We start from the raw sequence: 111,087 nt of genomic DNA, 5'->3' as shown, positions 1-111,087 counted from the left end.
GTGGGAGCAAGGGCAGCAGATATCAGAGCCAACCCCTAGTCCTTGGTCGGAGCAAATTCCCCAGGGGTATGAATTCTGCTACAAGCAGCTCGTACAGAGGGGTTTTGACCACAAATACGCTGTGGCAGTCGTCAGGAAATTGAGCGGGGTTAAGCCATGAATAACAAATGTCAGCATCCGGGATGTAGCGGGGAAAACACAACCGCGTGTTTTCTCCCTGACAATACGACGGACAAACCCGACTATTATTACTGCGTTAAACACGCACCACAAGAAGGCTTTTGCTACTGCTGTGGACAGTTTTGGGCAGGCGTGGAACGATTTGATTTTGCCGGGTTTTATGGTGGAATCAAGGGTTTGTGCGAAAACTGCGACAGTTCGATTCGTGCAAGCCTGGGCGAATTTGACGACGATGACGAGTTTTATTGCGCGCTCGATTTCGATGATTAAACAAGCGGTCCTAGCCGCGCCAAGGATAAAGAACTGATCTGTCAGATGAAACTTCCCGCAGTCACTGCGGGAAGTTAGAGGATTGCTAGTAGCTCTTTTGCGAGATCCTTGGGCGAATTAATCCCCTTGAGGGTCTTGCGCTTGCCTTGAAGTATCAATTCGATGCGCTCGGATTTTTGTAGAATTAGGTCATCGATCGCATGGTCGATTTGACCTAGTTGTAGCCACGTTGCAAAGACCGCGTTTTGCTGCCCTAACCTATGCGTTCTGTCCTCCGCTTGCTCCACATCTCCTGGTGTCCAAGCTCGATCTACAAGTATCACGTTGGAAGCAGCAGTCAAAGTCAGCCCCACACCGCCGGCTTTGATCGTTCCGACGAACACTTTACTTTCGCCCGACTGAAAGTGATCGACTATGGCTTGACGTTCCTCGGCTCTGGTTTCTCCTGTTAGCAATTCACAATGCCCGACGCCCAAAGCCATTAGCTGAGCGTGAATTTCTTGAGCAGACTTCAAGAACTCAGTGAAAATTACCACCTGCTGCCCTTGCTCCAGCAGCTCTTCTGCTTGAGCAACTGCGGCGGACACCTTGGCGACGCTACCCACTTTACGGAGGATATTGAGTGTCACCAATGCCTCAGCGTCCTCGTCCACCTCACCGCGCTTGGCACGTAGACGGTAGTCTTCCACGAGAGCTTTGATTTCACTTGAGTAAGCTTTCTCGGCTTTGGAGTCTAGTTCCACCTCTTTGAATAATCTAGTCTTCGGTGGTAACTCCGAGAGTACCTCCGATTTTTTCCGCCTGAGAATTACGTCCTCTGTTTTTTTTGCGAGTTCGTCTAGGAAAGCCGCTCCCGTGGCATCCCACACCGTCTTTTTGCCGATTGATTTATGGTGAGCGTTGCAATAGCGCTTCTGGTAAGCCCATTTATCTGCTACTAGGGGATGCTGCACTGCCATGAGTAATGGCATGAGGTTGATTGGGCGTCCGTTCTTGATTGGTGTACCCGTGAGCATCCAGGCTGTTAAGCAGTTCTCATGGTGCGCTAGCTCTAGCATTTTTTCTGAGCGTTTGGAGTTAATATCTTGAAATCCGTGCGCCTCGTCGCAAATTAGCACGTATTTTTGCGCTTCCAGCGGCGCGGGGATTTTTTGGTAGTTATTGCTGAATAATTCCACCACCACTTCAGCGATTTCTGCCGCTCGTCGCCACCCTTCCATCAGCGATACGGGAGCAACAATAAACACCGCACAGCTGTAAGTGAATTGCATGGATTTAGCCGCGTACAAGGCGGTTAGGGTTTTGCCCAACCCCATATCGTCGGCTAAAATGCCTCCGCCATAGATACCACCTTTGCGGTGTGCTAGGAGCCATTCTACTCCAGATTTTTGGTAATCACGTAGTAGCCAACCGTTGGAGAGGGGTGCATCTAGATTGGCGGCTTTTACCAACCGTACAATTTCGTCGGCTTTCTCTAAAGCAGCAGATTCCAGCGCCTGTTGTTCGAGTTCGCGCTGTTGCCGGGCAAGAGCGATCGCACCTTCTACTTCTGGCGCGATAATAAAGTTCTCGTTAGTCAGTTTGTTTATCGCCTCTTCAGCTGAAATTAGAGGAAACCGCCAACTCTTATCGCTACCCTCAAACTTGTATCCTTTGATACTTTTGCAATCACGCTGAAATTTACCAGTTGAATCGTAGGGAGCATATACGGCAATAGAATCGCCTTTGATTTCCACTCTGCGTTCTGGAAGAATGTCCTTGTCTTCTTCCTCGCTAAAAACAAATACTGGTGGGGAATTTACGGGATATTGATGAGCGATCGCATCCCACTCTGGTAGCGACAATCCCGCACGCTCTAGCTGCCCCTTGTATTTTTGGACCATTTTCAATCCGGCTTGAGCTTGAGTTCGGACGAGTTGTTTTTGCCCAGCCAGCCATTTACCAAAGCCAGTGTCACATTTGTTGAATCCTGCCCCGTCCGTGCTGTTTGCCCCATCGCAACATTTGGCGAGAAACACTAAGGCTTGTTCTAACCTCCTGTCGGAAGACTGTTCTTTTTTCCAGTCGATTATCGCGGGAAGTTCTGCTTGGAGCTTGAGAATTTTTTCCAATTCCCAATTGCGTACCGCTTCGAGAATTGTTTCGGGAGTGAGTGGTTCCGATATGACGCGATCGCTATGGGTGGACTTCGCTTCACTTTCACCACCGCCACTATCCAGTAGCAATGCCAACCCAAACACTTCATCTCGAAATACGAACGGGATTCTCATTGCCACTGTGGGTTGATGTTTCCACTTGGGTTTGAACTTGGTTTCGTCTTTTAAATTTTTAACCGACCACTGACCGCCCATAGCCACGTACACGTCTATACTCCTATTCAAATTATATAAGTATAGCCGCGTACAAAGCTTTATTGCGTGCAAAATCTTTAAATTTGGTCTGGTTTTTTTGAGGCGTCGGCGGTTTCAGGCGCATCTTTTGCCTTGGGTTTTGTGGTGACGGGTTTTAGGGGTATGGGTGAAGTACTCCATCCCGCCTTGATCCACCCCGGCGCGTCAACGAGGGGAATGCGCCGAGTTTTCCCATCGGGACTGTACAAAAGAACTGGATCTTGGTTTAGCATGCCAGGAATGCCCCATAAGTAAGTGCGTCAGGTGCGCCAATTGCGGTGGCGGTAGCGCGGATGTACAAAGCGCCTGGTAATAAGTCTTCCACCCACTCGCCGGACAAAGGAATATCAAATTGCTTAATAGTCCCGTCGGCGGTGCAACTGCCAATTTCCTTATAAGTGCCAGCGACGGTTGTGGCGGCTTCGATGCTGATTTTCCATTCAGCAGAGCCTGCGGCGTAGCCAGTGTAAGCACCAGCTAAAATCACTGCCTTATAAGCGAGTTGCTTGTCGGCGGCGAATTCGATTGCGGTTTCTGATGTAGTTGTAGCTACCGCAGTAGCGTTGTAATCCCTAAGTTCAAGACCTTTGTCGAAAAGTAGATGGCGGCGGTTGGCGATAGTTGAGCGACTCATGTGATGTATCTTGGTATTGAAATGGTTTTACCCCCTGGAAAATTTTCCAGAGGGTGCGGGTAGAATCTTGATTAAGCGATCGCAGGGGCATCGGTGATGCCGTGTAGTCTAGCTGCAGCGCGTCCGTGATAGCAGGCGATCGCGTTGTACCAGTCCACGCGAGTGCGGAATACGGGCTTGGTTTCGAGTTCTCCCAAGTCACGAACAGAAACACCGTACACACCGTCAACCGCACCTTGAATGCCGGTCAACATCATGTCGCCAAAGGAAACCACGTAGATACTCGTGCATTGCGTGGAAGAAGTGCCGTCCGGGGAAGATTCGGTATAATCCAAAATTTGGTCGCCGTTGTTGTCGTAATCAGCAATCAAAATAGGTAAAGAATTATACTGCATTACCTGGTTGCCGAGTTCATCCACCTCGTACTCAATGTCTCCACCGATTTGGTTGCGCACGGCTTGAGAAAGCTTGCGGCGGATGGCTTTGCTCATGATGATGTAGTTCGGATTGTCAACCGCGTCGATCGCCTCGTCCAGTTTCTCAAGACTAAGCGGTCCTCCAATGTTTTTATTTGCAATCAATTGGGTTCCGGTGAGCCGGACTTGTAGCCCGTCGAAAACTCTGGGGTTGGTTGTGGAATCGCCCTTGATAAAGTTGCGTGTCCAAGACAAGGACAGCGCTTTGACTTTCATCATCTCATGGACGGTCCGGACGGAGGTACCCTGCATATCAATGATGGCTCTGTCTACATCCAAGTCTCCGCCGGCAATTTTATGTGCCTCAGACTGGGGATTGAGTACGCCTACGCTTTCTTGATAGCCCTCGTTGATGCCGCGAAACCCGATACCGGGCAGTTTGTCTTCGCGATTGTAGTGTTTGCCGGTTCCTGGTACGTTCTCGAAAGGGATTACGCGGAGAATATCACTAGTTGCGGCGTATTCTTCAATTATTGTTGCAGTTTCTGGAGTAGCAAGTTTTTTTGCCTCCAGTAAGGTCATGGACATGGTGAAGTGAATTTTGAGGTGGCTTGTGGTGTGGCGTCACGCCGATGTCAACCTCAGAACTCACTTCCGAAGTCAAACGTCTACTTACTTAATTCCCAGTTCTCTGATCCGCGCTAATCGCTCAGCACGATTGGTAATGCCCATCACCTGTTCTCTAGTTGCCGCAAGCCCCGCTGGATGAGATGGCTGCATACCTCCACCAGCGCCGTTGCCCACAGGGTCAAAAAGTGCCGCCGTGGGACCACTTGATCGCAGCTTGAGCATCAGATCCTCAACGGTGAGGGGAGTTCCTTTGTCACCCAGCATCCTGGTGCCGTCGCGAGGATCTAGTACTCGCAGTTTGCCATCCTCGCCGAGTTGTAGGAAGGACATGGCGCGATCGCGTATCAAGTCGAAGTAGGAACAGCCGAAATCATCCTTACCGGTTTTTCCGCCTAAAGCGTAGAAAGCTTTCTCCAAATCGTTGATAATTCGGGTCTGCTTTAATTCCTCTTGCAGCTGTTGATTTTGCTGTTGAAGGGTTGTGCGTTCACCAGTCCAACGTTCCTTGAGTTCGTTGAATTTCTGCTGCTCTTCGAGCTTGCGCTCTTCTAGGTTGGCAGCTAAGTCCTCAAGCTCTTTGTAGCGCTCGGGGTCAATTGTTTTGATTTGCTCTAATTGAGCTTGGAGTTGTTTATTAGAGTCTTCTAATTCTTTGGCACGAGCTGCAACATCATCGCGCTCTTTGCGAGTAGCTTTAGCTGTGCTAAGAATTTTAGCAATTTCTTCGTCAGAAAATTGCTTATTGTCTGGATTGGGATTGGTTGTGGAGTCTAGTTCTGGCGGCATTTTTGATATTAGTCATCACGACTGATAAGAGAATTCCCACCAAATCTAAAGGTAGAATTAATAGTCCTAAGTAAAGCCTTTGTTTCCACTTGCGCATCAATTTGGTGGCGGTGGAACTATCTGTCATTTTCGCTAGAGCCATGCGCAGAGTAATGCTGTGATTGGCTTCTTCATTGCAGATTGCGAGTAGCGATCGCCCAACTTTAAGAGGTAAAAATTGCAGTAGTTTTCTGTAAAAGCAAGCTTGGAATGATTCCAGCACTGTCATGAATGCTAGCTTATTTTCCCAACTAAAATCCCTGGCTTGATGTCCGCCAAAAAATGCCTTAGCACTGTAATATTTACGACTCAATCCATCAGCTTGGAAGGATTCTGATGCATCCCAGTTGACTGTACTCCAAATTTGTGCATTCTTTGATTCCCGGTTGAATAGCTTATCAGCCGATAATTCCAGCTTGCTACCCGTGAGAGTGCAGAAGGCTTGCGCGTGGTGATACTCAGACTCAGCTTGCTCTTTAAGGATAAGATTGAGTGTGGAATTACCCTCAGCTTGGGCTTGTAATGCTTGTCGCCAGCAGAAGAAAAATACACCCACTTCCAGTTTTTTCAACAAGCTTAATCGATTGGGAAGTTTGCTGAACACCCAAGCCAATACTAGGCAGATTAGTTCGTCTCTATTACGAGTAACCCAAGAGAGTAACGACATTTCCACTCATCGTGAAGCATACACCGTCATATTGCCCACTCTTAGCTGGGTTTTTGGCGAAGAAACTAATCCAGCGGTAAGTGCTGTCAATTGTCACTGCTATCTTGCCCCCGGTATTGGGCAGGGCTTGTACAAACTCCCTACCGATTAAGCTAGTGTTGGGTGCTTGGTTCCAGCGGTGTAACTGGATTGAAGTGGAGCCAGTTGAAATTGAGATATCAAATCCTGGAACTACAGTCAGTTGCAAAGACTGTTGTGGGGCATAGAATTGAAATGCCTTGCCCCCAATGGCACACTGCCCGGATGTGCATAAATTTCCACCACCGAATGCCACGCCACCACCAGTACCACTGCTTTTAATCCACCTACCGATGCCATCATCTGGAGTTACCACGGAATTGCCGTCGGCAGTGGCAGTACTGGAGGCGATGAAGGTGTACCAAGCGGGTAGTCCATCAGCATCGCTTTGCACCAGCCTTGTGTATCCATCAGGGCGATTTTCTTGTGCTATTGCCGTAAGTGCGGCTAAGTTGGCTATTCTGTAACCAATAGAAATTGGCATGTTCTTTATCGGGGCATGGCATCAATGATCGGAATTCCCCCCACTGGAGCAACCAAACTTACGTTCGCACCCTTACATAAAGCGCTGGAATTGGAGATAGCGCGAGCTGAAAATATTTGCCCGTTAGCGTTTTGTACTTGGTAATTACCTGTTGTGGAGTCGTACCCAAGGATACGGGTGCTGTGTTCGAGGATGCGATCGCGTGCTTTTTGTATACCAATTTGTTTTACTTGGTAAGTGTGCCGATTTTGAATTGAGATGTTTCTCAAAAGCTCTATTTCCTTCATGAAAAAACTTGCCTGCCCTTTTCTTTACTGAATAAACTGTAAAGGATTAGTTTTTTCTCTTTGCCGTTCTCTGGTTGATATTTAGGAATTTTGAAGGGAGCAATAAATTCTCTAGTTTCTAGCGGTTCAGGTATTGAGCCAACATTTATGGTAAACGACTCTTGTGTTATGGCGTTATTTAGTTGCGCTAAATTAGAGAAAATTAGTTGTTCGGCTTCTACCTTAATACCGTTTTCACCTTTTAGAAATGCTTCTGGTATAAATATTTCAAACGCACTGTTACTTGTATTTTGACCAATTAAAACAACATTAATTACTATGCCTCCAGATGTTCCGTAAGCATCTATTAATCTAAATCCTTTTTCGGCATTGGGAAACGCGCTAGAACCCCAATCAAAACCAAAATAACAAGCTATATTGCTTTTTGATTGTAGATTACTTATTTTCCCAATATCCCAAACAATTATTCCTGTTGATAGACTGTCACCACCTGTTCGCCCGCCAATCAAGACATAGCAAATCTCTCCATTGATGCTCTTGTATTTTAAAGCTTTAATTAAAAAAACATTCTTGTTAACCAAGACTTGTTCTGTTACATAAGGTAAAGAGTTGACAACGAAGGTAATTTCTGAATTACTTCTAAAGGTTAGACTGGTGAAATTGCTTTCTTTTTCTGTTACCTTAAACTCCAAAATTGATAAATTTATGGCAGCGATATTAAAAGCATCAGTGACGTAAGTTGTAGTTGAGTAAAATTCAGGAAGTTTAAAATTAGTGATATATTTTAAAATCTGCGAGTCATACCCCATTGAGTAATAGCTGTCGAGCGAGAACCATTCTAGAGAGTATTCTCCATAGCCATCGCTCGGATAAAAATCGCTGATGTCGTTAATTACTAGCTTTTCAAGTATTGTGCTGTTGTTTTTTAGCGTTCCGATAAATAAGCCAACTGGACTTATCGATGCTTCTAGGTTTTGTCCGCCGTTTAAAAATATTTTGTGTATACAGTTGGAAGATTTATATTTACCGAGATCGGGTATTTGAAGATTGATAGGTATATCACAAAGAAGCCCTACAATAATAGGTTCGGACTTGGTAATCTGTTGCGGAATGGTGGGATAAACATGAGGCATCGAATCGTATGCAAAAAGCCCTTCACCACGCCTTAATCTGATATTTTCTCCCTTGCCTACAGCGCCACTTGTGATGGAAGATCCATAAAAACTAGCTCCGTTTTGATCGATTAGCTTCGTTAGTCCCGTTACAGGATCGTAGCCGGAGATGGTGGTTATTTTTTGTTGCCCTTGTAATGGTTCTTCCATTATTTTTTGCTCTCTTGAGCGGCGATTGAGTTGCTGCTGTTGTTGCAATAGCCTAAGTTCAGATTCCATTGACGTACCCCGTGTTGAGCATGGCATAAGGAATCTGATAAGTGTAACTTTGTCCTGGAGGTACGGTGACAGGGGCGGATTCGACAAAATAGGCGATCGCTACTCCCGATGCATCTTGTGGAGTAGGTTGAGCGCTTGCCATTAGGAATGCTGTTTGAAAATTTAGCGAAGCATCCGTTGCTGTGAATGTCGCTGTGGCGATGGGAATTTCGTAGCGTTGATCGGTGGTGTCGTAAGCGCCCGCAGTGAACACAATATTCGCTCTAGTGTAACCATGCTCTGCGGCAGGCTCGGCAGCGACAAAGTCAGTAGTTGAGCTTGCTCTAGTTAGTAATGCGGTATTCGCCAAGCACAGCCAAAAACTATTGGGATCTGGTGGCGATTCACCTAGATACAGAATTCTGGCTGATTGTGAAATCCACTCATTGGTAAAGGTTCCTGCTGGCATTAATTAGAGCTTCCTAGAATATTCCAAGTATTTTCATCCACGCTATCCCAATCAAAATTTTCCCAAGTTAATTGAGATGCTTCTAATCCTTGCCCCTGCCCTAGCTCGATCTGCTGATAAGTCGTAGCTAAAAGGTAGGGGTAGGGGTAAAAATCAATTCCTTGCCCCTGCCCCAAATACAAGGTTTTGGGTTCTACGTAAGGTGGTACAACTGCGCCACCAACTTGAGTACCCACCCAGATGCCATCGCAGCTCCATAATGCTTTCATTTGGCTGACAACCCAGCTTGCGCCATCTGCCAGGTAAACTTGCATCGTGTTATCTGGTTCCGTAGCGCGAACTGTCATTAAGGGGGAGTAATTGAAAATCTCATCCACTAAGGGCATCGCTAACTCCTGCCCTTTATAGCGCCCTTGCAGTAGTCGCCCCTCTCGTTGCGCTAGAGCCTGCAGTTGAGCGCTAGCTTGAGACGATGCTCCTCCGCCAATCGCATATACCACTACTTCTCCTGGGCGGAGTGCAGGCTCTACTCTTCCTGCCAAGAAATCAACCGTATAAGTCCGCTCCCGTTGCTTGAGGTTATTAGCACATAAATCGCTAAAAATAGCCTTTTCTTCTATGTTGTTTTCTTCGATTGTGTATTCGGGAGGGCAGCGCTCTGGTGCGGGTGGAACGAGTTGCCCGGAGTTAGAAACTTTTGTTTCTCCTGCAGCGTAAACCAGGTTGGATTTAGTAGTGAAAATTCCGTCTGGCGATTCATTCGCCAAGTCTGGATTTACCCGCACCAATGGCTCATAGCTATTTGTGCTATATTTCCAGGTATTTTTATTAAGCTCCGTCCACTCTTCAGTTTTAAGTCCCGATTTCACTAAATATTCGGGCGGAAATATCCACTTCTTCCAGTCCTCATCCGTGCCATTAAGAATAATTATTCTTAATTCGTAAGTGTCTACAGTAATTTTTTTGAGTCGATCCTTTTTGTCGTACTCATAAGTTTCTTTGATAAGCTTGGTTAAGTTAAAGGCGCTTATATCAGCAATGTAGTCCGGACGTGCTTTTAGGAATTCAGCAAAGTACGTAGCTCTCGGCTGATAAATTTTAGTTTCTTTAGTTTTGAGTTTACACTCTGCGTTTTGTTCGTATTTCCATTCTTCTACTTGCTCTTCTGCTCTAATCAAGCTCAATTTTGAAGAGTTTTTACTTTGCAGATCTTTGGGTATTACTAAGCCCATCGGCGCATTAATCAGACTGGTAACTTTTTGAATGTGCTGGCTTTTGCTCCATTCTTGTATTCTTTTGGTGCGCTTAATTACGATATCGAAATTAGAGGCAGTTGAATCGACGGTGGACGCTAAGCCGTATTGTTCTGTGGTGTCTTCTATGTATTCCGGCGTGGGGCGAACAATCATTTCTGTTCCTACTGCTTTGATTATTTCGCACGGTGATTCCGCTCCCTCAAGGCGCTTATACCAGATTTCGTCACGCCCGATTAGCATACTTATGCTACCAATGCTGGGAGCTATATTTGCCGGTTCAATGCGAAAACTTTCGTATCTATCAATCCAAGCGTAGGAGTTATTTGCATAAAGAAGCTTCCCAACTGATTGCAGATATGAACCAGATAAATTCAGAGGATAATTGTAGATTGTGCTAGCAATATTTCCGCTGATATTAGTAATGCCAGCTTCTTGTAAAAGGTTGGTAATAATATAGCTGGCTGGCTTACCTTCACTCGATTTATTGTCAGCTTTATCAGGATCTGTTGGTTCCTTGAAGTTCAGTACTGCGATTAAATCGCCTACTTCTAATGTTAGCTGTTGCTTCTCTATGTCGTATTTGGGTGTTAATATCCGCAATGCCCCTCGTGGATGACGCTGCAATACGCCTGTACTATTAGCAACTTCCAGTGTCACCTGCACACCCCTACAGAAGCGTGTGGGATTCTTGCGATCATCCAGCGATTCGTCAAAGTCGATGGCATTACCCAGCAGGATTGAGCCTGTGAAACTAATCAGCCCAGAAGAATCAAGGTGTGAATCGCTACCTTGGAACGAAATCATGCAGGGCGTAAAGTCCTTGCCCCCGATAAATAACCGTACATTCCTGGCTGATTGGTTGGCTGTCACGCTGCCACCTTATCCAGTTCGCGTAGTGTAAAGCTGGCAACGTAGGGATACAGTCCGTTGCGCTGCCACTGCGACTTAGGTTCAAACATCCGTGCGTAGAATTGTGCAGGGTAAGCTACGCCACCAGGGAATGTTGCCTCACTTCCCCCAGTGGCGATCGCTCTCGTCCTCGCTCCGTGCTCAACAAAATTCTGCACGCTATCTTCTACTAAAATCCTGTAATTGCTGATGTTCCGGCGTAGCGAGTCACTTTTTTGGAAAATAGCACCCAAAGCGTGCCACTCTTCCCAAGTCACCATTGCGCTAGCTACCCAAATGTGTTTTGGTTCGTACACGGGACCGCTATCCAATGGCGTGCCAACGATACTGTACTCGGTTTGCCCGGTTTCAGGTGTGTTGCGATCGTAGGCAGTGAAGCGACTTAAGGTGACAGAGAGTTCAGCAATGCTTAGGGTTAGTTGACGCATTGTTCTTTCTTGAAGGGCAATATACTTCGTTCCCGGATTGCAGCAAAAAGCAAGGTTCTGTGCTATTAGTTCTGCAACCGTCCGTGTAAACGATTGTTGAGTTCTCCCTTCTGTCGTCGCCCCTGTGGGGTTCCTGGGTTTTTTCTACGGGAACCGTAGGAGATTGGGTGACGATAGCTGCTACAAGTAAAAATGGCGTCATGAGAGTTGAGGTTTTGGATACACCTACAATTCCCGCTCTACTGTACCGATGCGAGGTGCGATCGCTTAAATTGATGGCTTGTGATGCACCCTGATGAACGCATCCTATCAGGGGTGATGATTCACCCCTGTTTACTTTTTTGGCTGCAAAAAAAACACCTACGTTCGCGCTCGTGGTGTTGATAATAGAAATAGAAACTGGCTTGTTAACAATCTTGTGCCTCAGCACCTAAAATTTGGACGACAAGATGATCCGCTATCACGCTTATTAAATCAGTTTTTTCTAGCTTACCTGTAGATACAGCTAAAACCAACTCGTATAATTCGTTGTCAGATAAAGTCAAGTTGTATCCGTTCATGCGTAAAAAAGCTTCCGTGATGCCAAGAGCAGCGCGTTTGTTGCCGTCAATGAAAGCGTGGTTTTTAGTAACGTGATATAAATAAGCCGCGGCCTGCTCGGCAATTGTGGGATGCAAAAATTCACCAAAAAAGGTAGCTTGTGGTTGAGATAAAGCAGACTCTAACAGTCTCTCATCTCTTACTCCCAAACTACCTCCATGCGTTTCGATTAGATCGTCATGAATAGCGATCGCTAATTCAATGTCAACAAATTCAGGATTCAGCAAGACGACGGTAAACCTCAGAGCGCTCTTTTTTGGAAGCTAAATAAGCTTGAAAACCTTTAGACTTCCTAATATCAGATTCTACAGCAGACTCTACGTTTGGTTGCCGATCTAAACTGTTACCGCTAGATGGTAAAAAGCGGTTTTTCAAAGAATCGTCAGAGTTTAAGCATGTCTCAAAGAATTCTTTCATGGCATCAGTAGTAATTACACCTTGAGGGTAGGCATTTTTCCATGTGGGTTCGGAGTGAGTCATCTGCGAAAGTAAAAAGGCGTTTAGATGACCAAATCTCGAATAAACTCCATCAAGTAGTGCTATTTGCCGTTCGCTGTAAACAGAGACATCAAAGTTTTTTGGCGCTGGAATAGGATTAGATCCGTGAGCTTTGTACTCTTGCCATAAAACTGGAATGACGGGACCGAAATCCCATGCCTTGATTTCTTCCAGGAAGAGAGGTTCACCGTAAAGACCTAAATAAAAGCCCTGAGCATAGTAAACGTGCTTTTGTAGTGGCATATGAGTCAAACAGCCAGACAACGTTTTGGCTAGCCAGCAAAAGTAATTTGCTACGTCAAAACAAGTTAGCATAGTACCCCTCCTTGGACTAGTCAACAGGCTTGTTCTATATTAAGGATACAAAATATTAAGCACGGTTCCTCAAAAGCGACGAAATCTTCACATTGCTAAGAGCATAAAGCGCGTGTTGACATGGTGTCAAAATGTATGGTACTCTGCGCCCTGTACAGTGTACACTCGCGCACCCCTCTTCAAGCGCTTAATCTTAGATTAAAAAACCACCCAGTGGTGGGTGGTATTTTAGTCCCTATGGAAAATTTTCCAGGGGGTAGATGTTACTTGTAGATTTTGTGAGCCTCAGCACTGGCGTTCTCAAGGCTGCCAACTACTTGTTTTAGTTCGGGTTTGGAGTAACACCATGCTGCTATTGCCTCTAGTAAGTCCTCAAGGTTATAGCCTTCTTGCGCGAGTATTACCATGAATTCACCCATGAACCGGGCAAGAGAATCGCGGCGGAAGCTACGCAACGCGAGTCGGATTTCTGTGGAGTATGTATCGTCCATTACCCTTCTCCCTCGATTTGCTTCAATTGCGAAACAAGAGCCGCTATCTTGGATTGGTAAGACTTGATTTCATCATGAATTAGGGCGCGTGATTCTTCGGGGCTTAGTGGGCTGATTAGATCTTCTAGAAAGCTTTGTGATTCTTCAAAATTGTTGGGGTCTGGTAATACCCAGTAGCGCCAACAATCTTCAACTTGCCAGTACTCCATGCCGATAATCTCTCCCTGCTTCACTCTTTGACCGAATTGGTATTTAGGTCTTGTCCAATTGCTAGGTATGGAAATTTTTGGGTTTACGTTGTAGGTCATAACGCTGTATTCTCTAAGTGTTTTACTTGATCGAGGTGGGCTACACCGTCCCAGAGGTGGTGTGCCACCACTTTTTCTTGTTGGTCGAAGGCTAAGCCTCCCAAAGCCTGTAGCAGGTTGCGGAGGGTGTAACCGCGTTCTTCCAATAAAGGCAGGAGGTGGTCGTTCAGGAAATGCTGCAGTGCGATTTCTCGATCAACTCGTAGGAGGATTTGGATTTGCCTGGGGGTCATGCCTGCCATTGTCCAGCCTGGATAGAAGGTACGGGGCAACGCCTCATCCAGTCAGCAATCGTTCATCTCCAGCGCTTCCAACACAGTTAGATGCCACTGTAGGGATTGGATGGTTTTACCGTGTCCCTTAGCCGTGTCTACGACTATTTCGCTGTGTTCTTTACCTTTTTCCGTGGGTAAATAATCGGGATTCTTACCATCCGGATTTTTAATCTGAAAACCCTGTTCGATGAGAACTTTGTTGACTCGCACGGCACTCCACTTTTCTCCAGTGGATTCCGTCAGCTTGTTCGCTAGCACCGTTGGGCGGACTAGGTTGGATTCGATTGAAACAGGCAGTAAAGCTTTCGCTTCTTCAATCACGGTTCGTAGTTGAGGGTGAAGTTTGGCGATCGCATTCCCTTTGACTCCCGCTTTTAGGTTGGGGTGCAGGTCGGTGTTGCCTAGCATTAGGTCGATGACATCGGAAATTTCTTGGGGTGTGGGAGTAGCAGGGGGTAATGCGAGTTGGGGTTGTTCTTGGGGTTGGATTTCTTTTTGGGGTTCGGCGATCGCAAAAGACCCGGTTTTGCGGATGGCGGGTAAAACCTCGTGATAAACCCACCGCTGGAAACGTCTCGCTACGGGTTTGCGAGATTTAAATATTAAACGATACAAACCTGGCTCATTTACGACCAACATTTCTTGATCGCCTCCAGGGGTGTTGACAATGGCAACCCCCTTTTCATCTTCGTCAAGTCCGCCGTCGTGGTAAACGCTACCGTCTTTTGTTTTGCGTTCTCTACCGTTGACTGCTAAAGACACGACTATGCCCAAAATCGCACACACGTCAGATGCAACCCACCAAGGATCATCGGCACTGCCAACAAACCGAACTTCTTGTGACTCAAATTGAAATACTGTTAGATTGCTCATAATTACTCCTGACAAAGCAAGAAAGAGACGCATGACTTGCGTCTCTGAGTGATGGGATATCTGTTATTACGCCGCCGAATTAGCTACAAGCATTCCGTTTAGCGCGATGATTGCGAGTATTGCTTGAGTGTCGGTATCGAGCCTCGCTTTGAGTTCGTTATTCATGGGTTGAGCGATCCACTTCTCGTCCAATGCTTTGTAGAAAGTTCCGAGCAACTTTCTGCCCTTCCAAAGGCGGTATAGCGTACCGAAGTCTTCGTCTGGAAGTCCGTCGATCTCGAATTCTGGAGCCAGTTCTTGGGCTTGTTGTTCTAGATATTGGGCAAGCTCGATCTGAGCAATTTGTTGAGAATCGATTGCTGTTTGAGTCATAATTGACTAGTTCCTTTTTTTTATTTGGGATTAGAGAAGCGCTTTAGTTTGCGAGACCGGGGCGCTTTCTCTATATTTAAAATGTATACCGTCACACGACACTTGTCAAGCGTTGCACGACATTATATATTGAGTAGTGTAGAGCGACAATTTACATTAAAGGAGGTGTCTCAAGGTGAACACAGTGAAAATTAGACGCTACACGGACGTTGCGGTTGAAGGGTTAGGAGCAAAAATTAGACAAGTTAGAAAAGCTGATGGGCGATCAGTTGAGGTCTTAGCGGGAAAAGCCGGAATTAGCCGGGCTTACTGGCATGATATTGAGGCGGAACGGATACGGGATGCCTTGCCTGAAGAAACTTTTCGCAAAATAGAAGAGGTTCTAGGAGTGGATTTTGGGATAAATTTTGATGATTAATTTTTTAATTTGACTAGTAAAATACTCATTTTTAATCTTGGATTAATTTTTATCGGTCACAACCTTTAAAGACAAACACCCCACCTAATAAGTGAGGTGTTTGTTTTATGTACAAACGGATATAGCTTTAAGCGATCGCCAAATCTTCAAGTATTTTCAGTACGCTTGCTGCGTTCTCGCTTTGTGATAAAGCAATATAGTCGCGGTTAGATATGCGCACTTTGCTTCAAAGATGGACAAGCCCTTTTTAACACCCAATCCTCAAGAGTTCAAACTTTACGTCTACTGGATCGTAGGATCATCTCAGAAACTGTCTGCCGAGTTCAAAGACTGCAAATGGATTCCCCGAATCGACGAAACGCTTATCTTGCCGATAGATGAGGAAGAGTGGCATAAATTCAAAGTAACGGATGTGGTCTACGATTTCAAAAAACAATGTGTTCGAGTGTGGTGCAAGCCGAAAGACATAATTCCACAAAAAAACAGTATTTGTCGGGAGGAACCCTCTCCAAGTCCTGGGTTGTATGATTTTGAAAAACGAGCGCAGCAAGAGCTTGACCGTGTTGAAGCAAGGCAAAGACAAGAAAAAATAGAGCGCCAATCCCGATTAGAGCAAGAGTTTGCAAGGGTAGAGATGGAAGAAGTGGATCTAGAACTAGAAAAGCTGAAAGCCGAAATGAGGCAGCAGTAGACAGCGCAATACCTCGTCGTTAATCTCAGGTTAATTTTAAAGATAAGCACCCCGTGCGCCCGGCGGGGTGTTTGCTTTAGGCACAGAATCACCAGACCTTCTCAGACAGAAGAAACACGTATGCATCCCTTCTTTCCCACCAGAAGCCAGCCACACCCCAAGACAAGCCACCTAATCTTACAGCAACAGCAGGTAAATGACCGGGTGGAGATGAGATATCGAAGTCCAAATCATCAACCTGTAGCCACTTTTTGTGAACGCGCCATCCCACTTTGTCGCCAAAAGCTTCATAAATTTTGTCGTTGGCGTTAAGACTTCCCCCGACGTTATTCCAGATGTCTTTTTGAACACTAAATCCAAATCGACCATCAGAAGCTCTTGTCCAAAGCTGATCGATAGCGTGCAAATCTTTTTGGGGAAAGTTTCGGATCGACGCTACGTTTAACCAACCCTCTTGTTGTCGATTTGCTACCTTGAGCATAATCCTAAGCGTTTCTCGATCCGCTTCAGCCCATCTTCCGGCTACTAAGAGATCCCGCAGTGCGGCGGTTAAATCGTGTGTTATTTTTTGCTGAATCAACGGGCGATCGCGTTCTTTGTGTTTACGCAGTAACACTATTGCTACTACGAACACTGCGATGATTATGATGAAAAGCCAATTCATGGTTATGCCTCTTTGTAATAGAATTGGCTCAATTTTGGCAAAGTATACGGAGGGAGGCAGCAGCGATCGCACTTAAAAACAATTTGATTTATCTTAATCAACCTCACCCCCTATGGAAAATTTTCCATAGGGTCATAACCCTGCCCCCAACACCTGCGCCCGTGAAATATCGTTGAGGATTGAAGCAGCATCGTCCACGGGATTGGGCGTGCTGACACTGAGGCTGCGTGGGGTATTTGCGAGAGTCAGGATTGCATTATTGAGTGCATCCAGCCGCTGCTCAATGCCAGAGTTGGCAACCTTGAGCGCATCGACAAATTGACTGTAACCAGTTGTCGTAACGCTCGGCTTAATTTGTGATTCTTTTAATGCTTCTGATAAATCGTTGGGCTTGCTATTCAGTGGCTCGTATGCCTTACTGTTGCTTGTGAGCGCCAAATCATCCCGATGGCGCATGTACGCCTCAAAGATATTCTCACCCGGCATTGCTTTGATAATTGGGCTGGCATAGGTTCTGATTTTTCCAAATTCAAAATCGGATGCTGGGGGATTGCCTTGTTGCCTGTTGAGAGCTTCATCATAATGGTAGCCAGTAGTGTCGATACTACTGGTTGTTTTTTTGGTTTCAATAATTCTTCCTTCGATTTTGTCTTGGGCGATGCGGCTATGATACTCAAACAAGCCTTCGCCTGGTTTTTGAATAAAGGGATTAACCCAATCGCTGGGATTTTTCGTTTCACTCTCACCACCGTTCGAGTTCTTGTCTTTTAATTCAGAAGAAATCTTGGTGGCGCTTGCTTCCACTTTCTCTAATGCCGCTGATTGTTTCCTGGCGCTATCAGCTGCTAATTGCTGATCTATTGCTGCCCTTTGGGTTGCTTCCTGTGCCATGATGGCATTCCTGGTAAGCTCGTCCTGGATGTTGAGGTTTTCCTGGGCAGATTGTAGCCTGCGATCGCTAAGTTCGACTTCACGGTTAGCAAGCTGCACTTCGATGTTTGCTATCTCAATCGCCACCGGATCTTTTTTGATGCTGGCTATTCTCAGTGCTGAATCTGCTTCCAGTCTTGCTTTAGCAGCTGACAATCTGCCCGATTCTGCTTCAAATACAGCCGTCTGTGCAGCTATCTTCTGTCGCTGCAAGTCGAGTAGCAGTGATTGGCGTTGGTATGCTTGCTCGGTTTTCAGCGCCTCCAGCTTCTTGGCTGCAATCTCGTCCTCAATCTGGCTGCGCTTTTCGAGAATTTGTAGCTCTGAATCACCAAAGCCCAGGGAATTCAGTTGGCTTTTGATTTCCTGCCCTACCTTGGGGTCGAGGTTTTCATCCTTGAGTTTGCGACTGAGTTCCAGTGCGCGATCTGCATTGCCCTTACGGATATCCAAGCCAGAGATACCCGCATCGGATACCGCTAACTTTAGATTGTAGCGGGACTCCTCTAGCTTGGCGGTGCGCTCAAGACTTTGATTGTAAAGGTCGAGGTTGGCTTTTTCCTGTTCTAGGTAGTTTACCGCAAGTTTGAAGCGACCTTCCTGCACATGCCGCACTTGCTCAACAGCGGCAATCCGTTCGTCTCGCAATTTCGCCTCAGCATCAATCTCAAGATCGATTAATTGCTGGTTTTTCTGTGCCAATTCTGTGTTAAGGGCGAGGATCTTCTCTGTCGCCTCTTTCGTTGTGATAATTCGCTTGTCTCTTTCTTCCTCTACCTGAAGAATCTTGGTTTTGATTAATTCAGCTTCTGCTCTGTTGGTATCTTGGTCGATCTCATTGCTGAGTCGGGCGACGGTTGGCTGGTTCGCTTCTCCGAACAAATCACCGCCTTCCCTGGTGCGCTGCTTAAGAGCGATGTTGCGTTCAACTTGAGATTGCGCGATCGCCGCTTCGGCTTTTTTATTAGCAAATTCGATTCCTTCCAGCACCTTCTCTCGGTACTGTTGCTGCTTGGAGAGACGTTGATCCAGTAACTGTCCTTCAAGGGAAGCAACTTCAGTGAGCAGCGATCGCTCGCGTTCGGCGTATTGCTTAGTGGTGAGAGTGCCTTCTGCCCGTAGCTTTTTGATGCGATCGTATTCCTGTTGTTTGGCAGCGATGCGGGATTGAGTAGCACTGATATCCGCATCAAGGGACTGACGAGAGGCTTCTTTGTCGTCAATTTTACCTGATAGTTGCTGTGCTTTGATCTGTTTAGTGCTTGCGGAAAGTTTTTGGCTGATGCCGAATTCTTCCTTGGTAGCTATCTCTTCAATATCGCGGATGCGTTTTTGCTTTAAAGCCTCACGAGCCGCAATTTCAGCTTCAATTGCTTTTAGTGCCGCACTGCTAACTTGCTTGGTTAAATCTAGCTCCTGTTTGGCAGATGTCTCGGCATTTACTTTCCCTTGTTGCCTCAATTCTTTGAATTTCGCTAATTCCGATACTGCTTGCTGAAGCTCTTTTTTAGCTGTTGTGCTTTGTACGCGAGCGATTTCAGTATCTGCATCTTCTGAGTTTTTCCCCCCCAACAATTGCTGACTTCTGATGCCAATTATCTGGCTATTTTCGTTCTTTTGAAGAGCAAACATCGCCTTTTCATTAGCTTCAGTGAATTCTTTGAGTGTCTGCTCTTCAGCCAGCCGCTTACCTTCAGTAGTTTTTTGTGCTATTTGAATTCTGACTTGTGCGAGTTTGAGTTCCTTGTCGCGGATCTCTTTTTGAGTTTTTTCAATAACTTCTATTTGGTCTTTGGTTGGTGATGGTACTGCTAACAAGTCACGCATTTGTAATTCGCGCTGCTGCAGCAAATTAGTCAGATCTGTTCTTTGAACCTCCAAGTCTTTTGTGTCTATCGCTTTGAGCTTTACTTCTAGTTGTCGAGGAGTGATTTTGCCTTGGACTTGCTGTTCGTAAATAGCACTAATAGCTTTAGACTTGAATACCTCTCGCTCTTCTACTCCCTTGTCGAATTCTATAGTGCTTTTCTCAATTTGACGCTGAATGTTTGTGAAACTGTTTCCCAGAGGTGATAAATCAATTGCCTTAAGATCTTCTAATCTTTTCTTAGCTTGATCTATTAAAGCGATTGAAGTTGCAAGTCTAGCTTTGAGTTCCTGTTTTGCTGGTTCCGGCAAATCTGCCTCTTCTACAATTTTTACCGCTTCACCTAAGTCTTTAGAATTTTTAAGTATCTCGTCACGCAGGGATTCAATAGGTTTAATGACTTGTTCGCGTTGCTGTTGTAAGTCCTCGATTTGCTTTTCTAAGTCTTGAATCGCTTTAATATTGCTTGGGTCTTTACTAGCACCCGGAACGGAAACTATATCAAGTCTTTGTAGTTGAAGAGACTTGATTTGCTCGTCAATTGACTGACTTTGAGCAAAAGCTTTACCCGCATTTGAAGAGCTAAAACCACCAGTTAGCAACTGGGATTGGTCGATTATCCTTTGTATGTTTTCACCTTGATTGGTGACTTTTAATAAGGAATTGTCAAACTGATTTTCTGCGAGAGTTCTAATTTTTTTGTCGTTACCGAGTTTCGATAAAAGTGGTCCCAATAGTGGTCCATATCGGATAATACTTTCCGCACTGAATGGATTTTTGGTAGCGTTGCGAGCTGTCTTGATGGCGTCGTCTGTCCTGTATCCGTTTTCTAATCCAAAATACTCGCCAGTGCCGAGAGATAAATCAAATCCCTTAGACTTGAAATCTGGAACTTTGCTCGGAATTTTACTAATAGCGTCAGTCGCGCTTTTCGCAGAATCACGCACCCGATCAAGGCTTTCACTCATGCGATCGCCTAACTTATCAAACTTGCTTCCCAATTCATCCGAAAAATCGGCTTTAGCAAAGAATAGTAGCACCGCCGCAGTCATCGCAAACACTGCCAACTGGCTCTTCGCAAGTCCCGCTGTCAAGGTATTGAGTGATGATTGAAACACTCTGCCACTCTTTACGGAATCAACGAAGGCAATGCTCAACGCCTTTATGCTCGTTACCAAATTCCCTATCACCGGTCCCAAAGCCATTTTGGCTAGAGTGGCGGTTTGAATTAGCATTAAGGTGAGAGCTGTAAACTCCACAACGGTACTAGGGACAATACCAAGCACCCCCTTGAGAGCAGTAACAATACTGCCAATACCTGAGGTAGTTTTCTGCGTTTCGGCTGCTCCACTAGAGAAAGTAGAGAACAACTCGGATATCTTCTTGATTAACCCATCAATCACCAAGATGACGGACAACACGATGTTGAAAGTCCCCTTCATCATGTTGTCCATCACCGAAAACTTGGCACCGAAAACGTCATCTAAAAAGTCAGCGAGAATGCCGACAACGAATGGTGTAAGGGTAGCGAATGCTCTAGCGAACAAGGGAATCAGTGCTGCTGTAAGCTTGGCTGTTATACCGCTACCATTAAGAATGGTTGTCAATCCTACAAAAAATTGAGCGCCGATTCCAATCAATGCGACGCCGGCGATTTGAATTATCTTGTCAATGTTTTGTGCCGCAATTTCAATGAGTCCGCCAAAAGTATTGGCGACTCCCGCAAACAAAGAACCAAAGGCGTCGGCTAGCCCTTTTTGCAATTTGAGAATAGCGTTGTCAACTCTCGTAACTGCACTTAAGAAGCTACCGCTAGCGTCTTTCGCTGCTTGCCCAAACTGCTCCCTTAAACCCCTGCCAACCTTGGGCAACACATCTTCGCTAAGCAGTGAGCCACTTTCTAGGAGGGCATTGAATTCTTGTACAGAAATACCCAAACTTTTAGCGAAAATGTTGATCGCACCAGGTAATCGCTCTGCGATCTGTAGCCGCACTTCTTCAGCTGTCAGTTTACCTTTACTTAGTACTTGAGTAAAGGCGAACATCACCAGATTTAAATCTTCCTGGGATAGCTGCAGTGCTTTAGAAGCTGTGGAAATCCCCTCAAACAGTTCCCGCGTCTTTGCGCCTTCTAATCGCGTTCCTTTGGCTGCAGCAGATAGCTTAGAATAGCCTTCCAACGAAGCGAGCAGCGGCGTATTCAGGTCAGAGCTTATACCCGTGGCGAATGCAAGTTCTCTCTTGCCTCCTTCTTTGCTACCTGCGGTGAACTCTAGCCGCTTCTGTGCTGGCTCCAGTTTCCGCAGTGCTTCAACTATTGTTTGGATGAGGGGTTGTAGCGCATTATGTAACATCCCAAAAGTGACGGCAAGGGGTGCGATCGCTGGGGCGAGTGGTGCGAGTAATGCTCCGAATGTAGCTCCTGGGGCTGCCAGTGCCGCACCGGAAAATAAGAATCCCGAAGCTTCTGAAACAAGCGATCGCCTTTGACTGGAAGGAATGCTCTGCATCATTTGCGAGCGATAAAATCGTGCTTCCAGCTTCCTGAAAAGTTGCTCCCAGAAGCTGCCTTGTACGCCGGACTGGTAAGCCGCTGCTTGCTGCGAAGTATTGGGGTTTAAGGAGGCTCGTTGCGATGATTGCGCTTGCTTTGGCACTGAAGCCCTGGCACCGACATTTAACGCCTTCTGTACTTGTTGTGCCGTTGCAGAAACAGATCCTCGCACCGACGCTGACAACTGGCTTTGCAAATTCTGAATACCAGCTGTTGGTATTTGAATCTGTCGATTGGCAACAGACTGGGCTTTTTGTACTGCCGTCGCTAAACCAGACTGGATGCTAGAAATAGTTTGCTGTACGGCATTTTTAGCACCAGTGATTATCCCAGAGAAGTTGGGAACTTTGATTTGTTGTAGCGCGTTGGTTACAGCTTGCCGATTCTGGGGATTGCTAATTGCTTTTGCTACACCAGAGTTGTTGACAATGGCTTGCCTGATTTGATTCGCACTGATTTTTGCCAAAGGGATGTCATCTTCGTTTGGCAATTGTGTCGATAAAGGCTTTCTTCTGGATCTTCTACGCCTAGTTTGTGATTGAAGAATGGATGCTAAATTGTCGCTGATCTCTTTAGATGCTTGCTCTGCGAAGGTGTAAGCATCTGTCTCTAATTTGCGAATTGTAGCTACTAATTTTTGCGGCGGATATTTGCCAAATTTCTGCTTGAAAGCCTCACGGTATTCTTGCACCGAAGCTTCGATGTCCAAGGCTTTAGAGCTGGCTTTCGCTGCAGTGAGTGGCACTCCTGCTTTGATGCCTTTGGTTAAGTCTGCCTGCTTGATTCTGCCAAAAGCTAGCTGTAAAGCGTGTCTCGCCTCGTGAGCAATGGTATCTATGTCTTCGCGAGATAAAGTGCCAGTAGCTAATCGCTTGCGTAGATCTTGGCTTAAATTGAGGTTGTTTTGCCTTGGATCGTAAAGCCCCGCAACGCCGTTCGGCATTTGCCCAAAACGCAATCCGGGTATTTGTCCGCGTTGCAATTGAACGCCGGACATGCGGGCGATTTCAGTAAATATCTTACGGAAATTGCTCTCAGCTTGCCGCAATTCCAGATCGTCCGCACTGTTGGTTTTTTTCGCGGTATCTTTGGGGCGCCTTCTTCTTTTAGCTAGACTGATATCTGGAGCATTAACGTTTGCTGATGGCTCGGCTGTTAATTTGTTGACATCAAGTGACAGCCTCGCTGCTTCATTCTTCAGTTTGATAAGAGCGCTGTTAGCCGCTTTCAGTTGCCCCAAGCTTCTATGAATCGCCGTAGGAAGATCGGAATTGGCGATGTCGATCACCATTCTCTTCTCAATGTCAGCAATCTCTCGTACAAGTGCAGCGATGCGCGATCGCGTCTCTTCAGTCTTTGGTAGCTGCTTGAGTTGAGCGAGTTGGGCGCTAAGTTTTCTGGTGGCAAGCTCGGTTTGTGCCTTGGCTTGCAGAGGGGTTAAATCTGCAATCTCACCAGTGAGAAAGCCTTGGGTTGTGGCGTTCGGTTTTCCTGGATTTGTCCCCGTGCTGCCACTCGCACTGCCTTGCAGCTTCGAGAAAGTGCCTGCTAGAGATAGCGCGGCGTTGCCTGCCTTGTTGAATGCATTAACTGCACCACCAATGTTGACACCAAAGGTTTGCAAAACATCCGAAACGTTTTTAGCTGTTGTGCTAATAGTTTTAAAGTTTTGCTTTAAGTCCTCAAGACCGCTATTGGCGTTCGGGGCTACGCTTTGCTGTTGATTTTTTTGCTGGTTTGCCCCACCTTTAATCCCTAGTTCCTTCCCCGATACTCCCAGCAGCTTCCCCGTCTCTTTGCCGAAGTCAGAGAGGGTTTGCCCGATCTGGTTGTCTAGTCCTTCTGATAGCGATTTAGATAACGAGCCTGTAATGCTTCGCCCAATATTCTCGAACGCACCCGTAACAACCGATTGCAAAGCAGAATTGACTGCTTTGATGGGGGATAAAGTGAAGTCAACGAAATTCTTACTCGCCTGGTCGCCACGATTGGCACTTTGCTGTTTCTCGAAAAGGTTATCTAAGCTTTTAGCGAAGGCGCTTTCAATTCCTGCTGAATCGCTGTTACCACCACCACTTTGCTTAATTTCAACAGTGGTGTTGATTTGCGTTTTAATTTCCTCGGCGACAGATGCAACCGCGCTTCTTACTTGCTGAGAATCGAATTTAACCTTAAGTTCAACCTCTACATCAAGATTTTTTAATTCGCGTTCAAAGCATTCTAAATCCGGGCAGACACAGATGGGAATACAGTCAAATTTGAGTTGCTTGAATTGCTTGGCTAGACCTTTGGTATCGAATTCAATGGGAACAACTAATGGCTCTAAAAAGCCCTGCAAGCCCTTGATTTGCTTCTCGAAGTCTTTGGTATCGAGTTCCAGTTTGATGGGTATAGGCTCGAACTTCTCACTAGAGAGCGCCCTAAATTCCTTGTCAAAGCCGGAGCGATCTAGTTTGAGTTCAATTGATACCGAGCCTACTGATGTCATGGGAATAATGCTTGCTTGGGGTGAAGGGAGTGGCGATCGCTCTTAGCGTCAAAATTCCCAACAAAAAAACCACCCACTCGCTGGGTGGTTTGAGCAGTTTTGTGGGATATTTATGCGATCGCCTACACCCTACGGAAAATCTTCAATTCAGGGGTACTAAGTTAAGCTTTAAGGGTGGAGAGGTAGTGTTTATGCAAGAGTTTCGAGTTGGTATCGTAACAAAACGAGGTACAGTGATTTGTCCACAGTTTGTTTGCGCTGAGGACGAATTCCAAGCACTGCTTAAGTACAGAGAGCAAGAGTTGACGTTGGGCAATGACATAACTTGTCGCACCGCAAAAGTTTTACCAGACGGGATGACAATGTACTACACTCATGACCCTGTGGAAAATTTTCCACAGGGCTTGCAACAAAGACTAGGCACGGCGATTAGGACGGTCGAAGCCAAAGGCTTCGTTGCCGCTGAAGAATTCGAGCAGATCAACTACTGTTTAAGTAGAACAATTAATTACCACCAAACGCTAGCAAATATCATTGAGATTCCTTACCAAAACGCCGAGAAGACCATCAAGGAATTCAAGGCACGCATTGATCGGCGCGAAGTAGAATGCGAGAGGTTTTGGCATTGATAAAGCCGTTGGGAAATCGTTGGTAAATCGTTGCATCTGACTTCAACCTGCTCCACCCCCTGGAAAGTTTTCCGTAGGGGTAAAACTGAACTCCCCATCCAGCAGCCACGCACTTCCGACCTCTGGAACCTTCACAACCCCACCATTTACAGCGACATCCCCACTCACCTCAACAAATCCCAACGGGAATTGCACCATCCCATCCTCAGCCATTGGCTGGATCAGTACTAACCCCTCACCAATCCACACAGTAGGATTAACGGGAGTGCTGTCACGGGATTTGGCAAGTCGATCAACAGGTGCTGCTGCCACCACCCATCCCGGCAGCTTGCCTGCATCGGCTAGAGCAAAGAACGCATTCGCAGCGGTACTGGAGATGCGGACATCGTCGCTGTCAACGGCGAAGTAAAAGAAATCTGAGGGCTTGGCTGCCTCACTCTTTGGATCGCGATTGGCGTTCACAAAGCAGCTGGTAAGGGTGGCAATGCCTAGTTCCTGGAGGTGCAGCTCCTCGCGGTGTAGCTTCGCCCCATAGTGTAGTGCCTGGAGGATTAACCAGGTTGGCTGATATCCGAAGCTACTGGCGCGAAACCTTTGCTCGTGGGGGAAGTAGCGCCTAATTCGCCAGTAGATCTCTCCCCAGTCTGGTTCTCCTGGGGAATTGTCGAGTTTCCCAAATCATCTTCAGTCGTCGGCTCTGCATCTTTCCACCCCGCCTCTTCATTGCGAGCAAAAGTAGCTAAGGCGTCCACCAATTGTGGATGGATTTGAGTGGCATCAAAGGTATTTTCCAGCCCCCAATCACCGCATAGGCGAAACTTAATAATTGCCGTCGCCATTAGCAAATTACGCTGTCTGGAATTCTCTTCTAGTAATTCTTGGAATGAAACAAATTCCTCTAAATAGTCTCCCAAGAATTCACTATCACCCATAGTCAAAGCATTGTACACATCCAGCATTTTCTTGCCAGATTTAGTGGCAATAGTCCGTGCCATCTTCACGGCGCTGTTACGAATGTCGGGAATATTATCAGAATTTTCTTTAATAAAAATGCGCTCGTTGGGACTCAAGTCACCATACTTTGGTAATTCTAATTCACCGATAGATTCATGACCTACAGCAACTTTATCAAATTCTTTGGGAGACGTTTTAAAGGGAAGTTTTAACATTGCGTTTATTAGTTAGAGTATCGCAACGCATTGTTCCCGTCCCAAAAAAAAAGACGCGGAGGCGCGTCATAAAGGCAAAAAGTCAACACATTTTGAATTTAAATTTTGTTTTTATAATTGCTCACCCAAGCATTTTTCGATTTTAGCTTAAGAATTAAAAACGTCAAGCACGGGAATTCAACTATTAACTTTATTAAGTTAATAAAATGAGCGCAGGCTTAAAAATTCTCGAATATTTACAGTCGGAAAAATTCCGAATTCGCGCCTACAACATTGTCTACATTGAAGGCGTAGATCCCGATACTTTCGCCCTCAATGACGACAAAATAGATTACTGGAACGATGTGCGTTGCGTCATCCGCGATGATGGTGAGATCCTGCTTTGTAATCAGGCAACTACGGAGCCAGGAATTTGGTACACCAAATTCCCAATGAATCCCGGCGGTGCAGCACGAATTGCTTTTGGGCAATATCTCGATGCGTGGACATTTGGCAATCACAAGGGGCAGTATGCGATCGTACAATGCGGTGATGTCAAGGTGCATCGCGATTTTAACAAGGATGGGTTCCGCACAGGCGATCGCATTGACACAGGAAATTGGTTCGGTATCAATCAGCACACAACCAGTTACGCACCCGAAACTGTTGGGAAATGGTCTGCTGGCTGCTTGGTGGGGAGATATCCTCAATCCCACGCCAAGTTCATGCGGCTGTGCCAGGACTCAGGTAGAAGATACTTTGATACTACCGTGTTGGATGGTTCGGTTTTGCACCAATTAGGGGTACTTGGTTAAATAGCTGATCCACGAAATCTTGTAGATCGACTTGGCGCAATTTCCAACCTTTACCTAATCTTATCGCCTTCAAACTTCCTGCTTTGATGTGCGTTCTTAAAAGCTTTTCACTTATCCCCGAAATTAGAGCGGCTTCGCTCAGGCTCAATACCATTTTGGATTGCAATCCAACTAGATAATAATGATGCGCGATCGCCTTCAAGCACTCAAGTCCCTCATCGATTTGGGCAGGGGCGACAAACGGCGACAAGTCCATGTCGTTCATTGTCGGCGCAAGACTTGGTTGATGAATTGGCGCTTGTAATTCATCCTTAAAGCGAGTCAATTCCTCTTCTGAATAGGTTGGCGTACCGTTAACATAAACCACGCCAATTTTCTTGTCTTTGACATACCTCTCTATAGTGCGTTGAGAGACGCCCAAAAACTTAGCAGCAGCGGCTTTGTCCATAGCGGCGACAACAAGCGACAACAAACGACACAGGTATTGTCGCACAGTGTCGCTACGAATAATAGTAGGCATAAACTAATAGGATGCCTAAAATTATTCCGATGCTGACAAGAGACAAAACGTGAGTAGTTTCTATCAATAAATCAATCATCATGCCACCTTGAAATCGATGTCTTCTGGTAAATATTCTCTTCCAATCAAGAGAGCTTGAGAAAGAAGAGCTTGAAGTACTTGTTCTGGAAGATACTCGATTACGTGTGCAATAGTCTCCCGTAATTTATCGGATTTGTCGGCTACAGGTTCAATGATTTCAACGTCCAAAACCTCTTCTATTGGTGCATCAGGGGCTATCAACTCTTTCTTTAAAAAAGGAAACTCGTCGCCACTTGGAGTCTTGCAGACTAGGACATCGCCCTGGTGCATCTCTTTAGTAACTTCCACGACTTCACCGAAACAAGGGTGGTTGGGGTTTGAAACCTTGTATTCTTGTTGGCTTGCAGATTCTTTCTCAAGCTTGGGTTCGGCAGCAGCTAGCGCCAGGGCTGCTCTAAGTGAAGGTAAAGGGGATTCGTTAAATGTCTCACATGTGGGACATTTGGCTTCCCAATTGCGGAGGATCTTCTCCCAATTTTTGGCAATTGACATCAATCGGTGGGCGTGCGATCGCGAGAAACTGCAATTGCTCTCAATCCAGGAGATAAATTCTCCATGAGGTAGGGAGACTTTCGCTTCAATTAACAGTTCTCCTGCTTCTTTATCGCAAAGTAGCGCACTTTTGATATTGCTAATACCTTGCTCGTAAAATCCTGCTGCTCTTCCTACAGCCGCGTTTATTTTAGTTGCCAACGATTGCAAACATATTTCTTTATTCATAATAGTTTGACTTAATTTCTCTGCGAATTTTACTTAGCCCTATGTTTATACGCGCTCTAATTAACTGCGTACTTACGCCGTTACGGTTGGCAATTTCTTCAATGCTCAATCCAATTAAAAATCTCTCTAAAATAGCATTTTTTTGTTGAAAAGGAAGCTTATCTAAATGTTCTTCTATTTCTGGTGCTTTTTCTACTTCTTCTGCTTTTAACTCGTAAACTAGTTCATCCAGACTAGTTGTTACGTTGCTATTAATATTATCCAAAAGCCGCCATTGGCTTTCCTCCATCCCTAGTCCTAGTGCAATTTGCAATTCATCAATATTTCGCCCCAAAGAGTCAAGAGACTTCTTAATTCTCTTGACTTTGGCTCTCAGCTCTAAAGCCGATCTGGGGATTTTTACGCTTTGCCATTGATCTCGTAAATAATGTTGAATTTCCCCGCGAATATATGGGATAGCGAAGGAACTGAAAGCATTGCCTGTTTTGGGATTGTATCTATTAGCGGCTTTCAGAAGTCCTATAAATCCAATTTGGTACAAATCCTCATGAGACTCACGACAAGAGTTTTTCATTTGATGCACAACTTTATGCACGAGCTTTGCGTTTCTTTGTGCCAAATCATTCCTCTTTTTAATAGGATCTAAGACTGCATTCCCAGCTTTTTCTATACTTTTAACCATAATTAGTTATTGAGGAATATTATCTCAGATTAACTTTACTGAGATAATATTTAACTCAGTAGAGGTACTTGAGTTTAATTATTTTTTAATAATTTTAAGTGCCCCACGAATTTTCATGGCTGATCGACCAGCAGCTAATTCTACTTGACAGCCAGATAATACTTTGACTAGTGCTGTCAACCTGATCGTCGTTAGAGCCGTTAGGAAAAACACTGAATTCTTGAATATAATCTCCTACCCAGCTAGTTGATTCGGGCAGAAAAACGTTACCAGCTTCCACATAGGGAGCGATCGCCACGGCTCGAACTTGCTTACCCCCTTCTGGTTCGATGGGAATTAACCCCGGTATTTCTCGCTTCAGCAAGTCAATCACAGCTGTGCCGTTCGCCTTGTCCTCGATTAATTTGGCAGTGGAATTGGGGTATTTGGCGGACATGGCGCGAATGGCTTGTAGCGTAGCGTTGATATCCATTCGCGCACGCACTTGATCCAGCAAATAAAACTGTCCACCGCGCTTACCCCAGACTTGCCCTACCACGTAGTCCGAGGTATTGGTTTCTTTAAAAGCGCAATCCCAGGACTGAATAACTATGTCAAAGTCGCTGGGGGCAACTTTGTAAAACTGCCACCAGGATCGCTTAAAGTAATTACCTTCCGCCGGTGATGGGTGTTGTTGGTAAAGCGCTTGAAAGAAGTAGCTTCCCAGTCGTTTTTGCAGTCGATTGAGTTTAGGTAAGTCGAAGCGCTCCGGACAAAGTGCTTCTCCAGGGCTTCGCCAATCCGGCTCAACAGTGCAAGTAGATGGAAATTTCGGCGGACAATCCTCTTTGATTGCCTCGAAGTTGACAATATGCCAGTGTTCTGGCTCATCTTCTAGTTCTTGCTGCAGTAGCCAACCTGCAAGATCATCTTCTGCCCACCGCGTCATTACCAAGATAATTGGGGCGTCCGGCTCACCTCTGGTGTAGAAAGTCGAGCCGTACCAGTCTTGATGTCCGCGTTTGATAGTAGCGGATAAGGCTTCTTTGGCATTTTTTAGTGGGTCGTCGATTATACCTGCACTACCAAAACCCTTACCAGTGATCGGACCGCCCACGCCTGCTGCCCAGCATCCTCCGCCGTCCGGAGTTTCCCAGTTCTTGACAGCTGCCGCGTCATCACGCATTTTTCCGCCCATTTCCCTATAAGCGTCGCGAGATGCGCGGGAAAAGGTGTAAGAAAGTTCGGCAGCATAAGAATTTAAACCTACCCATTTTTGTGGGTGACGGTAGAGTAAGTAGCCGGGGAAAAGTTTGGAAACTAGCACGCTCTTACCGTGCCGAGGAGGTAAAAATACCATTACTCGTTTTAAGTCCCCATCTGCTACACGCTGTAGTACGTTAGCTAAAACTTGACAATGGCGATACCACTTGTAGCGAGGGTAAACCTTGTCAACAAATTCATGAAAGCTGAGAATGCGGCGATCGTCACTGTTTTCAGCTTCCAGCAGTGAGAGCGCATCTTCCCACTGTTGCCTTATGCTCTTCTTGCCCACGCATTCCTTAACTCCTGGAGAAACTCATCGGGACCAACGCCTAACTCAATTGCTCGTTCCGCCAATTCGCGCACGGTTTCGGGCTGTAGCTTGCGACGAAGTTCTACAAGACGTGCGATCGCGCCCGCAAGAGCGCCTTTGGATTTGTCTTCAGCTTCTGGTAGCGATGCGTGCAACTGAGAGAGTGCTGATTCGATAATCTCCAAGTCGTCTATTTTTGCATGGCGAATAGAGTGAAAAGCAGGCAATGGATGCTGGGTTTTGGGTTTTGGTTGCCGTGATGTGATGGGAACAACGTTAGTCTGCGAATTCGCTTCTCGCAAGTTGCGCCAGTTGCCATCCATTGCCCATCTATCGATGGTGCGCCGAGTGACACCAAGTTGCACGGCAATGTCTTCTGGTGATTCACCTGTGATGAATTTGGCTTCGGCGAGCTTTATTTTGTCTGTGTCTTTGCTCCTGGACATTATTTAGAAATTAAGTACGAATCTCAAGCGGGAGGTAAAGCCAGAATTCCCTATATACAAAGCTTCTGGCTTTTTGTCTGATTTGTCCGAAATTTTGGATAAGGTATAATTCAACTAGGTTTAAGAGGTGTGGAGCGCAATGGATCTGGTTGAAACGATAGTGGTTCGAAACTGGGCAGTACGAATCCGGACAGCGCATCATATGGTTTGTGTTTCTAATATCCTCCCGGTTATTGAGGCGATCGCAAAGCGTATCGAATCACGAATCGATGTCGATGCTTATTACATGGATCACCGCTGGCGTCTGCACTTCTGTTGGCGAATACACGGCAGAGCAATGGCGTTCCATTACGCCATCGACGAGAAAATGCTTTTGAATTTGGGTTACTCAAGCGCCGCCAACCACGTCGTCTCTCGATTCTTGGAGTATCACGGTAACAATAGCTGTCAATACTGGGAAATCGTCGAATCGCCCTCTCAGAAATTCTTGACTATCACAGAAGGTGATCTTTCTGTAGAAATTCCAGTCAGCGAAGTAACCTTATTTACTTTTGCGGGAGGCGGTCATAGAGTAACAATTGAAACAATGTTGCCGCCAATGTGTCGCATATCAAATCAGCTTGGAAGCGCAATAGAACTCGACGGGATACACTTGCAAGCCGCAATCCTGGATATTCAACCACGAAGTGATGGTGCTTATCGTTTTGTTTTCTCTCCTCTCGGTGAACGGATACAAATAGATGTCAACACAAGTAGGCGAATACTAAAGATCTGGACGAGCTTTGCGCCGCAGTCGTCAAGAGTTGAGCATCCCGAAGAATCAGCAGTTACACAAGGCGCTCGTGCATTAGGGGTAGACGAACAAATGCTTCGGCACTTCCTTGAAGTTGCCACAACTCGCCCATTACCTCCGATCAGGAATACCAGGACACTACGAAGAAGCGAGAGAATAGAGTATCCCGTGTTGGAGGAGATGTGGCGCGTGCCTCATTTTGCCGGGTTTGACTTTAGCGGATACGGCGACGAGGGGATAAAAGCGATAGGCGACACCAGTTGCCAGTACAATGCGCGATCGCCATACATCAGATGCGCAATTAACCCATGTGGTCCTTGTGAAGGATGCATTCATTATGAACCCACGACGCCTAGTTAACCGATTGCCTTCATTAGCTCCGCCGCTGCCTTGGCTGAATCCAGAAATTTGTCATTTCGAGAAGCCACCTCGAATGATGCAAGCTTGAACAAAGGTGAAGTGAGTTGACGGTGTGCCTGCACTCGAATTGAACAGGCGATCGCGTTTTTGACTTCAGTTGGATTAAGATGATTCCAGTCGATAGCTTGTAGTTGAGATTCTGTTCGCTCAACTTGGTTCCTAATTTTTGACTCAAACTGCTTGGCAACAGTATCAATGACTGCTCCATCCTTTAGAAATTGGTATCCGACTTGAGGTAAGCAAGTTGCCACGTAGCCGTAGTCTTTTTGTAACGCCTCTATCGCTCTTGACAAGCGCGACCTGTTCTTGAGAACGTCAAAACCGACGGCATTTGATATTGCCTCGTAATTGGCAACTGCTTTGGAATCAGCACAAGTTTTGAGGTAAGATATTAAAGCTTCAGTTTCTGGTTGACGCTTTGTCATAAAAATGCCTTGATTTGAGTAGAGCGGAGACGAGAAGTCTCAAGAACTGTTAAATCTCATAATTGATTGCCTTGAGTTGACTTGAGTCGAGTAGACGGGAATAGACCTGAGTGGAGCAGACAGGAGCGAAGTCGTTAACTCATCTGTTTCCAATCAAACTTCTCTATCACAAACCGTCCGTAATAACCACCGTTACGGGGTCTAAACCGACCGATACCGATGAGTTGTCCGGCTTGTTCTAGATGTTCGACGAAAACACCTTCAGTAATAATATCATCAAGTATCAAAAATTCCACTTTCGCCTGCCAACCTGGTGGAATTATGGGAAAGCATTTGTGTACTCGCTTGCCAGACCCCTTGACGCCATCGGAGGGGGTAAAAATCCAATCTCCAACTATCAAATCCTTATGTATTCCAAGCAAGCTTGGATCTGTAACTAAAACGCCTGCTTCAAAGTGCTTTGTGTAAGTAGCTCCCCTTTTTCCTGGTATTTTTTTGCCCAAATACTTGGCAGCCTCAGCAATACAATTCTTAAAAGCCATTGGCGGGATGAATATTATACCTTGCTCGTCATAGTGTAACTTTTCTTTCCAAGTTCTTTTTTCAAAGTCATCAGGAGACTCTTTATTTAATTTTTCAGTTTGGTGTGGCTTAGACTGAGAATAAGGCGTTAATCCCTTGATTTGTACAATGGCGACATGAGGCATGTTTTACGCACAAAAACAGCAATAAAACATAATATCAAATTCCTAGATAATTGCTACTTGAATCAGTAGGATTTGCGTGCAAATATTTATCCGAAACAGCTATGGAGCTATGTCCTAAACTGTCTCGTATCAGCACCAATGGCGCACCCTTGGCTAAAGCGTGCGTGGCGTGTGAGTGCCTTAGCCAATGGGCGGATACCTTTGAATTCACACCCGCCTTAGTCGCCGCATCTTTGATTATCCGATGCGCCATGATTCTATCAATAGCAGTACCGTTCGTTGTGGCAAAAACGAACTCGGACTCACTCCGCAACTGCACCAACTCCACCCACACCGCAATTGGCACTAGCACTGTGCGCAACTTGCTCCCTTTCCCCAGCACGGTGACTTGCACTTCCCCTGAATCCCGCTCGTGAAAGTCGCTCCACTTGAGGCGACACGCTTCACTGACCCGCATCCCGGTAGCGTACATGAGCTTAAGGAGAGTGCGATCGCGCAAACTCAAACCCGGACAATTAACCAGTTTCAGTACTTCTTGCTGCTTGAGTATCCTGCCTGCCAGGGACGAATTACCTTTGGGGATGCGCAGTGCAGCGGCGACGTTGAAGCGGACGTAATTGAGTTTCGCCGCGAAGGTGAAAAGGGATTTTATCGAATTAAGTTTGGTGCGGATGGAAGACTCCTTTATGCCGGAATTGTGTAGATGCGTGGCGTAGGATTGCAAGTCTTCTAGTGCCGTCAAAGAAAGCGTTTTCCCTGTAAAAATCAAAAAGTGCTGGACGCTGCGGCGATAAGCATCTGTCGTGGTTAACGGACGCCCGTGCAGCCACATATTAATAAGTGCCTCGTCAGTTGATGTTCTGGTTAATTCGTTGCTCAAAGCGGCACGGGAAAAGCTCTACAGATCTAAGATTCCTGAGAAGAGCCTTCACGATTTTGGCGTGTTCTGCTTCTGCTTGGTCGTAAGTAGAGAATCTTTTTTGATATCCATCAAAGTTACCGCCATTGATGGTTGTTTCAAATAGCAGCGGGAAGCCGCCCTCATGCACCTGGACATCAATGCCTATAAACATTGTCACAACAAGTAAATCTTCGTCTAGCCTGTTGCAGGCAATAATGCGCTTGCCAGAATCCGTGGCTTTTGATATCCATTTATACCAAGCTTCTTCGTCGTCCATCAGTATCGTTTTGCGGTTTTTCAATATGTAAAGGTTAGGCATTTCCCTGCAAAAAGTTATAAATTATACGATTACAACATAAGTGTGGTAATGTTGTACTCCTCTTCAGAATTTCTTAATCCTTGCAGGCATTATAGATTGCCGCTTGAGTTGGCTTTATGAAAATCGATAATGCTATCCTGCTATCACGTATCTTTGAAGACGATTTGGAAATCGGCTTTGCCTTGTGCTGCACAACCCCATACCTCATAATTGCGGGTGGAAGAGCAATACTGGTGATTAAATATCGAGACGATACCACTGCTTCTTTACTGGCAGCAAATTCCAAAGCGATCGCTCAAAAAATCAAAAATTTGCTGGGTTACGAAATTTACATGCACCGCGCTGGCACTCCTGTTGCTAAATTAGAAAATAACTTAGGAGATACAAGCATGGTTGCAATTATCGAGAAGCCAGAACAAGAAAGCGTTACGCAAGAATCAAAGCTCTTAAAAATTGAGACTTTAGCGAGAGTAACGAGCAAGCCAATCAAAGAAGTGAAAATGATGCTTGGCAGGATTGGAGCCGTCATCTACCCGCAAGAGGACGCAAGCGAGATGATCGCAGAAACTCATTTCGACCAAATTGTTCTACGATGGGCTAAATCTTTCAAGGACGCAGAGCAGGTAACAACCCAGGAATCCGCTACCGCCACCAATGACAAACCGACGACAGCAAAAGCAAAAAAGCAATCCACCAAAATTCTGGCTGAAGAACTAACGATTAATGACCTTGCCAGCGTCAAGTCTGGCAAAAATGCCGGATCTCCCAATTTGACAGAAAAAGGGATTCAGCAAACTCTTACCAACTTCTTCAGCAAAGTCAAGCTTGAGGATACAACCTTAACAGACGCCGCATCTGCTTTCATTGAAGGCAGTAGCGAGTTTGGGACAACTCTAAGAAAGAAATTATTTTTGGCTTACCGAAAGTTCTTTCCTGGCGCAAATATCGGAGAGATTGAACCAAAACTTGTCGCTGGAGCAAAAACTTACCTAGAAGCGATCGCTTCCCCTGTTAAAGAACCCGAACTCGAACCAGAAGAAAACTAGGGGAACAGCTAATAGGATGGACACGTAACACCTATTAGCCTTGTCCCAAGAAGCGAAAAATCTACCATTATCTCTTTCACATGCCGCCGCTGCTGCTGTCGGCAAGTTGAAGCTGCTTTGGGATTGCTGGAATGACTTGGAGGGAGTTGAAAAATCTTATCTCCCGCAAGAAACCAAGGAGCCTCCCAAAGCTTACGCTGATCGCATCAAAAGAACGACTTTTGACAACAGATTTGAGCCTGCAATTAAAGACTACGCAGGACTTTTGAGCGTTTTTTCACTGAATCAAGACGCCGCGCAAAGCATATTAGACAACAAGGACAATATCGACCAACAAGGTAACGACATTTGGTCATTCTTTCATGAAGCCGATCAAATGGTGTTGCGGGATGGTTGGTGCGCGATTTTGGTTGAATTCCCGCCCGATAATCCCGACATCCAATCACAGGCGGATTTGCTAGCAAGCGATCGCCATCCATATTTAGTAGCAATTGACCGAAGAGATATCCTCAACTGGCGCTTCGCCTACGTTTCAGGAAAGCCCAAGCTGCAGCGAGTTACCATTCAGGAGAGACGGTTGGAGCCGGATGGGGAATTCGGCGAGGTAGAACAAATCTACTACCGAGTGCTCAAGCCAGGTGAATACGCGGTTTATCAAATAGTCGAGGGTTCGGGTGGGCAAAATCAATTGATCCTCGTAGATAGTGGCACAACGAGCCTCAGCGAGATTCCACTAGTTTGTTATTCCGTAACTGAAGGAAAGCTTTTCTCCGCTAAACCCCCTTTCTTAAACCTGGCGAAAATCAACATCGAACATTATCAGAAGCGCAGCCAACTAAACGAGGTTTTGAGGAAATGCAACCTACCAGTGCCAGTGCGTCGGGGACTGATTCGCACTGCTGACGATTTGCAGAAAGTCCCGCCTCTGGTAATAGGACCAAATTCCGTAATTGACATCCCAGAAAATGGGGACTTCTTCTTCGCCGAACCCAGTGGAGCAGCTATTGCCGCTTCTAGGGAAGACATAAAGGATCGGGAAGCAGCGATGGACAGAATGACGTTAGACTTTCTCACCAGTGGCAAGCATCAAAAAACCGCCACAGAAGTGGTACTGGATTCCACCAAAACTAGCGCCAACCTCAAGGGTGTGGCACGCCGCAAGGAAAGTGCAGCGCAGCAAATCTTCCAACTTTGGGTGCAATACACCGGGGAGCCGACGGGGGGAAGTATTGCTATGGACGATTCGCTACTACAAATGCCCCTCGATCCGCAAGCGACGGAAAAGCTGGAATCCTTGGCTCAGACAGGATTTATCAGCCAGCGCACTTTACTGCTGTTGCTGCAGAGGGGTAAGGTACTGCCAAGGCAGTTCGATGTTGACGCTGAGGTAGCGGCAACTGAAGCGGCTGGAAACCAAATTCAAATAGAAGAGGTATAGCGATGGAAGATTGGCAAGTGTTTTGCACTCAATGGCAACAGAGACTGAAACTTCAAGACTGGGACGTCAATGTGAAGATTGTTTCTTTACGAGAAATGGGGGAGAGTTTATCCGGCTCCGTAACATACAACATTGGCAAAAAAATCGCGGATATCAAATTGATTAAGCCTGAGGATTATCCGTGCGATTCCATGCGCCCTCAAGATATGGAAGAAACGCTAGTCCACGAATTGCTGCACCTACACTTTGCTCCGCTGGGTATCGAAAACGACACACCCGAACAACTAGCAGAAGAGCAAGCGATTAATGCTCTAGCCAAAGCATTGATTCAATTCAAGCGCTCTACCACCCCTATGGAAAATTTTCCAGAGGGTTAGCTATGGAGGGAAAACCACTCCCACTCAAGCAACTCCTCGAACTAGCCATGATCAAAAGCCAGGACATCGAGGAGATGAAAAAGCGATCGCACCCCACAGTCAAACCCTTTATCAATGCTACAGTTCGATCCGCAAACTCATAGATATCGCAATGCTGAAACCGGGCGATTTGTCAAGTATTCTGAGGTCCTTAAGGTAGTGGGCGAGGAAGTAAATCGCTTGGAAGTTCGCCTGAAAGGACATGCGCGGCTTCTAAATCAAGGAAAAATCGACATTGCTGAATTCCAAACTAGGATAGCGCAATCCCTGAAGGAATCCCACCTACGCAACGCGGCTGTGGGCGCAGGCGGGGTGGAGCAATTTACACCTACACACTACGGCAAAGTGGGTGCGGAACTCAAGAAACAATACCAATTCTTGGATGGCTTTGGTAAGGACTTGGCGGACGGCAAGCTTTCCGAGAAACAAATACTAAGTCGTGCAGCCATGTACGCGGCTAGTTCGCGCACATCATTTTTTGAAGCTGAATTTACTAGTCGGGGCAAATACGGCTTTCTTGCCAAAAGACTTCTCGATCCGCAAAGCCGCCACTGCGATTCTTGCATCAGTCTCCAGCGACTAGAGTGGACACCCATCCACCGCCTCACTCCACCAGGAGTAAATTGTCAGTGTGGTGGCAGATGTCGGTGTCGCTTGGTATATCAAAAACGGAGTTACGGAGGATTTAGGTTTAGTTGAAATTTAAAAAAGCCCGTATACGCACGGGCTAGGGTCGTACTAAGACCCCTCAGTCAGCAAACAATGTAAGTATAACCAAGCACCTATGTTTACGCTAGAGCAAAGATACCAAATCCTCACCCTCTTAAATCAAGCCTTACTGCGTACCGATACCATGCGATCGCAATACGGGGATTACTCTGGGGAATTCTACCGCTTCGACGCCACCCTCAGTCCCACTGAATACCAAAAAAATCGCCCCGTGCCGCTGCTTTTTCAAAAGGAAGATATTTGGCAGCGGCTTACCAAGATAGAATCTGAATCTGAGTACCTGGTGCAGCAAGTCCTTCAGTTACTGGAGGGCTTACAAACAATTGAACGGGCAATTATAACCGAGCGAAGCTCTCCCAATGGCGCACTGAGGAAAGCTGATGTACTGGAATGGGATACCGGGCGATCTTCAGGAATGTTAACGCAAAGGGATGATTTTATTGAGCAATTACGCTATTTTTTGGGATTACCACCTTCACCGAATAATTCGGGCGGAGGAATGCTTTTAAGAAGCTAAGTGCAGCTATGAGAAGGAAAAAAGGGAAAAAGGACGATTGACGAACTCTTACTTTTTCCTCCTTCCATTAGACGTTTTCCTTCAAGGTAGGAAAACTATTTTAGCCCCCATAAACTTCTCACTTCATGGATAGTCAAGAAGAACCTCAGGTCAAGGCGACGATGGAATTAAGCCCAGTTGCTAAAACGCTTGTAGGCGTCATTACTTCAATCATCGGATTCCTGAGTATCTCTACCTGGAATACAGTCAATAATTCGGCTTTAGATATAGCTAGACTGCAGGTAAAATCAACAATAATTGAGGAAAAAATATCTAACATTAAAGATACTTACCAAGAAAAAAATGAAGATACAAATAAGCGAATTACTACTTTAGAAGCACGCATGATTGCTATAGAAAAAAGAACTAAAAGAAACAAATGATTGCGAAAAAACTAGAGAAAAAAGTGAGTGGATTGCACTACGTTACGGGCGTTTGCGTAGTTTTACTAATCGGACTATCTATCAATTCAATTCAAGTTTGGAAAGAAATAAATTCCATACAAGACGGCATAAATACAAGAACCAAAAGCCGATACTCTGCTCTAGATGCGGCAAAGGATAAAGCTATTCTTGACAAAAAACTGACAGACATGGAGCGCAGGTTGGCGGTCTTGGAAGGCAATTAGTATTGTTGCTGCGTTATTCTCTGCTCCCAACTAGGGAACCATCAAATAGACCTCAATTGTAAAAATCATGCCTGGAAGTCTTTCAGACTACGCTGAAGCTCAGTTGTTAAATCAATTATTTGGTGGTGTTCCTTACGCCATACCAAATATTTTATACTTCGGTTACATGGTCGGCGTTCCTGGGGAAACAGGACCGGGCGCTGAGCCAAATTCTGGCAACTATCAAAGGGTAGCCGTCACTAACAACACTACAAACTTTCCGGTGACAGCGAACCAGATTAAAACTAACGCCATAGAAATCCAATTTGAATCTGCTACTTCTAACCACGGATTGGTACAGGCAGTGGGCATTTGGGATAGCCCAACTTCCGGCAACATGCTGGTGTATTTCCCTCTCGCAAACCCCATAAGTATCGGTGTGAGCGACGCCATGCGCATCCCTGCCGCATCTCTCACACTTCAATTCAACACTGGGGGATTGAGCAACTACGTGAAGAATGCTTTGCTTAACACACTACTTGGCAACGTCCCCTTCAATATCATCCCCATCCTGTACTTCGGCTACGCCACATCCACTCCCACCGACGCAGTAGCAGGCACAGAACCGAGCGCTGGAGCTTATGCCAGAGTGGGTGTAGCAAACAATACCAACTTATTCCCTGCTGCTACCCTTGGCAGTAAGGCGAATGCGCTTGATATCAATTTTCCTGAGGCTACTGCATCCCAGGGAACTGTAACCAATGTGCAAATTTTTGACGCCCAAAGTGGTGGAAATTACTTGGGAAGATACGCCTTTGGAACTCCCCAATCGATTACCACTGGCACGATTCCAAGCATTCCCGCTAACACCTTCACCATCACACTTGACTAATGGCACAACTAACTCTCCCTAGTGGCACTTTAGCTACCGAGACTAGTGCCGATGTCGGTGAAATCAAAATCGTCAAGAATATCGGTAATGGCTTGATTACCACCAAGTCTTCTGCTGGCGTCGGAGCAGTAGGCAGAGTGCGTTCGCTTCTGGCGATGGCAACGCCTTCGCTTTCACCACTAACCGCCAACATCGCAAGCAGCTTGTCTGGCACGCTCAAGCGCAAGCTGAAGCTGCCCGCCGGAACCATTGCCAGCACAATAGTTTCTGCTCTGCGATTCTTTCTGGCAGCAGAACAGACACCGCCACCCAAGGGCAAACTCACGCTTGCTGGCTCATCTTTTGCGGGTTCTAGATTAGTGAAGGGCGATTTAATCCCTCTCTCTTTTACTATTACAGGACAACGTTTAGAGGGGCTGACAGCCTTGTACACGGCTAAGCGCAAGGACAACCCACTAGCGCCCACTCTAGTCAAAGCAAATATCCACCTTACAGATGTCGCCATCGATCCAAAAACTGGCATTGAAACAATGACAGGAGCTTTCAGTATTGAACCCGCTGACACGGAAAGTTTTCCCGATGGTGAAGTGGAACTGAGCTACACCTTCAAGCTCACGGACGGATTGGGGCGAGTGTACACCTTAGAGAAGGGCAGTTTTACTGTTTTTTCAGCGTGAGCAAATTACTTCCAATTTATGAAAACAGTCGGATCGTCGGCTTTTTCTTTGACTGCCCCGGCTGCAAAATGGGACACGCGGTTCATGCGCGTCCGTATAAAAACAAAATTGGAGCGAGCTGGACTTTCAATGGGAGTCTAGATAAGCCGACTTTTCGACCGAGCATTTTAGCCAAGGTTGAGCGATCAGATGTCCAAGCAATGGTTTGTCACAGCTTTGTAACCGATGGCAGAATTCGGTTCCTTCAAGACTGCACTCATTCCCTGGTGGGCCGAACCGTTGACTTACCCGAACAAATACTTTAATGGAGTATGCCTTTATGCGCTATTGGATGGATTTAGAATTTATAGAGAACGGTAAAACTATCGACATCATAAGCATTGGCGTAGTTTGCGAAGATGGTCGTGAATACTACGCAATTTCTTATGATTGCGACTGGTCAAAAGCGTCGGATTGGGTGAAACAAAACGTATTACCCAAGCTACCAAAAAGACCAAATCTGTTTAATTTGAATTGGAAGGAAGTCAGAAAACAGGGTTGGCGATCGCGTGCCGATATCGCTTTTGAGGTTTTGAAATTTATCAAGTATCCCGTTGTTGAACGAGATATAGAAAGTTATTCGTATCATGAATTAAAATCACTTGAAACACCAATAACACCCGAGGTGTGGGCGTATTATGCCGACTACGACTGGGTAGCCTTTTGCCAGCTTTTTGGCACAATGTCGGACTTACCTAAAGGACTTCCGATGTATTGCCGCGATATTAAGCAGTACTGCGACTATCTTGGCAATCCCAGGCTACCGTCACAGGGCAAGGGGGAGCATAATGCATTGCTAGATGCCCGATGGAACAAGCAGGCTTGGGAGTTCCTGAGAAGATTTGAAGAAGATTGCGTAGTCAGCCGAGTATAACCCTGTGGAAAATTTTCCAGGGGGTAGGGCATGACATCCCCTTTTCTCGGCTTTGAAAATGCCCGAATCACTTTCGACGTTCCCGACGGGACACATACCATTAATGAGGTTGGTAATGTTATTGCCAATACCAAGAACAAAACCATCAGCGCCGTCCTAAAGGAATCAAAAGATTCCGATAAATACATCGAAGAAATTCAGCAATTTGCCGGGGCTGATGGTTACGCGATTCTGCTAGAAGGGTATCTGGTGGAACCTCAAACCTATCCACCAGGGGTGCAGTTTTTGATGGAGGGCGAAGCCGAAATTCAGCTAGTACTGGGCATGACTGAGCCAGGAAGATTTAAGCTGATGCCAGCAGTGCAATCACCTTACGTACATCTGGTGGGCATCGACCTCATCACACCAATCAAGGGTATTTTTAGGAGAAATTAATGTTAAAGACGGGATTTGCGACGATTCGACATATATCAGGCATTAACTTTGAAATGACCATTAACTATAGAAGCCTTGCCTGGTTCAAGATATGCTGCAAAGTTTGGGGAGAAGCGCTGATTCAGAATTGGTGCAGCCCAATCTTTTGGCTGTACATCACACCCAGATTTGCGGTCAGAATAATTCGCCTTGCGCTGGTGGGGTAAATGGCAAATATCAATCTTTCCAGGCTCAACAGCGCTATCAACCAGGCTTTTGATATCGCGGTCGATGCCCAAGCTGAAGCGTTTCAAAATGCTATAGCCGACGATGTGTGGGAGTGGCCGCGCACCACAATACGGCGTAACGGCGATATCGTGGACAGTCCCCGCGACGCCGTGGATCAGGAGGATTTAATCAACTTTCTGGTGATATCCCGCAGCGCCAACTCTGCCCAGTACGAGTGGGAATCCGACCACGCCGCTATCGTACACGATGGCGCAACCACTAAGAGTGGTACGGAATTGCCCGCACGCCCCTGGACAGAGCTAGGGCTAAAAGAGTGTAACGCGGCAGAAATTATGCAGAGGAAGTTAAACCAAATTTTATGATTATCACCGTGTTGGCATTAGTTTTTGTCACGATCGCCAGCTTCTTGATCGCCGTACTTGCGAGTTTAGTTTTAGCCATGAAAATCGCCTACGTCGCCGAGGAGATTCTTGAAGAGGAGGAACGACATGATTGATCCTCTTGTGCTACGAGCCAGCATAAAAATTATTTTGGAAAGTCAAATAGGCACTTATCAGTTTCGCGGCGGCATGACTGAAGCGATCGCCATCCTCCCAGATCCACAACTGGGGTGGCAATATCCAGAACAGGGAACCAAAGTGACAGGACTGGAAGTAGTAATTAAGCAGCCAGTGCCGGAGGTGCAATCAAATATTGGTGGCGATCGCACCAAGGAATATGCCTGGTCCATCCACTTGAAACAGTGGGATACCACCAAGAGTTTGCGACAAGCGGTAGATTTGCTAATTGACAATCTGCCTGGTGAGTACTTTATCGAGCGAGTGAGTATGATGCCTGCCTCTGACAAGCTCCTAACCGTAGAGCAGTGCAAGATTTTTCTCAAAGAGTGGACGACGAATGCAGCTATATAACTTTTTGGTGCAAGTCGCACTAACAATTGTGATTACTTCCTTATGTACCTTTAAACTTGCCTACAGTCCCAACGCAAACGAGCAGGCACTATACGGAGGGATCTTGGCAGCGGTTTTAGCTTAACCCGCTCATGGACTGTTCCCAAGTATAAAAAGCCGGAAAGGGAAACTAGTGATTACCACTGGTGCGACAGCTAGTACCTCAAAGGAAGTTCTGGAAGTTCTTAGGAACGCCAGAAGCGGACACTTACCCGAAGGGAAGTGTCCGTAGTTCACGCTACTGGCTACCGTCTCCCGGTCAACAAAATAGATAGGGGAACTCTGGCTCTGGATAAAACTCCGGAGCAAAAATGTCCAAAACCTTTCAAGTTGGTGCTGGCAATAAGGTGAAGCTATTTGTAGCGCTGCTTCCCCTTGGCGATCGCACAGAGCCAACCGACGTAACAAGTATTACCGCATCAAGCGGACTTACTGCCGCTACAACAAGCATTACAGTTACTGCACTCACAGGCGCGATCGCCGGCGGCACACCCCTAGAATTTGACAATGGCACAGACAAGGTAACAGTTTATCTTGCTAAAGATGCCAAACTGGGCGATACAGAGTTAATCGTCGAGCCGATTGAAACAGCCTTGAGTGGCAGCTCTACAGCCACTTACACCGCTAAATTACGACTATTTGGCGGTACGCAGTTGAACGCCAATATTAACAGCGATAGAGCAGATGTACTAGTCTTTGAAGATGCATTGGGCTACAAGGACGGGGCTATCACGGGGCAATCCTGGGAATTGCCTTGGACTGCCAATCTACTCAGCAGCGACGAAGCTTTTAGGCGCGTAGCGTTCGCCGCTGCTACTGCCGTTTCTGGGCGAGAAGTGTACGTGTGGCAAGAAGATCCACCACCCGCCGGACACGCCAAGGGTGATGGACTCAAGGGTTCATGCGTTGTCATGAATTTTCAAAAGAATTTACAATCCACCGCCATCTGCCAAATCTCCTTCACCTTGATGGGGCAAGGATCTCCCACAATTACCCGTTACTCGCTGACTTAATGTTGAAGGAAAAAGTCTAAGGGAAAAGGTAAAAAGGATGATTGGTATTCTTTCACTTTTTCCTTTTTCCTCCTTCCATTTTCCTTCTTTAAAACGGGAATCATAGTTTTGGGTACCCAATCAAACCACTCAAAAAACATAAAGATTGACGGCATGTCTAAAACATCAGACGCATTGGCTACACAAGACCAACTCATCATTGAATTGGCTAGAGTTATCACCGAAGTAGTTCGCTTAAAGAATGCTAGCGAGACAGAAAAAGATGCAGCGCTAGCGCAGGTTTCTGATCTCCTAAAGGTTGATGAGCTCGATGCCGCAACCGCGCAACAAGCAAACGACAAACTCAGAGAAATGATCAATGTTCTTGCTGCCGCGATCCCCACTGAAACGCCTGCCCCTGAGCCAGCACCCATCGAAGAGCCAGTGCCTGTAGAAGAGCCAGCATAAAGTTAACCTCCTCAACGTAAAATCTGCCGGGTAGAGAATCTCAGGCGCGAGTTTTACGTAAAAGCGGCACTACTAGAGTGCCGCTTTTTCTTTTTGCGTAGATACACACCAATTTGAATCTCACTCGTGTTAGTTCCTTTCTCTAAGCTCCTGCATTAGCTGCCTTGTCACCATACTTTCTATCCTTGTCGTCATCTCCTGAGTTGAAAAGGGGATAGTCGCCAAGTCCGCGCAATCACGCTTGAACTGCTTGATAGCAGCTAGTAAGTTAATCAATGAGGGAACAAAAGATCCTTCAATTAAGCAAAAGTCGTCCGCCAATTCCCAGATCTCGGAGTTAGAAAGCTGATACTGTCGGGTTAATAGCTGTGTCATCTGTCTAAAGGAAGATAAAATTATATATATTATCTCTCAAGGAGGATGCCAAAGTGTGGACGAAGGTTGGTGGAGAATTCATGGGTCAGTATTTGCTGACAATTGAAGGGCAGATCGAGGGGCGAATCACTCAATTTCCAGGTAATGATTTGATTTTTGGCGTTTGTGGCAGGGAGAGCAACCACAAAAGCCGCCATGACTTCGCAACTGTGGACGAAGCGAAGTCGTGGATCGAGGGAGAGCTAAGAACCTTTTATCAGCAAGCCTTGGCGCAACTACTGCGAGTTACGTAATTATACTGAAGTTTACAAGTACAATTATTGCCAAAATTCAACCAGAAGAACCAATTCACAAGCCAGTGGTATTCGCATTGTTCGCGTCCACCTTTTGGAGAGGGTGGATTTTTTATTTGACCGTTGTGTGACTTATGTGAGTCCGGCGTATGATTTTCACTCGCGGACATTATTCTTCTTGATCTTTCTTTTCTTCCAGATCGGGTTCGGTGTTCTCCACTAGACAACTCCAATCAACGTTGTCAACATCAACGGATTCTTGATAACCATCCGCTTTCAAAATTTCTTTGATCAACTCTTCAACCGGGATTTTGCGAATAGCTGCCTCTTGTCGCAAATCCTTGCAAACTTCATCCCAGTTGTCAGCGTTCGACACTCGATCAATCAAAATTGCTTCCGCCATTCTGGTTTTTGAGACTCCTCTGGTGTATCCCCAGAGCGATAAACGAACCTCTTTGACGATTGGGATATTAACTGAGAATCGACGATCGCGGTTTCTTGCCATTTCAGACGGCGGTATTGGTACTTTCTTATAGTACACCTATTAGCATCTTTTGAGCATCCAATAAGTTTATTTTTGCCAAATAAAATGGTAAAACTATAGAAAAGCGCTTTTAGATGCGCCCCCGGTGTGCTACCACCGGACACGACTTCACCGCCAACAGATCACCTCTGAAAGACGGAGCAATACAATCATGCATCAAGAACTACCATTATTTGAAGAACTAGATCCACTAATTTTCTGCCAAGTCTGGGGGCTGACCTACGAGAAGGCGTCTGAGTATTTGTTTGTTAGTTCACGCACACTTTCAGCTTACAGCTGTAAAGCTAAGCTCACACACCGGAACCCTTCACTGAGGGTGAAGGTACTGGCAGCACGGCAGCACAATGACTGGGTAAGAGAAGGGAAGCGACCAAAAAACTTGCCATTACAGTTGCAGGCGATCGCCTAACAATCAACAAAGTTGTCAACTCAGGACATAGACCCACCCCGTATGGTGGGTTTTTAATTGAGATAACGAGGTCAGCGGACAGTCACTGCATGGTCAGCGGACAGTCAAAGTGACTTTTAAAACACTATCACCCGTGTCACTGGCAATACCAGTGCAATGTCACCGGAAAAATTACTAGATGAACAAGGAGTGGAGACAGAAACTTTTTCAAGTGCCATTACAGGAATTCACGCTAAATCCCCTTGGTTTTCCATTGTCGAAGACAAAAGGAGCAGAGATTTTAGGGGTTTGTTTGAGGACTTGGCTGAGGTGGGAATCACTCGCCATGTTGATTCCAGAGTATAAACTCCAACACATTCAACTCAAGAAAAGAGCAGAGGAGGCAGGGGCTGTCGCACCCATCGTTCCTTATCAAGTGTGGTGCTGCGGGCGTATTGGGGAGATTTTCGATTTACTCCCCCACGGATTATCTAAAAAATGGATGGTGCAGGAGTACCTCAAAGCAAACTTTGAAGAGTTTACTCGCGAGGCATATCGCGAGGAACAGGAAAGATTTACGTCATTAATAATGGAGGCAACGAAATGATAGAAAGAGTCGTAAACATCGTCTGGCAAAAAGATCCTTCAGTCGAAGAGGGACGCGACACAAATTCCTGTTTTCGCGTTCAATCTGCTGAACACGAGCAAGAGCTTCTTGCCTCCAACAAATTTATCGTTGAAAGTTCTGTGGCAGAAGCTTCACCCCTGACGTGCAGAATTTCAGATCGACACCACCATGAGCATGGATGCTACTCAGCAGAATAGGGAGGATGCATAGGAAAAATGACCAAATACGTTGTCGCTACACCCACAGGGTTTATCGCGAAAGAAGGCGAAAAAACAACGCTTAACATTAACGAAGCAACCCTTACCCAGTCCGAAGTTGAGCAGAAGACAGAAGGGCTGACAAACTACAAAGTAATAGAGGTAAACAGCAATGACGGATTACAGGCAGAATTCAACAAATAATCAATCCGACGACAAGCCTGATTTTGTGGTCGGAGACGATACGATATCCTTTGACCAAATGGTCGCACTACTCACTACAAAACCGGAAAGATTTAAAGGTACAAACCAATGTTTAGCCGCGAAGAACTATTCGAGTACTTCTCAGATAAATACACCCCAACTCAAATCATCGCTGCCCTACATAAACTGGCGGAAAGCGATAAGGAGTTAAATCCGGAGGCAGAAGAATTTCACACAAGCATCACCGAGCGACTGGATCAAGTGATTAGGATCGTGGAGGATGCGTTTAACGCTCAAAAACAGTTGGGGGAAGGTTCACCTCAGCCCCTTGCCAACGTGCAAAAAATGGCAATCGACATGGCAGCAAAGCAAGCCGTCCATCTCCCCAATCGCGTATTTGAATCGTTGGTGGAAATCCTCGTAGGGGAAGCGATCGCTAACGCCCAAATGCTGGCACAAATCCAGGAATCGGCGCTTAAGCAGGCGTTAGCACAGAAAAGTCAAGAATCACTTGAGAACTTGGGGCAGGATGCGGCGACACGAATTCAGCTTGCAATGCGGCTGGTGAACGACCCTGAAAAACTAGATCGAATACTTGAGGAATTTGGCGTACAGCCGATTGCTGAAACCGAAACTCAGATGCAAGTATTGACTAATACCTGCACAATCGATTTTGACCCCGATGCCTTCTTGGAGGAGGTAGCAGGAGGAAAAAAGTTGGAGGAGATTCCGGAGGAGAAGAGAGCGAGAAAACCCCAGACTTTAGCCGATACCAAAGCTATGGTGAAAGCTTTAGTCAGCCGATCGCTCCATTGACCCCTATGCCGAGCCGTAACAAGTTCTGGCGCAAGAACAAAACGATAATCATCTTCGGCGGATTAATAGCTATTAGCGCCCTTTTCTCAATAGGCGACATGATGGACAAAGGTGCGCGGCTCTCGCAAATGCGTGCCACTATTACGCAAAGCACTTTTGATCAGATGCAGCTTGAGCAAAATGACGAGTTCTCCCAAAAACAAGCTAATATCGCCAATGCTCGGATGCGGCGGGGCTGCATACTAGTTGTCGATGCAACCTCGGCAAAAAACTTGGTGACTCTACCTGAAGGGCAGCCAGTCAAAGATCGAGCGAATAAATCCTACCTACCCGCCGGAGTTACCGTCTGCGGAGCTAATGGGGAAACAGCAGTACTGCGCCGCAATGCGCAGGGTGTACCGGTGATTAGTGAGATTGCCGTAGGCGATCGCGAACTGGTTTACGAAAACCTCAAGCGCATCCGGGGCGCTAAGGTCTATTACAATACTCCCAAAAATTGATATGGTTGACAAAGACAGGCAGCCCCTTGCCTACTACGTTTTTTGGGGCGTGTTTATAGCTATTTGTCTGGGCCTGATATGGTGCGCTTGGCAAAATGTCTTACCCTACCAGGCGGTGGTAAGAAAGATTTTTCGCCTCAGCAATAGACCTACCCAAATCATTCCAATTCTTTGGTTTAGAGTTCAGTTGTCTCTAGCTTGGTTGGTTGGTGCAATTTTCTGGGCGATTTTGCAGGGATTTCAAATAAGTCATTTACTCATCACTCAATCGGAGAAGGCACTTGATTTCTTAATCAAGAAAGCTAACTCCAAGGGAGTTTACCAAATCAGATCTGATGATGCATCTGAACTACGGTTTGCCAAAAAGCGATACAACGCCTTACCTTTAGCAACGCTAACTTACCTCAAGCTCGCCTGCATCGTAGCTTACGTAATCGAATTCTTTGTCAATATTGACACATACCCACTGGTAGACGGCGGTTGGTGGGGAGCAGTACTGGCGATCGCACTTTTTCAATGGGACAGGATTCGCATGGACAACCTAGCGATGGTGTTGCTCACACTGTTCGCGGTTGAAGGGTTGGTATTTGCAGCCATTATGTGTTATCGAATCATCGAAGTTTTTCGAGATAGTGAAGCTTACAAGCTCAAAAGTAAGCAAAGCGGCAACAGTTAAAGGCTCGTGTGCGGTTCAACTCCGCACTGCTGCATTTCCAAACTGCGTATAAGGTGCAACAACGAACGGTGGAGATGACTCGATTTGACCCAACAGGAGGATATAAAGACCCCGAAGAGTGGAGCAAAATAGCTTTTCGGAAGACAACAGACGATGGGTTGCAATTCAAAATTATCGGTGGATTGGTAGTAGCTGGTATGGCAGCAGCTGCTGTCAACCCCGTGACTGGGCTTTTGGTTGCCGTCTGGACAGTTTGGAACAGCTTTTCAAAAGTGAAAGAGATTGGGCGGAGCCAAGCAGCAATCCGCGACTACGGATGCGTAGCTCACATGCTGGACGACAACGAATTCCGGGATTACGTCCGCCAAGTGCGTGCGGAACAGGGGGAAGAGGCGCTTCAAGAGGAGCTTAGATTCGCGGTTGAAAATGGGCTGGAAATTTCAGATACAGCCCTAGATTACCTTGAGATTAACCAATCAAAAAACATGAAAACTGATTCATATACGCTTCAAAATAATATTTACGTCCCCAAAACCTTGACGCAATCTTCGGATCACAAGGTAGACAACTCAATTAATATTATTGACTGCATAACGAACCGGATTGGGAACCTAATACTAATTGGCACACCAGGAAGTGGTAAGGGAATGCTGCTAGCAAATGCAATCCGAGCAGCCAAGAGTAAGCACCCTGATTTAAAGATATTCGTAATCGACCCCAAAGCCGACCCCCAAGAATCTGGGTACTTTGATGGTGCTGCTGATGTAGTGAAGCGGTTTCCTTGTGAACGCGCCCATCCAGAAGACGTGGCGGATTGGTTGGAGAAGTGCTTCAACGAATACTACGAGTACCACGCGGTACACAAACGAGTGCTGCTGATCCTAGATGAAGGTACGCTAGCTGGCTCTAAAGCCAAGGAAGCTAAGTCATCAGTAGTGAAAAATACTGTTTTATCCTTGGCGAGTGCGGGTGACAGCCAGGGAAAAAATATTTGGATAACTTCTCTCTCTCCCTTCATAGGGGATTTGGGAATTAATCTGAATGCTTCAAGTCAACTCACGGCGATCGCAATCCTCAAAGACGTGGGGGTATTGAAACAGTGGAGTCGCGCTTCGGTAATTGAAAAAGCTGAAGCTCCCCAACTACAAGCTTTAATTGATGAATCTCCCTGTCAGCGTGCTGTTTACTACGGCGGTACTGGGAAGTGGTACGCGATGCCGACACTACACAACTACAGTGCCTTTGATCGCGACAACCGTAAACCAGCAGGTGATGCTCTATCTTCACGAGAGCGTCAATCATTGCGAGCAGCGACTGCAGTCAAAGGTCAATCAGATCTGATGATCGAAAAACTGGGGGCGACTAAGATGCGATCGCTCACCCAATTCATAACCGAAGAATTGGGCATAACAGACAATACGAAAGCGGTAGCAGTGCAAGAAGGAATTTTGAAGCTACTTCGTGACTCTTCACGTAAGGACTTACTCAAAAAATTCGGGCTTGATGGCACCTGACTAAATCCATATGCTGTAAGATACGCAGCTAACTGGAAAGAAACTTCTCGTGCTGCAAGACACGCAACGGATGGTCTTTGTTGTTTCCCAGAATGCTCCAAAAAAGCTACCGCGTGTCATCATGCCATGTACAGCGATTCCGAGGGCGCTATTGCTGGGCGCGAAGTACCGGGCATCCACGTTTTTCCTTTGTGCGATCGCCACCACAAGATAGCCCACCTCAAGCGGTATTGGCGCAAAGGTAGAACACCTCCGCCGACACTTGATAGCCGAAATACTCCAGAATTTTATGAAACGCTGCAACAGGGGTGGAGAGAGAAAATAAAGTGAAGTTATCAAAACATGCAAAACACGCCATTCTTGAAATTACCTTCTCGCTTTCAATCCTGAGTGGATGTGGTTGTTTCGCTGGCTTGTCAGCGGTCGATGTCAGTCCACACAAATTATTTTCCCTTCACAGCCACCAACTCAAGCGTGTACTGATTTATGGCAGTATTTCCGTTGGTGGTGGACTGCTTCTGGCTGGCGCTGGATCGGAATCATTCAGGCAGGTAAAAAAACTTTATGAAGAGGAATTGGGATGGGGTGAACAAATATCTGTTTATTCTAGGTGCTTGAAATGCAAATACTTCTCCAATAACTCCCTGCTACCGTGCGCGGTGCATCCGGAACTGAAGGAGGATTGCGGTGATTGGGTAGCACGGTAGCTACAGCACCCCTATGGAAAATTTTCACTCTTGGTATTGTATTATGTACATAAAAATTCACGTTCAATTAATTAGTGCAAAGTTAGTGCAGTTTTTTTAGCATTTTTTTCAAACCATTGCGCTACAATACTTTCAAATGGTGGTTTACTGCCTTACAAGCAGGATGTCACTGGTTCGAGTCCAGTACTACCCATGAATAAGAAGCCTTATTTATGGAAAATTTTCGACAAAGGGCGGTATTACCCAATGTGGTGATGAAGTCTTGTCAAGTATTTGATAGATAATAAAATAATACCCTATATTAGGTAAGTTTATGACCGATCTTTACGGAGGAAAAGACCCTAGAGACATCCCAACTTATTCCATTATTGAAGCTGCTCATTATTTACGTATTCCCAGAAACACGATTCGCTCATGGACGATGGGGCGAAATTATCCAACCGCTCAAGGATTGAGCTTGTTTAATCCCCTTATTCAAATTAGTAATTACACTTTGCGTACAGCCAAAGGCAATCGCAAACCACGACTGCTTTCGTTTACCAATCTAATAGAAGTTCACGTTCTTAGAGCAATTCGCAAGCACCATAATATTCAGCTAGACAAGGTGCGATCTGCGCTCAACTTTATTGAGGAGGAGTTTAAGGTATCTCATCCCCTGGCGCGGGAGAGATTTCGTACTGATGGAGTTGATTTGTTCATTGAGCGATACGGCTCCCTCATTAATGCCTCAAAAAGCGGACAACAAAAGCTGAAAGATTCTTTCAATGCTCATCTTGAACGAATTGAACCCGACGACACGGGGCTAGCGATTAAACTTTATCCCTTTACTCGACCTGATGAGGAACACAACCCTCGCATCGTCGTTATCGATCCCAGAATTGCCTTTGGTCGCATTGTTATTGCAGGAACAGGAATTGCTACTGATGTATTGGTAGAGCGATATAAAGCTGGTGATTCAATTGACGATCTCGCTTACGATTACGAAATAGATAGCTTAAAAATTGAAGAAGCTATTCGCTACGAGATGGTTGCTGCATGAGCCAATTGGAGTCAACTGTCTTTTTCGTAGATAGATGCTTGGGTACGAAGCGTATCGTAGAAGCACTTCGCAACGCAGGTATTACAGTTGAAGTTCATGATGACCACTTTCCGAAGGATGCGGAAGACGTGAACTGGCTGCCAGAGGTTGGTAAAAAGGGTTGGGTAGTTTTGACCAAAGACGCCAGAATCGGTAAACACGCTTCTGAAAGAATTGCTGTTACAAGCGCGAAAATCAAAATGTTTGTACTAGCCTCCCAAAACTTATCAGCAGACTTGATGATTGAAGCTTTTCTGATAGCGATTGTATCCGTACAGGAGCTTGTTCGGATACATCTTCAATCAATATGATTCCGTAGCTTAAGAATGCGCCTGCGCAGGCAGGCTTTGTCTGTGTAGCTGCACCCTTCACGGTGTCAGCGATAAATATATAATGGAGATTAGCAGACTCGAACTGCTGACATCCTGCTTGCAAAGCAGGCGCTCTACCAACTGAGCTAAACCCCCAAAGTTAACTTTGCTTCTTAATAAAGATAGTAACACATAAAGTTTAATTTTTCAAGGAGATGAGGAAAAAAATGACACAGGTTGTTGCTGCACTATATAAATTTGTCAGACTACCAGATTTTGAAAAGAAACAACAGCCCCTACTATCTTTATGTGAAGCCCAAGGCGTGAAAGGAACGATTCTACTTGCACCTGAAGGCATTAACGGTACGATCGCAGGTTCGCGTCAAGCGGTAGACTGTGTTCTGTCTTTTCTCCGCACCGATCCTAATTTGGCAGACTTGGAACACAAAGAGTCTTCTGCTGACTCACCACCATTTAACCGGATGAAGGTGCGGTTGAAAAAAGAAATTGTCACTATCGGTGTACCCGAAGTCAACCCTAATGAAAAAGTTGGCACTTATGTAAATCCCCAAGATTGGAACGCTATTATCAGCGATCCGGAAGTAACAGTGATTGACACCCGTAATGATTATGAAGTGCATATCGGCTCTTTTCAAGGAGCGCAAAATCCTCACACTAGCTCCTTCCGCGAATTTCCCGAATATGTTCGCAACCACCTAGATCCAACTAAGCACAAAAAGGTTGCTTTATTTTGTACTGGTGGTATTCGCTGTGAAAAAGCTTCATCTCTCATGATATCCCAAGGATTTGAAGAGGTTTATCATCTCAAAGGCGGGATTCTCAAATATTTAGAGGAAGTGCCAGAATCTGAAAGTCTCTGGGAAGGTGAGTGTTTTGTTTTCGATCAACGCATTGCCGTGCGTCATGGTTTAGAATTAGGCACACATGACATGTGTCCGAATTGTGGACATCCGATTTCTGAAGCTGATAAAACCGCACCGCAGTATGTGTCAGGTATTTCCTGTCCCTACTGTTTTGAAAAATAGACATTTCCACTAAATGAATTATGCGTTACCCAAAAATCTTTGTAGAGACGCGAAATTTCGCGTCTCTACATAATTCTCATAATCAAGCCAATTTTTCAAGATTTTTTCACAGCCAACGTCAATCCATCAGCGATCGCCACTAAACTAAGTGCAATGCGCGTATCTTGATGCAGCTTCTGATTAAATGCACGCATTCTATTAGTTCTATTGTCTTGCACCAAGGGGTCAGCAACTCGCCCTGACCACAAAACGTTATCAATCGCAATCAACCCACCCGGACGTACAAGTTGTAGTACAAGTTCGTAGTAGTGATCGTAGTTGCGCTTGTCAGCATCGATGAAAGCAAAATCAAAAGTATTTGCCTCTCCTGCTTGGAGCAACCAATTTAAAGTCTCCAATGCAGGCGCAATATGCAAATCAATTTTATCTGCCACACCTGCGAGGGACCAATAGCGACGAGCGATCGCTGTATACTCTTCACTAATATCACAAGCAACCACCTTACCCGATGGTGGCAAAGCCAACGCCACTACCAGAGAGCTATACCCTGTAAACACCCCAATATCAAGAGTTTTCTTCGCCTCAATTAACTGTACCAGTAACGCCATAAATTGCCCTTGCTCTGGAGCAATCTGCATTCTACTCATTTGAAGCAGCTCCGTTTCCTGCCTAAGTTGAGTCAAAATTTCCGGTTCTCGTAAAGAAACCGACAGTAGATAGTCATAAAAGTGTTGCTCCAATCCCAAAGTTTGCTTTGTCATTAAAAAAGTAAATTTACGTAATATATTTATTAATATCAGTATTAATCATTAGCTAATTTTTTGAATAAATAAAAAAATCAACATCTTTTCATTCTTACCAAGAGTTATCTTTACCATTTTAATTGCGAAAAAAGTTATCACTAAAACAGTAGTGCGCAATAAACAAAATGGTTCTCTCAAAAATATTTATCTCTTTTTTAACTTCTATTGTCCTGCTAACTATATCAAATACCGCAATGGCTGATTCGTTAGTAAGTAACGGTTCAGGAGGTGCCAATTACAGCTACGAACTCTGGCAAACCACAGATAATAATCGTTACTATCTAAAAATCTGGACAAGTAAATCCTATGGGCAAGGAGAACCATCGCGGATTACCCACAGTTTTGAATCTAGTCGAGAGGCACTGGATTATTTTGATTGTCATTACGGTGATAAAACTTTGCCAGTTTGTCTTAAGTAATCATAGCAAATTTTACAACTACCATAAACAGGAGAACGCGCTACACAGCCTTTTCTCCTATTTATTCTGGTGGTTCTCTGCTTCCCTCAAGTTTAAATCTGGGGCTATGCGTTTTCTTAAATAAGTGAACAAAATATAAATAAACCGCCAAGACGCCAAGAGCGCCAAGGAAAGAAAGAGAGGGTTTTTACAAATGATTTAGGATTGCTCGCGATACAAATTTTTGTAAAAAGCAATAAATCTTGATTTCAGCTAATTAGCTGAAAATGACGGATCTAATTCAAATAATCAATATTTTCCATCTTCAGTCATATTCAATTCCTGCCCATAAATCAGTAAACTAAAATACAATCTAAAATTGCACATTACAGTAATGTCGGGGAGGGGAACATGAGTCGTCCAATCATCCTTGGTATAGTCGGGGACAGCGCCGCCGGAAAAACAACACTAACGAAGGGGATTGCTCAGGTACTAGGACCTGAAAATGTAACAGTAATCTGTACAGACGATTACCATAGGTACGATCGCCAACAAAGAGCAGAGATTGGCATCACAGCCCTTCATCCCGACTGCAACTATTTAGATATCATGCAGCAGCACCTGTCACAGCTACGGATAGGGCAGCCAATCCTCAAGCCAGTATACAGCCACAAAACTGGTACATTTGAGCCACCAGTATATATCAAGCCGAGTAAATTTGTGATTGTAGAGGGATTGCTAGGATATTCAACTCGGATTGCACGCGACTCCTACGACGTTAAAGTGTACCTTGCACCGCCCGAATCGCTACGGGCAAAATGGAAAGTGAAGCGGGACACGCAAAAGCGAGGGTATTCAGAAGAACAGGTGCTAGAAGAACTCAAGAAACGTGAACCAGATTCGGAACAATTCATTCGTCCGCAAAGACAATGGTCCGATATAGTAATAAGTTTTTATCCTCAAAGTGACGAGGAAGAGGAAGCTAATGGACACCTGAACGTCCGTCTGGTTCTACGTCCCACTATTCCCCATCCAGAATTTACTCAAATTATCAGTTCAGGTAATGGTAATTTTGAGTCAGCAATTAGGTTGGGATTAGATCGGGATATGGGTAAACCAGTTGATGTGTTAGAAGTTGATGGTCATGCGACTCTAGAACAGGTGAATAAGCTAGAGCAAATTATCTGTTCCGATATGCCTTACTTAAAGAATATATGCGATCGCGAAAGCAACCCTGAGTTAGGCAAAGTTGCTGGTACAACCGGGGAAACACTCCAAAGTTATCCCCTTGCCCTTACCCAGCTTTTGATTACCTACCATATGCTTAAAGCAACTCACACTTTACAAACAAATGTGTGAAAATTTAATAAAAATTAAATAAAGAATCTTTGCAGTATAGGTTTTGAGAATTGACTGGGGATAACTAAGGATAGGTTCACCTATTAATGATATTCCGACAGTTTTTCTATGACTTATTCCCTGAGAATTGCCGATATACCCATAACTGAGCGTCCACGAGAACGCTTACTAACATATGGTTCCAAAGTTTTAGCTACCGCTGAGTTAATTGCAATTCTACTAGCCACCGGTCAAGGACACGGAAAACTCTCGGCGGTGGGTTTGGGACAATACTTGTTGCAGGAATTAGGAAAAAACCAACGCGAACCTTTGGTAGTTTTGCGAGACGTTAGTGCTGCTGAATTGATGCAAATTCCAGGAATTGGTCCAGCAAAGGCGACAACTATCCTAGCGGCGATTGAATTAGGCAAACGAGCATTTCAAACCCGTCCGGGCGATCGTACCTTAATTGATAGTCCAGCCGCAGCGGCTGCTGCTCTGAGCCAAGATCTAATGTGGCAAAACCAAGAACGTTTCGCTGTGGTGTTGTTGGATGTAAAGAATCGCTTGTTGGGGACACAAGTAATTACAATTGGCACTGCGACAGAAACCTTAGCACCTCCCCGCGAGATTTTTCGAGAAGTAATTCGTCAAGGAGCAACACGATTAATAGTAGCACACAACCACCCTTCTGGAAACTTAGAACCCAGCAATGAAGATATCGAATTAACTCGGCAATTGTTAACAGGATCGCAGTATCTCGGCATTCCTCTACTAGATCATCTCATTTTAGGCGACGGCAATCACCAAAGCCTACGGGAAATTACAACTCTGTGGGAAGAGCATCCGCAAGGGGATTGAGAATTAAGAACCCCCCTAACCCCGCGATAAGTTGGGGGGAATAAAGCCTCCCTTTGGTAAGGGGGGTTGGGGGGATCTCCCTTGAACTGAACAAAGCTTACGCCAAATGTATTGGGATTAATGTAGAACTATTACTGTGTGTTAACAATGCAAACGAGAGAAACGCAACCATGACAACCATTCAAACAACCGTGGTTCTTGCCATGACGGCTGACGGAAAAATTAGTGCTGTAGATCCAAAAGCAGAGCGCGATTCCGATCCAGCCGATCAAGCACACCTGGAATATCAAGTGTCTTTAGCCGATTTAATCTTGGTGGGAGCCGGGACGATTCGAGTTGAAGGATTAACCTATACAATTCGCAATGAAGAGCTATTAGCAGCGCGTAATGTTCGGGGGCAGTCTCCTCAACCAATTACCTGTGTTGTCACGCGATCGCTCGAATTACCACCCGACTTACCTTTTTTCCAGCAAGACGTTGAGCGATGGATATTTACAACCAGCGCTGGTAGGGAACGCAGTTCTGATGCAACGGCACTGCAAAAACAAGCTAACGTAATTGAACTGGGCGATACAAACTTAGACTGGAATCGAGCTTACACCATAATGGCAGAGCGGGGTATCCACAAAGTCGTTGCCTTGGGTGGTGGCTCTTTAACAGCTGCTTTAGTAGAAGCGAGGCGAATTGACGATTGGTGGTTAACGATTTGGCCTGTTATTTATGGCGGAAAGCAAGCACCTACCCCAGTGGAGGGAGAAGGTTTTATTCCCAAGGAAGCTCCTCACCTCCAACTTATCGAAACTCGTCAGGTGGGAAGTGAGTTGTTTTTGCACTATCAAACAATCAAGTAGATGATTTAATTCAACGCATAAAAAGGGGTTGCCTACTACCGGGATGATTCTTGTGGGGCTGGCATCCTGCCTGAAAAGCGAAAATTCAAGCGACGGGTAGGATAGCCCATCCCACAAGATCGCAAATAAGTTCTGTTTTAAAAGCTGGTATGCTTTTTGAGCTTGTGCCAAAAATTAGTACCCTTTATCTTTGCTCAAAGCTCTGTTGGCATCGCACGAGTGTGTTCGCTCAAAAGTTGGTTTTCTTCTTCTGTCAAGCGCAGTTTCTCCCAAGGCGTTTGCGTGTATTACTCCTTTACCATCTCATCTTCAATTTATCTTTATCAAATAAATAAAAACTGGGATGCTCCCCCTACTCGAAGCTATTATGGCTAGTAGCGATTTAATTTTGCAATGAAAAATAAAACCTCGCGTCGTACTATTCTACAAGGTTTGATGGGTAGTACTGTTATTATCGGGTTCGATGTAGTTAATCGTTCGTGGGTAACACCTGCTTTTGCAGTACAGTCGTTTGTCAACCTGCCGCATTTAGATGGAGTGCTTTACACTGATGATGCCATCAGCGCTGCTGCTGATGATTTTGGTCATATAGTGCATCGCCAGCCACTAGCCGTACTCAAACCAGGTTCAATTGGAGATATTGTCAATATTATTGAATTTGCACGGCAGAATAATCTTAAGGTTGCCGCACGCGGTCAAGGTCACTCCTGCTACGGTCAGGCACAAGTAGAGGCTGGTGTAGTCATTGATATGAGTACACTAAACAAAATCCATTCCATTAGTGCAGACCGGGCTGTTGTTGACGCAGGGGTAGTGTGGAGCCAGCTATTGCAAGCAACACTTGAGCAACAATTGACACCACCTGTCCTCACCGATTACATTGAACTATCGATTGGCGGAACCTTGTCAGTTGGCGGGATTGGCGGCGCGAGCCATCGCTATGGCGTGCAGGTTGATAATGTGCTGGAGCTTCAGGTTGTGACTGGTGAAGGTAAGCTAAAAACTTGTTCGCCCTACCAAAACCGCAATTTATTTGAAGCAGTGCTGGCAGGTTTAGGTCAGTGTGGAATCATAGTACAGGCAACAATTCGGCTGATCAAAGCCGAACAGAATGTGCGTGTGTTTCATTTGTATTACGATGATTTGGCTACATTTACTCATGACCAACGCTTACTGATCGCTGAGGAAAGATTCAACTTCGTAGAAGGTCAGGTAATAGCTAATCCCAACGGCGGATGGCGTTATGTGCTAGAGGCGGCTAGCTTTTACACACCACCCAATCAGCCAGACAACCGAACTGCACTTGCCGGGTTAAGCTACACTCAGGTACGGAACAAATCGAAGATAAATCTTACTTCGACTTTCTTAACCGCTTGGCAGAAACTATTGCTTTCCTCAAGTCTATTGGTGTTTGGTCTAACCCTCATCCTTGGATTAACCTTTTTGTACCAGATACAGCAGTTGAGCAATATGTTGGTGAAATTGTTTCCACCCTGACGTTAGCTGATACAGGAAATAGTCCTGTTCTGCTGTACCCTGTTAAAAGCGATCGCTTCACGCTACCTTTATTTCGGACACCCAACGAGCAGGTTGTGTTTCTCTTTACTATTCTACGAACTGCACCACTGGATGATGCTGTAGTTCGCAAAATGCTTGATGATAACCGGAGATTGTTTGAGAGAAACCGCTCTCTTGGCGGTACCCGCTATCCCGTTGACGCTATTGAATTTTCTCAGTTGGATTGGAAGCAGCAGTTTCGTCCGGTTTGGGGCAGATTGGTAAGTGCCAAGCGACGCTACGATCCTAACAATGTGCTAACTCCAAGTCAGGGCATTTTCGTTCAGTAGCAATCATTATCAATCAAATCACGCCTGACTGCCTCTGAAATTATCCTTCGCAAGTAAGCAACTTTGTGTTCTGGAGTAAGTTTTTCTAAAGCTTCATGTACGTCTTGTGGCAGTCTAATACCTGTTACCTTTTTGGCAAGAGGAACATTTTCCCGTTCTCCATAAGCCTGAAACTGCCTATCCTTAAATTCCTGGGTTTGAACCGGGTTTGGATTTCCCTTTGGCATAATGCTTCGGTGCGGGTAATATACTCTTCAAGTATGGCAAACGTCGCAGTTAACTACGATAAATCTTACTTATCACAAGTTATTGGTACTACTACAAATTATCATCAATTTGCAGATTTATTCCCAGTTAACAAGGAATATAATTTAATTATGAGGGATTTTGTTCGTACCCCTCATTAAGGAGGTAGTTGTTGACAGATCCAAATCATAAGGGTAACGGGAAAGGAGAAGGCTGGATGCCTATTTTCCGAATCTTCCGATTTCTGTTTGGAGCTTGGTTTGAATCAGATCCAAACACACGGAGAGATACCCCCGCTGATAGAAGGGACATAATTAGTGACCTTGATATCAGTGAGGATGACGAGGAGAACGGCAGTAGCCGCTAATCCCTAACCCTTATAGCTCCCAACTAGCCCTTGGGGGCTTTCCTTTATGATACATAACTGGAGTCCGTTAGTATGAATAAAAAAATAGTCTACCCAGCTTACTACAGAATTATTTTGCGCGAAATTACCCCACAGGGAGGTCAGTGGGAGTTCATAAAACCAAAAGTTTTTTTTAATCCGTTAAATTTACCGATTCCTAGTGATATTGAATGGGCGAGTGGTACTACCAAAAAAAAGGTAGTGACCGAACTTTTCCGTTTAAGTATGGGTAAACCTGGGTATTACTTAGCAAACTTGATGGAGCGCAAGTACTACTACTGTGGTTCTGATTGGGAGGATGTGAGAAAGACTCTGCTTAGTCTTGGCATTGGTAGGGTTGATCCAATGGAAAGTTAAATACATGCTACATTATAATACATATATGTAGTTGTTTGAGGATTTCGGTTGATGGATAAAGTAGGAGGTGAAGTTAAAAACTGGAAGTATGTGAGCTATGAAAAAATTCCAGAAAGTTTCAATCAATGGAAGCTTACAGAATCAGATTATCGCGTTTTTAAGAAAACTGACTGGGTTGTAACAGAAAAAATTCACGGTGCTAATTTTGGCATAACCACAGATGGTTTCTCTGTTGGCTTTGCTAAAAGGAAGGAATTTTTGCCGCCTGAGGCAGATTTTTTTAATTATCAATCACTGAAAGATAAATTAGTTGAAAAAGTCAAGGAAATCTTTAGGATTTTGCAGGCGGAAAGAAAACAGTTGGCGATCGCTTATGTTTATGGTGAATTATTTGGGGGAGAATATCCTCATCCAGATGTAGCTGCTGTTACGAATATACAAGCTGTGCAAACTGGTGTCTATTATTCACCAAAAATTGAATACTGCGCTTTTGACATTGCGATTGAAGAAAATAATCAGTCTGTAGCGCAATCTTACCTGGATTATGACAAAGCGATAAAACTATTTCAGCAAGTTGGAATAATGTACTCCCAACCATTATTTATTGGTAGATATGAAGAAGCATTAGCGTATAATGTTGAGTTTGATTCGACAATTCCCGCTTTACTAGGATTACCTAAGTTACCTTTTATAAATAAAGCAGAAGGGATTGTGATTAAACCTGTAAAGTCAATTTACATAGATACTCCTAAAGCAAAACTTAGACCGATTCTTAAGAAAAAAATCCCAGAATTTGCGGAAGATAGCAGATTTCATCAGGCAAAAAAATGGGAGACAACTCCTGCCATATTATTGCCGGAAGATCAAACTATAGAGTCGGAGTTAAGTCAGGAAATGCTGGCACTGGTAACTCCAAACAGGTTGAACAATGTCATTTCAAAAATTGGCAGAGTTTCTGCAAGTGATCAGGAACAAAAGCAAGAAGTTATTGAATTATTGGTGAGTGATGTATTAGAAACATTCAACGAAGAGTATGAAAGCCTTTTCTGTTGCTTATCAGGTGAGATACAGCAAAATATGATTGAGCAGATGCATTACTATTGCGACAAGCTTGTTGATGATGATTTAAGGTAACTGTCATTTAAGCGTTGCATATTTGAGGATGGTAAAATTAAGAAGTTGAGAAGATAGGCAATCTAAATAGTGAGGTACTAATGACTTACCCTGAAATACACCAAAAAATCGAACAACAACTAGCCCAATTGCCGCCCGATCAACTCTCTTTAGTTAGCGACTTTCTAGATTCTCTCCAAAGCAAAAGTACTATTAGTCCACGCTCGCCTCGTCGGCTGGCTCCGATTAAACGAGGAACCAAGGCGGGTGATCTGCTGAAATTTGCTGGAACCTGGCAAGGCAATGATTTGGAAGACTGTCTTCGAGAGGTAAAAGAAACCCGTTCTAAAGCCCAGTTTTGATTTCTGTCTCTATGTATCTCTTAGATACCAACCATTGCAGTTACATCATTAATAACACCCCTAACGTCATTGCCGCTCTGCAATCTCGTTCTGGTAGTGATATCGGTGTCAGCATTATCACTTACGGCGAACTGCTTTACATGACCGAAAAATCAGAACGAGTTGCCCAAAACCTTGCCGCAGTTCAAGCCTTTTTGAAGGGAAAGAATTACTCAAGAGAAAGTGGATTCACCGGAAGTAAGAGTGTTGATAAAGTTTTGTGAAGAAATCATCGGATTTGCATCAATCTAGCTGACAAAAGCTGATAAGAATTTGGAGTGACCAAAAACCGCCATTGGTTTTAGTTGACTCCAGAGTAGCTGTACTGCTTGCAGGTGTGAGAGGGTGAGATGGCTAAATTAACTCATTTGGGTTGGGTGTTGGGGATAACCATGAGCGGTGCTTTGTGGGCAAATGGGGTTGGTGCTCAAATACTCGGTGATGGTACTTTGCCTAATAATTCTGTTGTCACACGAAATGGAAGCACCATCAATGTTACAGGGGGAACTCAAGCTGGTGGTAATCTGTTCCACAGCTTTCAAGAATTTTCTGTCCCAGACGGTGCAGAAGCAATATTTAACAACGCACTTGACATCCAGAACATTATCAGCAGAGTGACAGGAGGGTCAAGATCTAATATCGACGGGTTGATTCGTACACTAGGCAGTGCTAACCTGTTGTTCATCAATCCAAATGGGATTATCTTTGGACCCTCCGCCAGATTGAATGTAGGCGGTTCGTTTGTTGCATCCACAGCCAGCGCCATTCAATTTGGGGAGCAAGGATTTTTCAGCGCTGACTTACCAACAAACAATACACCCTTGTTGACAGTTAATCCATCAGCTTTATTCTTTAACCAAATTGCTGAACCTATCCAAAATAACTCAGTAGCGCTAGCAGGAAGTGACCCGGCAGGTATTCAAGTATTTGGTCTACGTGTACCAGATGGTAAGAGTTTACTGCTAATTGGTGGTAATATCAACATGGATAGGGGTCGATTGAATGCTTATGGTGGTCGAATTGAGTTGTCCGGATTAGCTGATTCTGGGACAGTAGCGCTCAATGTGGATGGCGATAACTTGAGTGCTAGGTTTCCAACTGAAAGTACCTTGGCTGATGTATCACTTACTAATGGCGCTCGTGTAAATGTAAGAGCATCAGGAGGCGGTAATATTACAGTCAAAGCCCAGAATTTAGATATTACGAACGGAAGTGTTCTCAGCGCTGGTATTGGACAAGGTTTAGGAACAGTTGGCACCGTGGCAGGCGATGTTGTGTTGAATGCAACAGGGGAAATCAAAGTTGTAGGAAGCAATGTCTTCAATGATGTGCAACCGGAAGCAGTTGGTGATGGAGGTAACATTACGATCAATTCTGGTTCCTTCTCATTACTCGATGGCGCTCGACTTCAAGCCTCAACATTTGGACAAGGGAAAGCAGGGAATGTGACAGTACGTGCAACAGATGCTGTGTCCCTGGCAAATAATGCTTACATCTTCAGCACGGTGGAAGCAGGAGGATTCGGTAAAGGTGGTGATATCAACATCAATGCGGCAACCTTATCACTCATTGATGGCGCTCGACTGGCAGCCATTACTCGTAGGGCACCTGCAACCGCTCCTGCCGGACAAGTAGATGCGGGAAATGTGAATGTAAATGTGAGTGGCGCTGTGAGTCTTGCTGGGGTGAAAAATGGTATAGTCAGCGCTATTTCCAGCAGTGTGGAAACAAGGACAGTTGGTAATGCGGGTAACATTACGATCAATTCTGGTTCTTTGTCTTTACGAGACAGCGCTCAACTTCTAGCCTTAACACTTGGACAAGGGAAAGCAGGGAATGTGACAGTGCGTGCAACAGATGCTGTTTCCCTTGCAGGTGCTAGTATCCGCAGCATTGTGGAAGCAGGAGGAATCGGTAAAGGTGGTGATATTGACATCAATGCGGCAACCTTATCACTGATTGATGGCGCTCAACTGCTAACTCTTACTAGTAGCGCATCTGCCACCGCTCCTGCAGGACTTGGAGATGCGGGGAATGTGAATGTAAATGTGACTGGCGCTGTGAATATTGCTGGAGTGAAAAATGGTTTCCGCAGTGGGATTTCCAGCAGTGTGGAAGCTGGGACAGTTGGTAATGGGGGTAACATTACGATCAATTCTGGTTCCTTCTCTTTACTTGATGGCGCTGGACTTGCTGCCTCAACATTAGGGCAAGGGAAAGCAGGGAATGTGACAGTGCGTGCAACAGATGCTGTTTCCCTTGCAGGTGCTAGTATCCTCAGCACTGTGGAAGCAGGAGGTGTCGGTAAAGGTGGTAATATCAACATCAATGCGCCAACCTTATCACTCATTGATGGCGCTCAACTGCAGACCCTTACTCGTAGCGCAACTGATACCGCTCCTGCAGGACTTGGGGATGCGGGGAATGTGAATGTAAATGTGAGTGGTATGGTGAATATTGCTGGGGAGAAAAATGGTTCCCGTAGTGGGATTCTCAGTTCCGTGGGAGCTGGGACAGTTGGTAATGGGGGTAATATTACGATCAATTCTGGTTCTTTGTCTTTACGCGATGGCGCTCAACTTTCTGCCTCAACAAGAGGACAAGGGAAAGCAGGGAATGTGACAGTGCGTGCAACAGATGCTGTGTTCATGGCAAATAATGCTTACATCTTCAGCACGGTGGAAGCAGGAGGATTCGGTAAAGGTGGCGATATTGACATCAATGCGGCAACCTTATCACTCATTGATGGCGCTCTACTGCTAACCTTTATTCGTAGCGCAACTGATACCGCTCCTGCAGGACTTGGGGATGCGGGGAATGTGAATGTAAATGTGAGTGGTATGGTGAATATTGCTGGGGAGAAAAATGGTTTCGGCAGTGGGATTTCCAGCTTCATGGGAACAGGGACAGTTGGTAATGGGGGTAACATTACGATCAATTCTGGTTCTTTGTCTTTACGCGATGGCGCTGAACTTTCTGCCTCAACATTTGGACAAGGGAAAGCAGGGAATGTGACAGTGCGTGCAACAGATGCTGTGTTCATGGCAAATAATGCTTACATCTTCAGCACGGTGGAAGCAGGAGGATTCGGTAAAGGTGGCGATATTGACATCAATGCAGCATCCCTATCACTTATTGATGGCGGTCAACTGCTAACCTTTATTCGTAGGGCATCTGCCACCGCTCCTGCCGGACTTGGGGATGCGGGGAATGTGAATGTAAATGTGAGTGGTATGGTGAATATCGCTGGGGAGAAAAATGGTTTCCGCAGTGGGATTAACAGCTTTGTAGATACAGGAACAGTTGGTAATGGGGGTAACATTACGATCAATTCTGGTTCTTTGTCTTTACTTGATGGCGCTGGACTTGTTGCCTCAACTTTAGGGCAAGGGAATGCAGGCACAATTAAAGTTAATGCTACTGATTTTGCCACCATTTCTGGTAGAAGTTCTAACTTTAACAGTGGTTTGTTCGTTAACTCTCAAAGTACAACTGGTACTACAGGAGATATTATCGTCACCGCCCCCCAAATTCTCCTAGACAACACCGCAACCATCAACGCCGAATCTGAATCAGGTAACGGCGGTAACATCAACTTACAAACTGATTTACTCCTTATGCGTCGTGGCGCTCAAATCTCTACTAACGCAGGCATCACCGCCCAACGAGGTGGCAACGGCGGTAACATCACCATCACTGCCCCCAAAGGTTTCATCATCGCCGTCCCCAGAGAAAACAGCGACATCACCGCCAACGCTTACACAGGCGCTGGTGGAAGAGTCAACATTAACGCCTCTGGCATCTATGGCATTCAACAGAGGCAAAATCAAACTTCCTTCAGTGACATCACCGCCAGTTCCGAATTTGGTGTAGCTGGCACTATTGAGCTAATCACACCTGAAGTTGACCCTAACAGTGGCTTAGTTGAGTTGCCAACAGTACCAGTTGATACTGAAGTTGCTCAAGGTTGTTACACTCCAGGTTACGCCCAAAGCAGTTTCGTTATCACCGGGCGCGGTGGTTTACCACCAAATCCCAAAGACATTCTCACTCCTGATACCGCCCAAATCGATTGGGTGTCTATTAAACCTCGCAACAACAACCGCCCTCTACCGCCTGTTACCATTAAACCAGCTTCCACCACTCCTAAACCCATTGTTGAAGCCACAGGTGCAACCCTAAATGCTAAGGGACAAATAGTCCTCACCGCTAATTCATCCACCGTTACTCCGAGTACTTCCAAACAAAACCTAACTCAGTGTCATAGTAATTAAATTTACTCAATACTTTGGCAGCGCTGTATCTTGTCTCGAGTTCAAAGATGTCAGTGTCAACATCTTGAGCAGTTGCTAAGCTAATGAGCATTTAAGTTGCATATAGAAAGGGCTAAAACCCTTACTACGAACAAGTTACTCTTGAAAAATGAATGACGATTAGCTTATACTTAGATTAATTAATATAATTCAGGCGATCGCAACATCAAGATGTTCTTAGTGACTAAACTAAACCGTTTAGGCAAGCACTTCATAACAGCTACTTTATATCTGCCCCAACTATGGTGTAGATAATTTACGCTGCTCTAACCCTCGCTGCAAATCTTCTCCTCTTGCTTGTAGCTTTTCTAATGAAATATCTGATAAATTACGTAAAATTACTGTACCACCGAAAGTACCGCTAGCCAGAGTCTTGCCATCATGACTGAAGCTGATGCTGGTAAACTTATCCTTATTCTTGTTAATAGTAATTAACAAATTACCCTCTCGACTCCATAACCGCACCTTGTCTTCACTAGTAGCAGCTATTATCTTTCCATCGGGGCTAAAACTGACACCAATAAGTGACTCATTACTATTTACTACGAGAGTTTTGAGCAAGTTACCTTTCTGGTTCCAAAGTTTAACTGTGCCATCAACACTAACTGAGGCAATTGTACTACCATCACCAGACCAAGCTACACCAAAAACTTGATCTTGATGACCCTTTAAGATATGCAACAATTTACCTTCCCGACTCCACAACCGCACCGTTTTGTCATCACTAGCGGAAGCAAGCAACCCCCCTTCGCCCCCCGAATTTTGGGGGGTTGGGGGGTTGGGACTGAAACTTACCCAATTCACTGGAGCAGTGTGTCCAGACAAAGTTGTAACAATTTTACCATCGCGACTCCAAATTTTCACAGTTTTATCCTTACTAGCTGAAGCGATCGCCTTACCATCAGGCGACCAAGCTACACTTAATACTACATCACTATGTCCTTGCAAAGTATTAATAAGTCTACCATCACGACTCCAAAGCTTGACGGTGTTATCCTTACTTGCTGACGCTAGCATCTTACCACCAGGACTGAACGTTAAACCCCAAACTTCATCTTTATGTCCTACCAAAGTGTGAATTAACCTAGCATCTCGACTCCAAATTTTCACGGTTTTGTCTGCACTTGCAGAAGCAATCAAATCATCATCAGGTGAGAAACTGACAGCAGTTACACTCTTAGTGTGAGCCATGAGATTACTAAGTCGTAAATCCTGCCAATCCCAGAGTTTTAATGTTTTGTCTCGACTAGCGGAAGCCAGAATATTTCCATCTCTAGAGAAGCTACTACTATTAACCCAATTGCTATGCCCCCTGAGAGTTCTGATTAGTACTCCGTTACTCTGCCAAAGTTTTACTGTACCATCAGTACTTGTAGAAGCAAGCAACCCCCCTTCGCCCCCCGAATTTTGGGGGGTTGGGGGGTTCGGGTTGAAACTCACATTAGTGACTCCTTCGCTATGCCCTGGTAAAATTCTTAACAATTTACCGTCTGAATTCCAAAGTTTAATGGTTTTATCCAAACTACCTGAAGCGATGATCTTACCATTAGGCGACCATGCTACGCTTTTAACCGCATCGTTATGTCCGCTCAAAGTTTTTATTAGTGTACCATCTGCACTCCAAATTTTAATAGTTTTATCGGTACTTCCAGAGGCAATAGTCTTACCATCAGGCGACCATGCTACACTTAAGACAGCAGCTTTATGACCAGACAATGTTTTTAACACCTTACCCTCTGCACTCCAAATTTTGATGGTTTTATCGGTACTGGCAGAGGCAATGGTCTGACCATCAGGAGAGAAGCTACTACTATTAACTATATCAGTATGCCCCAGTAAGGTTCTTAAATTCTTACCATCTAAACGCCAAAGTTTCACCGTTTTATCTTGACTGGCGGATGCTATAGCCGCCCCTTCTGGACTGAAACTGACATGATTGACAACAGCCGTATGACCTTTGATGGTTTTTTCCAGACTACCATCTTGACGCCAAAGTTTCAGTGTGTTGTCGGCGCTGGCCGATACAATCATTTTACCATCAGGACTAAATGCAGCGCTATTTACTCCTGCGGTATGCCCTTTGATACTTATACCCTCTCTTACCTTGAGTACTACCTGATATAGCGCTGTCATCACCTGCGCTTTAGTTTTAGCATCTGGCAAGATTACTGATTGCAGTTTTTTTTGCGCTTTTAAAGCTTCCCTTAATGCGTCATTATCTTTACCTAACGCAAACAGTGTCTCTGAAGTTGCACTCACGGCTTGAATTTCATTAATTACTGCTCGTCTCCAGAAGACTGTTAATATTGATATGGCAATTAATGAACCAGCAAGTGCTATTTTCAGAAAACGATTTACTTTCGCTTCACTCAGCCTTTGTTTTTCTCTGCTCTCTACTAGTTCAGCTTGTAACTTTTGTTGCTCCAACTCGGCATTAAGTTGATCGATCACAACCCGACTTAGTTCTTCACGCTTACGTAGCTCTTTCAATTCTGAAACTAAGTTTACACCTTGTTGCGGTTGGCTATCTACTAGTTTGGATTGCTTTTTTTTCCTGAGTTCACTGTTCAATCGGGAAATTTCAGCTTCCCTTTGTTGTACCTGGTTTCTTAATTCCTTTAGTTGTGTCTGTAAGCTTGATTCTGCTTGTTGCAAGAAGCGAATTAAATCTACTAAATAATCATGAATTAACTGATATCGTTCGGGTACATCAGGAAACAACACTACTAACCCGGAACGTACTAAAATTTCTAAGACTAACTCTAATTTCTCTACATCTTCTAATTCTGCGAGTTCTGTAGCTAATTCTGCTCTTGTTTTAAAAGGTCTTTTATTATTTTCATCTGTTAATAAGTATAAGACTAGTAGAGCTACTCTTTCATTATCAATACCACACTCTTTGATTAGTTCCTTGATGTATCTCTCAATCAGTTTATTCGGTCTAAATTGTTGATATTTGTCAAGACTTGTAATTCTCTCATCTTGCAGTTGCGCTCCTACCACTTGCAATTCAATTGGACGAACTTCACCTAGTTCGGCTGATAAGTCTTGTACTAAGGCATCAATTAAAGCAGGTTCTAAATTAACATGCGATCGCTCTGTTAAATGCCGAATAATGGTTTTGGTATCTTCTGGGGAAAAATTATTTAACTGATAGCGGATATTTTTGTCTAAAATATTACTATTAATTTGTTCTAGTGCTGCTAGTTGTCTAAAGTCTAACAAACAATGTAGATAATCTTCTCGGAGAGAGAAAATGACTTTCACAAAAGATATCTGGAGACAAGCACAAATAAATTGATCGAATTGTTGCAGCGATTGTCGATCTTTACAACTAAAGAAAAATTCTTCTAGCTGATCGAAGATTAAAACTGTTATGAGATGATTATTGCCATTTTCTTGTAACTGCGCTATAATATCAGAGGGTGTAGTTAAAGTGGACTGATGTAAATTTTTTTCTCTGTCCCCGCCTTGAATTTGAGCCTTTCTTAAAGATTTGCCTAATTCCCGCACCCAATCGGTGTAAACTTGCAGTACAACAGGTAGAGCAATTTGATCGCCGATCGCTCGGTTTTGCAATGCAGGAACCAAACCAGCAGTGACAGTAGAACTCTTACCCACACCTGATTGACCGTGGATCACCGTCAGTTTTTGATCGGCACGACTAATTCTACCAATTAATCTATTTATATCTTGTTGACGACCAGAAGCTGTAATTTCTAGAGCAATACTGCTCCCAAAAGCGGGTGACACCAACACAGGGTTTTTTGCTTGTCGTTGCGGTTGCAAGCGCCCAGCACCAATAAACGCACGGAAACCATACTGCTGTTCAACAGAACGTCGTTTTTGCCGAATGGAAAAGGCTTCTAGATATCTATGTTGGTCAAAGTAGAGCGATCGCAACCGACGCAACAGGCGAATATAACCATGAGGGTTATAGCGATGATCGCTACTTTCCAACGTTTTGTCAAGTTCCTTTGCCGCTGTTTTCAATCGTTCCGCCGCTGTTTTTTCCTCACCTAATTCCCGCTGTGCTTGAGTAAACATTAATTGATAGATTTGCTCTAACAGCAATGGGAATAAGCCTTGATGTTGTTCGCCGTTTTTTCTTGCCTCAGAACAGTGAAATAAAGCATTGAGTGCAAATTTACTTGCTTGTAACCAATTTTTTTCCAAATCCGCTACTTCCGCCAAGAAACCGTAGTCACAAGCGAGTTGGATGTGAGTGCCATATATATGATGTAACTCTAGAGATTTCTCGGCTACAACCTGCAATTGTTTCCAATCAGAGAGTTGTTGCAAAACTTCACTCAGTTGACCAATAAATTGAGCTACTATATCCGGACGTGCTGACTCAAAAACTTGCAAGCTCTGCTGAAAGTACGATTTAGCTTGCAGCAAATAGTCATGGTTATCTGTATGATTGCGCTCGGAACAACGGTAGTAACATAGTCCAATGTAATACAGCAGTACTCCTTGACGGAGAAGATGAGGAGGTTGCCAAAATTGTAAACTTTGCTGAAAATGAAATAGGGCAGAATCGATGCGATCGCTTACATAGTCATCTAAACCAAATACAAATTCCAGACTAGCCTTCAACTCTGGTTCTAACTCAATCCCACGATTTTGCAAATCTTTAATTGCGTTCTTGAACTCATTGCTTGGATGCCATTGTCCCAAAGTACTATGGTGTTTTGTATCTGGTTGCAAAACAGCAGTGAATAGAGAGTTGGTTTCTTTTTCTAGGAATTGAAGCAACTCCTGAGAAGTCATGTCAAACCTAATTGGCGTAGCTGCCCAACTAGCAAAATCTGGAGCAAAACGCACCACTTTTTGCAGTACCTCATCATTCACCCACAACACCATTGGGAAATGATGGCGTTTGCGAAACTCATCCCGGATATGATTGATAGAAGTCAGTAAATCATCAAGTGCATCCACTGACTCTAAACCCAAAACCATCAATGCTGATGGCTGTGTTTTGGGAAGTTGTGAATGGAGAGTGTTGTAAAGAGTAATTACATTGTGGGGTAAGACTACCTGATGAATCTGATACCCTCGCAAAGAAAGTTCTTGCAGGATTCGCTGTTGCAAGTGTTTGTAATTGCAGCATACCAAACAAAGCGAAAATTGTCCAGCAGAAAGAGCGATCGCTCGTCCCAGACTGCGCAAAGATCGCTCGTTGGCTACTGTTATCTGTTCTGGGGCGTAGCGTTCAACCATAATTGGAATTTTTGTGTTTCTGCTAAAACTGGATTAACGGCAAACCAAGCACCTTGATGATCGCGGTATTCAAATACAAACAAACTGCGCAACAGTGCATGATATTCTATATCACCTCTAATTCTTTGCTGTTGTACTACTTGAAAGATTAAATCCCATTCTTCGGGATCTATAGCATTAACTCGGTAATCTTTCTGTCTTTGAATCACCAATTCTAAACATGAGCGCTCAAAAGGTGGATCTTGTTCTCTTAGACAGTCAAACAGCAATCCTAACAAGTCTCGCACATGACCACCACTAATTAGGCACAATCTATCCAGAGTTTCTGAACTATCAAATACTTCTGTAATTAAATTTAAGCGATCGTCAGGATGTATATCTGGAAAAGCTCGCGCTAGCACCATTTGTCGCATCAGAGATAACCCTTGAGGAGAAATTTCCCCAGAGCGCAAGCGTACAGGTATCATTGGTAAGACTTTGGGAGCTACTCCACCCCCCAAACGATGCTGAAGTTCAGCATTATCATTGGAGAAAGTTAAAGCTAGGGGACTGGTGTATACTAGGTGACAGTGTAATTTCCGTAGCTGCTCACCTCGATCTATAAACAGATACTCTGGCAAAGAGCGTCCTGATGGTAAAGGTCGAATCGCTACTCGATCTAAGTTATCAACTATGACTACCAGTCCTCTTTTACCTCTAGATTTTAACTCCTGGTGGGCGCGTTGCAGTAGTTCAACATTTATTGATTGTAAAATATTTTCGGTGCGCGGTTCGAGATAGTCTCTTAACCGCCGCCGTACTGCTGGGCTTTCTTTAGTTTTTGCGGTAATTTTGGCGATGCCCAGGGATAACTCGCCTTCTACTTCCAAGTCAATGGGTGTTTGGAGAAAATCGACAAGTTCTTTAAATAACTGAGCAAAGTATTTGGGTTTGAGCCGGATCCTCATCTTTTCTAAGCTTTCACTTACTTGTCCAGCGATCGCCAGTAAAATATCAGTTACATCCAAGTCCACCATTTCTAACATATAGGTGGACTCAAAGTAAACTACGTGAAATTGCTCTTGTTCCAACTCGGCTTTGAGTCGCAACAATTCCGTTGATTTGCCGCAACCGATGTGTCCTGTGAACAACTGGCACGTCGGTGTGTCAGGGGATATCCGGCTAATGGTGCGCTGTAGTGCTTCGATAATTTTGCCCCCGCGCACCGCCGCAAAATCAATATAGTACTGACGATCCGCCGCATCGCCAATTGTTAAGGGTTTGCTAGGATTGCAGGCTTGATAAAATCTTTCTAAATTTAAAAGCATAAATAATACTCAGGGCTAGTTGGTAATCCTACTAGACGCACCCGAATATATATTTACATTAGCCAACAGAGTAATTCCTGAAATGTTTTGTTTAAATTTTACATGTATTATAATTTTTGTAATATTCTCATTATTTCCTACAGTTGCCCGAACGTAGGCAATCTACCGTTTGGTCATCTCTGGCAGATAGTCTTGTTGGTGATTTAAGATTTATACTGGTAGTAAACAGAGTATCATAAGCTAGTGATTTTTTATGCATGGCGTGGCGATCGCTACTGGCATGAGACGGTGCGTTGATGATTAAACCAAGCAAGACAATCAAAATAGTACAAATTGTGTTATTCATATTCAAAATTAACTAGATTTTTGATTCAATGCGGCAATACGCCTAGAATTGAAATTCTAGGCTGATAGCTTAAGTCGGATAAATCCGACTGCGATCATAAGTCCGTTTCAACGGACTTCGGCTATGAGTCTTGCAATTAATTGCAAGGTATAAAATTATATGCAGTCCCCTGATTAAATATCCGTCAAAATTCTCAAACAACCGGAGAAAAAGAGCATCATTTGGTAAAAAAATTTCAACCGTAGCCGTTTCCCCAGATAAAATAGTCAAAAGGTGATGCCCACAACTTGACTCATGACGCCCTCACAAAACTTAGAAACTGCCACTTCCTCAAGTAGCGACATTGAAAAATACAGCGATCCAGAATACGATCCTCTTAATGAATTACCTGATGAAGTCGAAATGTCAATTTTCGACCATTTGGAGGAACTGCGACAACGGATTTTTTATGCGCTGATTGCTGTAGCTTTTGGCGTAATTGGCTGCTTCTTTGCTGTCAAGCCGATTGTCCAACTGTTGGAATTACCAGCGCAGGGGGTAAAATTTCTCCAACTAGCCCCAGGGGAATTTTTCTTTGTTTCCCTTAAAGTTGCAGGCTACACGGGCTTGCTAATTTCTAGTCCTTTTGTGCTTTACCAAATTATCCAGTTTGTTCTCCCAGGGCTGACTCGCCGTGAGCGTCGTTTGCTTGCACCTGTGGTGTTGGGTTCAAGTGTGCTGTTTGCAGCTGGGATAGCTTTTGCCTACATTGCTTTAATACCTGCAGCTTTGAAATTCTTCATTAGCTATGGTGCGGATGTAGTAGAGCAAATGTGGTCGATTGACAAATACTTTGAATTTGTGTTACTGCTACTTTTTAGCACTGGGTTAGCATTTCAAATTCCCATCATTCAACTACTACTTGGTGCTTTGGGAATTGTCTCTTCACAAACAATGGTTTCTGGATGGCGCTACGTTATTTTGGGATCTGTTATTTTGGGAGCGGTTCTCACACCTTCGACAGATCCCTTCACACAAGCTCTTCTAGCAGGAGCCGTGCTGGGATTGTATTTCGGTGGTATTGGTTTGGTTAAATTAGTAGGGAAGTAAAATAATTGGCAAAAAGTTTAGGAAAGTTGTTTTCTGAGAAACCGCTCAAACTCAAGAACAGCATCGTACTGATCGGGCATAGCAATATATTGTAGCAACAAAGTGGGGTCTAAATCTGGCAAGAAACTACTACGGTTAACTTCTTCGTATTCATTGACTGCATTTAAACGGAATATTTTGATAGTGTCAGATTTTCAAAACCAAACTTCAGGAACTTTCTTGGGTTTGTAGAGTTCCTTTCTATTAATAGTGCCGCTGGTGATAATGATTTCAATTACGATATCAGGGGTTTCTTTATCAGTGCCGATGCAATATGATTCATCTGGTGTGCCAGAAGCATAGCCAGGTTCTTCTAAAGTGAAACCCCCTGTTACGTAAAATCTGATGCCCATCTCTCTCATATATGCTTCTAATAGCAAACCAAGAGTGCTTTTCACTCGCTCATACCGTGGACCTACTGGTGACATAATTTCTAAAATACCTGATAAATAAGACAGTCGAACATCGCGGCGATTTTCTAGCAGTGCCTCAATCCCTTTGAATGTCTCCCAAGAAACATCTGCTAGAGTTACTAGTTTTTCTTCTATAGGATGATCTAAAAGTGGGATACTCATATTATTAGTACTCCTTAAAAAACGCTATGAGTGCAATCTTTCCTGGATGTGAGCTAGTGGCACACCTGTATTATGTATTATGATGCATTATTTTCTTATTTCGCCATCACCATTTTTTCGCCACATAAAGCGGGTAGAAAAACCATCCTCTCCATTAGGAATGTTGCCTCCACTATTTCCTTTACCGCCAAACAAACCTGGTAATTTTCCACCCTATTGCGTGATTAGAAGTAGAAGACTGGACAATCTTAGGAGATGGTGGGATTGCTTTAGTTAATGCAGGTTTTGAGCAACTATTTAGAGGAAGTGCTATAAATAATGTAGCTAACAGCGTGCGAGATAAAACAGTCAACAGGATGGAGTTTCTGGGTTTCATCTGATGTAGTTTCAAAAAAAGTATGTAAAATATTAAACATCAGTAGAGCGGACATAATTCTATAGCGGTTCTCAATAGAATAAAATACAGGGTTGTTCGTAGGGGCACAACAATGTTGTGCCCCTACCACGTATTTCACACCATAAAAAAGTGCTATATTAAATATCTATTTTCATTGCTACATACTGCACTTTAATATTTTGAGTTTGACGCACAACTAAGGAACGATGACCGCTTTTTTCTAAATCCAGGTTTTCCAGTTCGACATGTGTTACCTTCTCTAAAAGAATACCGTCTACAGTATCAGCTTTATTAAATTGACTGTTCTTAGTAGTAAACGTTGCCACGAAGGTTGCTTTTTCTCTTCTTGAATCTGTGGGGCAACAGGACCTTTTGGCTTGAATATATCTACCATATAAAATTCAATGAGCTTTGATATTACTTTATGCTTCTTTCAGTAATATTACTTATGGTTTTCGTAAAGAAAATCAATATATAATTAAAGGTTTTTTTATTTTTATATGAACTAAAGTTTAATCAAATATGTTTAAATAAACAATGGAAAAGCAAAGACGAGAACGCAAAAGCTTGTCAATACTAGATTAAACAAGCCATTCCGTACTACGTTCACCTAAGTCGAGAGGAATGCTGACAGCTTTACCCAGTCGAGGACGTTCTCTAGTTTGTTGAATGAATGTTTGCACCTGCGCTGTTCCACCCATTGCATGAAGGTAAGTAGCAACACTGTCTAGATGGGCTTGGTACTCAGCCTCACTTAATGGGAAAGAAGCTTGCTCTAAATACTTCCACATTACTTGCAGGAATATTTTACCTTGTGTGCGGCGTAACTGGACATCATAAGAGCGTCCCCATTTGTCTACGATGAGTTGGCGTAATTCAATTCCTGTCATAGCTTTTCTCAAATATATTTTACATTTAGTTATGATGTTAAGTTCCGTTACTCCAGTATGATGAGGATATAAAGAAATGTAATGCTAGCAAAAAAGATGCTATTCGTATCTTTGATAAGATTTTGGCATCGCAAATGGTCTTAGCATCAACTGACAAGAGTTGCTCAATTATTAGAACTCAAGTCACAATTGTTAACAAAATACACAAAAAACCGCGTGAATTATGGCTCAATTCTCTGAATCAATGGACGTACCCGATATGGGGCGTCGTCAATTCATGAATCTGCTCACGTTTGGAACTGTAACAGGAGTAGCTCTGGGAGCATTGTATCCTGCTGTCAGGTATTTAATTCCACCAACAAGTGGTGGAGCTGGTGGTGGTACAACAGCAAAAGACGAATTGGGAAGCGATGTCAGCGTAGCTAAGTTTTTAGAAACCCATAATGCAGGCGATCGCGCTCTAGTTCAGGGGCTCAAGGGAGATCCAACCTATATAGTGGTAGAAAGCAAAGAGGCGATCGGCGATTATGGTATCAACGCCGTTTGTACTCACTTAGGTTGTGTTGTTCCTTGGAATATTGCTGAGCAAAAGTTCAAGTGTCCTTGTCACGGCTCCCAGTATGATGCTACTGGTAAAGTAGTTCGCGGTCCAGCACCACTATCTTTGGCTTTGACTCATACAAAGTCAGAAGAAGATAAAATTGTCATCACCCCTTGGACGGAAACTGACTTCCGTACTGGTGATGCACCTTGGTGGGCGTAGGGATTTTGGATTAAATCTAAAATCTAAAATTTTCAGAGCTAAAGTTGTGTATCATTTGACGTTGCTTCTAAAAACATTGTCCTGAAGAGATGAGAAAAGCTTGTACAACAGCGAGGATGACTCGCACAGCAACAGCAATCGTGAAATCATTGCTAGTTGCGATCGCCACAGTGACATTTTTCTTCACCAGCGATTTAGCCCTTCCCCAAGCTGCTGCTGCATATCCGTTTTGGGCGCAGCAAACCTATCCTGAAACCCCCCGCGAACCGACAGGACGGATTGTTTGCGCTAACTGTCACCTAGCAGCAAAGCCAACTGACGTAGAAGTTCCCCAATCTGTACTACCCGATACAGTATTTAAAGCTGTAGTCAAAATTCCCTACGATACTAACGTCCAGCAGGTGGGTGCTGATGGTTCTAAAGTAGGTTTGAACGTCGGTGCAGTACTGATGTTACCAGAGGGCTTCAAAATTGCTCCTGAGGATCGTATTCCTGAGGATATGAAGGAGGAAGTCGAAGGACTATACTACCAACCCTACAGCGAAGAAAAAGAAAACATTGTTATTATTGGTCCGTTACCTGGAGAACAATATCAGGAAATAGTCTTCCCTGTACTTTCTCCCAACCCTGGCACAGACAAGAACATCCACTTTGGTAAGTACGGAGTTTACGCAGGTGGAAACAGGGGACGCGGACAAGTATACCCCACAGGTGAAAAGAGCAACAATACTGTTTACAACGCTTCCGCTGCTGGTACTATTAGTAAAATCAGCAAAGAAGAAGATGAAGATGGTAATGTCAAGTACATTGTGAACATTCAGACTGAATCTGGTGAAACAGTTACTGATACAATTCCCAATGGACCATCCTTGATAGTTTCTGAAGGACAAACAGTTAAGTCTGGTGATGCTTTGACTGATAACCCAAATGTGGGCGGATTTGGTCAACACGATACAGAAATCGTGTTGCAAGATCCTAACAGAATTAAATGGTTAATTGCCTTCATTTCTCTTGTGATGTTAGCTCAAACTATGCTCGTCTTGAAGAAGAAGCAGGTTGAAAAAGTCCAAGCGGCAGAAATGAATTTCTAAATTCCCTAGAATCATCAGTTTTAGGACAGGCAGATTGCCTGTCTTTTTTTATTACCATATATTTGCGTAAATTATGCTACATTGTTAGCTTTTGTAAAAATAGTACCGATTTAACCGTATTTACGTTAATTTCTTTTAATCTTTACCACAATAGCTTGATACTACTTGTACACTTTATGTGTCTTTTTAGTACATTTTTATACTTTTAATGTAGACCTTATGGTTACACTAGTTAAATCAATCAAGCAACATCCTGTCATCCAAAAGCTAATTTACACAACCAAGATTAGACGACCAAGCGGACCGCAAAATTTTGGGATGCAGTTCTACCAAGAAAATTCGTCTTGGAAATTAGATGCAAAAACCTGCCCGTGCGATCTAGAATTTTTAGAATATGTCAAGAAATCAGAGATTTCCGGTAAAAGTATCTTCCACTTCGGTACAGGTACACATCATGTCATTGGTTTAGAAAATCAGCAGCTAAATCAACCAAACGAGATTCTTGGCATCACAGCTTCTGCTCCCGAACATCAAGCATATATTCGATTAGTACTCAAGAATAAAGCGCTAGCAAAGTATTACAAAGTTCTCTTTGGAGATATTTACACATTGACAGCTAATACTTTACCGCCGCTAGACATTGTTAACTTATTTCACTTGTGTGAATTTTATTTACCTGAACATGCTAATCTACTCCATCAAAATGATGAATCTTTGGTGCAGTTATTTCTCTCCAAACTTAATCCTGGTGGCAAGATTTTATTCTACTCTGGTTCAATTGGTTGGGGTAATGCAGAACCTATCGTTAAATCTTTTGAAGCAGCAGGCAAAATCAAGCTAGTAGAAAAGTATAAACACTTGCTAATTTATGCTAAAAGTTTTTAAGCGATAGTTGTGTCAATACGGTTTGAGCGAATGCGATCTGGATGGTCAAAAGACTGGATATTTATTTTGGGAATCTGGTTGTGCAGCCGAATGCTCATAATTACTGCCATGCTGCTGATTGCTCCGGCAATATCCTCGAATTACCCAAAAGACACTTCAGTTTGGTTAGCTTTTACCCGGTGGGACGGACTTTGGTATCAGCAGATTGCTACTTCTGGCTACGATTATGCTAATGACGGAAAACCACATACCATTCCTTTTTTTCCTGTGTTTCCTTTAGTTAGTCGAGCGGTGATGGCTGTGGGGTTGCCATGGACGATTGCTGGAATGCTAGTCAATAATCTGGCGTTCTTAGGAGCGTTGGTTGTAGTGTATTTTTGGGTTGTTGAGCGGCATGGGGTTGGAGTGGCACGATGGACAGTTGCTGCTATGGTTTGGTGTCCTCTATCACTGTACGGGACGGTAACATACGCGGAAGGAATGTTTCTGTTGTTAAGTACTTTGTCCCTACGAGCTTTTGACAAAAGTCAGTATATTTGGGCAGCTTTGTGGGGTGCATTGACAACAGCAACTCGAATTCCTGGTGTGACACTCATCCCAACTTTCTTATTATTAGCTAGGATCGAGCGTCGGTCTTTTGTCGCTTATATCACCGGATTGATCGCTGGTGTGGGGTTACTTTTGTACATGGCATATTGCGCGATTCAGTTTGGCGATCCGTTGGCATTTCTCCATGTTCAACATGCTTTTGGACACCGTTCCTCTGCCTCTATTGATTGGCAGCATTGGGGACTAACTTTTGTTTATGGAGTAATTGGTCCTATTTACAAGGATAGTTGGTTGCCAAAAAATCCGTTTCATCCCGTTCAATTCGCTTTGATTTGTGTTGGGGGCTACTTGTTGTGGCGGTATCGCTCTCAACTAAATCAATTTGCTTTTTCCTCGATTGGTTTTGTTTTGCTAGTTTGGCTATGGTTATTATGGGGAGACGGTTTTGTAAAAACTTATATGGTATTTGGCGGTGGTTATCTGCTGTGGTATTTTCGCAACCAACTACGCCCAGTTGTAACTATTTACGGTGTCTTTTCCCTATTAGTGGTTTTGTTTTCTGGTAGTATTGTTGCCTCCGATCGCTTTGCTTTTGGGATTGTGTCTATTGCGATCGCCTTCGGAATGTTGCTATCTCATTTAAAGCTCTGGCGGATACCAATACTGATATATTTTGCAATTGTACTTGCTAGTTTTGCAATTCGCTTTTCCCGCAATATTTGGGTAGCTTAGTTTTAAGTACAATTGCACAAATTCAGTGCCTCACAACTCGCTCCACTCTACTTATGTTATAATTATTGTTATAATAAATTATTAAATGGATTAGAGTTACTTAAATGGCAGACAAAATTTATCCTATAGCTCATGCCAAAGAGGATACAAATGAAGATGAAAGTGTGATGCTCAGTCTTTTTCTTGACTTCCTGCTAAAAGATGCAATTAAAAATCCTGATCAACTCGTTCCTTATACCCAGAAAATGAGTGATGAAATGGACGAGTTACTTGCTAATGTAGTTTTTACAAAAACCTTTTCATAAGTACAGTCGTCTCAAGAAAATGGGACTACCTGAACGTTATAGATTATTTTTTAGAACATTTAAAGAACAAAAAATTATTATCATTATTTGGTTAGAATTTCCGCGCAAAGAAGGTGATAAAAATGATTGTTATCAAGTTTTTTCCAAAAAAGTTGCTAATGGTGATTTTCCTGAAAGTGTAAATGAACTGCTTGCTGAATGTGAAGTAGAAGATTCTGTAGACCCCTATTAAATTTAACGTAACCCCCAGAAAAGCGTTAGGCTATATTTAGCAGGTTTAACCATGTTTTATAATACCCCTGTTAGGGAGAATGTAGTATATGCTACTAGCACCAGCAGAAGAAAAGATGTGGGAATCACATTCAAAAAATCGCGTTAACACAATGACAGATAAGGAGATTAACGCCAAGTATGAGAGCGGAGAGCAAAGAATACTCACTGAAATGAATCGTGAAAAGCTTCCTAGCTTTGCCGAAGCATTAAAAAAACCAGGATATATGGATCTGCTACCTTTTTACCAAAGAAGGAGTAGATGGGATAAAAAAATGCAATCAAGATTGATAGAGTCCTTTTTGCTCAATGTTCCTGTACCTCCAATTATTCTTTACCAAAAAAATTATAATTCATATGGAGTGATTGATGGACAACAAAGAATTACCACTATTCAAGATTTTTATGAAAATAGATTAGTACTGACAGGACTTGAAATTTGGTCAGAACTGAATGGACGTACCTATGATACTCTTCCTACAAAAATTAAGGCAGTTATTGATCGGCGCTCAATATCATTGATAGTACTAATCACAGAATCTACATCTGACCCAGAAGAAGCATTTTTTTTAAAACAGCTTGTCTTCAAGCGACTAAATACTTGTGGAGTACCACTAAGTCGCCAAGAGGTGCGTAACTATTTGTATTCCGGCAAGTTTAATCAACTATTATTTGAACTAGCAAGTAATTCTATATTTGCGGAAGCTTGGCGAATTCCTGTTGGTAATCGTGAAGAACTAGTGCAAAACAACCTTTACAAAAAGATGGAAGATGTGGAATTAGTTCTTCGCTTTTTTGCTTTACGCCATGTGGAAGACTCCCGTTGGGAAATAGAAGAGTTTCTTGACTTATACATGATTAAGAGCCTTAATTTTTCTGATGAAGATATAGATATTCTCAGGGATATTTTCCTCAAAACTGTAAATTTAGCTCACAAAATTTATGGAGATAATTTATTCAAACCCTTTGACCCAGAAACTAACATGTGGAAGGATAGAGCTGATAAAGCCTATTACGATGCCGTGATGGTTGGATTTAGCAATCATTTGGCTGATGCAAATGTGTTAGTAGAACGGAAGTCAAAAGTGATTGAAGAGACAAAAAAGCTTTTTAGAAAAGACAAATCAAAGCTCTTTACAGGTAGTGGCAAAACTAAAGCTGATATTCAAGAGCGAATAAGATTGTTTGACAATATGCTGTCCCAAGTCATCGTTGAGTAAATAGCGATGTTTCAGGAGCTTCTTTTGACAGTAAAAGAAAACATTTCTACCATCCGTTCTATAATTAAGACTAATGATAAGCTGAGAGAAATTGCTTTTGGAGAAGAGGTAACAGGAAAACAAAATTCTCAAGATTATATAGAATTTATCGCCAGTCTGAGCCAGGATATTCCTAATGCAAGGGAGTGGCAAGTTTACGAACACTGTGCTACTGTAACGCGGTTGTACGCGATTTATGAGCGCTTTACTGAAGATTTAGTTAGTAATTGGTTAGTAGTTCTGCCAGAACTGTTTCCGTGTTATTCTGACCTGGAAGAGAGAATCCCAAATACTCACCAAATGGGTGTAGGAAGATTGCTGCTTGAGCTAAAGAAAAGCAGGTATGAACACCTGTCTATTGAGAAAGTTGTTCGTGGGCTATATCTCGGTACTACTACTGCCGAAGAACAATATGAACTGCTGTCAGACGCCTTTCTTTTTCACGATCAGAACTTACGTAGAGAAACCTTAGAGAAAATGTTGGCAGATGCTGGTATACCGAATGCATGGATTTGGGTAGATAAGCATAGATCTGTAAAGAATTTTGTTGAAGAGATTCGCGGAAACCAAAATACTGCAGAAGGAGAACTTAATGAACTAATTATTTATCGAAATGACGCAGCCCACGGAGCGCTGATAGATGACTTTTTAGGTTCCAACACACTACTCGAATTGTGTGATTTTGTCTTGGCTTTATGTCAAGCGCTGGCTGAGTTGATGACATATAAGGTTATTGAGCGGAAGAAATCAACAGGGCAGGTTAGAGAAATTGGTCAAATTACAGAATGGTTCAAGAAGCCGCAAGCAGGAGTAGCAAAGGTTGAGGAAACGACATTAACAATTGGAAAAAGCCTTTTTCTAGTAAGCCAGACGCACTGCTACTGTCAACAGGCTACGATTCAGAGTATTCAGATTGATGGTGTTCCAACTAATGAAGTGCAAACCACTACTGGAATGGAAGTAGGGTTGAAGTTTGATGTTGATGCTAGAAAAGAGTTGCACCTATATCTAGTTGAGTAAAGTAATTATAGTAATTGCTGGATGAACTTAACGAAGCAAGCGATCGCCAGTCCATCCAGTGGAAGCCTATGTTAAACTGCATCCGTTTTTTGTACAAAATGCTCACGCTTAACAGACTATCTCTGAACAAAGTCCGTTTGTCCACAATTGGAAATTAGTAAAATCTGGTACTACCATAAATGCTCCAGCATCCTGGAGAACTTGCGGATCTTGGGTAGAAGCTATACCAATTGTACGAATTCCCGCACTTACAGCAGAACGAATTCCTGAAGGTGAATCTTCTAGAGCGATCGCTTGTTCTTTTGTAATTGCTAACCGATGCAGAGCAGCTTCGTAGGGTGCAGGATCTGGTTTACCTGCTATGCAATCTTCAGCCAGAACTATTGTATCAAAAGCTTGTTTTATCCCCAATACCTCAAGCATAAAATAAGCATTTAATCTAGGAGCATTTGTTACTAAAGCACGTTTTAATTGATGTGTATTTGTCCATGCTAATAGTTCAGTAAATCCATTTAGTGGTTGAAGATTGTGAGCTTTTTCACGGAACAGTGCTTCTTTGTCATCGGCAAATTTTGCACCTGCTTCTGGTGATAATTGTGGCAGGATATCTTTAATAATTACTGGATTGAGGCGTCCACTAATTTTAGATTGATAAAACTTTTCATCAATATCTATGTCATAATTCAAAAGCATTTCCCGCCAAGCAATAAAATGTATTGGGTCGGTATTGACTATAGTTCCGTCTAAGTCAAACAGGATTGCTGCTAGCATGGTTTTCAGATATATGTAAAGTTATATTAAGTTTATTTACATAGTTTACACTGAATTTGTAGTCAAATGCCAACTCAATCTTTTCGCGTCGATTCTCTAGAGGTAGAGATTTACAACTCAGAAGTCGAGATAGCACAAAATGTCGCTCAAGTTGTACAAAAATATTTACAGCAGACTCTGATGCAAAAAGATAGTGCTGCTGTATTATTAGCCACAGGTAACTCTCAAATTAAATTTCTTGATGCTTTAATTGCAATTGGTGGTGTAGATTGGTCACGTATTACTTTATTCCACCTGGATGAATATTTGGGAATTCCTGCAGACCATTGTGCTAGTTTCCGACTGTATATGCACGAACGTGTATCTCGGCGAGTCAACCCTAAGAAATTTCACTATATAGAAGGTGATGCAATGCAACCTCTGGCGGAATGCGATCGCTACACCAAATTACTGCAAGCACAACCCATCGACTTATGCTGTCTGGGTGTAGGAGAAAACGGACACCTAGCTTTTAACGATCCAGCAGTAGCAGATTTTCATGACCAGCACATAGTGAAATTGGTAAAGCTAGATACAGTTAATCGCCAGCAACAGGTCAAACAAGGGCATTTTGCTAGCCTAGATACAGTACCACAATATGCCTTTACTGTCACTATCCCAATGATTTGTTCTGCGCGAAAAATTCTTTGCCTTGCACCAGAAAAACGTAAAGCTAAGACGATACAAAAGATGTTGCAATCTTCAATTAGCACTAACTGTCCTGCTTCTATTTTGCGTCAACAACCACAAGCGAAATTATTTTTGGATCTAGATTCTGCTAGTTTACTTAATACCTACTCAGCATCCTCCGATTTTTAGTTTGAGAATTATAGCAATTTCCATCTCCGATTTCTCTTTCAGCAGTCGGGGATTCGATTTCTCGGACATTTAGCGATAGTGAAAGCTACCCATACTTTTGTTTTTGTATTATTAAATACATTAATTATAAGTAAAAATATTTAACTTGTTGGTTGGCGCCTTTGCATAAGAGTACTGTGGCAATTTTAAACAAGGAGTAAACGTAATACTTTGCTTAAGTCTCTCATGATATAAAAATTAGATAAACATCAAATTAGTAGTTTCATAACATGTCAATAATTGTTACGACTTGTAGTCGAAGGTAGCCTCTTGCTGATGAGTCTTGCAGACTTACCTATAATTTTCTCAGACTAGATTTGGAAAACTATTACACACAAGCTCAACCAAACATAACCAGGAAGTGGGTAATCATGACCATACCACAAGTCACTTGGAATCAAGTCAGCCCAGAAATACAGCAATGCATCAATAACTGCCTAAATTGCCATAGTATTTGTTTGGACACTATGACGTATTGTCTGCAAAAGGGTGCTACACACGCACAACCAAGCTACATTCGCTTGATGCTCGATTGTGGAGAAATTTGCCAGACGAGTGCCAATTTCCTACTTCGAGCTTCGGAGCTTTCTGTGCGCATTTGTGCTATTTGCGCTGTGGTGTGCGATCGCTGCGCTCAAGAATGCGAGAAAATGAGTGATGATGTGCAAATGAAGGCTTGTGCCGATGTTTGTCGCTATTGTGCCGAGTCTTGCCGTCAAATAGCTTTGTAAAATGTAGTTTTTTATCTCACGAGAACCGAATCAAGCGTCTCAAACACAAAGATTAAATTTTTGAGTTGACTGTGAAAAAGTAAAAAACTTATTGGTGTATTCCCCACCTCTATGGAGATTATACCACTGCTGATTGTTCCTGAAGAAGTCGTTAATCTGAGAAAATAGTTGTAGGCATCGAGCGTGAATATGCTCACACTTAAATAACCTTAGTTCAGAACTGTTCATGCTGTAGTAGCCTAATAAATAGTATCGCCAAACGCAATTTTGTAATGGTTTGAGTTCTTTCCCAGTAAAAACTATGGGCATGACGTTGACTCATAGATACAATTAACCATATGCCCAGATGCGATCTGGTGTAAAGCGAAGAGCTTACTCTAAGAGCGACATCTTTACTCTGAAAACGGTTGTTGTTGTCATTATGCGGACACAACTCGTATTCAGACATAGATAGATGACATTTCATCTAGTTCAATGGCTATATTGATAGGACACCAAATAGATTGTCTAGATAATTATGGCAAGCAAGTACATAGACATTAAGGAATACACTGTTCGAGCGCACAAACGACTGATTCATACAAGGGTGTTTAACTTTGTTTGTAAAGAGTGCCAACAGACTACAAAACGCGAGACATTCGGACCGCGACCGTTGTACTGTGAAATATGTCGCCCTCCCCAGCCACCAAAAAAATCCTTACTCCAACCACAAAAAGGAAAACCTAGAGCAATGTCATACAAAGGTGACAGTGACGTAGATTGATGTGAAAGAAGATCATGCAAATGCATACACAATTAGAGCCACCCCCTCAAACCTTTCTTGAGCCTCTGACTAAATTACGTGACTACTATGCTCGTCTTGTCAAAGAGTACGAACACCTGTTTCATACAGCGCAAGCGCAACTAGCTCATGTAGAAGGTTTGTTGTCCTCCTGGTCTTTAGAAAAAAACCACGAGTCGCAAACCATTGAGAAAAATGACGATTTAACTGAGATCGCCCTTTTAGCAAACAATGAATCATCATTTGTTTCTCAATCAAACGTTGTCGCGAACGAGCCTGAAGTCCAAGATTTAGAAGGCTTTGAGGAAGATAATTCTTTGTCACTCGAAACCGAGTCAGCGCCAATCCAAAAACCGGATACTCCTGTACTAGAGCAGAAACCTTTACAGAATAACGCTGTACTAGAGCAGAAACCTTTACAGAGTAACGATTCTAGTAAGGTATTGGACATTCCTTTGCTACCTGAGTACCAAGTGCTTACTCGAATGCAAGCTATAGAAAAGCTATTGCAAGAGCATGTCGGGAGTGTTTGCCATATAGACTTTATCGTGCGATCACTATATGGAGACTTAGAGCCAAATATCTTTAGAGTAGTTAAAGGAAGAGTCCACTCGACACTAACACACGGTAAAGAAAAAAGTCATTGGGCAGCAATTCCTGACGAGCCTGGTTGTTACACCCTGGATTTGAGCTTGGTAGCAACAAAAAATGGCAAGGTTAAGTCTAAGAATGTTGCACAAAAGCGGAAACCTTTCATACTTCCCAAAACAAAGCGAATTCCAATGCTTTCGGAGTTTGAGGGTCAGTTTTTGATTGATGCCATCAGTTCTTTACTTAAACAAAATCAGGGTAAGATTTTCAGTGTCGCAGAAATTATCACCGGACTTTATGGAGAACTAGATTCTCAGCAACTAAGGCAAATCAAAAGTGCTGTTCTCAATGAACTTTCTAGAGGTTATCGGATCGGCAGATTTTCCAGAGTTCCTGATAAAGTTGGTTATTACACTTGGGATGTGAAATTAACTATAGAAGGAGGCAAATCAAAAACCCTGGGTTAAGGGTATAGGGGAAAGGGTGTAGAACATTTTCCACTTCTTCACTACACCCCAAACCCTCTGTTTTACATTTGTGTCAAAAAAAAAAGAAGTGACTCTCAGCCACTTCTTAAAAATTCCCAGGTAGAACCTGAAAACGAGTATAACGGGTACAAAAAGTGTAAATCGTATAAATTTACACTTATTCACTAGAAAACGAAGGTTGACAGTCTTGATTACTCTACTACTTCGTTAACAGGGAAACGGTCAATGAGCTGAATAGCCCTTTGAGTATTGCTTTTCAAGGCAGGGGACAAATGAGGGACATGGGGAATTTGTGATAATAAATCTAAAGTTCGACGTAAAATTCGCACCAAATCTCCTTCATCTAAACTAGTGCGATCGCATAATTCTACCCACTCCATTCCTAATGCCCATTGTTCTACGACAGCAATTAACTCAAACTCTAACCAAATAGGCAAAGCCACGTTGTACCTGCGTTGTAGTTGAAACATCTGACGCCGAATACCGCGCAATTTGGACAAAGCTTCTCCGACTTGTTCACTCAGATCAAAATAAACTTTACTGTCAGGGCGTGGAGTTTCTGTCACCAAAGCCGCAATCGCTGCTGCTAAATGATGGGGATCTAGGTTGTCTAATTGACCACTAGCAAACACTAAACCAAGCCACAATTCATTTTCTCCCCGAATTGCGGCAGCGATTTGCCCCAATTTTGTGGGAACTAAGTTATCCAGGCATTCAAAGTACTGTAAAATCTCAATCAAATTGAGAAACTCATCCCAATGACGTTGAGACTGTTGCTCTACTTGTAGTTGTAACTGTTTAATTTCCGCTTCAAGTTGAGTTACTTGCATTTTACTTTTGTACAAACCAGCAGATCCTAAATAGTGGAGAGGGTGAGTCTCAATTTGCTGTTGTATGGCAGCAATGCGACTAATTTGTTCTGCTACTTCTGGTGGAATGTACGTTGGTTCTACAGCAGTTGGGATAAGTTGAGCGATCGCTGCTGTTGCCGAGTTACCAATGCAAGACTGTCCCGGTATCAAGGACATTTGTGCTGGTGGTAGCAAGTCTGGAGGTATGTCCAGGCGTGGTAATTGTGCATACAGATCTACTACATCAAAAGTTGCTGCCACGTACCAGTTGTTATTTTGCCCCAAGCATACCAAATAAGGAGGAGCTTGTCCGTAGGAAGGCGTTTTCCCTACTAACACTGCTGTTACTGGTTGAGATACTTTGATGTTGGGACCTTTGAGTCCTAAAAGTGTACCCGAAACTGCAAAACTCAGCATCATTACCAATTCTTCAAGTCTAAATTGCTGAGCTTGCTCTTGCAGGGTTTTCAAGAGCTTTTGTTCTACCCGTAAGTGTTGCCGCAACTTTTCATATCTTGCCAGTTCTTTTTCATCAACAGCATCAATTTGTGCTTGTTGAAGTGCTAGTTGTTGTTGCAGTTCGGCTACATAATCATGTTGTGGTTTAAGATGTAGGTTGGCTAAATATTGCCCAAAGCTACGTTCTATCAGTTCCCTAGATTGCTCTATTGTATGAGTTTGTAGTAAGTTCAACACCATGCCATAACTAGGTGTAAACTGGCTAACTAAGGGATCTGGGTGAGATGTTGCTAGATATGCTGCTTCTTTGGCTCCTTCAAAGGGAGTTTGTAGCGTAACGACATGACCTCTTTCATCCATGCCTCGACGACCTGCTCTTCCTGCCATTTGCAAGAACTCAGAAGCATTTAATAGGCGATGTCCTGTATCAGTACGTTTGGACAAAGTAGAAATTACTGTTGTTCTAGCTGGCATATTAATTCCTGCTGCCAGCGTCTCAGTAGCAAATACTACTTTAATTAATCCTTGTTGAAAAAGTTCTTCTACTAGCACTTTCCATGCAGGTAAAATTCCTGCGTGGTGTGCGGCAATACCGCGATAAAGAGGTGCAATATGCCCAGAACGCCCTGCGTCAGGATTGCGAGTTAAAAATTCGTCAATTTGCCTGCGCAACTGCTGTGCTTCAAGCTCGTTCACCAACCATAAATCGCCTACTTCCGCTACGGCTTTATCACAGCCTCGACGGCTAAAGATAAAGTAAATCGCTGGGAGCATATCTCGTTCTTGTAGGTGGTTGAGAACAGAGATGATGCTAGGGGCTTCTTGTCTACCAGTTTTGCCCTTGTATTTGTCTCCTTTTTTCTTTTTTTTGAGTAGGCGGTGATTAATTTGGGTTTTGTCTTCATTGAGTAAGGGAAATAGCCCTTTGATATTGCCAAAATGAAATTCTAGTGGTACTGGGCGGTAATCTGAATAGATTAAATCAGTTGGTCCATGAACTTGATTTAGCCAATCTGTAAGTTCATCGCTATTAGCAACTGTTGCTGACAAAGCTGCCAGTTGAATTTCTTGTGGGCAATAAATAATTGATTCTTCCCAAACTGTTCCCCTTTGACGGTCGTTCATGTAGTGGCATTCATCCAACACCACTGCTTCAACGTCTACAAGGGAGATACCGACTTGCCCGATTGGTGTACCGTAGAGCATATTCCGGAAAATTTCTGTAGTCATCACCAAAATGGGTGCATCCCGGTGAATGCTGGCATCTCCAGTTAGTAGTCCTACGCGCTCAAAACCAAATTTTAAGCGAAAATCACGTAGTTTTTGATTTGAGAGTGCTTTTAAAGGGGTAGTATAAAAAACTCTTTTCCCCCTTGACAAAGCACGATAAATAGCGTACTCCCCAACTAATGTTTTGCCCGAACCTGTGGGCGCACACACGACTACAGAACGTCCAGCATTTAGGGAAGCGATCGCATCATTCTGGAACTGATCAAGTTCAAAGGGAAATATTGATGCAGGATCTAGTTCAGGAGACAGGGCAGGGTAATTCACTCAATCACAATTGCAACCGGATTTTTTACTATCATAGCTACTATGCTTGTTAACGAGCGTTAGTGGATAATGTTTCGTTGCTAAGGAAACATTAGCCATGACCTAATTCTTGAGAGCGTGCGGTAGCAGCAATAACAGCTTCTATTATAGCGGAGCGGAAACCTGCTTTTTCTAATTGAGCGACACCAGCAATTGTTGTACCACCAGGACTAGTAACGCGATCTTTAAGTTCTGCTGGATGTATTTTGGTTTCATCTAGAAGTTTTGCGGTTCCCAATACCGTTTGTAATGCCAGCTGATATGCTATGGCTCTGGGTAAACCGGAACTAACTCCGCCATCACTGAGTGATTCTATCAACAATGCCACGTAAGCAGGTCCACTACCTGACAGTCCTGTGACTGCATCCATCAGCATTTCGGGAACTTCTACCACATCTCCCACTGCTGCCAACAAATGCCGTGCCATTTCGATGTGATTGGCTTTAGTATAAGCACCTGAGGTCATTGCAGTAATTCCTGCTCCCACTGTTGCTGGGGTATTAGGCATTGCTCTAATTACTGGTAAAAGGGGAAAAGCTGCTTCGAGTTGACTTAAAGGCACACCTGCCAAAATGGAAATGATCAGCGGTTTGGAATTCATTTCCATCACATCCGCCAATTCTTGAGCAATGGCACTAAACACTTGGGGTTTCACTGCCAAAAGTACCACTTCTGTTGTGTCTGTAAACAATTGACGATTATCCATCGTCACTGCGACACTGTAGTGTTCTTCCAAAAGACGCTGACGAGGGAGGTGCGGTTCGCTCACCAATACTTCTGTTGGGTGATATATTCCACGAGCTATAAGACGGGATAACAGCGCTTCTCCCATTACCCCGCCACCAATTAAACCAAATTTAATAGTCATTTGTCCTGTGTCCTTTATCATTTGTCTTAGTCCATCACTAATGACAAATGACTAATGACAAATGACCCATATAAAATCTATTGTGCCATTCTATTTACTTCTTGACCCCATGCCGGACTTGCGCTTGTAGTCCTTTGACGTACTGGTGGCTGTGGGACTTCATGAATTACTCCTGTTTGAGTACTCACTTGTACACAACTTGGTGTGAATAAAAAGATACTTTCTCCTATGCGCTCTTGATGTCCATCAAGTGCGTAAGTACCACCTGCAACAAAATCTACTGCACGCTGTGCTTGATCTGGATCCATAATTGTCAAATTTAGCACTACAGACTTCCGCTCTCGCAATGCTTGAATTGCCTGAGGCATTTCTTCAAAAGTGCGTGGCTCAATTACTAATACTTCCGAAATACCGTTGATTGCTCCTGGCATTCCAATCACATTATTCATAGGCTTTGATCCTGTTGCTACATCTGTACCCATTGTAGGCATGGGTTCGCGCCAACGTCGATTTTGTGTAGGGGCTTCTTGTGGGGAAGCTACACTTTGAGGATTTTGTTCTTGATACAGATTTTGGTAACTCTCGGTTTCTGGTTCTTCCTCGTAGTACTCATATTCTACTGGCTCGTTCAGTCCGACGAAATCTCTGAGTTTGGAAAAAATATTGTTCATATTTTACGCTCCTAGTGCATAGTGTGCATGTAATGCTTTGGCTAAAACTGATTCAATTTACTTTTTTCTCTACATCGCCTGATAGTTTAGCAATTCTATCGGTCTTTGTAGTATTTACTACGATTTTTGTTAGAAACAAACGCCCCCTGAAACGTTTGTACACATCTATACGCAATAACTGAGTCAAGATTATATCTTAACTAGTGTTACAAGAAAAGGTCTTTTTCACCTGTATCGATTAATATTTATTTTTGTGAATAGAAATTCCTTCTCCGTAAATAAAGGTATATAAATTATTAAGTATGATTGAGTTTAAGGCGATCGCTCTCCAAACATAATAGTTCCCAATCGTACCATCGTTGCACCTGCTTGCACTGCCAAAGGATAGTCACCAGACATTCCCATCGAAAGGTGAAGCATTTTGATGTTTGCCCAGTTTTGTTCTCGAATCTCCTTGGCAAGTTGGCGAGTGGTATTATACAAATTCAAAATTTCTGAGTCATTTAAACCTAAAGGTGGAATTGTCATTAAACCCTGAATTTGTAAATTTTTGTAAGAGTCGAGTTTTGGTAAGTCGGCTAACAGTTGTGGTACAGTCCAACCTGACTTGCTGGGATCGCTCTGAATTTTTACCTGTAGACAAACCAAGGGACTTACTCCTAGCTCAACAGCGAGTTCGTCCAAGCGTTGAGCAAGCTTCAAACTATCTACAGAATGAATCCACTTAAACTGTTCAACAGCTTTTTTGGCTTTATTAGTTTGCAAATGCCCAATAAAATGCCAAGTAATATCTGGTAAATCTTGTAAATCCACTTGTTTTTTAGCTGCTTGTTGGATGCGACTTTCGCCAAAATCGCGAATCCCTGCTTCATAGGCACAGCGCATTGCCTCTGTTGATACTTGCTTTGTGACAGCAATCAAGCGGACTGACTCAGGGAGGGAGGCACGAATGTTAGTAATACGAACGCTAATCGAACTGCTCATTGGAACGTGCGTTGAAAAATACTTTGTAGCTGATCGTACTCTTGATATTGCCCTGCGCGACGTAAATTACGTATGCGATTTTCTAACATCATTCTAGCCTCAGTACGTCCGATTGGTTGAAACTTCAAACCCTTAGCATCAGTTAATACCAAAAAAAACAAGCGTTGGGCATAAAGTGTGGTGAACAATTCTTGGTTTTCCTCTACCATACAGATTCTGTAGAGCAAACCCCAAGTGGGATGATTTATGTATGTTTCTGAGTTTTCTAGATTCATTTAATACGATAGTATGGCTATATTTAGCTTTTGCTGATAAACACAAATATATAGTCAATAGTCGATATTTGGAGATCATAGTCTCACGTAGAGTTACCTTGGTGTTGTGAGTAGACTTTTCATCTACAACCGCCCATGCTTTAAGTTGTGCCTACGTGTGTGGAACTTCATGCCATTCTCGTTCAGGATGACTCTGTGCGACAATTCCTGCTCGGTTTCTCTCAACGATGTGGAATGAATATTTAATTCCCACCGCTAGGATAAGGTAACTTGTACCAATGCCAACCAAAAATACAACATCAATCAAATCAACAACGTTGCTATCAAATCTTAAGACACCTTTGATGTTGTTGACAAGATGATGCTCCAAACTGCAGAAATTTTACTTTTGTCTATCTTATGGCAAGATGTTTATGCCATAACAACAAATATAGTAGCGTAAATACTCTGATTGAGGACAATTTATATTGCAAACTTTGTGGTGAGATGAAAAAGCAAAATTTTTATTTACACTTAATACTAAATTTTTTATATCATTGGTTGAATATTACACTTAAAATATGACCGAGGGATTGTAGCATTTACCACAGTTTATTCTCTAAACACTATTACCCAGGTGAAATTCATGAATGTTATTTCTACTGAAATCCCCGATCTTTTAATCCTTGAACCGCAAATCTTTTCTGATGAACGCGGCTTTTTCTTTGAAGCTTACAACTTACAAAAATTTATCGATAAATGTGGTGTAAATACTAACTTTGTTCAAGACAATCACTCTTACTCAAAACAAAATGTCTTGCGCGGATTACACTACCAAATTAAACAGCCACAAGGTAAACTTATCCGTGTGATTGCTGGTACTATTTTCGATGTAGCTGTAGATATCAGAAAAAGTTCCCCTACTTTTGGTCAATGGGTGGGTTATGAACTCAGTGCTGTGAATAAACGTCAATTCTGGATACCCCCTGGTTTTGCCCACGGTTTTATTGTACTTTCCGAGTTTGCTGAAGTTCTTTACAAAACTACGGACTATTACGCTCCTCAATATGAGCGCTGTATTCAGTGGAATGACCCTGACTTGTCTATAGACTGGCAACTAAGGAATGCACCAATTGTATCTGCCAAAGATGCAGCAGGTCAACCATTCAACATAGCAGAGGTTTTCCCTTAAGAAGATGGATGCATGATTGTAAAGACGTTCCGCCGGAACGTCTCTACAGGTTTTACAACACTTTACCAAAACCTACTGTCCAGTAGTGATTGTAGTTAACTTTGCCTGTGTCATTGGCAAGGTAGTAGTACCCAACTCCGATTTCTCGATAATTAGGATTGAGAATTTGGGCTTTATGCCCCGGACTATTCATCCATGATGAAACAATGCCTTGGGCTGTAGCTTGACCTGCACCAATATTTTCCCCAATAAAAGAATATGTGTAACCTGCTGCTTTAGCGCGATCGCCTATGCCAGTGCCATTTGATCCTACATGGTCGAAAAAGTCACGCACAGCCATATCTTGAGCATGTGCTTGAGCAGAGTTATTTAACTGAAAATTCAACTGTAGAGGTTGTAAACCTACTAGCTGACGTTGAGCATTTGTCAAATTTACAACTTCTTGAACAAGAGGATTTACTGCTGGCTGAGAAGATAAAGGTACTATAGGTTGTACGTTACTTGTCTGCACCTGTTTGTTCGCTTCTATTGGTGCACTGTTAGTGACAATGTTTGCTGCACTGGCGTTATTGCTGTTGCTTAATGGCGCACTGTTATTAACAGTGTTTGCTGCACTAGCGTTATTACTGTTGCTTAATGGCGCACTGTTATTGACAGTGTTTGTTGAACCAGCAATATTTGTATCACTGCGCTTAGGACTAAAGAGATTCAGGTTGAAAATGTCTCTCAACCTTCGTGGTGAACTAGTATGAACATTGTCTTGACTACTGCTAGCACTATTTAGGGGGTTAATAGGTGCGGATAGTGGATCAGCACTACCTAAACCAGGAGACAATACTTGTACACTGTTGTAACTCTGCAAGTCGCTGTTATTACTGCGAGTAAGAATCTGGTTCACTGAATTTACTGCCATAGATCATGTTTCAAGGGTTACTGGACAAGTTGTGCTTATTTGGGCATTCCCCATGCAACCCGGTACTCAACCGTAAAAACACTTGTCTTCACGGTCAAATTTAGAAAAAATTATTAGTTGGGAACACACGCAGGTAATTCTACCAAAAGGTATAGAAAAAAAAATGTGAATAAATGTAACGAAAATTAAGGAAGGTGAGTAAAAATTAAAGCTATGAGTGTGGTATGTTATAAACGGCACATCCTAACAAAATTTCAGGGATGAATAAATCTATTCTGCTGATTGGCAGCAACGGTCAAGTCGGTCAAGAACTGCAACACGTCCTTCAACCCTATGGAAATATCATCACTGTTGCACGCCCTACTATAGATCTCACCCAACCCGACACCATACGTGAAGTCATTAGGGAAAACCAACCCCAAATTATTATCAACGCTGCAGCTTACACCGCAGTTGATAAAGCTGAAAGCGAACCAGAACTTGCCAGTGCAATCAATGCTACAGCGCCAGGAATTATGGGAGAAGAAGCCGCAAAATTGGGTTCTTTCTTAATTCATATTTCTACTGATTACGTTTTTGATGGTAATCATAGTCGTCCTTATCAGGAAACTGACGCGACTAATCCAATAAATGTATATGGCAGAACAAAATTAGCCGGAGAACAAGCAGTTCAAAATACTAGCTCTCAATACTTAATTTTGCGTACTGCTTGGGTATATGGAACCTTTGGCAAAAGTAACTTTGTTAAAACTATGTTAAGATTGGGAACACAAAGACCAGAACTTCGTGTCGTTGCCGATCAAATTGGTAGCCCCACTTGGGCAAAAGACATTGCCAAAGCGATCGCCCAAATTATCCCCAAATTATCTTCAGAAATTGTCGGCATCTACAATTACACTAACAGTGGTGTAGCTAGTTGGTATGACTTTGCTGTTACCTTAGTTGAAGAAGCTCAACAGCTAGGATACAACCTCAATGTGCAGCGCACAGTTCCCATTTCCACTGCTGAATATCCTACACCAGCCCATCGTCCTAGTTATTCTGTCTTATCAACAGCTAAAATATCCAAAGTTTTAGAAACCCATCCACCTCACTGGCGTTTATCGTTAAAGCAAATGTTAACGGAGTTGAAGACTGGCTAATAGTTCATAGCAATTAGCAATTAGCTTTTAACAATCAACAATTAACAATTTCTATGAAAGCACTAATTCTTTCCGGTGGTAAAGGTACACGTTTACGCCCCCTCACCTACACTGGTGCAAAACAGCTAGTACCAGTTGCAAATAAACCAATTTTGTGGTATGGAATTGAAGAAATGGTAGCAGCTGGTATTACTGATATCGGCATTATTATCAGTCCAGAAACAGGCACAGAAGTTCAAGCACAAACAGGATTTGGGGAAAAATTTGGCGCAAAAATTACTTATATTTTACAAGATAAACCAGCCGGACTCGCTCATGCCGTCTCTGTTGCCCGTCCTTTCTTAGAAGATTCTCCATTTGTAATGTACTTGGGCGATAACTTGATTCAACAAGGAGACTTGAGTTTCTTTTTGAAACAGTTTCACAAACAATACCACGATGCGTTGATTCTCTTACGTCCTGTTGCTAATCCGAGCGCCTTTGGCGTAGCTAAGGTAGATGAAACAGGGCGAGTTTTGCAGTTAGTTGAGAAACCAAAAATTCCGCCATCAAATCTGGCTCTTGTGGGAGTTTATTTCTTCTCTCCGATTATTCATGATGCGATCGCTTGCATTCAACCTTCCTCCAGAGGAGAATTAGAAATCACCGACGCGATTCAATGCTTAATTAACCAACAAAAGCAAGTTGCCGCCTGCCAACTTGATGGTTGGTGGCTAGACACTGGTAAAAAGGATGACTTGCTAGAAGCGAATCGGTTGATTCTCGATACCTACTTGACGACATCTATTTTAGGAGAAATAGATGTCCAAAGTTCTGTAATTGGACGAGTTCAAATCGATCATGGTTCCTCAATCATTAATTGTACAATTCGCGGTCCTGTAGTAATTGGTAAAAATTGTCATTTAGAAAATTGCTTTATCGGTCCTTATAGCAGTATTGCTGATAATGCTATGCTGATAGACACAGAATTAGAACATAGCGTTGTTTTAGCAGGGGCGAAAATTATCGGGATTCACCAACGTATTATCGATAGTGTCATTGGGCAAAGGGCGCAGTTAACTGTCGCACCTCGTCGTCCTAAAGCATTGCGATTTATGATTGGTGATGACTGTCAAATTGAATTAACGTGATCTACTTTTTAATAGTCAATTACTATTCCACACATTTTGTTACAAAGTTAATTAGTTCTCTAACTTCAACCGAATTAGAGTATCAAGTAATTATTATTAACAATTCTCCTCAGGATGCTTCTATCTTTCAACTTGCCTGTGCATCTGTAAGAATTTTTAACGCTACTACTAATTTAGGCTTTGGCAGTGCTTGTAACGAGGGGTTAAACATTATTTACGCTGAAGCGCCAGAAGCAATAGCTTGGGTAATTAATCCTGACGCCTATTTATTAGAAAATACTTTAGCTCAAGTTCAACCATTCTTTAATTCCCATCCAGAAGTTTCCATTCTTGGTACGATTGTTTACACTCCGGCAAAAAAAGTTTGGTTTGCTGGGGGTCGCTTTAATGATATAAATGGAGAAATTATATCTGAAGATTTGTTAACAAACTTAGAGCGAGATTATGTTGCTTGTCATTGGGTGACAGGTTGTAGCCTCATAATTAATCTTAGCAACTTTCCTGAATGCCCTCAGTTTGATCCTATTTACTTTCTCTACTATGAAGATTTTGATTTTTGTCTACGCTATGCTCATCAAGGACATTTAATTGCTGTCACCAAGCAGTTTGGTGTTGTACATCAGCCTTCTTCTATTACAAACAAGTATGTTTTCCGCAAAACTAAACATAGCACATACAGTTATTTATTAACATTGGATAAATATACAAATAAGCTAGTTTTAATTATTAGATTAATGAGACTTATTTGTTACGCCTTCATCTTGATTTTAGTCAAACCTCGAGTAGCATTTGGTAAATTATCTGGCATATTACTTTACTGGCATTCGAGAAATTTTATTAAAAGATGCTGGGAATAAATGAGCAAATTATTAGTTAATTTATCAATTCTCTTTTCACAACCCACAGGTATAAGTAATTATGCCCAAAATCTCTTTCCCTATTTCAAAAGTCTCAACCCTACGCTCCTAACTGCTCAAAAGTATCCAGATATTGACTGCTATTCTATCCCTAATAATCTTACTCCTGCTCAAGGTACAAAAGGACATTTTAACCGTTTAGTGTGGACACAATTACAACTACCAAAAATATCTAAAAAGTTAAAATCTCATCTCATATTTTCTCCGGTTCCCGAAGCTCCACTTTATGGTAACTGTCGTTTTGTGGTGATGGTTCACGACTTTATACCGTTGCGCTTTCCTAAACATTTTTCACCTTTAAAATATTACCATCAATATTACATTCCCCAAGTTCTTCAGCAAGCACAACATATCATTTGTAATTCTCAAGCTACGGCAAATGATATCATTCAGTTTTGCGACATTGAGGCAAGTAAAATTACACCAATTCCTTTAGCTTATGATGCAAATCATTTTAGAGCGTGGGACGGGCAAGATGCCCATCCCACAAAAAATTGTTCATACTATCTTTATGTTGGTAGGCACGATCCTTATAAAAATTTACATAGAATTATCGCCGCTTTTGCTGCAATACCCAACAATAAAGACTATGAATTGTGGTTAGCAGGACCATATGATAAACGCTATACTCCTGTTTTGCAAGCGCAAGCTGAGGAACTAGGTATAACTAATCAAGTTAAGTTTCTTAACTATGTTCCTTACAACGAATTACCTAAAATAATTAATGGTGCGATCGCTTTAGTTTTCCCTAGTCTTTGGGAAGGCTTTGGCTTACCTGTGCTAGAGGCAATGGCTTGTGGTACTCCCGTTATTACCTCCAACCTCTCTTCATTACCAGAAGTTACTGGTGATGCTGCTATTCTGATTAATCCCTATGATACTAGAGAAATTACTCAAGCGATGCAAATAATTGTCACAGATTCACAATTGCGCGATCGTCTTTCTGCCCAAGGTATGATGAGAGCAAAGCAATTTAGTTGGGAAAAAACTGGACTTGCCACCGCTGAAGTTTTATCACGTTACCTTTAAACTAGATCCCCGACTTCTTAGAGAAGTCGGAGAACTATGGTGTTCCGACGGCACCAGAATAAACCAAACCTCGTTGCATATCCATAGTTAAAATTGCGCCATCTCGAATTACTTGTGTTGCTGCTTTTACACCCACAATCACGGGTACACCGAGACGTAAACCAATGACTGCGGCGTGGCTAGTAAGACTTTCTTCTTCAGTAATGATCCCGGCAGCTTTGCGAATTGCTTCCACAAAATCGGCACTAGTACAAGGAGCAACCAAAATATCTCCATGATTAAAGTTACTAGCATCCATACCCGTAAGTGCCACTCGTGCGCGACCACTTACAGAACCTTGTCCTAATCCTAACCCGATTCCTTGACCTAAAACTGCTGTTACCACTTCCACTTTAATCAAATCTGTGGAACCAGAAACGCCTTGGAGTGTACCCGCAGTCATTACGACTAAATCCCCTTCAGATAATAGCCCTTTCTCTTGAGCAACGTTGATTGCTGCTTGAAAAGTTTGACCAGTAGAAGGTAACTCTAACATCAATAGTGGTTTCACTCCCCACACTAGTTGCAATTGCCTTGCCACATTTACGTGAGGTGTTACTGCCAAGATGGGTGTATGAGGACGGAACTTAGAAACGTTGCGTGCAGTTGCTCCACTTTGTGTGAGAGTCATAATTGCTGCCGAGCCAAGTTGTTCAGCTATTTGCCCTACAGCTTGACTAATCGCATTGGGAATTGAGCGTCTGGTATCTCTGACTTGAAGTACACCTACGTGTTGTGCTGCATCTTGTTCCATACGTTCAGCAATCCGCGCCATTGTCGCTACAGCTTCAACTGGGTACTTGCCAACAGCAGTTTCATTGGAAAGCATCACTGCATCCGTACCATCTAAAATTGCATTTGCCACATCTGAGACTTCAGCACGAGTAGGACGAGGATTGTTTACCATACTATCCAACATTTGGGTAGCAGTGATGATGGGAATTCCCAAACGATTAGCAGTAGAGATCAATCGCTTTTGCAGTATGGGAACGTCTTCTGCTGGTAATTCCACGCCTAAGTCGCCTCTTGCCACCATTACGCCATCACACAAAGCCAGAACTGCTTCCATTTGTTCAATGGCTTCGTGCTTTTCAATTTTGGCAATTACTGGTACTTGTTTACCTGTAGTGGAAATTAGCTCTTTAATTTCGATCATGTCCTGCGGGTTACGGACAAAGGAGAGTGCAACCCAGTCTACACCTTGATCTAAACCGAACATCAAATCCTGGCGATCTTTGTCAGTCATTGCCTTTACTGACAGATATACTCCAGGAAAGTTCACACCTTTATTGTTAGAAAGCGTTCCTCCTACGGTGAGGAGGCAGTGCAAATCGCCTTTTTCACGATTAATTTCCTCTACAAGCATTTCTACTCGTCCATCATCGAGGAGAATTCTTGCTCCTACAGGAACTTCTTCTGCTAGATAGTCGTAAGTAACGCAGCTAATTTCTTGTGTACCAACAACTGGGCGATTGGTTAAGGAAAAGCGATCGCCTTTTGCCAAGACTATGGAACCATTTTCAAACTTACCCAAACGAATTTTCGGTCCTTGTAAGTCTTGGAGGATCGCTACTGGTTGATTCAGTTCAAAGGCTGTTTGGCGAATGAGGCGAATGTTACGCTGATGATCAGCATGAGTACCGTGAGAGAAATTGAGCCTTAGGGTTGTTGCACCAGCTTCAATAATAGCTTTGAGCATTTCTGGGCTGCTGGTAGCAGGACCAATTGTGGCAACAATTTTTGTGCGGCGTACAGAATAATTTAGTTGCATAGGGGCTGAATCAAAGGAGGTATTGAGGCAATCATTTTAAATTAAGGCGCACCTCATCTCTGTTGCTGCTGCAATAATTTAATCTGGTAGATCCAAAGCTATAGCTTAGCGTCTTGTCGGTCATCATACCGTTATTCGGTTGCTAATCTGTAAAGAAGTAGATAAATCTTTCTACACAAAACTTTATTATTGGTTAATCTTGATCATATACTCGCTATTGTTTGGTAAATAAGGAGAATAAAGATGCTAATGGCGGAGGCACCAAAGCCATTGACAGTCCCGCCTAAGGATTTATTAGCCGCACCCAGTGGTTTGAGTCCATCGCTGCTCATGTTTTTAGCTGCCTTGGGAGTATTTGTGTTATCTAATTTTGGTTACTGGGTGTGGGAATGGCAGCACTGGGTATGTTTTACTGTCAACACTGTTGCCATACATGTTGCCGGAACGGTGATTCATGATGCCTGCCATCAATCTGCTCATCGTAACCGAGTAATTAATGCGATGTTGGGGCATGGCAGTGCTTTGATGTTAGTTTTTGCTTTTCCGGTGTTTACAAGAGTGCATTTGCAACATCATGCCCATGTTAACGATCCGAAAAACGACCCAGATCATTATGTCTCAACTGGTGGTCCGTTATGGTTACTTCCTGTCCGCTTTTTGTACCATGAGGTGTTTTTCTTTCAGCGGCGGTTATGGCATAAATATGAGTTACTGGAATGGTTTTTGAGCCGTTTGTTTGTTGCCACAATTTTTTATATTTCGGTGCAATACCATTTTTTGGGCTACATTCTCAATTTTTGGTTTATACCTTCTGCTGTGGTTGGGTTAGCACTGGGAATGTTTTTTGACTATTTACCCCATCGTCCTCACCAAGAGCGCGATCGCTGGAAAAATGCCCGTGTCTATGCTAACCCCATTCTGAATATCTTGATCATGGGGCAAAATTACCACTTAATTCATCATTTGTGGCCTTCTATTCCCTGGTATAATTACCAGCCCACATATCATCTGATGAAACCGCTTTTAGATGAAAAAGGTTGTCATCAATCTTTAGGTTTACTACAAAAGAAGGACTTTTTTGAATTTGTTTATGACGTTTTTTTAGGAATTCGTTTTCATAAATAGTTGGGGAGTATACAAGTCAAAAGAATCAAGGTAAAAGTCAAAAGAAAGATCAATTAATTTTTCTTTTGACTTTTGACTTTAAAACGCCCTTTCTTTAGCTGGTAGTGATGGAGAAAAACTCCAGTCGGGGCGTAAGTTTTTAGCTTGACGTAAATAGATATGGTGAATTGGGGTGGATGCTGGGAGGTAGACGTGAACTAAAAACCGGATGCATCGCTCTAAGCTACCTTCAACGTGCATTTGCTGCACATCTAACAATGCTACATTGTCCCAGAAAGGACGTTGACGTGCGATCGCCGCTGGAAAAACAGCATCCAAGTCTTTTGTGACTGTAAAAGTAACACTAATCATGTCTGTGGGATGCAGTTGGTTTCGTTTTTCTAATTCGTCTAGTAATTCCGTCACTGCTTCTTCTATTGCCTCAACCGTATTCTCTGGGACGGTTGTTGCCCCGCGAACCGCTTGCATTCGCCACTCCACGCAAAAATCCTCCTTAATTAGTCATTAATTATTAGTCATTAGTCATTGGTGATGAGTCATTGGTCATGAGTTAAATTTGTCAAATGACCAATGACAAACAACTATTTATGGTCTATACAACCATAGCGGCAAACCACTTGTAGATAATTCAAACTCGACCCAATCGACTCTAGCTTTAAGTCCACCCTGATGAAGATTCCCTGGTAGGATACGACTCAACAATGGTTTTCTCTCTTCTATGGTATGCACGGGGGCTTTTTCTGGGTCAAGACCAACTAGTTCACATGCCCAGTGACGAGCATCTTCTTCTGTTCCCAGACGATCTACAATACCCAGATCCTTCGCTTGCTGTCCAGTAAAAATCCGACCATCAGCAAAACTTCTCACAGTTTCTACTGCTAAGGATCTTGCGTCGGCTACTGTTTGTACGAACTGCTGGTAACTCGTATCAATCAATTCTTGCAAAATATTTTGTTCTGGTTCTGTAAGTTCTCGGTCAAACGCCAAAATATCTTTATATGGACCAGATTTAATTACTTTAAAAGAAATACCGACTTTTTCCAGCAAGCGTTCCAAGTTGTTGCCTCTTAAAATTACACCAATACTACCTGTAATTGTACCAGGATTAGCCATGATGTGTTCTGCTCCCATCCCGATATAAACACCGCCAGAAGCAGAAATATTACCGAAACTAGCAACAATCTTGATTTTTTCCCGCAGCCGCTTCAAAGCGTAGTAGATTTCTTGAGAGTCTCCTACTGTACCACCAGGGCTATCAATGCGCAGTAGTAATGCAGGAAATTTCTTTTCTTCCACTGTTTTCAGGGCTTCTAGTACCCGTTTGCGAGTTCCACTTGCAATAGCACCAGTGATCTCAATGCGAGCAATTTGTTTACGAAACTTGGGCTGAAAAGGCCAAACCATGAGCAGATGAAAACTTTGTAGTATACTTAATCATAAGATATAAAAACAACTTATAACTTAATAACCAAGAACTCAGAAGCCACCAACCCAGAACTCAGAACTCAGGAATCTTGAACAATCAAGGGTTTATGTCTCCACCATCATCTTTGATTCATGTGGTTTTGATTTGTGAAGGTATAAATCTCTAAGCTTAAGGAGGGTGTTTGCTGACCAACAGAGTTCTTTTTTTAAAAAATATTAATATTAATTTTTATTAAAAATAGTTTTGGCAATGAGTTTATCGTAAAATTTGACACCGATAATAAGCGTAAGTGTCAAACAAAGCACCAACGAAACTGCAAGTTAAACTGATCACAAATAATCCGCGTAAGGGAGTACCACTACCAAAAATAGTCAGAAACTGCAAGATATGAGTGGCGATCGCGATACTTATCTCTTGTACTCCAGGAATGTAGCCAATAAAGGAGACAAAAACCAGTACGCCACCGATTAAAAAAAAGGGAGCAACGAAACTAAAAATAACCGTTAAAAGCAGAGAACGGAGAAAATTAGTAAAAATAGTCATGTGATTGAGGCTCCAAGAGTTGAATAGAGAATAGGCAAACAAAAATGCGTTCACTTTCTACAATAAGAGCTATCTCTTTAACTCAAACGATAGTTTAAAAATCTTAAGTTTTGATTAAAATATATACACATAAAAGGGCTAATGGTTAATTGCTAATGGTAAATAGTAACAATTAGCCATAAACCATTAACAATTGTTGGTTGTAATTCGCTATGATGACGGCAGGAACGCGAGTAAAAGAGTAAACATTGGTTGAGACTAGAGCCAAATTCGGGTTGGGAGCATGGAGCCAGCGATTGTTGACGGCTACTTTTTTGTGTGGGCAAGTGGTGATCCACATACTTCAGGGTAAAATACATCAGCGTAACACGCGAGAACAAATGGCAGCAGTAGGTCCAGACTCCCTATTCATTGCCTTATTAACCGCTATTTTTGTCGGAGCAGTATTTACAATTCAGGTAGCACGGGAATTTATCAACTTTGGGGCTGGTAACATTGTTGGTGGAGTACTGTCACTAGCGCTAACACGAGAACTTTCACCAGTTCTCACCGCAGTAATTTTGGCTGGTAGAGTCGGTTCAGCATTTGCGGCAGAAATAGGCACAATGCGGGTAACCGAACAAATAGATGCCCTCATGATGTTAAAAACAGATCCCATTGATTACTTAGTGGTTCCTCGTGTACTAGCTTGCTGCATGATGTTACCAGTTTTAACCCTCTTATCTTTAGTGACAGGCATGTTGGGGGGATTAATAATTGCAACAAATATATACAACCTTTCCGAAACAGTGTTTCTAGACTCAGCGCGAAATTTTTTAGGAACCTGGGATATTCTCAGCGCCATGATTAAAGCCTGTTGCTTTGGGATTCTGATTGCCATAATTGGCTGTAATTGGGGCTTGACGACAACCGGAGGCGCTAAAGGAGTGGGACAATCAACCACAAGTGCTGTAGTTACAGCTTTATTAATTATATTTGTGAGCAACTTTTTTCTTTCGTGGGTGATGTTTCAGGGAAGGGGCGGAACACTCCAACTCGGATTCTAGTTGCTATACCATTCTAAAATAGAAATTATGTCCACGCTCACACAATAAATGTTTTTGACTGTGACTACAACCTATACTTCATCAGCATCCACGGTTGAACTCAAGCCCAATTACAACATACCTGTGGTGTTAGTTGTTGCCGCAATGGGACTACTACTAGTGCAACCTTGGGTAGGCTCCCTGGTTGCTTTGTTTGGCTTGTTTCTCATGTTTCAAGCGGTGACACTGCGTCTAGTATTTACTACTACAGATTTAGATATTTACAGAGGCGAAAAGTTAATTCGGCGCTTTCCCTACCAAGAGTGGCAAAATTGGCGTATATTCTGGTCAGCAGTTCCGATTCTTTTTTACTTTAAAGAAGTTAAAAGTATTCACTTTTTGCCAATTATATTTGATCCCAAAACTCTCAAAACTTGTCTGGAAGAACGTTGTCCACGTATTTAATGTTATCATAAATAGTTTAATTGTAAACTTAGGTACAGATATTCACAGCAGAATGTCTGTTGAACCAAAAGGACTTCTCCAGCTTTTTGTTTGCGTTACAGGAATTACACTATCGCTTATGAATTCAGCGGAATCTCAACCTCTACAACCAATTTATGAGTCGTTGATCCCAGAAGAACAAAACCGTACAACTGAGCAAAAAGAAAACTCATCTGTTGAGTCAATGGTGGTTTCAGCAGAGCAAAATCCAGCAGTTGACACGACACAACAAGAAAATCTCACTTCGGAACTCATAAATAATTCAGAAACACCAAGTGTCTTAGTTGAAAAATCAACTACAGTGGCACAGACAACAACAGAGGAATCTGTGCCATTGGAAATCAGCGCATCGGAACTAGAACAAAAGCGCTTTGAAGAAGCCCTGCTAACTCAACGTGTGGCAGATTTACAACGCATTGAACAAAAGCTCCAAGAAGAGATAGTTAATTTGCAAGTTTCCTATAGAACCCTGACTGAACAGATAGATTCAACTGAAAGGGGAATGGGAAGACTGGTGCAAGAGGCTATTGCTGGGTTGGAGCAACGCAAACAAGCGCTGCAACTTTCTGTGGAACAGTTGGAAAGGCGTCAAGAACGCATTCGCAATGAGATGCGTACCACTTTTGCCGGAGCTTCTCAGGATTTGGCGATTAGAGTGCAGGGTTTTAAAGATTACCTTACAGGTAGTTTACAGGATTTGGCAGCAGCAGCAGAACAATTGCAACTGGTAAAGAGCGATCGCCTTCCAGAAACACCAATAGTGATTAAAGATAGCAAGCCCACAGAGCAGCCTCAAGCAGGAACACCACAATTTGCGCAACAGCAGTTTCAAGAAACTACCAAGCAAATTCGTCGCCTCATCGATCAGTACCGTAACACACCAGATTACTACGGTCCACCCTGGCAATTGCGCCGCACTTTTGAACCAGTTCATGCAGAGCGAGTTTCCAACTGGTTTTTTAACCAAGGAGGACGAGGTGCTTTGCGGACAATGGGTAGTAGGTTGCAAAATATACTAATTGCCTCAGCAGCTATTTCAGTGTTACACAAGTTGTATGGCGATCGTGTCCGTACATTAGTGTTAGCAAATTCACCAGAGCGTTTAGGTGAGTGGCGGCGCGGTTTACAAGACTGCCTGGGAATCGGTCGTCCTGATTTTGGACCAGACAGAGGCGTAGTATTATTTGAGACAGCAGAAGCTTTAGCACAAAAAGCCGATCGCTTGGTGAAAGCCAATCAACTACCATTCATTCTCATTGATGATTCCGAGGAGCAAATTAGTCTCGCGCTGCTACAATTTCCTTTGTGGTTAGCTTTTGCTCCTGACCCCAAAATGATGAGAAATTATGATGATGATTATTAAAGTGAATAGCTAATTGAAGACTGGCTAATAGTGCAATTAGCTATTAACAATTAACAATTACCAATTTCTTATGACTATCTGGTTAAGTTTGTGTGGGGCGATTTTATTCGTAGCTTATCTGCTGGGTTCCATTCCTACTGGGTACATTGCAGTTAAGCTGTTGAAAGGGATTGATATTCGAGAAGTTGGTTCTGGTTCTACTGGAGCAACTAATGTTTTAAGAACTTTGGGTAAAGGTCCAGGGGCTTTTGTTTTAGTGGTAGATTGTTTGAAGGGAATATTAGCAATCTTCCTTGTTTATTGGTTGTTCAATTTTGATGGCAGTCAAACTTTAATACCTTCAACTGTCAATTCTCAACTATGGCAACCCTGGATAATAACTCTAGTTGGGTTAGCTGCTGTACTCGGACATAGTAAATCCATTTTTTTAGGGTTTAGTGGTGGGAAGTCGGTTGCTACTAGTTTGGGTATTTTGTTGGCAATGAATTGGCAAGTAGCTTTAGCAACTGCTGGTGTATTTGGTGTAGTGGTGGCGATATCGCGCATTGTTTCTTTGAGTTCGATTTGTGGTGCTGTTGCTGTTTCTATTTTCATGATTCTATTAAATCAACCGTTACCCTATATCCTGTTTGGGGTTGTTGCCGGTTTGTATGTAATTTTGCGCCACCGTAGTAATATTGAGCGTTTACTTGCTGGTACTGAACCAAAATTAGGGCAGAATTTGCAGCTGAAAACGGAAATGCTCGGCATTCATTCCGAGTCAAATAACTGAAGATTTATGGACTGGTTCTATTAATGGTGTAAAGCTACAGGTTTGGGCAACATGGCTAGAGAGATGCGGTTTTGGTTGATTTGGGAGATGCTGTTGCGGATCAAATGCATACGCGAATCCGTCGTCCACCTCTTACTGAACAAGAAGGCTAAGTGGTGGTTTGTGTCTTGGTATAAGCTAGTAACAATAAACTTATCAACTGTCACAAAATTGTAAAGAGATTGTAAATGTAATCCCAATAACAAATTTTTCTGAGTAATTTAGTGTAAATGTTAATAACCTAGCATAAGTAAAATTTACTAAACACAGTTACTAAGGAGAGAAAAGATGAGGGAGCTTTATCTGTTGGCAGCAAGCTGCTTGTTGACAGGATTGGCAATACCAGCATCTACTCTACCGCAGGTAATAACTGTTCATCCAGCTTCTTTGAACTGGCTGTGGAATGTAAATGAGAGTACACAGGTAAAAGGCGAAGTTCTACATAAGGAAGTGTCCTTGCCAGAAAGCCAACAGGGGTGGCAAGCTTCAGCAGAAATGATTGAGCCACCGAACAGAGCAATATTTAGTCATCAACTAATATCGGGAAATCAACTTTACTACCAAAGATTGGCGGCACTCAAAGCAGGTAAGATTTATACACGCCTAGATGATTTGAGTTCATTGCCAGAAATGTCGGTTCGTAAGCATCAACTAACTTACCAAGAATGGAAAAGTTTACTGGCAATGGAAGCAAGTGCTGTTGCTACTGCTCAAGGCACAAATCGTCTGGGCATCTTAGTCGGTGATTCTTTAAGTATGTGGTTTCCCCGGACAAAAATGCCCCTTGGTAAATTATGGTTGAATCAGGGCATATCCGGTGATACTTCCAGCGGTGTATTAAAAAGAATATCCGCTTTTTCCCAAACCAAACCAGATGTAATTTACATCATGGCGGGAATCAACGATTTACGCAAGGGCGCCACAGATGAAACTATCTTGCGTAATCACCGCCTTATGCTTCGCCGCCTACGAAAAACTCACCCAAAATCTCAAATTGTGATCCAATCAATCTTACCTACTCGTCTACCCACTATTTCTAATAGCCGAATACGGGGAATTAATTATCAACTAGCCTTCATAGCCAAACAAGAACGTGCAAGATATCTCGATTTGCATTATTGGTTTCAAGATTTTCAAGGTAATTTGCGAGAAGATCTCACCACAGATGGATTACATTTAAATGAACAGGGTTACGATATTTGGAGTTCTACTCTCAAGCAAGTAGAATTTTCGCAGCTTGAATAACTTTTTCAAAACCCCCTATGTTGATTGTCCGGCTACTCTCAATTCTTCAACCAACATTCTCTGATAAATTTGTGGCAAAGATCTACTGACCGAGTTGGTTTCAATCCCATATCCCAAACTTGTCCAAGTAGGAGAGAGTCGCCTTAAAACTTCATTTAACTTACCTTGACGCAATTGTTGAGAGATATCTGTTCCCCAATTTCGGGAATCGACTAACCAACGGTAAACCACAGTGTCTTGATACTCTGCTTCAAAACTATAAGACGCCCAAAACATAATCCGCATCGGATTTGGGTGATACTTTTGTGCAATTCTATACCAAGTAGTATTGATGATTTGATACCTACCAGCGGCAGTGGAACAATTTCCCTTGTTTGGACCAGTAACAATTGTCACGCAAACCTGAGGATGACGACTGAGATTACTGACGTGCTGTCCACCATATAAAAGTGAATAGGGACGGTTACTACTTGCTTCACTAGCTGATATGGTGCGCATTAAAGCACGGATGTATGGATCGCCTCCTTTCATGACTAAAGGTGGCTGTTTGACGTTAAAAACAGGATCGTTATGCGATCGCAAGTCCCCGAATATGTACCATTGAAACATATACACGAAAGCAAGCAGCGAGGCGATCGGGAGGATAAGTTTTTCTACCCCTTTAAACTGGAAGCGGTGCATACAGTAAGTAAAAAACCGTGAAGTGCAATTGTCATGTCAGCCCATCAACATGAGCTTGTCCCCTAACCTCTAGTTCCTTAGCTGTTAAAACATTACTTTCTAAAAAGTCGTGAGTTTTCATAATGTCGTAGAGGTTGATATCTGTTTCTAACAAGCAGGCGTGTCCGCTATGTGGTAGTACTACCATTCTGGCATC

Annotated in this window: 132 protein-coding genes, 2 tRNA genes and 4 pseudogenes (2 of these 138 running past the window's edge); 79 read left to right on the top strand and 59 right to left on the bottom strand. The window is 43.5% G+C overall.

All coding sequences use genetic code 11. The annotated features are described in order from the left end of the window. Both ICL16_RS03385 and ICL16_RS03380 read left to right on the top strand, forming a co-directional pair. Positions 1–160, top strand: the final stretch of a protein-coding gene (locus ICL16_RS03385; protein ID WP_190825480.1) for a hypothetical protein. 1,133 nt of this gene lie to the left of the window's left edge; the window shows 160 of its 1,293 coding nt (coding positions 1,134–1,293); the start codon falls outside the window, past its left edge; the stop codon is at positions 158–160. Then, positions 157–450: a hypothetical protein gene (locus ICL16_RS03380; RefSeq protein ID WP_190825479.1), complete on the top strand. Its 294-nt coding sequence runs from the start codon at positions 157–159 to the stop codon at positions 448–450. Before ICL16_RS03385 ends, ICL16_RS03380 begins: the two co-directional genes overlap by 4 nt. 74 nt (positions 451–524) lie before the next feature. Here the strand turns inward: ICL16_RS03380 and ICL16_RS03375 are convergent, their stop codons facing one another. The 12 genes from ICL16_RS03375 to ICL16_RS03320 all read right to left on the bottom strand — a co-directional run bounded on the left by ICL16_RS03375 (position 525) and on the right by ICL16_RS03320 (position 11,293). Further along, a complete protein-coding gene (locus tag ICL16_RS03375; protein ID WP_337906896.1) occupies positions 525–2,813 on the bottom strand; it encodes a DEAD/DEAH box helicase in 2,289 nt (762 codons plus the stop codon). A gap of 65 nt (positions 2,814–2,878) precedes the next feature. After that, positions 2,879–3,073 carry a hypothetical protein gene (locus ICL16_RS03370; protein ID WP_190825478.1) on the bottom strand — a complete coding sequence of 65 codons (195 nt, stop codon included), beginning with the start codon at positions 3,071–3,073 and terminating at the stop codon, positions 2,879–2,881. Beyond that, positions 3,067–3,474 carry a hypothetical protein gene (locus ICL16_RS03365; RefSeq protein ID WP_190825477.1) on the bottom strand — a complete coding sequence of 136 codons (408 nt, stop codon included), beginning with the start codon at positions 3,472–3,474 and terminating at the stop codon, positions 3,067–3,069. The genes ICL16_RS03370 and ICL16_RS03365 overlap by 7 nt, the downstream gene beginning before the upstream one ends. Before the next feature lie 71 nt (positions 3,475–3,545). Continuing rightward, positions 3,546–4,478, bottom strand: coding sequence for a major capsid protein (locus ICL16_RS03360; RefSeq protein WP_190825476.1), 933 nt, complete (start codon positions 4,476–4,478; stop codon positions 3,546–3,548). Positions 4,479–4,562: 84 nt separating this feature from the next. After that, the gene (locus ICL16_RS03355; RefSeq protein ID WP_190825475.1) at positions 4,563–5,306 is read right to left on the bottom strand and encodes a hypothetical protein; all 744 of its coding nucleotides are present in this window, start codon (positions 5,304–5,306) and stop codon (positions 4,563–4,565) included. Continuing rightward, positions 5,260–6,012: a hypothetical protein gene (locus tag ICL16_RS03350; RefSeq protein ID WP_190825474.1), complete on the bottom strand. Its 753-nt coding sequence runs from the start codon at positions 6,010–6,012 to the stop codon at positions 5,260–5,262. Before ICL16_RS03350 ends, ICL16_RS03355 begins: the two co-directional genes overlap by 47 nt. Further along, entirely contained in the window at positions 5,984–6,574 is a 591-nt protein-coding gene (locus tag ICL16_RS03345) for a hypothetical protein (RefSeq protein ID WP_190825473.1), read from the bottom strand. The genes ICL16_RS03350 and ICL16_RS03345 overlap by 29 nt, the downstream gene beginning before the upstream one ends. Before the next feature lie 5 nt (positions 6,575–6,579). Continuing rightward, on the bottom strand, positions 6,580–6,861 hold the full coding sequence (locus ICL16_RS03340) for a hypothetical protein (RefSeq protein ID WP_190825472.1): 282 nt from the start codon (positions 6,859–6,861) through the stop codon (positions 6,580–6,582). Continuing rightward, positions 6,858–8,252, bottom strand: a complete 1,395-nt coding sequence (locus ICL16_RS03335; RefSeq protein WP_190825471.1) for a hypothetical protein — start codon at positions 8,250–8,252, stop codon at positions 6,858–6,860. Before ICL16_RS03335 ends, ICL16_RS03340 begins: the two co-directional genes overlap by 4 nt. Further along, the gene (locus tag ICL16_RS03330) at positions 8,242–8,700 is read right to left on the bottom strand and encodes a hypothetical protein (RefSeq protein ID WP_190825470.1); all 459 of its coding nucleotides are present in this window, start codon (positions 8,698–8,700) and stop codon (positions 8,242–8,244) included. Before ICL16_RS03330 ends, ICL16_RS03335 begins: the two co-directional genes overlap by 11 nt. Continuing rightward, entirely contained in the window at positions 8,700–10,826 is a 2,127-nt protein-coding gene (locus ICL16_RS03325; RefSeq protein ID WP_190825469.1) for a hypothetical protein, read from the bottom strand. The genes ICL16_RS03330 and ICL16_RS03325 overlap by 1 nt, the downstream gene beginning before the upstream one ends. After that, positions 10,823–11,293 (bottom strand): hypothetical protein, encoded by a 471-nt coding sequence (locus ICL16_RS03320; protein ID WP_190825468.1) that lies wholly within the window; start codon positions 11,291–11,293, stop codon positions 10,823–10,825. Before ICL16_RS03320 ends, ICL16_RS03325 begins: the two co-directional genes overlap by 4 nt. 167 nt (positions 11,294–11,460) lie before the next feature. Here ICL16_RS03320 and ICL16_RS46640 point away from each other — a divergent pair, with 167 nt between their 5' ends. Beyond that, the gene (locus ICL16_RS46640; RefSeq protein WP_273038184.1) at positions 11,461–11,589 is read left to right on the top strand and encodes a hypothetical protein; all 129 of its coding nucleotides are present in this window, start codon (positions 11,461–11,463) and stop codon (positions 11,587–11,589) included. Between the two features lie 111 nt (positions 11,590–11,700). Here ICL16_RS46640 and ICL16_RS03315 read toward each other — a convergent pair whose 3' ends face one another. The 7 genes from ICL16_RS03315 to ICL16_RS03285 all read right to left on the bottom strand — a co-directional run bounded on the left by ICL16_RS03315 (position 11,701) and on the right by ICL16_RS03285 (position 15,025). Then, positions 11,701–12,120, bottom strand: a complete 420-nt coding sequence (locus ICL16_RS03315) for a type II toxin-antitoxin system death-on-curing family toxin (protein WP_190825467.1) — start codon at positions 12,118–12,120, stop codon at positions 11,701–11,703. Beyond that, entirely contained in the window at positions 12,107–12,706 is a 600-nt protein-coding gene (locus tag ICL16_RS03310; protein WP_190825466.1) for a Panacea domain-containing protein, read from the bottom strand. The genes ICL16_RS03315 and ICL16_RS03310 overlap by 14 nt, the downstream gene beginning before the upstream one ends. 263 nt (positions 12,707–12,969) lie before the next feature. Further along, positions 12,970–13,197: a hypothetical protein gene (locus ICL16_RS03305; RefSeq protein WP_190825465.1), complete on the bottom strand. Its 228-nt coding sequence runs from the start codon at positions 13,195–13,197 to the stop codon at positions 12,970–12,972. Next, positions 13,197–13,505, bottom strand: coding sequence for a hypothetical protein (locus tag ICL16_RS03300; RefSeq protein WP_190825464.1), 309 nt, complete (start codon positions 13,503–13,505; stop codon positions 13,197–13,199). The genes ICL16_RS03305 and ICL16_RS03300 overlap by 1 nt, the downstream gene beginning before the upstream one ends. Next, the gene (locus tag ICL16_RS03295; RefSeq protein WP_190825463.1) at positions 13,502–13,747 is read right to left on the bottom strand and encodes a hypothetical protein; all 246 of its coding nucleotides are present in this window, start codon (positions 13,745–13,747) and stop codon (positions 13,502–13,504) included. The genes ICL16_RS03300 and ICL16_RS03295 overlap by 4 nt, the downstream gene beginning before the upstream one ends. A gap of 42 nt (positions 13,748–13,789) precedes the next feature. Beyond that, entirely contained in the window at positions 13,790–14,653 is an 864-nt protein-coding gene (locus ICL16_RS03290; protein ID WP_190825584.1) for a BRO-N domain-containing protein, read from the bottom strand. A 66-nt stretch (positions 14,654–14,719) separates the two neighbouring features. Further along, complete coding sequence (locus tag ICL16_RS03285) at positions 14,720–15,025, bottom strand: hypothetical protein (protein WP_190825462.1); 306 nt, start codon at positions 15,023–15,025, stop codon at positions 14,720–14,722. Positions 15,026–15,200: 175 nt separating this feature from the next. On the opposite strand from ICL16_RS03285, the gene ICL16_RS03280 reads away from it, so the two are divergent. Beyond that, the gene (locus ICL16_RS03280) at positions 15,201–15,443 is read left to right on the top strand and encodes a helix-turn-helix domain-containing protein (protein ID WP_420485246.1); all 243 of its coding nucleotides are present in this window, start codon (positions 15,201–15,203) and stop codon (positions 15,441–15,443) included. Positions 15,444–15,675: 232 nt separating this feature from the next. Further along, positions 15,676–16,134, top strand: a complete 459-nt coding sequence (locus ICL16_RS03275; RefSeq protein WP_190825461.1) for a PspA/IM30 family protein — start codon at positions 15,676–15,678, stop codon at positions 16,132–16,134. Between the two features lie 88 nt (positions 16,135–16,222). Here ICL16_RS03275 and ICL16_RS03270 read toward each other — a convergent pair whose 3' ends face one another. Together ICL16_RS03270 and ICL16_RS03265 are read right to left on the bottom strand one after the other, a co-directional pair. Next, the gene (locus tag ICL16_RS03270; protein ID WP_190825460.1) at positions 16,223–16,798 is read right to left on the bottom strand and encodes a GUN4 domain-containing protein; all 576 of its coding nucleotides are present in this window, start codon (positions 16,796–16,798) and stop codon (positions 16,223–16,225) included. 132 nt (positions 16,799–16,930) lie between these two features. Next, the gene (locus ICL16_RS03265) at positions 16,931–24,637 is read right to left on the bottom strand and encodes a tape measure protein (RefSeq protein WP_190825459.1); all 7,707 of its coding nucleotides are present in this window, start codon (positions 24,635–24,637) and stop codon (positions 16,931–16,933) included. Positions 24,638–24,648: 11 nt separating this feature from the next. On the opposite strand from ICL16_RS03265, the gene ICL16_RS03260 reads away from it, so the two are divergent. Continuing rightward, entirely contained in the window at positions 24,649–25,266 is a 618-nt protein-coding gene (locus ICL16_RS03260) for a hypothetical protein (RefSeq protein ID WP_190825458.1), read from the top strand. A gap of 42 nt (positions 25,267–25,308) precedes the next feature. Here ICL16_RS03260 and ICL16_RS03255 read toward each other — a convergent pair whose 3' ends face one another. Both ICL16_RS03255 and ICL16_RS03250 read right to left on the bottom strand, forming a co-directional pair. Beyond that, positions 25,309–25,728 (bottom strand): hypothetical protein, encoded by a 420-nt coding sequence (locus ICL16_RS03255; protein WP_190825457.1) that lies wholly within the window; start codon positions 25,726–25,728, stop codon positions 25,309–25,311. A gap of 89 nt (positions 25,729–25,817) precedes the next feature. Next, positions 25,818–26,435: a hypothetical protein gene (locus ICL16_RS03250; protein ID WP_190825456.1), complete on the bottom strand. Its 618-nt coding sequence runs from the start codon at positions 26,433–26,435 to the stop codon at positions 25,818–25,820. 206 nt (positions 26,436–26,641) lie between these two features. Here ICL16_RS03250 and ICL16_RS03245 point away from each other — a divergent pair, with 206 nt between their 5' ends. Beyond that, positions 26,642–27,229, top strand: coding sequence for a hypothetical protein (locus tag ICL16_RS03245; protein ID WP_190825455.1), 588 nt, complete (start codon positions 26,642–26,644; stop codon positions 27,227–27,229). On the opposite strand, the gene ICL16_RS03240 is transcribed toward ICL16_RS03245, so the two are convergent. From ICL16_RS03240 to ICL16_RS03220, 5 genes are all read right to left on the bottom strand, one after another. Further along, entirely contained in the window at positions 27,180–27,749 is a 570-nt protein-coding gene (locus ICL16_RS03240; protein ID WP_190825454.1) for a helix-turn-helix domain-containing protein, read from the bottom strand. The genes ICL16_RS03245 and ICL16_RS03240 overlap by 50 nt on opposite strands. A gap of 78 nt (positions 27,750–27,827) precedes the next feature. After that, positions 27,828–28,550, bottom strand: a complete 723-nt coding sequence (locus tag ICL16_RS03235; protein ID WP_190825453.1) for a DUF3102 domain-containing protein — start codon at positions 28,548–28,550, stop codon at positions 27,828–27,830. Beyond that, positions 28,543–29,232: a sigma-70 family RNA polymerase sigma factor gene (locus ICL16_RS03230; RefSeq protein ID WP_190825452.1), complete on the bottom strand. Its 690-nt coding sequence runs from the start codon at positions 29,230–29,232 to the stop codon at positions 28,543–28,545. The genes ICL16_RS03235 and ICL16_RS03230 overlap by 8 nt, the downstream gene beginning before the upstream one ends. Before the next feature lie 94 nt (positions 29,233–29,326). Next, positions 29,327–30,766, bottom strand: a complete 1,440-nt coding sequence (gene terL, locus ICL16_RS03225) for a phage terminase large subunit (protein WP_190825451.1) — start codon at positions 30,764–30,766, stop codon at positions 29,327–29,329. Beyond that, positions 30,748–31,233 (bottom strand): hypothetical protein, encoded by a 486-nt coding sequence (locus ICL16_RS03220; RefSeq protein WP_190825450.1) that lies wholly within the window; start codon positions 31,231–31,233, stop codon positions 30,748–30,750. The genes terL and ICL16_RS03220 overlap by 19 nt, the downstream gene beginning before the upstream one ends. Positions 31,234–31,393: 160 nt before the next feature. Between ICL16_RS03220 and ICL16_RS47600 the strand changes: the two genes are divergently transcribed. Continuing rightward, the gene (locus ICL16_RS47600) at positions 31,394–32,386 is read left to right on the top strand and encodes a DUF6464 family protein (RefSeq protein WP_202895402.1); all 993 of its coding nucleotides are present in this window, start codon (positions 31,394–31,396) and stop codon (positions 32,384–32,386) included. On the opposite strand, the gene ICL16_RS03210 is transcribed toward ICL16_RS47600, so the two are convergent. The 4 genes from ICL16_RS03210 to ICL16_RS03195 form a co-directional block, all read right to left on the bottom strand. Beyond that, on the bottom strand, positions 32,383–32,871 hold the full coding sequence (locus ICL16_RS03210; RefSeq protein WP_190825449.1) for a hypothetical protein: 489 nt from the start codon (positions 32,869–32,871) through the stop codon (positions 32,383–32,385). The genes ICL16_RS47600 and ICL16_RS03210 overlap by 4 nt on opposite strands. A gap of 134 nt (positions 32,872–33,005) precedes the next feature. After that, complete coding sequence (locus tag ICL16_RS03205) at positions 33,006–33,578, bottom strand: hypothetical protein (protein WP_190825448.1); 573 nt, start codon at positions 33,576–33,578, stop codon at positions 33,006–33,008. 34 nt (positions 33,579–33,612) lie between these two features. Continuing rightward, positions 33,613–34,410 (bottom strand): tyrosine-type recombinase/integrase, encoded by a 798-nt coding sequence (locus ICL16_RS03200; protein ID WP_238360583.1) that lies wholly within the window; start codon positions 34,408–34,410, stop codon positions 33,613–33,615. A gap of 16 nt (positions 34,411–34,426) precedes the next feature. Beyond that, positions 34,427–34,756 (bottom strand): hypothetical protein, encoded by a 330-nt coding sequence (locus tag ICL16_RS03195; protein ID WP_190825446.1) that lies wholly within the window; start codon positions 34,754–34,756, stop codon positions 34,427–34,429. 158 nt (positions 34,757–34,914) lie between these two features. Here ICL16_RS03195 and ICL16_RS03190 point away from each other — a divergent pair, with 158 nt between their 5' ends. The 13 genes from ICL16_RS03190 (at position 34,915) to ICL16_RS03135 (ending at position 42,507) form a co-directional block, all read left to right on the top strand. After that, complete coding sequence (locus ICL16_RS03190; protein ID WP_190825445.1) at positions 34,915–35,844, top strand: hypothetical protein; 930 nt, start codon at positions 34,915–34,917, stop codon at positions 35,842–35,844. 40 nt (positions 35,845–35,884) lie between these two features. Next, a complete protein-coding gene (locus ICL16_RS03185; protein ID WP_190825444.1) occupies positions 35,885–37,282 on the top strand; it encodes a DUF4055 domain-containing protein in 1,398 nt (465 codons plus the stop codon). 2 nt (positions 37,283–37,284) lie between these two features. Further along, positions 37,285–37,659 (top strand): M78 family metallopeptidase domain-containing protein, encoded by a 375-nt coding sequence (locus tag ICL16_RS03180; protein ID WP_190825443.1) that lies wholly within the window; start codon positions 37,285–37,287, stop codon positions 37,657–37,659. 2 nt (positions 37,660–37,661) lie between these two features. Continuing rightward, the gene (locus tag ICL16_RS03175; protein ID WP_190825442.1) at positions 37,662–37,802 is read left to right on the top strand and encodes a hypothetical protein; all 141 of its coding nucleotides are present in this window, start codon (positions 37,662–37,664) and stop codon (positions 37,800–37,802) included. Next, entirely contained in the window at positions 37,774–38,397 is a 624-nt protein-coding gene (locus tag ICL16_RS03170; protein ID WP_190825441.1) for a hypothetical protein, read from the top strand. Before ICL16_RS03175 ends, ICL16_RS03170 begins: the two co-directional genes overlap by 29 nt. An 85-nt stretch (positions 38,398–38,482) precedes the next feature. Beyond that, positions 38,483–38,944 carry a hypothetical protein gene (locus ICL16_RS03165; protein WP_190825440.1) on the top strand — a complete coding sequence of 154 codons (462 nt, stop codon included), beginning with the start codon at positions 38,483–38,485 and terminating at the stop codon, positions 38,942–38,944. A gap of 125 nt (positions 38,945–39,069) precedes the next feature. Continuing rightward, positions 39,070–39,366, top strand: coding sequence for a hypothetical protein (locus ICL16_RS03160; protein WP_190825439.1), 297 nt, complete (start codon positions 39,070–39,072; stop codon positions 39,364–39,366). Further along, positions 39,363–39,611, top strand: a complete 249-nt coding sequence (locus ICL16_RS03155; protein WP_190825438.1) for a hypothetical protein — start codon at positions 39,363–39,365, stop codon at positions 39,609–39,611. The genes ICL16_RS03160 and ICL16_RS03155 overlap by 4 nt, the downstream gene beginning before the upstream one ends. Positions 39,612–39,678: 67 nt before the next feature. Continuing rightward, entirely contained in the window at positions 39,679–40,482 is an 804-nt protein-coding gene (locus tag ICL16_RS03150) for a phage tail fiber protein (protein ID WP_190825437.1), read from the top strand. Then, a complete protein-coding gene (locus ICL16_RS03145) occupies positions 40,482–41,159 on the top strand; it encodes a hypothetical protein (protein WP_190825436.1) in 678 nt (225 codons plus the stop codon). Before ICL16_RS03150 ends, ICL16_RS03145 begins: the two co-directional genes overlap by 1 nt. After that, entirely contained in the window at positions 41,156–41,464 is a 309-nt protein-coding gene (locus ICL16_RS47595; protein ID WP_420485245.1) for a ubiquitination-like system serine protease family protein, read from the top strand. Before ICL16_RS03145 ends, ICL16_RS47595 begins: the two co-directional genes overlap by 4 nt. Positions 41,465–41,478: 14 nt before the next feature. Continuing rightward, positions 41,479–42,072: a 3'-5' exoribonuclease domain-containing protein gene (locus tag ICL16_RS03140; RefSeq protein WP_190825435.1), complete on the top strand. Its 594-nt coding sequence runs from the start codon at positions 41,479–41,481 to the stop codon at positions 42,070–42,072. 30 nt (positions 42,073–42,102) lie between these two features. Further along, positions 42,103–42,507 carry a hypothetical protein gene (locus tag ICL16_RS03135; protein WP_190825434.1) on the top strand — a complete coding sequence of 135 codons (405 nt, stop codon included), beginning with the start codon at positions 42,103–42,105 and terminating at the stop codon, positions 42,505–42,507. 35 nt (positions 42,508–42,542) lie between these two features. Here ICL16_RS03135 and ICL16_RS45245 read toward each other — a convergent pair whose 3' ends face one another. Further along, a complete protein-coding gene (locus ICL16_RS45245) occupies positions 42,543–42,800 on the bottom strand; it encodes a hypothetical protein (protein ID WP_238360573.1) in 258 nt (85 codons plus the stop codon). 114 nt (positions 42,801–42,914) lie between these two features. Here ICL16_RS45245 and ICL16_RS45240 point away from each other — a divergent pair, with 114 nt between their 5' ends. From ICL16_RS45240 to ICL16_RS03105, 6 genes are all read left to right on the top strand, one after another. Next, positions 42,915–43,097 carry a hypothetical protein gene (locus tag ICL16_RS45240; protein WP_238360572.1) on the top strand — a complete coding sequence of 61 codons (183 nt, stop codon included), beginning with the start codon at positions 42,915–42,917 and terminating at the stop codon, positions 43,095–43,097. Then, a complete protein-coding gene (locus ICL16_RS03125) occupies positions 43,094–43,231 on the top strand; it encodes a hypothetical protein (protein WP_190825432.1) in 138 nt (45 codons plus the stop codon). The genes ICL16_RS45240 and ICL16_RS03125 overlap by 4 nt, the downstream gene beginning before the upstream one ends. Beyond that, positions 43,224–43,646, top strand: a complete 423-nt coding sequence (locus tag ICL16_RS03120; RefSeq protein WP_190825431.1) for a hypothetical protein — start codon at positions 43,224–43,226, stop codon at positions 43,644–43,646. The genes ICL16_RS03125 and ICL16_RS03120 overlap by 8 nt, the downstream gene beginning before the upstream one ends. Beyond that, complete coding sequence (locus ICL16_RS03115) at positions 43,633–43,770, top strand: hypothetical protein (protein WP_190825430.1); 138 nt, start codon at positions 43,633–43,635, stop codon at positions 43,768–43,770. The genes ICL16_RS03120 and ICL16_RS03115 overlap by 14 nt, the downstream gene beginning before the upstream one ends. A gap of 226 nt (positions 43,771–43,996) precedes the next feature. Next, complete coding sequence (locus ICL16_RS03110; RefSeq protein ID WP_190825429.1) at positions 43,997–44,698, top strand: hypothetical protein; 702 nt, start codon at positions 43,997–43,999, stop codon at positions 44,696–44,698. A 108-nt stretch (positions 44,699–44,806) separates the two neighbouring features. Then, the gene (locus ICL16_RS03105) at positions 44,807–45,145 is read left to right on the top strand and encodes a hypothetical protein (RefSeq protein WP_238360571.1); all 339 of its coding nucleotides are present in this window, start codon (positions 44,807–44,809) and stop codon (positions 45,143–45,145) included. Positions 45,146–45,274: 129 nt separating this feature from the next. On the opposite strand, the gene ICL16_RS03100 is transcribed toward ICL16_RS03105, so the two are convergent. Continuing rightward, positions 45,275–45,520, bottom strand: a complete 246-nt coding sequence (locus ICL16_RS03100; RefSeq protein WP_190825427.1) for a hypothetical protein — start codon at positions 45,518–45,520, stop codon at positions 45,275–45,277. A gap of 53 nt (positions 45,521–45,573) precedes the next feature. Between ICL16_RS03100 and ICL16_RS03095 the strand changes: the two genes are divergently transcribed. After that, positions 45,574–45,813 carry a hypothetical protein gene (locus ICL16_RS03095; RefSeq protein WP_190825426.1) on the top strand — a complete coding sequence of 80 codons (240 nt, stop codon included), beginning with the start codon at positions 45,574–45,576 and terminating at the stop codon, positions 45,811–45,813. 169 nt (positions 45,814–45,982) lie between these two features. On the opposite strand, the gene ICL16_RS03090 is transcribed toward ICL16_RS03095, so the two are convergent. Continuing rightward, the gene (locus ICL16_RS03090) at positions 45,983–46,354 is read right to left on the bottom strand and encodes a hypothetical protein (protein WP_190825425.1); all 372 of its coding nucleotides are present in this window, start codon (positions 46,352–46,354) and stop codon (positions 45,983–45,985) included. A gap of 154 nt (positions 46,355–46,508) precedes the next feature. Between ICL16_RS03090 and ICL16_RS03085 the strand changes: the two genes are divergently transcribed. The 14 genes from ICL16_RS03085 (at position 46,509) to ICL16_RS03020 (ending at position 53,376) form a co-directional block, all read left to right on the top strand. Continuing rightward, positions 46,509–46,766, top strand: coding sequence for a hypothetical protein (locus tag ICL16_RS03085; protein WP_190825424.1), 258 nt, complete (start codon positions 46,509–46,511; stop codon positions 46,764–46,766). A 156-nt stretch (positions 46,767–46,922) separates the two neighbouring features. Further along, positions 46,923–47,111, top strand: a complete 189-nt coding sequence (locus tag ICL16_RS03080) for a hypothetical protein (protein ID WP_190825423.1) — start codon at positions 46,923–46,925, stop codon at positions 47,109–47,111. Continuing rightward, positions 47,092–47,352: a hypothetical protein gene (locus ICL16_RS03075; RefSeq protein ID WP_190825422.1), complete on the top strand. Its 261-nt coding sequence runs from the start codon at positions 47,092–47,094 to the stop codon at positions 47,350–47,352. The genes ICL16_RS03080 and ICL16_RS03075 overlap by 20 nt, the downstream gene beginning before the upstream one ends. Further along, the gene (locus ICL16_RS03070; RefSeq protein ID WP_190825421.1) at positions 47,349–47,570 is read left to right on the top strand and encodes a hypothetical protein; all 222 of its coding nucleotides are present in this window, start codon (positions 47,349–47,351) and stop codon (positions 47,568–47,570) included. The genes ICL16_RS03075 and ICL16_RS03070 overlap by 4 nt, the downstream gene beginning before the upstream one ends. 18 nt (positions 47,571–47,588) lie before the next feature. Next, positions 47,589–47,774, top strand: coding sequence for a hypothetical protein (locus tag ICL16_RS03065; protein WP_190825420.1), 186 nt, complete (start codon positions 47,589–47,591; stop codon positions 47,772–47,774). Positions 47,775–47,882: 108 nt separating this feature from the next. Beyond that, positions 47,883–48,590: a hypothetical protein gene (locus ICL16_RS03060; RefSeq protein ID WP_190825419.1), complete on the top strand. Its 708-nt coding sequence runs from the start codon at positions 47,883–47,885 to the stop codon at positions 48,588–48,590. Between the two features lie 5 nt (positions 48,591–48,595). Further along, positions 48,596–49,090, top strand: a complete 495-nt coding sequence (locus ICL16_RS03055; RefSeq protein WP_190825418.1) for a hypothetical protein — start codon at positions 48,596–48,598, stop codon at positions 49,088–49,090. A 1-nt stretch (position 49,091) separates the two neighbouring features. Further along, on the top strand, positions 49,092–49,766 hold the full coding sequence (locus ICL16_RS03050; protein WP_190825417.1) for a hypothetical protein: 675 nt from the start codon (positions 49,092–49,094) through the stop codon (positions 49,764–49,766). 74 nt (positions 49,767–49,840) lie between these two features. Continuing rightward, positions 49,841–51,280, top strand: a complete 1,440-nt coding sequence (locus ICL16_RS03045) for a hypothetical protein (RefSeq protein ID WP_238360570.1) — start codon at positions 49,841–49,843, stop codon at positions 51,278–51,280. Positions 51,281–51,406: 126 nt separating this feature from the next. After that, positions 51,407–51,610: a hypothetical protein gene (locus ICL16_RS03040; protein ID WP_190825415.1), complete on the top strand. Its 204-nt coding sequence runs from the start codon at positions 51,407–51,409 to the stop codon at positions 51,608–51,610. Continuing rightward, positions 51,607–51,987, top strand: a complete 381-nt coding sequence (locus tag ICL16_RS03035) for a hypothetical protein (protein WP_190825414.1) — start codon at positions 51,607–51,609, stop codon at positions 51,985–51,987. The genes ICL16_RS03040 and ICL16_RS03035 overlap by 4 nt, the downstream gene beginning before the upstream one ends. Positions 51,988–52,117: 130 nt before the next feature. Beyond that, a tRNA-Val gene (locus ICL16_RS03030) sits at positions 52,118–52,180 on the top strand. A 120-nt stretch (positions 52,181–52,300) separates the two neighbouring features. Then, complete coding sequence (locus ICL16_RS03025) at positions 52,301–53,026, top strand: DUF433 domain-containing protein (RefSeq protein ID WP_190825413.1); 726 nt, start codon at positions 52,301–52,303, stop codon at positions 53,024–53,026. After that, positions 53,023–53,376 carry a PIN-like domain-containing protein gene (locus ICL16_RS03020; protein ID WP_190825412.1) on the top strand — a complete coding sequence of 118 codons (354 nt, stop codon included), beginning with the start codon at positions 53,023–53,025 and terminating at the stop codon, positions 53,374–53,376. The genes ICL16_RS03025 and ICL16_RS03020 overlap by 4 nt, the downstream gene beginning before the upstream one ends. Before the next feature lie 83 nt (positions 53,377–53,459). Here ICL16_RS03020 and ICL16_RS03015 read toward each other — a convergent pair. Continuing rightward, positions 53,460–53,532: transfer RNA gene (locus tag ICL16_RS03015), tRNA-Ala, on the bottom strand. 71 nt (positions 53,533–53,603) lie between these two features. Between ICL16_RS03015 and trhO the strand changes: the two genes are divergently transcribed. Continuing rightward, entirely contained in the window at positions 53,604–54,422 is an 819-nt protein-coding gene (gene trhO / locus ICL16_RS03010; RefSeq protein ID WP_190825411.1) for an oxygen-dependent tRNA uridine(34) hydroxylase TrhO, read from the top strand. Between the two features lie 95 nt (positions 54,423–54,517). Here trhO and ICL16_RS03005 read toward each other — a convergent pair whose 3' ends face one another. Further along, on the bottom strand, positions 54,518–55,183 hold the full coding sequence (locus ICL16_RS03005; protein WP_190825410.1) for a class I SAM-dependent methyltransferase: 666 nt from the start codon (positions 55,181–55,183) through the stop codon (positions 54,518–54,520). A gap of 236 nt (positions 55,184–55,419) precedes the next feature. On the opposite strand from ICL16_RS03005, the gene ICL16_RS03000 reads away from it, so the two are divergent. The 6 genes and pseudogenes from ICL16_RS03000 (at position 55,420) to ICL16_RS46630 (ending at position 60,520) form a co-directional block, all read left to right on the top strand. Next, positions 55,420–55,644: a hypothetical protein gene (locus tag ICL16_RS03000; RefSeq protein WP_238360569.1), complete on the top strand. Its 225-nt coding sequence runs from the start codon at positions 55,420–55,422 to the stop codon at positions 55,642–55,644. 390 nt (positions 55,645–56,034) lie between these two features. After that, positions 56,035–56,982, top strand: coding sequence for a phosphoribulokinase (locus tag ICL16_RS02995; protein WP_190825408.1), 948 nt, complete (start codon positions 56,035–56,037; stop codon positions 56,980–56,982). Positions 56,983–57,090: 108 nt separating this feature from the next. Then, the gene (gene radC / locus ICL16_RS02990; protein WP_190825407.1) at positions 57,091–57,822 is read left to right on the top strand and encodes a RadC family protein; all 732 of its coding nucleotides are present in this window, start codon (positions 57,091–57,093) and stop codon (positions 57,820–57,822) included. A gap of 170 nt (positions 57,823–57,992) precedes the next feature. Next, the gene (locus tag ICL16_RS02985) at positions 57,993–58,673 is read left to right on the top strand and encodes a RibD family protein (protein ID WP_190825406.1); all 681 of its coding nucleotides are present in this window, start codon (positions 57,993–57,995) and stop codon (positions 58,671–58,673) included. A 393-nt stretch (positions 58,674–59,066) separates the two neighbouring features. Beyond that, positions 59,067–59,846 (top strand): annotated as a pseudogene (locus ICL16_RS46635) (FAD-binding protein); the annotation flags it as partial. A 200-nt stretch (positions 59,847–60,046) separates the two neighbouring features. Continuing rightward, the gene (locus ICL16_RS46630; RefSeq protein ID WP_337906894.1) at positions 60,047–60,520 is read left to right on the top strand and encodes a hypothetical protein; all 474 of its coding nucleotides are present in this window, start codon (positions 60,047–60,049) and stop codon (positions 60,518–60,520) included. On the opposite strand, the gene ICL16_RS02975 is transcribed toward ICL16_RS46630, so the two are convergent. After that, positions 60,514–60,747: a hypothetical protein gene (locus ICL16_RS02975; RefSeq protein WP_190825405.1), complete on the bottom strand. Its 234-nt coding sequence runs from the start codon at positions 60,745–60,747 to the stop codon at positions 60,514–60,516. The genes ICL16_RS46630 and ICL16_RS02975 overlap by 7 nt on opposite strands. 191 nt (positions 60,748–60,938) lie before the next feature. On the opposite strand from ICL16_RS02975, the gene ICL16_RS02970 reads away from it, so the two are divergent. From ICL16_RS02970 to ICL16_RS02945, 6 genes are all read left to right on the top strand, one after another. After that, complete coding sequence (locus tag ICL16_RS02970) at positions 60,939–61,133, top strand: hypothetical protein (RefSeq protein WP_190825404.1); 195 nt, start codon at positions 60,939–60,941, stop codon at positions 61,131–61,133. Positions 61,134–61,205: 72 nt separating this feature from the next. Next, positions 61,206–61,529: a hypothetical protein gene (locus ICL16_RS02965; RefSeq protein ID WP_190825403.1), complete on the top strand. Its 324-nt coding sequence runs from the start codon at positions 61,206–61,208 to the stop codon at positions 61,527–61,529. Between the two features lie 51 nt (positions 61,530–61,580). Continuing rightward, positions 61,581–62,663, top strand: coding sequence for an RNA ligase family protein (locus ICL16_RS02960; RefSeq protein ID WP_190825402.1), 1,083 nt, complete (start codon positions 61,581–61,583; stop codon positions 62,661–62,663). An 80-nt stretch (positions 62,664–62,743) separates the two neighbouring features. Then, positions 62,744–63,004: a hypothetical protein gene (locus ICL16_RS02955; RefSeq protein ID WP_190825401.1), complete on the top strand. Its 261-nt coding sequence runs from the start codon at positions 62,744–62,746 to the stop codon at positions 63,002–63,004. An 11-nt stretch (positions 63,005–63,015) separates the two neighbouring features. Then, a complete protein-coding gene (locus ICL16_RS02950; RefSeq protein ID WP_190825400.1) occupies positions 63,016–63,267 on the top strand; it encodes a type II toxin-antitoxin system VapC family toxin in 252 nt (83 codons plus the stop codon). A gap of 126 nt (positions 63,268–63,393) precedes the next feature. Further along, complete coding sequence (locus ICL16_RS02945) at positions 63,394–67,317, top strand: two-partner secretion domain-containing protein (RefSeq protein WP_190825399.1); 3,924 nt, start codon at positions 63,394–63,396, stop codon at positions 67,315–67,317. A gap of 279 nt (positions 67,318–67,596) precedes the next feature. On the opposite strand, the gene ICL16_RS02940 is transcribed toward ICL16_RS02945, so the two are convergent. The 3 genes from ICL16_RS02940 to ICL16_RS02930 form a co-directional block, all read right to left on the bottom strand. Continuing rightward, complete coding sequence (locus ICL16_RS02940; protein ID WP_190825398.1) at positions 67,597–72,579, bottom strand: WD40 domain-containing protein; 4,983 nt, start codon at positions 72,577–72,579, stop codon at positions 67,597–67,599. Next, entirely contained in the window at positions 72,549–73,886 is a 1,338-nt protein-coding gene (locus tag ICL16_RS02935; protein ID WP_190825397.1) for a P-loop NTPase fold protein, read from the bottom strand. Before ICL16_RS02935 ends, ICL16_RS02940 begins: the two co-directional genes overlap by 31 nt. 130 nt (positions 73,887–74,016) lie before the next feature. Then, complete coding sequence (locus ICL16_RS02930) at positions 74,017–74,232, bottom strand: hypothetical protein (RefSeq protein ID WP_190825396.1); 216 nt, start codon at positions 74,230–74,232, stop codon at positions 74,017–74,019. A gap of 294 nt (positions 74,233–74,526) precedes the next feature. On the opposite strand from ICL16_RS02930, the gene tatC reads away from it, so the two are divergent. Next, on the top strand, positions 74,527–75,321 hold the full coding sequence (gene tatC, locus ICL16_RS02925; RefSeq protein ID WP_190825395.1) for a twin-arginine translocase subunit TatC: 795 nt from the start codon (positions 74,527–74,529) through the stop codon (positions 75,319–75,321). A 194-nt stretch (positions 75,322–75,515) separates the two neighbouring features. Here the strand turns inward: tatC and ICL16_RS02920 are convergent, their stop codons facing one another. The 4 genes and pseudogenes from ICL16_RS02920 to ICL16_RS02910 all read right to left on the bottom strand — a co-directional run bounded on the left by ICL16_RS02920 (position 75,516) and on the right by ICL16_RS02910 (position 77,222). Beyond that, positions 75,516–75,935: a Uma2 family endonuclease gene (locus tag ICL16_RS02920; protein ID WP_238360568.1), complete on the bottom strand. Its 420-nt coding sequence runs from the start codon at positions 75,933–75,935 to the stop codon at positions 75,516–75,518. Positions 75,936–76,022: 87 nt separating this feature from the next. Further along, positions 76,023–76,136, bottom strand: a pseudogene (locus ICL16_RS47590) (polysaccharide lyase); the annotation flags it as partial. A gap of 333 nt (positions 76,137–76,469) precedes the next feature. After that, on the bottom strand, positions 76,470–76,658 hold the full coding sequence (locus ICL16_RS02915) for a hypothetical protein (RefSeq protein ID WP_190825394.1): 189 nt from the start codon (positions 76,656–76,658) through the stop codon (positions 76,470–76,472). Positions 76,659–76,913: 255 nt separating this feature from the next. Then, positions 76,914–77,222 (bottom strand): DUF3067 family protein, encoded by a 309-nt coding sequence (locus tag ICL16_RS02910; RefSeq protein ID WP_190825393.1) that lies wholly within the window; start codon positions 77,220–77,222, stop codon positions 76,914–76,916. Positions 77,223–77,445: 223 nt separating this feature from the next. Here ICL16_RS02910 and petC point away from each other — a divergent pair, with 223 nt between their 5' ends. From petC to ICL16_RS02870, 8 genes and pseudogenes are all read left to right on the top strand, one after another. Then, positions 77,446–77,985, top strand: coding sequence for a cytochrome b6-f complex iron-sulfur subunit (petC, locus tag ICL16_RS02905; RefSeq protein WP_190825392.1), 540 nt, complete (start codon positions 77,446–77,448; stop codon positions 77,983–77,985). 89 nt (positions 77,986–78,074) lie between these two features. Next, positions 78,075–79,076: a cytochrome f gene (petA, locus tag ICL16_RS02900; protein ID WP_190825391.1), complete on the top strand. Its 1,002-nt coding sequence runs from the start codon at positions 78,075–78,077 to the stop codon at positions 79,074–79,076. A gap of 219 nt (positions 79,077–79,295) precedes the next feature. Beyond that, positions 79,296–79,961, top strand: a complete 666-nt coding sequence (locus tag ICL16_RS02895; RefSeq protein WP_190825390.1) for a hypothetical protein — start codon at positions 79,296–79,298, stop codon at positions 79,959–79,961. Positions 79,962–79,970: 9 nt separating this feature from the next. Further along, positions 79,971–81,242: a hypothetical protein gene (locus ICL16_RS02890; protein WP_202895386.1), complete on the top strand. Its 1,272-nt coding sequence runs from the start codon at positions 79,971–79,973 to the stop codon at positions 81,240–81,242. A 104-nt stretch (positions 81,243–81,346) separates the two neighbouring features. Beyond that, positions 81,347–81,547, top strand: a complete 201-nt coding sequence (locus ICL16_RS02885; protein ID WP_190825389.1) for a hypothetical protein — start codon at positions 81,347–81,349, stop codon at positions 81,545–81,547. Beyond that, positions 81,528–81,779: pseudogene (locus ICL16_RS02880) on the top strand (type II toxin-antitoxin system YhaV family toxin); the annotation flags it as partial. The gene ICL16_RS02885 and the pseudogene ICL16_RS02880, both read left to right, overlap by 20 nt. Before the next feature lie 88 nt (positions 81,780–81,867). Continuing rightward, complete coding sequence (locus ICL16_RS02875) at positions 81,868–83,037, top strand: DUF262 domain-containing protein (protein WP_190825387.1); 1,170 nt, start codon at positions 81,868–81,870, stop codon at positions 83,035–83,037. A gap of 6 nt (positions 83,038–83,043) precedes the next feature. Continuing rightward, the gene (locus ICL16_RS02870) at positions 83,044–84,096 is read left to right on the top strand and encodes an MAE_28990/MAE_18760 family HEPN-like nuclease (RefSeq protein ID WP_190825386.1); all 1,053 of its coding nucleotides are present in this window, start codon (positions 83,044–83,046) and stop codon (positions 84,094–84,096) included. Positions 84,097–84,204: 108 nt separating this feature from the next. Here ICL16_RS02870 and ICL16_RS02865 read toward each other — a convergent pair whose 3' ends face one another. After that, positions 84,205–84,867, bottom strand: coding sequence for an HAD family hydrolase (locus ICL16_RS02865; protein ID WP_190825385.1), 663 nt, complete (start codon positions 84,865–84,867; stop codon positions 84,205–84,207). Between the two features lie 66 nt (positions 84,868–84,933). Here ICL16_RS02865 and ICL16_RS02860 point away from each other — a divergent pair, with 66 nt between their 5' ends. The 4 genes from ICL16_RS02860 (at position 84,934) to ICL16_RS02850 (ending at position 88,334) form a co-directional block, all read left to right on the top strand. After that, on the top strand, positions 84,934–85,725 hold the full coding sequence (locus ICL16_RS02860) for a glucosamine-6-phosphate deaminase (protein WP_190825384.1): 792 nt from the start codon (positions 84,934–84,936) through the stop codon (positions 85,723–85,725). Between the two features lie 410 nt (positions 85,726–86,135). Continuing rightward, positions 86,136–86,495 (top strand): four-helix bundle copper-binding protein, encoded by a 360-nt coding sequence (locus ICL16_RS02855; RefSeq protein WP_190825383.1) that lies wholly within the window; start codon positions 86,136–86,138, stop codon positions 86,493–86,495. 517 nt (positions 86,496–87,012) lie between these two features. After that, on the top strand, positions 87,013–87,258 hold the full coding sequence (locus tag ICL16_RS45235) for a hypothetical protein (protein ID WP_238360567.1): 246 nt from the start codon (positions 87,013–87,015) through the stop codon (positions 87,256–87,258). Between the two features lie 14 nt (positions 87,259–87,272). Continuing rightward, the gene (locus ICL16_RS02850; RefSeq protein WP_190825382.1) at positions 87,273–88,334 is read left to right on the top strand and encodes a hypothetical protein; all 1,062 of its coding nucleotides are present in this window, start codon (positions 87,273–87,275) and stop codon (positions 88,332–88,334) included. A 212-nt stretch (positions 88,335–88,546) separates the two neighbouring features. On the opposite strand, the gene ICL16_RS02845 is transcribed toward ICL16_RS02850, so the two are convergent. From ICL16_RS02845 to ICL16_RS02820, 6 genes are all read right to left on the bottom strand, one after another. After that, positions 88,547–91,219 (bottom strand): DEAD/DEAH box helicase, encoded by a 2,673-nt coding sequence (locus tag ICL16_RS02845; protein WP_190825381.1) that lies wholly within the window; start codon positions 91,217–91,219, stop codon positions 88,547–88,549. A gap of 91 nt (positions 91,220–91,310) precedes the next feature. After that, a complete protein-coding gene (proC, locus tag ICL16_RS02840) occupies positions 91,311–92,126 on the bottom strand; it encodes a pyrroline-5-carboxylate reductase (RefSeq protein WP_190825380.1) in 816 nt (271 codons plus the stop codon). A 77-nt stretch (positions 92,127–92,203) separates the two neighbouring features. Further along, complete coding sequence (locus ICL16_RS02835; RefSeq protein WP_190825379.1) at positions 92,204–92,797, bottom strand: cell division protein SepF; 594 nt, start codon at positions 92,795–92,797, stop codon at positions 92,204–92,206. A gap of 312 nt (positions 92,798–93,109) precedes the next feature. Beyond that, complete coding sequence (locus tag ICL16_RS02830) at positions 93,110–93,781, bottom strand: YggS family pyridoxal phosphate-dependent enzyme (protein ID WP_190825378.1); 672 nt, start codon at positions 93,779–93,781, stop codon at positions 93,110–93,112. Then, on the bottom strand, positions 93,778–94,056 hold the full coding sequence (gene pipX / locus ICL16_RS02825) for a transcriptional coactivator PipX (RefSeq protein WP_190825377.1): 279 nt from the start codon (positions 94,054–94,056) through the stop codon (positions 93,778–93,780). Before pipX ends, ICL16_RS02830 begins: the two co-directional genes overlap by 4 nt. A gap of 151 nt (positions 94,057–94,207) precedes the next feature. Then, complete coding sequence (locus tag ICL16_RS02820; RefSeq protein WP_190825376.1) at positions 94,208–94,426, bottom strand: hypothetical protein; 219 nt, start codon at positions 94,424–94,426, stop codon at positions 94,208–94,210. Positions 94,427–94,681: 255 nt separating this feature from the next. On the opposite strand from ICL16_RS02820, the gene rfbC reads away from it, so the two are divergent. Continuing rightward, complete coding sequence (gene rfbC, locus ICL16_RS02815) at positions 94,682–95,227, top strand: dTDP-4-dehydrorhamnose 3,5-epimerase (RefSeq protein ID WP_190825375.1); 546 nt, start codon at positions 94,682–94,684, stop codon at positions 95,225–95,227. Positions 95,228–95,279: 52 nt separating this feature from the next. Here the strand turns inward: rfbC and ICL16_RS02810 are convergent, their stop codons facing one another. Next, a complete protein-coding gene (locus ICL16_RS02810) occupies positions 95,280–96,140 on the bottom strand; it encodes a CAP domain-containing protein (RefSeq protein ID WP_190825374.1) in 861 nt (286 codons plus the stop codon). 260 nt (positions 96,141–96,400) lie between these two features. Between ICL16_RS02810 and rfbD the strand changes: the two genes are divergently transcribed. The 4 genes from rfbD to ICL16_RS02790 are packed head-to-tail and all read left to right on the top strand — an operon-like array spanning position 96,401 to position 100,358. Continuing rightward, positions 96,401–97,282, top strand: coding sequence for a dTDP-4-dehydrorhamnose reductase (gene rfbD, locus ICL16_RS02805; protein WP_190825373.1), 882 nt, complete (start codon positions 96,401–96,403; stop codon positions 97,280–97,282). Positions 97,283–97,335: 53 nt separating this feature from the next. Beyond that, positions 97,336–98,412: a glucose-1-phosphate thymidylyltransferase gene (locus ICL16_RS02800; RefSeq protein ID WP_190825372.1), complete on the top strand. Its 1,077-nt coding sequence runs from the start codon at positions 97,336–97,338 to the stop codon at positions 98,410–98,412. Next, entirely contained in the window at positions 98,409–99,269 is an 861-nt protein-coding gene (locus ICL16_RS02795) for a glycosyltransferase (RefSeq protein WP_190825371.1), read from the top strand. Before ICL16_RS02800 ends, ICL16_RS02795 begins: the two co-directional genes overlap by 4 nt. Then, the gene (locus tag ICL16_RS02790; protein ID WP_190825370.1) at positions 99,270–100,358 is read left to right on the top strand and encodes a glycosyltransferase family 4 protein; all 1,089 of its coding nucleotides are present in this window, start codon (positions 99,270–99,272) and stop codon (positions 100,356–100,358) included. A gap of 34 nt (positions 100,359–100,392) precedes the next feature. Here ICL16_RS02790 and pyk read toward each other — a convergent pair whose 3' ends face one another. Then, positions 100,393–102,168, bottom strand: a complete 1,776-nt coding sequence (gene pyk, locus ICL16_RS02785) for a pyruvate kinase (protein WP_190825369.1) — start codon at positions 102,166–102,168, stop codon at positions 100,393–100,395. Between the two features lie 243 nt (positions 102,169–102,411). On the opposite strand from pyk, the gene crtR reads away from it, so the two are divergent. Further along, positions 102,412–103,293: a beta-carotene hydroxylase gene (crtR, locus tag ICL16_RS02780; RefSeq protein ID WP_190825368.1), complete on the top strand. Its 882-nt coding sequence runs from the start codon at positions 102,412–102,414 to the stop codon at positions 103,291–103,293. 49 nt (positions 103,294–103,342) lie between these two features. Here crtR and aroH read toward each other — a convergent pair. From aroH to ICL16_RS02765, 3 genes and pseudogenes are all read right to left on the bottom strand, one after another. Beyond that, a pseudogene (aroH, locus tag ICL16_RS02775) lies at positions 103,343–103,773 on the bottom strand (chorismate mutase). Between the two features lie 105 nt (positions 103,774–103,878). Next, complete coding sequence (gene sppA, locus ICL16_RS02770) at positions 103,879–104,697, bottom strand: signal peptide peptidase SppA (RefSeq protein WP_190825366.1); 819 nt, start codon at positions 104,695–104,697, stop codon at positions 103,879–103,881. Positions 104,698–104,974: 277 nt separating this feature from the next. Then, complete coding sequence (locus ICL16_RS02765; RefSeq protein WP_190825365.1) at positions 104,975–105,262, bottom strand: hypothetical protein; 288 nt, start codon at positions 105,260–105,262, stop codon at positions 104,975–104,977. A 275-nt stretch (positions 105,263–105,537) separates the two neighbouring features. Here ICL16_RS02765 and ICL16_RS02760 point away from each other — a divergent pair, with 275 nt between their 5' ends. The 5 genes from ICL16_RS02760 to ICL16_RS02740 all read left to right on the top strand — a co-directional run bounded on the left by ICL16_RS02760 (position 105,538) and on the right by ICL16_RS02740 (position 110,210). After that, on the top strand, positions 105,538–106,308 hold the full coding sequence (locus ICL16_RS02760; protein ID WP_420485247.1) for an MlaE family lipid ABC transporter permease subunit: 771 nt from the start codon (positions 105,538–105,540) through the stop codon (positions 106,306–106,308). Positions 106,309–106,356: 48 nt separating this feature from the next. Then, positions 106,357–106,752, top strand: coding sequence for a DUF3119 family protein (locus ICL16_RS02755; RefSeq protein WP_190825363.1), 396 nt, complete (start codon positions 106,357–106,359; stop codon positions 106,750–106,752). A gap of 118 nt (positions 106,753–106,870) precedes the next feature. Then, positions 106,871–108,154 carry a DUF3086 domain-containing protein gene (locus ICL16_RS02750; protein ID WP_190825362.1) on the top strand — a complete coding sequence of 428 codons (1,284 nt, stop codon included), beginning with the start codon at positions 106,871–106,873 and terminating at the stop codon, positions 108,152–108,154. A 70-nt stretch (positions 108,155–108,224) separates the two neighbouring features. Next, the gene (plsY, locus tag ICL16_RS02745) at positions 108,225–108,926 is read left to right on the top strand and encodes a glycerol-3-phosphate 1-O-acyltransferase PlsY (protein WP_190825361.1); all 702 of its coding nucleotides are present in this window, start codon (positions 108,225–108,227) and stop codon (positions 108,924–108,926) included. A gap of 327 nt (positions 108,927–109,253) precedes the next feature. Next, the gene (locus ICL16_RS02740) at positions 109,254–110,210 is read left to right on the top strand and encodes an SGNH/GDSL hydrolase family protein (protein ID WP_190825360.1); all 957 of its coding nucleotides are present in this window, start codon (positions 109,254–109,256) and stop codon (positions 110,208–110,210) included. A 15-nt stretch (positions 110,211–110,225) separates the two neighbouring features. On the opposite strand, the gene ICL16_RS02735 is transcribed toward ICL16_RS02740, so the two are convergent. Both ICL16_RS02735 and ICL16_RS02730 read right to left on the bottom strand, forming a co-directional pair. After that, the gene (locus ICL16_RS02735) at positions 110,226–110,891 is read right to left on the bottom strand and encodes a glycoside hydrolase family 24 protein (protein ID WP_190825359.1); all 666 of its coding nucleotides are present in this window, start codon (positions 110,889–110,891) and stop codon (positions 110,226–110,228) included. Positions 110,892–110,922: 31 nt separating this feature from the next. Beyond that, positions 110,923–111,087, bottom strand: the 3' portion of a protein-coding gene (locus tag ICL16_RS02730) for an alpha/beta fold hydrolase (RefSeq protein WP_190825358.1). Its footprint extends 687 nt past the window's final position; the window shows 165 of its 852 coding nt (coding positions 688–852); its start codon lies off the right edge, out of view; it ends in the stop codon at positions 110,923–110,925.

Origin of the sequence: Iningainema tapete BLCC-T55 (assembly GCF_014698965.1) — a bacterium.
Classification (GTDB): Bacteria; Cyanobacteriota; Cyanobacteriia; order Cyanobacteriales; family Nostocaceae; genus Iningainema; species Iningainema tapete.
This window is presented reverse-complemented; position numbering and strand designations above follow the sequence as displayed.

What these genes read in the sequence shown, in the direction of transcription:
- ICL16_RS03175 (WP_190825442.1), top strand. Translation starts at nt 37,662, where the DNA reads ATGGAGGGAAAACCACTCCCACTCAAGCAACTCCTCGAACTAGCCATG.
- proC (WP_190825380.1), bottom strand. Translation starts at nt 92,126, where the DNA reads ATGACTATTAAATTTGGTTTAATTGGTGGCGGGGTAATGGGAGAAGCG.
- pipX (WP_190825377.1), bottom strand. Translation starts at nt 94,056, where the DNA reads ATGAATCTAGAAAACTCAGAAACATACATAAATCATCCCACTTGGGGT.
- petC (WP_190825392.1), top strand. Translation starts at nt 77,446, where the DNA reads ATGGCTCAATTCTCTGAATCAATGGACGTACCCGATATGGGGCGTCGT.
- ICL16_RS02965 (WP_190825403.1), top strand. Translation starts at nt 61,206, where the DNA reads ATGAATAAAAAAATAGTCTACCCAGCTTACTACAGAATTATTTTGCGC.
- pyk (WP_190825369.1), bottom strand. Translation starts at nt 102,168, where the DNA reads ATGCAACTAAATTATTCTGTACGCCGCACAAAAATTGTTGCCACAATT.
- ICL16_RS03265 (WP_190825459.1), bottom strand. Translation starts at nt 24,637, where the DNA reads ATGACATCAGTAGGCTCGGTATCAATTGAACTCAAACTAGATCGCTCC.
- ICL16_RS03275 (WP_190825461.1), top strand. Translation starts at nt 15,676, where the DNA reads ATGGACAAGCCCTTTTTAACACCCAATCCTCAAGAGTTCAAACTTTAC.
- ICL16_RS03000 (WP_238360569.1), top strand. Translation starts at nt 55,420, where the DNA reads ATGGCTGATTCGTTAGTAAGTAACGGTTCAGGAGGTGCCAATTACAGC.
- ICL16_RS02855 (WP_190825383.1), top strand. Translation starts at nt 86,136, where the DNA reads ATGACCATACCACAAGTCACTTGGAATCAAGTCAGCCCAGAAATACAG.
- ICL16_RS03235 (WP_190825453.1), bottom strand. Translation starts at nt 28,550, where the DNA reads ATGAATAAAGAAATATGTTTGCAATCGTTGGCAACTAAAATAAACGCG.
- ICL16_RS03085 (WP_190825424.1), top strand. Translation starts at nt 46,509, where the DNA reads ATGCATCAAGAACTACCATTATTTGAAGAACTAGATCCACTAATTTTC.
- ICL16_RS02995 (WP_190825408.1), top strand. Translation starts at nt 56,035, where the DNA reads ATGAGTCGTCCAATCATCCTTGGTATAGTCGGGGACAGCGCCGCCGGA.
- ICL16_RS03250 (WP_190825456.1), bottom strand. Translation starts at nt 26,435, where the DNA reads ATGTTAAAACTTCCCTTTAAAACGTCTCCCAAAGAATTTGATAAAGTT.
- ICL16_RS03330 (WP_190825470.1), bottom strand. Translation starts at nt 8,700, where the DNA reads ATGCCAGCAGGAACCTTTACCAATGAGTGGATTTCACAATCAGCCAGA.
- ICL16_RS02810 (WP_190825374.1), bottom strand. Translation starts at nt 96,140, where the DNA reads ATGGCAGTAAATTCAGTGAACCAGATTCTTACTCGCAGTAATAACAGC.
- ICL16_RS03230 (WP_190825452.1), bottom strand. Translation starts at nt 29,232, where the DNA reads ATGGTTAAAAGTATAGAAAAAGCTGGGAATGCAGTCTTAGATCCTATT.
- ICL16_RS02790 (WP_190825370.1), top strand. Translation starts at nt 99,270, where the DNA reads ATGAGCAAATTATTAGTTAATTTATCAATTCTCTTTTCACAACCCACA.
- ICL16_RS03170 (WP_190825441.1), top strand. Translation starts at nt 37,774, where the DNA reads ATGCTACAGTTCGATCCGCAAACTCATAGATATCGCAATGCTGAAACC.
- ICL16_RS02875 (WP_190825387.1), top strand. Translation starts at nt 81,868, where the DNA reads ATGCTACTAGCACCAGCAGAAGAAAAGATGTGGGAATCACATTCAAAA.
- ICL16_RS03065 (WP_190825420.1), top strand. Translation starts at nt 47,589, where the DNA reads ATGACCAAATACGTTGTCGCTACACCCACAGGGTTTATCGCGAAAGAA.
- ICL16_RS03380 (WP_190825479.1), top strand. Translation starts at nt 157, where the DNA reads ATGAATAACAAATGTCAGCATCCGGGATGTAGCGGGGAAAACACAACC.
- ICL16_RS03345 (WP_190825473.1), bottom strand. Translation starts at nt 6,574, where the DNA reads ATGCCAATTTCTATTGGTTACAGAATAGCCAACTTAGCCGCACTTACG.
- ICL16_RS03150 (WP_190825437.1), top strand. Translation starts at nt 39,679, where the DNA reads ATGCCTGGAAGTCTTTCAGACTACGCTGAAGCTCAGTTGTTAAATCAA.
- ICL16_RS45235 (WP_238360567.1), top strand. Translation starts at nt 87,013, where the DNA reads ATGGCAAGCAAGTACATAGACATTAAGGAATACACTGTTCGAGCGCAC.
- ICL16_RS03050 (WP_190825417.1), top strand. Translation starts at nt 49,092, where the DNA reads ATGGTTGACAAAGACAGGCAGCCCCTTGCCTACTACGTTTTTTGGGGC.
- ICL16_RS02960 (WP_190825402.1), top strand. Translation starts at nt 61,581, where the DNA reads ATGGATAAAGTAGGAGGTGAAGTTAAAAACTGGAAGTATGTGAGCTAT.
- ICL16_RS02935 (WP_190825397.1), bottom strand. Translation starts at nt 73,886, where the DNA reads ATGCTTTTAAATTTAGAAAGATTTTATCAAGCCTGCAATCCTAGCAAA.
- ICL16_RS03005 (WP_190825410.1), bottom strand. Translation starts at nt 55,183, where the DNA reads ATGACAAAGCAAACTTTGGGATTGGAGCAACACTTTTATGACTATCTA.
- ICL16_RS03270 (WP_190825460.1), bottom strand. Translation starts at nt 16,798, where the DNA reads ATGAATTGGCTTTTCATCATAATCATCGCAGTGTTCGTAGTAGCAATA.
- ICL16_RS03305 (WP_190825465.1), bottom strand. Translation starts at nt 13,197, where the DNA reads ATGGACGATACATACTCCACAGAAATCCGACTCGCGTTGCGTAGCTTC.
- rfbC (WP_190825375.1), top strand. Translation starts at nt 94,682, where the DNA reads ATGAATGTTATTTCTACTGAAATCCCCGATCTTTTAATCCTTGAACCG.
- ICL16_RS03365 (WP_190825477.1), bottom strand. Translation starts at nt 3,474, where the DNA reads ATGAGTCGCTCAACTATCGCCAACCGCCGCCATCTACTTTTCGACAAA.
- ICL16_RS03080 (WP_190825423.1), top strand. Translation starts at nt 46,923, where the DNA reads ATGTCACCGGAAAAATTACTAGATGAACAAGGAGTGGAGACAGAAACT.
- sppA (WP_190825366.1), bottom strand. Translation starts at nt 104,697, where the DNA reads ATGGTTTGGCCTTTTCAGCCCAAGTTTCGTAAACAAATTGCTCGCATT.
- ICL16_RS02920 (WP_238360568.1), bottom strand. Translation starts at nt 75,935, where the DNA reads ATGAGTATCCCACTTTTAGATCATCCTATAGAAGAAAAACTAGTAACT.
- ICL16_RS03020 (WP_190825412.1), top strand. Translation starts at nt 53,023, where the DNA reads ATGAGCCAATTGGAGTCAACTGTCTTTTTCGTAGATAGATGCTTGGGT.
- ICL16_RS03370 (WP_190825478.1), bottom strand. Translation starts at nt 3,073, where the DNA reads ATGCTAAACCAAGATCCAGTTCTTTTGTACAGTCCCGATGGGAAAACT.
- ICL16_RS03145 (WP_190825436.1), top strand. Translation starts at nt 40,482, where the DNA reads ATGGCACAACTAACTCTCCCTAGTGGCACTTTAGCTACCGAGACTAGT.
- ICL16_RS03205 (WP_190825448.1), bottom strand. Translation starts at nt 33,578, where the DNA reads ATGCCTCATGTCGCCATTGTACAAATCAAGGGATTAACGCCTTATTCT.
- petA (WP_190825391.1), top strand. Translation starts at nt 78,075, where the DNA reads ATGAGAAAAGCTTGTACAACAGCGAGGATGACTCGCACAGCAACAGCA.
- ICL16_RS03335 (WP_190825471.1), bottom strand. Translation starts at nt 8,252, where the DNA reads ATGGAATCTGAACTTAGGCTATTGCAACAACAGCAGCAACTCAATCGC.
- ICL16_RS03135 (WP_190825434.1), top strand. Translation starts at nt 42,103, where the DNA reads ATGACATCCCCTTTTCTCGGCTTTGAAAATGCCCGAATCACTTTCGAC.
- ICL16_RS02800 (WP_190825372.1), top strand. Translation starts at nt 97,336, where the DNA reads ATGAAAGCACTAATTCTTTCCGGTGGTAAAGGTACACGTTTACGCCCC.
- ICL16_RS03040 (WP_190825415.1), top strand. Translation starts at nt 51,407, where the DNA reads ATGTACAGCGATTCCGAGGGCGCTATTGCTGGGCGCGAAGTACCGGGC.
- ICL16_RS02755 (WP_190825363.1), top strand. Translation starts at nt 106,357, where the DNA reads ATGTTTTTGACTGTGACTACAACCTATACTTCATCAGCATCCACGGTT.
- ICL16_RS03285 (WP_190825462.1), bottom strand. Translation starts at nt 15,025, where the DNA reads ATGACTCAAACAGCAATCGATTCTCAACAAATTGCTCAGATCGAGCTT.
- ICL16_RS02860 (WP_190825384.1), top strand. Translation starts at nt 84,934, where the DNA reads ATGCCAACTCAATCTTTTCGCGTCGATTCTCTAGAGGTAGAGATTTAC.
- ICL16_RS03310 (WP_190825466.1), bottom strand. Translation starts at nt 12,706, where the DNA reads ATGCTAACTTGTTTTGACGTAGCAAATTACTTTTGCTGGCTAGCCAAA.
- radC (WP_190825407.1), top strand. Translation starts at nt 57,091, where the DNA reads ATGACTTATTCCCTGAGAATTGCCGATATACCCATAACTGAGCGTCCA.
- ICL16_RS03195 (WP_190825446.1), bottom strand. Translation starts at nt 34,756, where the DNA reads ATGGACGACGAAGAAGCTTGGTATAAATGGATATCAAAAGCCACGGAT.
- ICL16_RS02865 (WP_190825385.1), bottom strand. Translation starts at nt 84,867, where the DNA reads ATGCTAGCAGCAATCCTGTTTGACTTAGACGGAACTATAGTCAATACC.
- ICL16_RS03350 (WP_190825474.1), bottom strand. Translation starts at nt 6,012, where the DNA reads ATGTCGTTACTCTCTTGGGTTACTCGTAATAGAGACGAACTAATCTGC.
- ICL16_RS03245 (WP_190825455.1), top strand. Translation starts at nt 26,642, where the DNA reads ATGAGCGCAGGCTTAAAAATTCTCGAATATTTACAGTCGGAAAAATTC.
- ICL16_RS02930 (WP_190825396.1), bottom strand. Translation starts at nt 74,232, where the DNA reads ATGAATAACACAATTTGTACTATTTTGATTGTCTTGCTTGGTTTAATC.
- ICL16_RS03160 (WP_190825439.1), top strand. Translation starts at nt 39,070, where the DNA reads ATGGATAGTCAAGAAGAACCTCAGGTCAAGGCGACGATGGAATTAAGC.
- ICL16_RS02765 (WP_190825365.1), bottom strand. Translation starts at nt 105,262, where the DNA reads ATGACTATTTTTACTAATTTTCTCCGTTCTCTGCTTTTAACGGTTATT.
- ICL16_RS03190 (WP_190825445.1), top strand. Translation starts at nt 34,915, where the DNA reads ATGAAAATCGATAATGCTATCCTGCTATCACGTATCTTTGAAGACGAT.
- ICL16_RS03120 (WP_190825431.1), top strand. Translation starts at nt 43,224, where the DNA reads ATGATTGATCCTCTTGTGCTACGAGCCAGCATAAAAATTATTTTGGAA.
- ICL16_RS02950 (WP_190825400.1), top strand. Translation starts at nt 63,016, where the DNA reads ATGTATCTCTTAGATACCAACCATTGCAGTTACATCATTAATAACACC.
- ICL16_RS02740 (WP_190825360.1), top strand. Translation starts at nt 109,254, where the DNA reads ATGAGGGAGCTTTATCTGTTGGCAGCAAGCTGCTTGTTGACAGGATTG.
- ICL16_RS02940 (WP_190825398.1), bottom strand. Translation starts at nt 72,579, where the DNA reads ATGGTTGAACGCTACGCCCCAGAACAGATAACAGTAGCCAACGAGCGA.
- tatC (WP_190825395.1), top strand. Translation starts at nt 74,527, where the DNA reads ATGACGCCCTCACAAAACTTAGAAACTGCCACTTCCTCAAGTAGCGAC.
- ICL16_RS03070 (WP_190825421.1), top strand. Translation starts at nt 47,349, where the DNA reads ATGATAGAAAGAGTCGTAAACATCGTCTGGCAAAAAGATCCTTCAGTC.
- ICL16_RS03180 (WP_190825443.1), top strand. Translation starts at nt 37,285, where the DNA reads ATGGAAGATTGGCAAGTGTTTTGCACTCAATGGCAACAGAGACTGAAA.
- ICL16_RS02750 (WP_190825362.1), top strand. Translation starts at nt 106,871, where the DNA reads ATGAATTCAGCGGAATCTCAACCTCTACAACCAATTTATGAGTCGTTG.
- crtR (WP_190825368.1), top strand. Translation starts at nt 102,412, where the DNA reads ATGCTAATGGCGGAGGCACCAAAGCCATTGACAGTCCCGCCTAAGGAT.
- ICL16_RS02985 (WP_190825406.1), top strand. Translation starts at nt 57,993, where the DNA reads ATGACAACCATTCAAACAACCGTGGTTCTTGCCATGACGGCTGACGGA.
- ICL16_RS02735 (WP_190825359.1), bottom strand. Translation starts at nt 110,891, where the DNA reads ATGCACCGCTTCCAGTTTAAAGGGGTAGAAAAACTTATCCTCCCGATC.
- trhO (WP_190825411.1), top strand. Translation starts at nt 53,604, where the DNA reads ATGACACAGGTTGTTGCTGCACTATATAAATTTGTCAGACTACCAGAT.
- ICL16_RS02945 (WP_190825399.1), top strand. Translation starts at nt 63,394, where the DNA reads ATGGCTAAATTAACTCATTTGGGTTGGGTGTTGGGGATAACCATGAGC.
- ICL16_RS02955 (WP_190825401.1), top strand. Translation starts at nt 62,744, where the DNA reads ATGACTTACCCTGAAATACACCAAAAAATCGAACAACAACTAGCCCAA.
- ICL16_RS03290 (WP_190825584.1), bottom strand. Translation starts at nt 14,653, where the DNA reads ATGAGCAATCTAACAGTATTTCAATTTGAGTCACAAGAAGTTCGGTTT.
- ICL16_RS02870 (WP_190825386.1), top strand. Translation starts at nt 83,044, where the DNA reads ATGTTTCAGGAGCTTCTTTTGACAGTAAAAGAAAACATTTCTACCATC.
- ICL16_RS03110 (WP_190825429.1), top strand. Translation starts at nt 43,997, where the DNA reads ATGTCCAAAACCTTTCAAGTTGGTGCTGGCAATAAGGTGAAGCTATTT.
- ICL16_RS03200 (WP_238360583.1), bottom strand. Translation starts at nt 34,410, where the DNA reads ATGTGGCTGCACGGGCGTCCGTTAACCACGACAGATGCTTATCGCCGC.
- ICL16_RS03355 (WP_190825475.1), bottom strand. Translation starts at nt 5,306, where the DNA reads ATGCCGCCAGAACTAGACTCCACAACCAATCCCAATCCAGACAATAAG.
- ICL16_RS02895 (WP_190825390.1), top strand. Translation starts at nt 79,296, where the DNA reads ATGGTTACACTAGTTAAATCAATCAAGCAACATCCTGTCATCCAAAAG.
- ICL16_RS03360 (WP_190825476.1), bottom strand. Translation starts at nt 4,478, where the DNA reads ATGTCCATGACCTTACTGGAGGCAAAAAAACTTGCTACTCCAGAAACT.
- ICL16_RS02835 (WP_190825379.1), bottom strand. Translation starts at nt 92,797, where the DNA reads ATGAACAATATTTTTTCCAAACTCAGAGATTTCGTCGGACTGAACGAG.
- ICL16_RS03210 (WP_190825449.1), bottom strand. Translation starts at nt 32,871, where the DNA reads ATGACAAAGCGTCAACCAGAAACTGAAGCTTTAATATCTTACCTCAAA.
- ICL16_RS03060 (WP_190825419.1), top strand. Translation starts at nt 47,883, where the DNA reads ATGTTTAGCCGCGAAGAACTATTCGAGTACTTCTCAGATAAATACACC.
- ICL16_RS03025 (WP_190825413.1), top strand. Translation starts at nt 52,301, where the DNA reads ATGACCGATCTTTACGGAGGAAAAGACCCTAGAGACATCCCAACTTAT.
- ICL16_RS03140 (WP_190825435.1), top strand. Translation starts at nt 41,479, where the DNA reads ATGCGCTATTGGATGGATTTAGAATTTATAGAGAACGGTAAAACTATC.
- ICL16_RS02885 (WP_190825389.1), top strand. Translation starts at nt 81,347, where the DNA reads ATGGCAGACAAAATTTATCCTATAGCTCATGCCAAAGAGGATACAAAT.
- ICL16_RS03155 (WP_190825438.1), top strand. Translation starts at nt 39,363, where the DNA reads ATGATTGCGAAAAAACTAGAGAAAAAAGTGAGTGGATTGCACTACGTT.
- ICL16_RS03100 (WP_190825427.1), bottom strand. Translation starts at nt 45,520, where the DNA reads ATGACACAGCTATTAACCCGACAGTATCAGCTTTCTAACTCCGAGATC.
- ICL16_RS02975 (WP_190825405.1), bottom strand. Translation starts at nt 60,747, where the DNA reads ATGCCAAAGGGAAATCCAAACCCGGTTCAAACCCAGGAATTTAAGGAT.
- ICL16_RS03075 (WP_190825422.1), top strand. Translation starts at nt 47,092, where the DNA reads ATGTTGATTCCAGAGTATAAACTCCAACACATTCAACTCAAGAAAAGA.
- plsY (WP_190825361.1), top strand. Translation starts at nt 108,225, where the DNA reads ATGACTATCTGGTTAAGTTTGTGTGGGGCGATTTTATTCGTAGCTTAT.
- ICL16_RS03295 (WP_190825463.1), bottom strand. Translation starts at nt 13,747, where the DNA reads ATGGCAGGCATGACCCCCAGGCAAATCCAAATCCTCCTACGAGTTGAT.
- ICL16_RS02850 (WP_190825382.1), top strand. Translation starts at nt 87,273, where the DNA reads ATGCAAATGCATACACAATTAGAGCCACCCCCTCAAACCTTTCTTGAG.
- ICL16_RS03125 (WP_190825432.1), top strand. Translation starts at nt 43,094, where the DNA reads ATGATTATCACCGTGTTGGCATTAGTTTTTGTCACGATCGCCAGCTTC.
- ICL16_RS03165 (WP_190825440.1), top strand. Translation starts at nt 38,483, where the DNA reads ATGTTTACGCTAGAGCAAAGATACCAAATCCTCACCCTCTTAAATCAA.
- ICL16_RS03320 (WP_190825468.1), bottom strand. Translation starts at nt 11,293, where the DNA reads ATGCGTCAACTAACCCTAAGCATTGCTGAACTCTCTGTCACCTTAAGT.
- ICL16_RS02910 (WP_190825393.1), bottom strand. Translation starts at nt 77,222, where the DNA reads ATGACAGGAATTGAATTACGCCAACTCATCGTAGACAAATGGGGACGC.
- ICL16_RS03220 (WP_190825450.1), bottom strand. Translation starts at nt 31,233, where the DNA reads ATGTCCAGGAGCAAAGACACAGACAAAATAAAGCTCGCCGAAGCCAAA.
- ICL16_RS03055 (WP_190825418.1), top strand. Translation starts at nt 48,596, where the DNA reads ATGCCGAGCCGTAACAAGTTCTGGCGCAAGAACAAAACGATAATCATC.
- ICL16_RS03045 (WP_238360570.1), top strand. Translation starts at nt 49,841, where the DNA reads ATGACTCGATTTGACCCAACAGGAGGATATAAAGACCCCGAAGAGTGG.
- rfbD (WP_190825373.1), top strand. Translation starts at nt 96,401, where the DNA reads ATGAATAAATCTATTCTGCTGATTGGCAGCAACGGTCAAGTCGGTCAA.
- ICL16_RS03240 (WP_190825454.1), bottom strand. Translation starts at nt 27,749, where the DNA reads ATGCCTACTATTATTCGTAGCGACACTGTGCGACAATACCTGTGTCGT.
- ICL16_RS02830 (WP_190825378.1), bottom strand. Translation starts at nt 93,781, where the DNA reads ATGAGCAGTTCGATTAGCGTTCGTATTACTAACATTCGTGCCTCCCTC.
- ICL16_RS03300 (WP_190825464.1), bottom strand. Translation starts at nt 13,505, where the DNA reads ATGACCTACAACGTAAACCCAAAAATTTCCATACCTAGCAATTGGACA.
- ICL16_RS03115 (WP_190825430.1), top strand. Translation starts at nt 43,633, where the DNA reads ATGCAGCTATATAACTTTTTGGTGCAAGTCGCACTAACAATTGTGATT.
- ICL16_RS03340 (WP_190825472.1), bottom strand. Translation starts at nt 6,861, where the DNA reads ATGAAGGAAATAGAGCTTTTGAGAAACATCTCAATTCAAAATCGGCAC.